The organism is Maribacter sedimenticola, assembly GCF_900188415.1.
GTDB lineage: Bacteria > Bacteroidota > Bacteroidia > Flavobacteriales > Flavobacteriaceae > Maribacter > Maribacter sedimenticola.
The window spans coordinates 288,357-403,699 of sequence record NZ_FZNV01000003.1; the positions used below are offsets into that span (position 1 = coordinate 288,357).

110 protein-coding genes (2 of these 110 cut by a window edge) are annotated in these 115,343 nt (G+C 37.5%); 44 read left to right on the forward strand and 66 right to left on the reverse strand.

The genetic code is table 11. The features are described 5' to 3' along the window. The 4 genes from CHB68_RS10550 to CHB68_RS10565 all read left to right on the forward strand — a co-directional run. Nucleotides 1–964: the 3' end of a hypothetical protein gene (locus tag CHB68_RS10550; RefSeq protein ID WP_245838912.1), read on the forward strand. Its footprint begins 1,091 nt before the window's first position; only the last 964 of its 2,055 coding nucleotides appear in the window; the start codon falls outside the window, past its left edge; the stop codon is at nucleotides 962–964. Nucleotides 965–1,110: 146 nt separating this feature from the next. Beyond that, the gene (locus CHB68_RS10555; RefSeq protein ID WP_089261254.1) at nucleotides 1,111–1,419 is read left to right on the forward strand and encodes a T9SS type A sorting domain-containing protein; all 309 of its coding nucleotides are present in this window, start codon (nucleotides 1,111–1,113) and stop codon (nucleotides 1,417–1,419) included. Between the two features lie 183 nt (nucleotides 1,420–1,602). Further along, nucleotides 1,603–1,926 carry a T9SS type A sorting domain-containing protein gene (locus CHB68_RS10560; RefSeq protein WP_089260847.1) on the forward strand — a complete coding sequence of 108 codons (324 nt, stop codon included), beginning with the start codon at nucleotides 1,603–1,605 and terminating at the stop codon, nucleotides 1,924–1,926. A 76-nt stretch (nucleotides 1,927–2,002) separates the two neighbouring features. Continuing rightward, on the forward strand, nucleotides 2,003–2,980 hold the full coding sequence (locus CHB68_RS10565; RefSeq protein WP_089260848.1) for a LuxE/PaaK family acyltransferase: 978 nt from the start codon (nucleotides 2,003–2,005) through the stop codon (nucleotides 2,978–2,980). Here the strand turns inward: CHB68_RS10565 and CHB68_RS10570 are convergent. The 3 genes from CHB68_RS10570 to tyrS form a co-directional block, all read right to left on the reverse strand. After that, complete coding sequence (locus tag CHB68_RS10570) at nucleotides 2,977–3,426, reverse strand: hypothetical protein (RefSeq protein ID WP_089260849.1); 450 nt, start codon at nucleotides 3,424–3,426, stop codon at nucleotides 2,977–2,979. The two genes, CHB68_RS10565 and CHB68_RS10570, sit on opposite strands and share 4 nt — an antisense overlap. Nucleotides 3,427–3,495: 69 nt before the next feature. Beyond that, nucleotides 3,496–4,029 carry a hypothetical protein gene (locus tag CHB68_RS10575; RefSeq protein ID WP_089260850.1) on the reverse strand — a complete coding sequence of 178 codons (534 nt, stop codon included), beginning with the start codon at nucleotides 4,027–4,029 and terminating at the stop codon, nucleotides 3,496–3,498. Between the two features lie 92 nt (nucleotides 4,030–4,121). Further along, the gene (gene tyrS, locus CHB68_RS10580; RefSeq protein ID WP_089260851.1) at nucleotides 4,122–5,420 is read right to left on the reverse strand and encodes a tyrosine--tRNA ligase; all 1,299 of its coding nucleotides are present in this window, start codon (nucleotides 5,418–5,420) and stop codon (nucleotides 4,122–4,124) included. Nucleotides 5,421–5,524: 104 nt separating this feature from the next. On the opposite strand from tyrS, the gene CHB68_RS10585 reads away from it, so the two are divergent. Continuing rightward, nucleotides 5,525–6,535 carry an NAD-dependent epimerase/dehydratase family protein gene (locus CHB68_RS10585; protein WP_089260852.1) on the forward strand — a complete coding sequence of 337 codons (1,011 nt, stop codon included), beginning with the start codon at nucleotides 5,525–5,527 and terminating at the stop codon, nucleotides 6,533–6,535. A 3-nt stretch (nucleotides 6,536–6,538) separates the two neighbouring features. Here the strand turns inward: CHB68_RS10585 and CHB68_RS10590 are convergent, their stop codons facing one another. The 3 genes from CHB68_RS10590 to CHB68_RS10600 are packed head-to-tail and all read right to left on the reverse strand — an operon-like array spanning nucleotide 6,539 to nucleotide 9,007. Further along, nucleotides 6,539–6,943, reverse strand: a complete 405-nt coding sequence (locus CHB68_RS10590) for a DUF4296 domain-containing protein (RefSeq protein ID WP_089260853.1) — start codon at nucleotides 6,941–6,943, stop codon at nucleotides 6,539–6,541. Continuing rightward, nucleotides 6,940–8,277, reverse strand: coding sequence for a dihydroorotase (locus CHB68_RS10595; protein ID WP_089260854.1), 1,338 nt, complete (start codon nucleotides 8,275–8,277; stop codon nucleotides 6,940–6,942). Before CHB68_RS10595 ends, CHB68_RS10590 begins: the two co-directional genes overlap by 4 nt. A gap of 1 nt (nucleotide 8,278) precedes the next feature. Further along, nucleotides 8,279–9,007 carry a polyprenol monophosphomannose synthase gene (locus CHB68_RS10600; protein WP_089260855.1) on the reverse strand — a complete coding sequence of 243 codons (729 nt, stop codon included), beginning with the start codon at nucleotides 9,005–9,007 and terminating at the stop codon, nucleotides 8,279–8,281. 134 nt (nucleotides 9,008–9,141) lie between these two features. Here CHB68_RS10600 and CHB68_RS10605 point away from each other — a divergent pair, with 134 nt between their 5' ends. The 3 genes from CHB68_RS10605 to CHB68_RS10615 are packed head-to-tail and all read left to right on the forward strand — an operon-like array spanning nucleotide 9,142 to nucleotide 12,220. Next, a complete protein-coding gene (locus CHB68_RS10605) occupies nucleotides 9,142–10,815 on the forward strand; it encodes an ArnT family glycosyltransferase (RefSeq protein WP_089260856.1) in 1,674 nt (557 codons plus the stop codon). Then, nucleotides 10,815–11,468 (forward strand): DUF4271 domain-containing protein, encoded by a 654-nt coding sequence (locus tag CHB68_RS10610; RefSeq protein ID WP_089260857.1) that lies wholly within the window; start codon nucleotides 10,815–10,817, stop codon nucleotides 11,466–11,468. The genes CHB68_RS10605 and CHB68_RS10610 overlap by 1 nt, the downstream gene beginning before the upstream one ends. An 8-nt stretch (nucleotides 11,469–11,476) precedes the next feature. Beyond that, nucleotides 11,477–12,220: a uroporphyrinogen-III synthase gene (locus tag CHB68_RS10615; RefSeq protein ID WP_089260858.1), complete on the forward strand. Its 744-nt coding sequence runs from the start codon at nucleotides 11,477–11,479 to the stop codon at nucleotides 12,218–12,220. 51 nt (nucleotides 12,221–12,271) lie between these two features. Here CHB68_RS10615 and pckA read toward each other — a convergent pair whose 3' ends face one another. From pckA to CHB68_RS10635, 4 genes are all read right to left on the reverse strand, one after another. Next, nucleotides 12,272–13,888, reverse strand: a complete 1,617-nt coding sequence (pckA, locus tag CHB68_RS10620) for a phosphoenolpyruvate carboxykinase (ATP) (protein WP_089260859.1) — start codon at nucleotides 13,886–13,888, stop codon at nucleotides 12,272–12,274. 233 nt (nucleotides 13,889–14,121) lie between these two features. After that, a complete protein-coding gene (locus CHB68_RS10625; protein WP_089260860.1) occupies nucleotides 14,122–15,273 on the reverse strand; it encodes a glycerate kinase in 1,152 nt (383 codons plus the stop codon). Beyond that, nucleotides 15,270–16,742 (reverse strand): SLC13 family permease, encoded by a 1,473-nt coding sequence (locus CHB68_RS10630; protein ID WP_089260861.1) that lies wholly within the window; start codon nucleotides 16,740–16,742, stop codon nucleotides 15,270–15,272. The genes CHB68_RS10625 and CHB68_RS10630 overlap by 4 nt, the downstream gene beginning before the upstream one ends. A 41-nt stretch (nucleotides 16,743–16,783) precedes the next feature. After that, the gene (locus tag CHB68_RS10635) at nucleotides 16,784–17,191 is read right to left on the reverse strand and encodes a DUF423 domain-containing protein (RefSeq protein WP_089260862.1); all 408 of its coding nucleotides are present in this window, start codon (nucleotides 17,189–17,191) and stop codon (nucleotides 16,784–16,786) included. An 81-nt stretch (nucleotides 17,192–17,272) separates the two neighbouring features. Between CHB68_RS10635 and CHB68_RS10640 the strand changes: the two genes are divergently transcribed. Both CHB68_RS10640 and CHB68_RS10645 read left to right on the forward strand, forming a co-directional pair. Next, nucleotides 17,273–18,646: a saccharopine dehydrogenase family protein gene (locus CHB68_RS10640; protein ID WP_089260863.1), complete on the forward strand. Its 1,374-nt coding sequence runs from the start codon at nucleotides 17,273–17,275 to the stop codon at nucleotides 18,644–18,646. 63 nt (nucleotides 18,647–18,709) lie between these two features. Continuing rightward, the gene (locus CHB68_RS10645) at nucleotides 18,710–19,180 is read left to right on the forward strand and encodes an Lrp/AsnC ligand binding domain-containing protein (RefSeq protein WP_089260864.1); all 471 of its coding nucleotides are present in this window, start codon (nucleotides 18,710–18,712) and stop codon (nucleotides 19,178–19,180) included. On the opposite strand, the gene CHB68_RS10650 is transcribed toward CHB68_RS10645, so the two are convergent. The 4 genes from CHB68_RS10650 to CHB68_RS10665 form a co-directional block, all read right to left on the reverse strand. After that, nucleotides 19,177–19,677, reverse strand: coding sequence for a GNAT family N-acetyltransferase (locus CHB68_RS10650; protein ID WP_089260865.1), 501 nt, complete (start codon nucleotides 19,675–19,677; stop codon nucleotides 19,177–19,179). The two genes, CHB68_RS10645 and CHB68_RS10650, sit on opposite strands and share 4 nt — an antisense overlap. Nucleotides 19,678–19,742: 65 nt before the next feature. Continuing rightward, complete coding sequence (locus CHB68_RS10655; RefSeq protein WP_089260866.1) at nucleotides 19,743–20,438, reverse strand: zinc metallopeptidase; 696 nt, start codon at nucleotides 20,436–20,438, stop codon at nucleotides 19,743–19,745. Between the two features lie 135 nt (nucleotides 20,439–20,573). Next, nucleotides 20,574–21,674 (reverse strand): alanine dehydrogenase, encoded by a 1,101-nt coding sequence (gene ald / locus CHB68_RS10660; RefSeq protein ID WP_089260867.1) that lies wholly within the window; start codon nucleotides 21,672–21,674, stop codon nucleotides 20,574–20,576. Nucleotides 21,675–22,112: 438 nt separating this feature from the next. Further along, a complete protein-coding gene (locus CHB68_RS10665; RefSeq protein ID WP_089260868.1) occupies nucleotides 22,113–25,094 on the reverse strand; it encodes a leucine--tRNA ligase in 2,982 nt (993 codons plus the stop codon). Between the two features lie 134 nt (nucleotides 25,095–25,228). On the opposite strand from CHB68_RS10665, the gene CHB68_RS10670 reads away from it, so the two are divergent. From CHB68_RS10670 to CHB68_RS10695, 6 genes are all read left to right on the forward strand, one after another. Further along, nucleotides 25,229–27,106, forward strand: coding sequence for a T9SS type B sorting domain-containing protein (locus CHB68_RS10670; protein ID WP_089260869.1), 1,878 nt, complete (start codon nucleotides 25,229–25,231; stop codon nucleotides 27,104–27,106). A 66-nt stretch (nucleotides 27,107–27,172) separates the two neighbouring features. Then, nucleotides 27,173–28,051: a cell division protein FtsX gene (locus CHB68_RS10675; RefSeq protein ID WP_089260870.1), complete on the forward strand. Its 879-nt coding sequence runs from the start codon at nucleotides 27,173–27,175 to the stop codon at nucleotides 28,049–28,051. Between the two features lie 9 nt (nucleotides 28,052–28,060). After that, nucleotides 28,061–28,324 (forward strand): DUF3098 domain-containing protein, encoded by a 264-nt coding sequence (locus tag CHB68_RS10680; protein WP_089260871.1) that lies wholly within the window; start codon nucleotides 28,061–28,063, stop codon nucleotides 28,322–28,324. Next, a complete protein-coding gene (locus CHB68_RS10685) occupies nucleotides 28,325–29,122 on the forward strand; it encodes an undecaprenyl-diphosphate phosphatase (RefSeq protein WP_089260872.1) in 798 nt (265 codons plus the stop codon). Nucleotides 29,123–29,151: 29 nt separating this feature from the next. Then, nucleotides 29,152–29,865, forward strand: coding sequence for a tRNA pseudouridine(55) synthase TruB (gene truB, locus CHB68_RS10690; RefSeq protein WP_089260873.1), 714 nt, complete (start codon nucleotides 29,152–29,154; stop codon nucleotides 29,863–29,865). Between the two features lie 64 nt (nucleotides 29,866–29,929). Continuing rightward, nucleotides 29,930–30,658, forward strand: coding sequence for a hypothetical protein (locus CHB68_RS10695; protein ID WP_089260874.1), 729 nt, complete (start codon nucleotides 29,930–29,932; stop codon nucleotides 30,656–30,658). On the opposite strand, the gene CHB68_RS10700 is transcribed toward CHB68_RS10695, so the two are convergent. The 5 genes from CHB68_RS10700 to CHB68_RS10720 are packed head-to-tail and all read right to left on the reverse strand — an operon-like array spanning nucleotide 30,641 to nucleotide 36,420. Beyond that, nucleotides 30,641–31,285, reverse strand: coding sequence for a thioredoxin family protein (locus CHB68_RS10700; protein ID WP_089260875.1), 645 nt, complete (start codon nucleotides 31,283–31,285; stop codon nucleotides 30,641–30,643). The two genes, CHB68_RS10695 and CHB68_RS10700, sit on opposite strands and share 18 nt — an antisense overlap. 23 nt (nucleotides 31,286–31,308) lie before the next feature. Continuing rightward, the gene (locus tag CHB68_RS10705) at nucleotides 31,309–32,712 is read right to left on the reverse strand and encodes a TolC family protein (RefSeq protein WP_089260876.1); all 1,404 of its coding nucleotides are present in this window, start codon (nucleotides 32,710–32,712) and stop codon (nucleotides 31,309–31,311) included. A gap of 2 nt (nucleotides 32,713–32,714) precedes the next feature. Beyond that, complete coding sequence (locus tag CHB68_RS10710; RefSeq protein WP_089260877.1) at nucleotides 32,715–34,067, reverse strand: HlyD family secretion protein; 1,353 nt, start codon at nucleotides 34,065–34,067, stop codon at nucleotides 32,715–32,717. A 6-nt stretch (nucleotides 34,068–34,073) separates the two neighbouring features. Next, nucleotides 34,074–35,741, reverse strand: coding sequence for a peptidase domain-containing ABC transporter (locus CHB68_RS10715; RefSeq protein ID WP_089260878.1), 1,668 nt, complete (start codon nucleotides 35,739–35,741; stop codon nucleotides 34,074–34,076). After that, nucleotides 35,734–36,420 (reverse strand): TetR/AcrR family transcriptional regulator, encoded by a 687-nt coding sequence (locus CHB68_RS10720; RefSeq protein ID WP_089260879.1) that lies wholly within the window; start codon nucleotides 36,418–36,420, stop codon nucleotides 35,734–35,736. The genes CHB68_RS10715 and CHB68_RS10720 overlap by 8 nt, the downstream gene beginning before the upstream one ends. A 203-nt stretch (nucleotides 36,421–36,623) precedes the next feature. Between CHB68_RS10720 and CHB68_RS10725 the strand changes: the two genes are divergently transcribed. Together CHB68_RS10725 and CHB68_RS10730 are read left to right on the forward strand one after the other, a co-directional pair. Then, nucleotides 36,624–37,190: a DNA-3-methyladenine glycosylase I gene (locus tag CHB68_RS10725; RefSeq protein ID WP_089260880.1), complete on the forward strand. Its 567-nt coding sequence runs from the start codon at nucleotides 36,624–36,626 to the stop codon at nucleotides 37,188–37,190. A gap of 18 nt (nucleotides 37,191–37,208) precedes the next feature. After that, nucleotides 37,209–37,793, forward strand: coding sequence for a hypothetical protein (locus CHB68_RS10730; protein ID WP_143815196.1), 585 nt, complete (start codon nucleotides 37,209–37,211; stop codon nucleotides 37,791–37,793). Between the two features lie 13 nt (nucleotides 37,794–37,806). On the opposite strand, the gene aat is transcribed toward CHB68_RS10730, so the two are convergent. Both aat and CHB68_RS10740 read right to left on the reverse strand, forming a co-directional pair. Then, entirely contained in the window at nucleotides 37,807–38,457 is a 651-nt protein-coding gene (gene aat / locus CHB68_RS10735) for a leucyl/phenylalanyl-tRNA--protein transferase (RefSeq protein WP_245838913.1), read from the reverse strand. Nucleotides 38,458–38,548: 91 nt separating this feature from the next. Next, on the reverse strand, nucleotides 38,549–38,923 hold the full coding sequence (locus tag CHB68_RS10740) for a DUF3127 domain-containing protein (RefSeq protein ID WP_089260882.1): 375 nt from the start codon (nucleotides 38,921–38,923) through the stop codon (nucleotides 38,549–38,551). A 126-nt stretch (nucleotides 38,924–39,049) separates the two neighbouring features. On the opposite strand from CHB68_RS10740, the gene CHB68_RS10745 reads away from it, so the two are divergent. Then, nucleotides 39,050–40,198 (forward strand): sensor histidine kinase, encoded by a 1,149-nt coding sequence (locus CHB68_RS10745; RefSeq protein WP_089260883.1) that lies wholly within the window; start codon nucleotides 39,050–39,052, stop codon nucleotides 40,196–40,198. Nucleotides 40,199–40,201: 3 nt separating this feature from the next. Then, a complete protein-coding gene (locus tag CHB68_RS10750; protein WP_089260884.1) occupies nucleotides 40,202–40,558 on the forward strand; it encodes a hypothetical protein in 357 nt (118 codons plus the stop codon). Here CHB68_RS10750 and CHB68_RS10755 read toward each other — a convergent pair. Further along, entirely contained in the window at nucleotides 40,545–40,937 is a 393-nt protein-coding gene (locus CHB68_RS10755; protein ID WP_089260885.1) for an HIT family protein, read from the reverse strand. The genes CHB68_RS10750 and CHB68_RS10755 overlap by 14 nt on opposite strands. Nucleotides 40,938–41,012: 75 nt before the next feature. Beyond that, on the reverse strand, nucleotides 41,013–41,489 hold the full coding sequence (gene greA / locus CHB68_RS10760; RefSeq protein ID WP_089260886.1) for a transcription elongation factor GreA: 477 nt from the start codon (nucleotides 41,487–41,489) through the stop codon (nucleotides 41,013–41,015). A gap of 132 nt (nucleotides 41,490–41,621) precedes the next feature. Here greA and CHB68_RS10765 point away from each other — a divergent pair, with 132 nt between their 5' ends. Next, nucleotides 41,622–42,059 (forward strand): Rieske (2Fe-2S) protein, encoded by a 438-nt coding sequence (locus CHB68_RS10765; protein WP_089260887.1) that lies wholly within the window; start codon nucleotides 41,622–41,624, stop codon nucleotides 42,057–42,059. Here CHB68_RS10765 and CHB68_RS10770 read toward each other — a convergent pair whose 3' ends face one another. Both CHB68_RS10770 and CHB68_RS10775 read right to left on the reverse strand, forming a co-directional pair. Then, complete coding sequence (locus CHB68_RS10770; RefSeq protein WP_089260888.1) at nucleotides 42,060–42,725, reverse strand: beta/alpha barrel domain-containing protein; 666 nt, start codon at nucleotides 42,723–42,725, stop codon at nucleotides 42,060–42,062. A 105-nt stretch (nucleotides 42,726–42,830) separates the two neighbouring features. Continuing rightward, nucleotides 42,831–45,005 carry a TonB-dependent receptor gene (locus CHB68_RS10775; RefSeq protein ID WP_089260889.1) on the reverse strand — a complete coding sequence of 725 codons (2,175 nt, stop codon included), beginning with the start codon at nucleotides 45,003–45,005 and terminating at the stop codon, nucleotides 42,831–42,833. Between the two features lie 329 nt (nucleotides 45,006–45,334). Between CHB68_RS10775 and CHB68_RS10785 the strand changes: the two genes are divergently transcribed. Beyond that, on the forward strand, nucleotides 45,335–47,764 hold the full coding sequence (locus CHB68_RS10785) for a hybrid sensor histidine kinase/response regulator (RefSeq protein WP_089260891.1): 2,430 nt from the start codon (nucleotides 45,335–45,337) through the stop codon (nucleotides 47,762–47,764). A 240-nt stretch (nucleotides 47,765–48,004) separates the two neighbouring features. Here the strand turns inward: CHB68_RS10785 and CHB68_RS10790 are convergent, their stop codons facing one another. The 10 genes from CHB68_RS10790 to CHB68_RS10835 all read right to left on the reverse strand — a co-directional run bounded on the left by CHB68_RS10790 (nucleotide 48,005) and on the right by CHB68_RS10835 (nucleotide 56,906). Next, nucleotides 48,005–49,735 (reverse strand): erythromycin esterase family protein, encoded by a 1,731-nt coding sequence (locus CHB68_RS10790; protein WP_089260892.1) that lies wholly within the window; start codon nucleotides 49,733–49,735, stop codon nucleotides 48,005–48,007. Nucleotides 49,736–49,858: 123 nt separating this feature from the next. Next, on the reverse strand, nucleotides 49,859–51,229 hold the full coding sequence (locus CHB68_RS10795; protein ID WP_089260893.1) for a sigma-54-dependent transcriptional regulator: 1,371 nt from the start codon (nucleotides 51,227–51,229) through the stop codon (nucleotides 49,859–49,861). A 183-nt stretch (nucleotides 51,230–51,412) separates the two neighbouring features. Continuing rightward, nucleotides 51,413–51,730, reverse strand: coding sequence for a hypothetical protein (locus tag CHB68_RS10800; RefSeq protein WP_089260894.1), 318 nt, complete (start codon nucleotides 51,728–51,730; stop codon nucleotides 51,413–51,415). A gap of 612 nt (nucleotides 51,731–52,342) precedes the next feature. After that, nucleotides 52,343–52,648: a hypothetical protein gene (locus CHB68_RS10805; protein WP_089260895.1), complete on the reverse strand. Its 306-nt coding sequence runs from the start codon at nucleotides 52,646–52,648 to the stop codon at nucleotides 52,343–52,345. A 151-nt stretch (nucleotides 52,649–52,799) separates the two neighbouring features. After that, complete coding sequence (locus CHB68_RS10810) at nucleotides 52,800–53,102, reverse strand: hypothetical protein (protein ID WP_089261256.1); 303 nt, start codon at nucleotides 53,100–53,102, stop codon at nucleotides 52,800–52,802. A gap of 205 nt (nucleotides 53,103–53,307) precedes the next feature. Next, the gene (locus CHB68_RS10815) at nucleotides 53,308–54,846 is read right to left on the reverse strand and encodes a DUF4301 family protein (protein ID WP_089260896.1); all 1,539 of its coding nucleotides are present in this window, start codon (nucleotides 54,844–54,846) and stop codon (nucleotides 53,308–53,310) included. After that, on the reverse strand, nucleotides 54,843–55,406 hold the full coding sequence (locus CHB68_RS10820) for an AAA family ATPase (protein WP_089260897.1): 564 nt from the start codon (nucleotides 55,404–55,406) through the stop codon (nucleotides 54,843–54,845). Before CHB68_RS10820 ends, CHB68_RS10815 begins: the two co-directional genes overlap by 4 nt. Continuing rightward, nucleotides 55,367–55,999, reverse strand: a complete 633-nt coding sequence (gene pnuC, locus CHB68_RS10825; RefSeq protein ID WP_089260898.1) for a nicotinamide riboside transporter PnuC — start codon at nucleotides 55,997–55,999, stop codon at nucleotides 55,367–55,369. The genes CHB68_RS10820 and pnuC overlap by 40 nt, the downstream gene beginning before the upstream one ends. Next, complete coding sequence (locus tag CHB68_RS10830; protein WP_089260899.1) at nucleotides 55,983–56,243, reverse strand: thiamine-binding protein; 261 nt, start codon at nucleotides 56,241–56,243, stop codon at nucleotides 55,983–55,985. Before CHB68_RS10830 ends, pnuC begins: the two co-directional genes overlap by 17 nt. Before the next feature lie 24 nt (nucleotides 56,244–56,267). Continuing rightward, a complete protein-coding gene (locus tag CHB68_RS10835; protein ID WP_089260900.1) occupies nucleotides 56,268–56,906 on the reverse strand; it encodes a 4'-phosphopantetheinyl transferase family protein in 639 nt (212 codons plus the stop codon). A gap of 83 nt (nucleotides 56,907–56,989) precedes the next feature. Between CHB68_RS10835 and ahcY the strand changes: the two genes are divergently transcribed. Beyond that, nucleotides 56,990–58,306, forward strand: coding sequence for an adenosylhomocysteinase (gene ahcY / locus CHB68_RS10840; protein WP_089260901.1), 1,317 nt, complete (start codon nucleotides 56,990–56,992; stop codon nucleotides 58,304–58,306). Nucleotides 58,307–58,378: 72 nt separating this feature from the next. Here ahcY and CHB68_RS10845 read toward each other — a convergent pair whose 3' ends face one another. Then, on the reverse strand, nucleotides 58,379–58,963 hold the full coding sequence (locus CHB68_RS10845) for a DUF3332 domain-containing protein (RefSeq protein ID WP_089260902.1): 585 nt from the start codon (nucleotides 58,961–58,963) through the stop codon (nucleotides 58,379–58,381). A gap of 104 nt (nucleotides 58,964–59,067) precedes the next feature. On the opposite strand from CHB68_RS10845, the gene CHB68_RS10850 reads away from it, so the two are divergent. Next, the gene (locus CHB68_RS10850; protein ID WP_245838914.1) at nucleotides 59,068–59,700 is read left to right on the forward strand and encodes a 5' nucleotidase, NT5C type; all 633 of its coding nucleotides are present in this window, start codon (nucleotides 59,068–59,070) and stop codon (nucleotides 59,698–59,700) included. Nucleotides 59,701–59,779: 79 nt separating this feature from the next. Here CHB68_RS10850 and CHB68_RS10855 read toward each other — a convergent pair whose 3' ends face one another. The 4 genes from CHB68_RS10855 to CHB68_RS10870 form a co-directional block, all read right to left on the reverse strand. Beyond that, nucleotides 59,780–62,662, reverse strand: a complete 2,883-nt coding sequence (locus CHB68_RS10855; RefSeq protein WP_245838915.1) for a TonB-dependent receptor — start codon at nucleotides 62,660–62,662, stop codon at nucleotides 59,780–59,782. 185 nt (nucleotides 62,663–62,847) lie between these two features. After that, nucleotides 62,848–63,108: a 50S ribosomal protein L27 gene (rpmA, locus tag CHB68_RS10860; protein WP_089260903.1), complete on the reverse strand. Its 261-nt coding sequence runs from the start codon at nucleotides 63,106–63,108 to the stop codon at nucleotides 62,848–62,850. Nucleotides 63,109–63,145: 37 nt separating this feature from the next. Then, nucleotides 63,146–63,823 (reverse strand): 50S ribosomal protein L21, encoded by a 678-nt coding sequence (gene rplU, locus CHB68_RS10865; protein WP_089260904.1) that lies wholly within the window; start codon nucleotides 63,821–63,823, stop codon nucleotides 63,146–63,148. An 87-nt stretch (nucleotides 63,824–63,910) separates the two neighbouring features. Continuing rightward, on the reverse strand, nucleotides 63,911–64,375 hold the full coding sequence (locus CHB68_RS10870; protein ID WP_089260905.1) for a DUF4199 domain-containing protein: 465 nt from the start codon (nucleotides 64,373–64,375) through the stop codon (nucleotides 63,911–63,913). 179 nt (nucleotides 64,376–64,554) lie between these two features. Between CHB68_RS10870 and CHB68_RS10875 the strand changes: the two genes are divergently transcribed. Further along, nucleotides 64,555–65,877 (forward strand): M16 family metallopeptidase, encoded by a 1,323-nt coding sequence (locus tag CHB68_RS10875; RefSeq protein WP_089260906.1) that lies wholly within the window; start codon nucleotides 64,555–64,557, stop codon nucleotides 65,875–65,877. A gap of 4 nt (nucleotides 65,878–65,881) precedes the next feature. Further along, the gene (locus CHB68_RS10880) at nucleotides 65,882–67,957 is read left to right on the forward strand and encodes a M16 family metallopeptidase (RefSeq protein ID WP_317043820.1); all 2,076 of its coding nucleotides are present in this window, start codon (nucleotides 65,882–65,884) and stop codon (nucleotides 67,955–67,957) included. 64 nt (nucleotides 67,958–68,021) lie between these two features. On the opposite strand, the gene CHB68_RS10885 is transcribed toward CHB68_RS10880, so the two are convergent. Further along, complete coding sequence (locus tag CHB68_RS10885; RefSeq protein ID WP_179213188.1) at nucleotides 68,022–68,765, reverse strand: head GIN domain-containing protein; 744 nt, start codon at nucleotides 68,763–68,765, stop codon at nucleotides 68,022–68,024. An 84-nt stretch (nucleotides 68,766–68,849) separates the two neighbouring features. Further along, nucleotides 68,850–69,728: a DMT family transporter gene (locus CHB68_RS10890; protein ID WP_089260908.1), complete on the reverse strand. Its 879-nt coding sequence runs from the start codon at nucleotides 69,726–69,728 to the stop codon at nucleotides 68,850–68,852. Nucleotides 69,729–69,875: 147 nt separating this feature from the next. Between CHB68_RS10890 and CHB68_RS10895 the strand changes: the two genes are divergently transcribed. Both CHB68_RS10895 and CHB68_RS10900 read left to right on the forward strand, forming a co-directional pair. Continuing rightward, a complete protein-coding gene (locus CHB68_RS10895) occupies nucleotides 69,876–70,229 on the forward strand; it encodes a heavy-metal-associated domain-containing protein (protein ID WP_179213189.1) in 354 nt (117 codons plus the stop codon). A gap of 4 nt (nucleotides 70,230–70,233) precedes the next feature. Beyond that, nucleotides 70,234–70,686: a hypothetical protein gene (locus tag CHB68_RS10900; protein WP_089260910.1), complete on the forward strand. Its 453-nt coding sequence runs from the start codon at nucleotides 70,234–70,236 to the stop codon at nucleotides 70,684–70,686. A 5-nt stretch (nucleotides 70,687–70,691) separates the two neighbouring features. Here the strand turns inward: CHB68_RS10900 and CHB68_RS10905 are convergent, their stop codons facing one another. From CHB68_RS10905 to mutY, 6 genes are read right to left on the reverse strand one after another with little or no spacing between them, the layout of a single operon-like run. Continuing rightward, nucleotides 70,692–71,828, reverse strand: coding sequence for an MBL fold metallo-hydrolase (locus CHB68_RS10905; protein ID WP_245838916.1), 1,137 nt, complete (start codon nucleotides 71,826–71,828; stop codon nucleotides 70,692–70,694). Between the two features lie 25 nt (nucleotides 71,829–71,853). Continuing rightward, nucleotides 71,854–72,804 carry a pyridoxal-phosphate dependent enzyme gene (locus CHB68_RS10910; RefSeq protein WP_089260911.1) on the reverse strand — a complete coding sequence of 317 codons (951 nt, stop codon included), beginning with the start codon at nucleotides 72,802–72,804 and terminating at the stop codon, nucleotides 71,854–71,856. Between the two features lie 9 nt (nucleotides 72,805–72,813). Further along, the gene (gene gldD, locus CHB68_RS10915) at nucleotides 72,814–73,371 is read right to left on the reverse strand and encodes a gliding motility lipoprotein GldD (RefSeq protein ID WP_089260912.1); all 558 of its coding nucleotides are present in this window, start codon (nucleotides 73,369–73,371) and stop codon (nucleotides 72,814–72,816) included. Next, entirely contained in the window at nucleotides 73,361–74,689 is a 1,329-nt protein-coding gene (locus CHB68_RS10920) for a gliding motility-associated protein GldE (protein ID WP_379921251.1), read from the reverse strand. Before CHB68_RS10920 ends, gldD begins: the two co-directional genes overlap by 11 nt. A gap of 20 nt (nucleotides 74,690–74,709) precedes the next feature. After that, nucleotides 74,710–75,171, reverse strand: coding sequence for a single-stranded DNA-binding protein (locus CHB68_RS10925; RefSeq protein ID WP_089260914.1), 462 nt, complete (start codon nucleotides 75,169–75,171; stop codon nucleotides 74,710–74,712). A gap of 27 nt (nucleotides 75,172–75,198) precedes the next feature. Next, on the reverse strand, nucleotides 75,199–76,248 hold the full coding sequence (gene mutY, locus CHB68_RS10930; RefSeq protein ID WP_089260915.1) for an A/G-specific adenine glycosylase: 1,050 nt from the start codon (nucleotides 76,246–76,248) through the stop codon (nucleotides 75,199–75,201). 127 nt (nucleotides 76,249–76,375) lie between these two features. Here mutY and CHB68_RS10935 point away from each other — a divergent pair, with 127 nt between their 5' ends. The 3 genes from CHB68_RS10935 (at nucleotide 76,376) to CHB68_RS10945 (ending at nucleotide 79,011) form a co-directional block, all read left to right on the forward strand. Beyond that, the gene (locus tag CHB68_RS10935) at nucleotides 76,376–76,666 is read left to right on the forward strand and encodes an HU family DNA-binding protein (protein WP_027065813.1); all 291 of its coding nucleotides are present in this window, start codon (nucleotides 76,376–76,378) and stop codon (nucleotides 76,664–76,666) included. 259 nt (nucleotides 76,667–76,925) lie between these two features. Further along, nucleotides 76,926–78,473, forward strand: coding sequence for an Rne/Rng family ribonuclease (locus CHB68_RS10940; RefSeq protein ID WP_089260916.1), 1,548 nt, complete (start codon nucleotides 76,926–76,928; stop codon nucleotides 78,471–78,473). Nucleotides 78,474–78,528: 55 nt separating this feature from the next. Further along, nucleotides 78,529–79,011: a regulatory protein RecX gene (locus CHB68_RS10945; RefSeq protein WP_089260917.1), complete on the forward strand. Its 483-nt coding sequence runs from the start codon at nucleotides 78,529–78,531 to the stop codon at nucleotides 79,009–79,011. On the opposite strand, the gene CHB68_RS10950 is transcribed toward CHB68_RS10945, so the two are convergent. The 4 genes from CHB68_RS10950 to bioA form a co-directional block, all read right to left on the reverse strand. Continuing rightward, on the reverse strand, nucleotides 79,008–79,880 hold the full coding sequence (locus tag CHB68_RS10950) for a cupin-like domain-containing protein (protein ID WP_089260918.1): 873 nt from the start codon (nucleotides 79,878–79,880) through the stop codon (nucleotides 79,008–79,010). The two genes, CHB68_RS10945 and CHB68_RS10950, sit on opposite strands and share 4 nt — an antisense overlap. 76 nt (nucleotides 79,881–79,956) lie before the next feature. Further along, nucleotides 79,957–81,051, reverse strand: coding sequence for a biotin synthase BioB (bioB, locus tag CHB68_RS10955; protein WP_089260919.1), 1,095 nt, complete (start codon nucleotides 81,049–81,051; stop codon nucleotides 79,957–79,959). Between the two features lie 102 nt (nucleotides 81,052–81,153). After that, nucleotides 81,154–82,347 carry a beta-ketoacyl synthase N-terminal-like domain-containing protein gene (locus CHB68_RS10960; protein WP_089260920.1) on the reverse strand — a complete coding sequence of 398 codons (1,194 nt, stop codon included), beginning with the start codon at nucleotides 82,345–82,347 and terminating at the stop codon, nucleotides 81,154–81,156. A gap of 9 nt (nucleotides 82,348–82,356) precedes the next feature. Then, complete coding sequence (gene bioA / locus CHB68_RS10965) at nucleotides 82,357–83,625, reverse strand: adenosylmethionine--8-amino-7-oxononanoate transaminase (protein WP_245838917.1); 1,269 nt, start codon at nucleotides 83,623–83,625, stop codon at nucleotides 82,357–82,359. Between the two features lie 75 nt (nucleotides 83,626–83,700). Between bioA and CHB68_RS10970 the strand changes: the two genes are divergently transcribed. Beyond that, nucleotides 83,701–85,185 carry an ArnT family glycosyltransferase gene (locus CHB68_RS10970; protein WP_245838918.1) on the forward strand — a complete coding sequence of 495 codons (1,485 nt, stop codon included), beginning with the start codon at nucleotides 83,701–83,703 and terminating at the stop codon, nucleotides 85,183–85,185. Here CHB68_RS10970 and bioD read toward each other — a convergent pair. From bioD to CHB68_RS10985, 3 genes are read right to left on the reverse strand one after another with little or no spacing between them, the layout of a single operon-like run. Next, complete coding sequence (gene bioD, locus CHB68_RS10975) at nucleotides 85,171–85,788, reverse strand: dethiobiotin synthase (RefSeq protein WP_089260923.1); 618 nt, start codon at nucleotides 85,786–85,788, stop codon at nucleotides 85,171–85,173. The genes CHB68_RS10970 and bioD overlap by 15 nt on opposite strands. Before the next feature lie 7 nt (nucleotides 85,789–85,795). Continuing rightward, complete coding sequence (locus CHB68_RS10980) at nucleotides 85,796–86,179, reverse strand: putative signal transducing protein (RefSeq protein ID WP_089261261.1); 384 nt, start codon at nucleotides 86,177–86,179, stop codon at nucleotides 85,796–85,798. A 7-nt stretch (nucleotides 86,180–86,186) separates the two neighbouring features. Continuing rightward, nucleotides 86,187–87,344 (reverse strand): aminotransferase class I/II-fold pyridoxal phosphate-dependent enzyme, encoded by a 1,158-nt coding sequence (locus tag CHB68_RS10985; RefSeq protein WP_089260924.1) that lies wholly within the window; start codon nucleotides 87,342–87,344, stop codon nucleotides 86,187–86,189. Nucleotides 87,345–87,643: 299 nt separating this feature from the next. On the opposite strand from CHB68_RS10985, the gene CHB68_RS10990 reads away from it, so the two are divergent. The 4 genes from CHB68_RS10990 to CHB68_RS11005 all read left to right on the forward strand — a co-directional run bounded on the left by CHB68_RS10990 (nucleotide 87,644) and on the right by CHB68_RS11005 (nucleotide 92,720). Continuing rightward, entirely contained in the window at nucleotides 87,644–89,920 is a 2,277-nt protein-coding gene (locus CHB68_RS10990; RefSeq protein WP_089260925.1) for a PAS domain S-box protein, read from the forward strand. Continuing rightward, the gene (locus CHB68_RS10995; RefSeq protein WP_089260926.1) at nucleotides 89,917–90,315 is read left to right on the forward strand and encodes a response regulator; all 399 of its coding nucleotides are present in this window, start codon (nucleotides 89,917–89,919) and stop codon (nucleotides 90,313–90,315) included. Before CHB68_RS10990 ends, CHB68_RS10995 begins: the two co-directional genes overlap by 4 nt. 78 nt (nucleotides 90,316–90,393) lie before the next feature. Further along, nucleotides 90,394–92,184, forward strand: coding sequence for a M61 family metallopeptidase (locus CHB68_RS11000; protein ID WP_089260927.1), 1,791 nt, complete (start codon nucleotides 90,394–90,396; stop codon nucleotides 92,182–92,184). Nucleotides 92,185–92,186: 2 nt separating this feature from the next. Continuing rightward, nucleotides 92,187–92,720 carry a GNAT family N-acetyltransferase gene (locus CHB68_RS11005; protein ID WP_089260928.1) on the forward strand — a complete coding sequence of 178 codons (534 nt, stop codon included), beginning with the start codon at nucleotides 92,187–92,189 and terminating at the stop codon, nucleotides 92,718–92,720. A 21-nt stretch (nucleotides 92,721–92,741) separates the two neighbouring features. Here CHB68_RS11005 and CHB68_RS11010 read toward each other — a convergent pair whose 3' ends face one another. The 8 genes from CHB68_RS11010 to CHB68_RS11045 all read right to left on the reverse strand — a co-directional run bounded on the left by CHB68_RS11010 (nucleotide 92,742) and on the right by CHB68_RS11045 (nucleotide 104,625). Further along, a complete protein-coding gene (locus CHB68_RS11010) occupies nucleotides 92,742–93,272 on the reverse strand; it encodes a hypothetical protein (protein ID WP_089260929.1) in 531 nt (176 codons plus the stop codon). A 44-nt stretch (nucleotides 93,273–93,316) separates the two neighbouring features. Continuing rightward, the gene (locus CHB68_RS11015) at nucleotides 93,317–93,595 is read right to left on the reverse strand and encodes a F0F1 ATP synthase subunit epsilon (RefSeq protein ID WP_089260930.1); all 279 of its coding nucleotides are present in this window, start codon (nucleotides 93,593–93,595) and stop codon (nucleotides 93,317–93,319) included. A gap of 82 nt (nucleotides 93,596–93,677) precedes the next feature. Beyond that, nucleotides 93,678–95,186 carry a F0F1 ATP synthase subunit beta gene (gene atpD, locus CHB68_RS11020; RefSeq protein ID WP_089260931.1) on the reverse strand — a complete coding sequence of 503 codons (1,509 nt, stop codon included), beginning with the start codon at nucleotides 95,184–95,186 and terminating at the stop codon, nucleotides 93,678–93,680. Between the two features lie 167 nt (nucleotides 95,187–95,353). After that, nucleotides 95,354–96,889 carry an SGNH/GDSL hydrolase family protein gene (locus CHB68_RS11025; protein WP_089260932.1) on the reverse strand — a complete coding sequence of 512 codons (1,536 nt, stop codon included), beginning with the start codon at nucleotides 96,887–96,889 and terminating at the stop codon, nucleotides 95,354–95,356. A 20-nt stretch (nucleotides 96,890–96,909) separates the two neighbouring features. Next, nucleotides 96,910–99,693: a TonB-dependent receptor gene (locus CHB68_RS11030; protein WP_089260933.1), complete on the reverse strand. Its 2,784-nt coding sequence runs from the start codon at nucleotides 99,691–99,693 to the stop codon at nucleotides 96,910–96,912. 187 nt (nucleotides 99,694–99,880) lie between these two features. Further along, the gene (gene glmS / locus CHB68_RS11035; protein WP_089260934.1) at nucleotides 99,881–101,725 is read right to left on the reverse strand and encodes a glutamine--fructose-6-phosphate transaminase (isomerizing); all 1,845 of its coding nucleotides are present in this window, start codon (nucleotides 101,723–101,725) and stop codon (nucleotides 99,881–99,883) included. Between the two features lie 153 nt (nucleotides 101,726–101,878). Beyond that, nucleotides 101,879–103,810: a DUF4270 domain-containing protein gene (locus CHB68_RS11040; protein ID WP_089260935.1), complete on the reverse strand. Its 1,932-nt coding sequence runs from the start codon at nucleotides 103,808–103,810 to the stop codon at nucleotides 101,879–101,881. A 5-nt stretch (nucleotides 103,811–103,815) separates the two neighbouring features. Then, a complete protein-coding gene (locus CHB68_RS11045) occupies nucleotides 103,816–104,625 on the reverse strand; it encodes a glycogen/starch synthase (protein WP_089260936.1) in 810 nt (269 codons plus the stop codon). Nucleotides 104,626–104,728: 103 nt separating this feature from the next. Here CHB68_RS11045 and panC point away from each other — a divergent pair, with 103 nt between their 5' ends. The 6 genes from panC to radA all read left to right on the forward strand — a co-directional run bounded on the left by panC (nucleotide 104,729) and on the right by radA (nucleotide 109,725). Next, a complete protein-coding gene (gene panC / locus CHB68_RS11050; protein WP_089260937.1) occupies nucleotides 104,729–105,574 on the forward strand; it encodes a pantoate--beta-alanine ligase in 846 nt (281 codons plus the stop codon). Nucleotides 105,575–105,587: 13 nt separating this feature from the next. Then, a complete protein-coding gene (panD, locus tag CHB68_RS11055) occupies nucleotides 105,588–105,938 on the forward strand; it encodes an aspartate 1-decarboxylase (RefSeq protein ID WP_089260938.1) in 351 nt (116 codons plus the stop codon). A 2-nt stretch (nucleotides 105,939–105,940) separates the two neighbouring features. Beyond that, the gene (locus tag CHB68_RS11060) at nucleotides 105,941–106,906 is read left to right on the forward strand and encodes a lysylphosphatidylglycerol synthase transmembrane domain-containing protein (protein WP_089260939.1); all 966 of its coding nucleotides are present in this window, start codon (nucleotides 105,941–105,943) and stop codon (nucleotides 106,904–106,906) included. Between the two features lie 26 nt (nucleotides 106,907–106,932). Beyond that, complete coding sequence (locus tag CHB68_RS11065) at nucleotides 106,933–108,075, forward strand: alpha/beta hydrolase (RefSeq protein WP_089260940.1); 1,143 nt, start codon at nucleotides 106,933–106,935, stop codon at nucleotides 108,073–108,075. Between the two features lie 43 nt (nucleotides 108,076–108,118). After that, a complete protein-coding gene (locus CHB68_RS18565; protein ID WP_179213190.1) occupies nucleotides 108,119–108,289 on the forward strand; it encodes a hypothetical protein in 171 nt (56 codons plus the stop codon). A 74-nt stretch (nucleotides 108,290–108,363) separates the two neighbouring features. Then, nucleotides 108,364–109,725, forward strand: coding sequence for a DNA repair protein RadA (gene radA / locus CHB68_RS11070; RefSeq protein ID WP_089260941.1), 1,362 nt, complete (start codon nucleotides 108,364–108,366; stop codon nucleotides 109,723–109,725). A gap of 104 nt (nucleotides 109,726–109,829) precedes the next feature. Here radA and CHB68_RS11075 read toward each other — a convergent pair whose 3' ends face one another. Both CHB68_RS11075 and CHB68_RS11080 read right to left on the reverse strand, forming a co-directional pair. Further along, entirely contained in the window at nucleotides 109,830–110,870 is a 1,041-nt protein-coding gene (locus CHB68_RS11075) for an aldo/keto reductase (protein WP_089260942.1), read from the reverse strand. 68 nt (nucleotides 110,871–110,938) lie between these two features. Beyond that, entirely contained in the window at nucleotides 110,939–111,703 is a 765-nt protein-coding gene (locus CHB68_RS11080; RefSeq protein WP_089261262.1) for an exodeoxyribonuclease III, read from the reverse strand. Between the two features lie 125 nt (nucleotides 111,704–111,828). On the opposite strand from CHB68_RS11080, the gene CHB68_RS11085 reads away from it, so the two are divergent. After that, entirely contained in the window at nucleotides 111,829–112,350 is a 522-nt protein-coding gene (locus CHB68_RS11085) for a hypothetical protein (RefSeq protein ID WP_245838919.1), read from the forward strand. 26 nt (nucleotides 112,351–112,376) lie between these two features. Next, entirely contained in the window at nucleotides 112,377–114,464 is a 2,088-nt protein-coding gene (locus CHB68_RS11090; RefSeq protein WP_089260943.1) for a TonB-dependent receptor, read from the forward strand. A gap of 4 nt (nucleotides 114,465–114,468) precedes the next feature. On the opposite strand, the gene CHB68_RS11095 is transcribed toward CHB68_RS11090, so the two are convergent. Then, nucleotides 114,469–115,343: the 3' portion of a glycine--tRNA ligase gene (locus CHB68_RS11095; protein WP_089260944.1), read on the reverse strand. Its footprint extends 670 nt past the window's final position; only the last 875 of its 1,545 coding nucleotides appear in the window; its start codon lies off the right edge, out of view; its stop codon occupies nucleotides 114,469–114,471.

Consider the following 115,343-nt stretch of genomic DNA (forward strand, 5'->3'; position numbering starts at 1 on the left):
TATCGCTATTTTTGATTGGGTAAATACAGATACCACTGTTGGAAGCAGTATTTTAACAGGGAACTTGACCAGTGACCTTACCTTAGATGCCAACATCAACTACTTATTGTCTAAAAACTATAGCGTTGAAGATGGTGCAACACTTACTATTCCTGCAGGTACCACCATTAGTGCTCAAGTGGAATCAGGTGATGAAACCGAAACTTACATCGTTGTTCAAAGAGGAGGTAAAATTGTAATAGAAGGAACAGAAGCCGATCCTGTTGTAATGACCTCTACGAACGACAATCCTGGCGATTGGGGCGGATTGGTGATTTTAGGAGATGCCACTACTACAGAAGGTATTGATGCTACTGCTGAAGTAGGCGATTTCAAATACGGTGGCACTAATGATACAGACAACTCAGGTTCTATAAGCTACTTGATCATAAAAAATGCAGGTGCCCAGATTAATGCCGAGTCTCAGTACAACGGTCTTACTCTTTATGCTGTAGGTTCTGAAACTACTATTGACAACGTTGCAATGATCGATGGTGAAGATGATGGTGTTGAGTTCTTTGGCGGTACAGTTTCTGCTTCAAACTTATACTTCGAAAACAACCAAGATGATTCTATTGACTGGACAGAAGGTTGGAACGGAACCGTAACTACGGCTTACGTTTTGCATAATCAAGAAGGTTTCTCTACCGCTGTTGAAGCCGATAAAGCAAACGGAAATCCTAAGTTAATAGATTTCACTGCTGTTTCTACAGTTGGTGGTACAGCTTTACAATTCAAAGCTACTTCTGGAGCTACGCTAACAAACGTTAGTCTTTCTGGTTATGATACCAATGTTGACATGAAAGACAACGGACCATTAGAGAATGTCATCGTAGACGGTACAGCTCTTACTACCGTAGATGATGATGTTTTTAACGGTACTGCTGTTGATGTGGCTATTTTCGCTTGGGCAACTGGAAACTAAATTATCGCATATTTTTTAATAATAAGCCCGCAATTTGCGGGCTTTTTTGCATTTCATCGAAAAATTTAAAAGAAACGTGCTAGTCCCTTGACATTCAGGAATCAATATTCCTATATTTGTGGTATACATTTTGTATGTAAATGCGTATGAAGCATCTTTACCTCGTTATCTTTTTCCTATTTGTATCCTTCAGCTATGGGCAAAGTACCCAAAGCAATGGGGATATTGATGGTTTTAGCATGTACCCAAATCCGGTTACTACAGGTAAAGTTTTTATTTCAACCGACCTAAATGCTCCCAAGGAAATTTTTATCTACGATGTTTTTGGAACGGTATTGTTAAAAACAACCATATTGGGAAAAGAACTTAATCTTTCCGACCTTGATGCCGGTGTATATGTGTTGCGTGTTTTTGAAAAAGATAAAATGGCCACTAGAAAATTGATCGTAAAATAAATAGGTAATCTATCTCTATTTATTAAGCCATACCCCAATTACTACAATCGATTAAATACATAAAATTCCGATAAAGAACATTCCGTATCTAATTGACCTACATAATCTTAGCTTTCACAACATTTTCAAACCCATAGTTTAGCATATAAGTACCTTTATATTGTTGATCCCAAATCAATTAAAATGAAGAAAATCTACTTTTTGCTACTTATGGTACTTTCCTTTGGTGTTTACGCCCAAGAAACCATTGATATAAATCAATTACACAATGACGAAATTGCTGGATTTAAACTCTATCCAAATCCTGTAATAGCAGATGTGGTCTACGTAACTACAGAAAAAAACAATTTAAAGGAAGTGAAAATCTATGACGTTTTCGGTGAATTGGTGCTTACGGATAGATTGCACACCAAGGCCTTGAACATTTCCAGACTTTCTGCCGGTGTCTATGTTGTTCAGGTTACCGAGGACGAAAAAACTATTACCCGAAAGTTGATCGTTAAATAACGCCCCTTACAATATGCCCCCAACGAACCAATAAAATAAATTGGTTCAGTACCTTTGCTTTAAGCGGATATATTCCATGGAGCAAAATTCTATATTTACTATACGCAACCGCGAGGATTTTTTAGCCCACGCCCTGCGCATATTTTCATTTCAATACCACAATAACGTTATATACCGTTCCTTTTGTAATCATTTGGGCGTTGATACAGGTACCGTGACGAAATTGGAACAGATTCCGTTTTTACCCATAGAATTTTTCAAATCTAAAAAAGTAGTAAGTTCTACCGGCCACGAAGAAATTATTTTTACCAGTAGCGGTACAACGGGCAGCCAAACAAGCAAACATTTTGTTACCGACCTACAAGTATATGAACATAGTTATTTAAAGGCTTTTACGCATTTTTACGGCGCTATTGAGGACTATTGTGTACTGGCTCTCTTACCATCGTATTTAGAGCGCACAGGCTCTTCGCTAATTTATATGGTTGAGGACCTGATCACAAAATCCCAACACCCAAAAAGTGGTTTTTTCCTAAATGAATATGATCGTTTGCACCAGTTGATTTTAGAACTGCAAAGAACCAATACCAAGCTACTTATCATTGGTGTTTCTTTTGCTCTTTTGGAGTTTACCGAAAAATATCAGTTATCCCTCCAAAATACCATTATTATGGAAACCGGTGGTATGAAAGGCAGACGTAAGGAGCTTGTTCGCCAAGAGTTGCATCATCTATTAAAAGGTGGTTTTGGAGTATCTGAAATTCATTCCGAATATGGCATGACGGAGTTGTTGTCACAGGCGTATTCCAAAGGTGAAGGTATATTCCATTGCCCTCCTTGGATGCAGGTACTGATTCGTGATACTGAAGATCCGTTAAGCTATCAAAAAATAGGAAAAAACGGAGGCATCAATATTATTGACCTGGCCAACATAAATTCTTGTTCCTTTATTGCTACCCAAGACCTTGGAAAAGTCAACAATGATGGCTCTTTTGAAGTAATTGGCAGATTTGACAACTCTGATATAAGAGGCTGCAACCTAATGGTGCTTTAATTCTTACTCAGCACATAATCCAGACCTGGACCATCACAAGCCATCCATAAACTGGAAATCATGCTGGAAGTTCTATACATTAACAGTTCCTTATCATCACCTGTACAATTTGCCGCAAGACCATTTCCTGTTGTAAAGGTAAGTTCCAAATAATGTGCATCATCATCTTCAAACTCCATAACCTCAAAAGTTCCTTCGGCTATAGTATTGACTTCATCAACCGTACGCGATTTCAAAAAAGTACCTTCTGGGGTAAATATATAGTACTCTTGCCATGCCATATCACTACCAGTAGTTTCAGTATTTGCCCAACTTTCCGTCATTTTGACCAGCTCCCATTTTTGCTCAGAGAAAACAAATTGTGTTGATTCCAACCCAAAGTCATCCTCACTGGAACATGAAATCAATAGTAATAATACTAATGTAAAAGCAGCAAATTTTCCCATATGATGACAGTTTTAACCTATTAAGTAGATGCCTTAAAACAAAAACGTTGCGTAAAATTCGCCAATAAATTATAATCCTAAAATCTTAGCATCCACAAAAAAGGTAGAATTAACTTCCAGCTCGTGATCGGAACTCATTAATTCATCTGTAACCGTATTAAGACGTAAGGAAAACTCGTCTTTTTTTATATATTCCTTTAAATCGGCATCAGAAGTCAATAAGCTAATGGTATTACCGGCGTTTTCCGGAACTTCGTTCAAGTAAGCAATTTGTATTTCTTCCAAGCCTTCTGCAGAAATGAATACCTCAATGGAATTTAAAAAACTAAAATCAGAATCATCGGGAGAAAGAATGACCATTTCCAATTCTGTCAATACGATTTCCTCAATAAGGTCTTTTCTGGTATCGTTTACCGCAAATTTAGATTCTGAGTTTGTTTCGGTCTCCGGAGTAAATACATCAAAAGGTAAATCTATACCCGCAGTAGATGGTATAGTAGCACGCTGGCTATATTCCATATCAAATTTTGTTAATTCGTCTAGTTTATCACAAGAAGAAAAAAGAGCGAGTAGACATATAATTGAGATATATTTTTTGATCATAGTTCAGGGGTTTTATCCTTTATAACGAAGTATCCCATTAATTATTTTAAAAATTAAGGGGATACATATACGATATAAAAAAGAACTATTTGCTAATCATTGAATACCAGTACAAAATAATTTTTTTTACCTCTTTGCAAGAGTACAAACTTATTATTGATCAAGTCATTGGGCGTAATGAGATAATCTTCCTTTACTTTCTCTTTATTTACCGAAATGGAATTTTGTTTCAGTTCTCTCCTTGCTTCCCCGTTGGATCCCAAGAAACTGGTTTTTGCGGACAAGGCACCGATCATATCCAAACCATCAGTCAGCTCGGATTTTGAAAGTTCCGCTTGGGGGACCCCTTCAAAAATTTCCAAAAACGTTTTTTCGTTCAAGCCTTTTAAATCGGAACCAGTAGATCTTCCAAACAATATTTCACTTGCGCGAACGGCATTGTCCAAATCGTCCTGTGAATGAACCATAACGGTGACCTCATCTGCCAAACGTTTCTGCAGTAATCGTAAATGGGGCGCTTCTTGATGTTTCTCTATCAACGCTTCAATTTCCTGTTGGCCCAGGAAGGTAAAAATCTTTATATATTTTTCCGCATCGGTATCTGAGGTATTCAACCAATATTGATAAAATTTATACGGTGAAGTACGCTCTGCATCCAACCAAATATTTCCCCCTTCTGTCTTACCGAATTTTGTGCCATCTGCTTTGGTGATCAGCGGACATGTAAGCGCATAGCCCTTTCCACCGGCTATTCTTCTAATCAGTTCCGTTCCCGTAGTTATATTGCCCCATTGATCACTACCACCCATTTGAAGGCTACAGTTATGCTCACGATATAGGTGAAGAAAATCATAACCTTGTACCAATTGGTAGGTAAATTCCGTAAAAGACATGCCCTCCTTGGCTTCCGCGGACAACCTTTTTTTAACCGAATCCTTGGACATCATGTAGTTAACGGTAATATGCTTGCCTACATCCCTTATGAACTCTAAAAAAGAAAAATTCTTCATCCAGTCGTAATTGTTGACCAAGACCGCCGCATTATCTCCATCTACCGAAAAATCCAAAAAGCGGGACAATTGTTCCTTAAGCGCATTTTCATTATGACGCAAAGTTTTTTCATCAAGTAAATTACGCTCGGCAGATTTTCCCGATGGATCACCGATCATTCCTGTGGCACCTCCTATCAATGCATAGGGCTTGTGGCCCGCCAATTGAAAGTGGCGCAACATCATGACACCGACCAAATGACCTATATGCAACGAATCTGCGGTTGGATCAATACCAACGTATGCAGCCTGCATTCCTTCCATAAGATGTTCTTCTGTTCCCGGCATTGCATCATGCAACATTCCACGCCATTGTAACTCCTTGACAAAATTTGTTGTCATCGTATTCTAAATTATAATTGAAATGCAAATATAAATGGAATTCTTGCCAGTACACAGTAGAACAAAGCATGAATTTATCGGCTTGTATTCCCTAACTTTGAAATATGGTTTTAGTAACGGGAGGTACAGGTCTTGTTGGATCGCATTTGCTATTGAAATTGGCTATGCAAAATGTACCTGTACGTGCAATTTATAGATCAGTGGAAAAACTGGAACAGGTCAAAAAGACCTTTTCCTACTACACCACCAACGTTACGGCCCTGTATGACAAAATAGATTGGGTACAAGGGGATATTTTGGATATACCTTCCCTAGATGACGCGTTCCAAAACGTTACCCATGTTTATCACTGTGCAGCATTAATTTCCTTTAGTCCTTCCGATTTTAACATATTGGACCGTGTCAATAGAGAAGGTACTGCCAATATCGTTAACATGTGCATTGCCAAAAACGTACAAAAACTTTGTTATGTAAGTACTATTGGAACTATAGGAAGGACCTCCACCAGCTTGGCAGCAGATGAAGAAACGGAATTTAACCGACAATTTGCCAACCCTTACGCAATTACCAAACATTTGGCGGAAATGGAAGTGTGGCGCGGTGCTCAGGAACAAATACAAGTTGTAATCATAAATCCCGGTGTTATCCTTGGACCTGGCTATTGGGAAAATGGTAGTGGTTCGTTTTTTAAAACCGCCCATAAAAATTATTCATACTATCCACCAGGTGGTTCAGGATTTGTTGCGGTTGCAGATGTGACCGCTATTATGGTACAGCTAATGAATACAGATATTCACGGCGAGCGATATATTGTAGTAGCTTCCAATAACACTTATAAGGAAGTATTGGAAATGATTTCAAGAGCAATGAACAAAAAGGCTCCTTATAAGAAATTGCAGCCTTGGCAACTTCAAATAGGTAAATATCTGGACCTTTTAAGACATTTACTAACAGGAAAGCCTAGAACCATAACCCACAGCACTATACACGGACTTTTGCACCCTACCACTTTTGATAGTTCTAAAATTATTAAAACGTTGGATTATACATTTGAACCCTTGGAAAATTCAATTACATTTTCCTCCAGAATTTTCATGAAGGAACATGCAGAATAAGTTCTACTTATCAACAGCTTCCTTCTTTTTAGGTGCGTTTTTCAACAAATTTAAACTGTCCTTTACTTTTTTTGCGGTTTCCACCTGTTCCCGTTGTTGTTCCAAACTAGTCTCTACCTGTTTATAGAGCGATTCATAAACCAACGGTAACGAAGCGTAATAACGGTCACTATCCACAAATTGTGCGCTATCTATTTCATACTTTTCAAAAATAAACTCCGTAGGTTCAATTCCATTATCCTTTAACTTACCTAAATTGGTTCCCTTTGCCGCATTTACTATAGCCATGTCCTTAAGGATCAATACCATTTTTTCCTTAGGTATTAAATTATCTGGCTTTTCTATTAAACTTTCGGCACAGGATACAAAAACCAGCATCAATAAAACTATTCCTAGGTATTTTTTCATGGCCTATTATAGGTTAATCTTTTGGCATTCCTCATTTCTGAAAACTTTCCGTTGCTATATCCTAAATGGCCGTTAATAAAAGTATGGACCACTTTTGATGAAAACTCAACCCCTTCAAACGGAGACCATTGACATTTGTAGGCTATATTATCCTTGGTCACCTTCCAGGTGTCATTTAAATTTGCTACCACCAAATCTGCGTAATACCCTTCACGGATATAACCACGCTTTTTTATCTGGAACAATATTGCTGGATTATGGCACATTTTCTGTACAACTTTTTCTAATGAAATAACACCTTGCGAAACCTTCTCCAGCATTGCGGGCAAGGCATGTTGTACCAAAGGACCGCCAGAAGGTGCCTTGGTATACACATTGTCCTTTTCCTCCAATAAATGAGGTGCATGATCGGTAGCAATGACATCCAATCTATCGTCTAAAAGTGCTTTCCATAACAAATTACGATCATTGGCCGTTTTCACTGCCGGGTTCCATTTGATCAATGACCCTTTTTCATTATAATCTTCATTGGAAAACCACAAATGATGAATGCATACCTCTGCAGTAATCTTCTTTTCCTCTAACGGAATATCATTTCGGAACAACTCAGTTTCCTTACCGGTGGATAAGTGGAAAACATGTAAGCGTGCTCCAGTTTTCTTTGCCAAGGCAATGGCCCTGGACGATGATAGGTAACAGGCTTCCTCACTTCTAATAATAGGATGGTATTTCATTGGGATATCATCCCCAAATTCTGCCTTGTACTTGGCCAGATTTTCTTTAATAGTAGTTTCATCCTCACAATGTGCAGAAATAACCATTTCCGTATTACGGAAAATATTTTCTATTACCTTTTCATCATCTACCAACATATTACCTGTAGAGGACCCCAAAAACAATTTAATTCCGGAACAGGCATTTTTATCCAATCGTTTTAACTCCTCTAGATTATCATTTGTACCACCAAATAAAAATGAATAATTGGCAAAAGATGAGTTCGCCGCAATTTGAAATTTTTCCTCAAGCTTTTCTATGGTGGTGGTCTGTGGCGTAGTGTTGGGCTGCTCCATATAAGTAGTGATACCACCTGCCAGTGCCGCTCTACTCTCTGTAGCAATTGTTCCCTTATGGGTTAAACCCGGCTCTCTAAAATGCACCTGATCATCTATGACACCAGGTAAAATATGCAACCCCTGTACATTGACCACCTCTGCGTTGGCATCGGTAATATCTTTTGCAATCTTTATGATAATGTCATTTTCGATCAGAATGTCATTTTCGGCAATGATACCCTCATTTACCGTAATGCCATTTTTTAAAAGTATTTTACCCATATTAAAATTTATTTTTAAGAAAAAGACTTCTCATTTTCATCACAAACACCCCCCAAATAGCTTCACTAATTATCGATGAGCTCATTTTGGACTTGCCCAAAACTCGATCTCTAAAAATTATGGAAACTTCTTCTATCTTGAATTTTTTTAAGTAGGCCCTGAATTTCATTTCTATTTGAAAGGCATACCCAACAAAACGGACAGAATCCAAATCTATAGCCTCCAAGACCTCTCTCTTATAACATACAAAACCGGCCGTGGGATCATGCACCCGCATACCGGTGATCAATTTAACGTAAAAGGACGCCCCGTAAGAGAGCAACACCCTATACAGTGGCCAATCTACAACGTTGACCCCTTTTTTATACCTTGAACCCACAGCAACATCCGCCCCGTTCATACATGCCCTTTGCAACCTGATCAAATCTGAAGGGGTATGGGAAAAATCGGCATCCATTTCAAATATGTAATCATATCCCTTGTTTATTGCCCATTTAAAACCGTGGATATATGCCGTACCCAACCCTGATTTTTCTAACCTAGTTTCCAGAAATAGATTGCCCAAGAATTCTGCTTGTAGCTCCTTAACGCGTTCTCCCGTCTGATCGGGAGAATTATCATCAACGATCAACACATGAAAATCTTTTTGCAAATCAAATACCGCCCTAATGATGGCCTCAACATTTTCAATTTCATTATAGGTAGGTATAATTACAAGACTTTTAGCCATATGTTGCGCAATATATTTTCACAAAAGTAAGGTTTTAATAGTCGTATTAAAACGGGCAATGCTACCTTTATGATTTTTTTAGACCGGGCACATGACCTTAAATTTGTAATTTTACGCACAAGTATCCTATGCGAATGTTAACAAAAATTCCAAAGCAATTCTATTTTTTTCTCGCTGTCCTATTTGTACTCAATCTTATACAATCCAATTTTACGCAGCTTATATTTGACGAAGCCTACTATTGGTATTATAGCCAAAATATGGCTTGGGGATATTTTGACCACCCGCCAATGGTGGCATTAATGATTAAAATAAGTAGTTATTTCTTTGATGGGGAATTGGGTGTTAGGCTGGTTAGTTGCCTATTATCGGCACTGAACATTGTTTTGTTATGGTTAATGATAGACAACCCAAAAAAAAACCAATACATTGTTCATTTCTTTGTTTTGGTCTTTTCCATGACACTGCTCAACGCCTACGGATTTTTTACCTTGCCGGATACTCCGCTACTTTTTTTTACCAGTTGTTTTTTATTGACGTACAAGCATTTTATTAAAAATGAGAACTTACCCTTAGCCATAATATTGGGCATATTTATGGCAGCACTGATGTACAGTAAATACCATGCCGTACTGGTCATTTTTTTTGTATTGCTTTCCAATATAAAACTAGTTGCCAAACCTTATGCTTGGCTGGCGGTCCTTATTGCTTTATGTTGTTATGCACCCCATTTTTATTGGTTGTACGACAATGATTTTGTTTCCATAAAATATCATTTGTACGAAAGGCCCAACGGAGCGTATAGCTTTGAGAAATACACATTGGGCTTTTTTGTAAACCTGGTGGCCATTTTTGGCCTTACCTTTCCCTTTATCTATAAGGCCCTTTTAAAGACCAAAAACACCAATTTGTTCAACAAGGCATTGATATATCTTACTTATGGGGTTATTCTGTTCTTTTTTATCTCTAGCTTCAACAGAAGAATACAGACCCAATGGATTATAATTATCTGCATTCCCATGGTTGTTATAGCGTTTAATTATATGTTGAACAACAAACAGGCATTGACATGGATATTTCGATTGGGATTAATCAATGTTATCTTAATTGCCTATTTAAGAATAGGACTTGTACATCAACCTCTTTTATTTAACTTTTATTACGAAAGTCATGGCAACATCGAATGGGCTACCGCCATTAAGAATGAAGCAGGCAACAGGCCCGTGGTCTTTGAAAATTCTTATCGAAATGCCCCCATGTATTCCTTCTATACCAATGGTAGCCCCACATTTTCACTAAATAACTATATGTACCGAAAAAATCAGTATAGTATAGACAATTCTGAAGAAAACGTACGGGGAAAAGATGTGGCCTATATATCCAAATACCTAAATGACTTTTCATTTTCCTACCAAAGAGAAGATGGCGGACTTTATAAAGGAATATTTATTCCTAATTTTCAGTCTTTTAGAAAAGTGGAGTGTATTGTTGAAGAACAAGAGTTAACACTTACTACAGAAAAATCAATTGAACTATCTGTTTACAATCCCTATGAACAAAACATTTCATTGCAAGATTTAAAATTTGGCATAATTTATATGGATGCGTATAAAACCCCTATACAGACATTGGGTATTACACCCACTGCCAATACCCCAAATACCACACAATTGCAAGCAAAGGACACTACAAAATTTAAATTTAGCCTGCCTACAACCAAAAATGAAAACATTGGTTATTTTAGGGTCGTCATAGCAGAAAACAATCTACTATTTGGATTGAACGGAAAACCTATCCCCATAAACTAATGGAACCGATCAACAGAACAATTTTACAGACAGATTGGATTACAATTACGTTGTTCACTAGTTTTATCTGCGTTCTGATCGCAAAAAGTTTTGATTATACACGCTTTGTCAATTTTATTATCCTACCGTTCAACAACAAGTATATTACCATATACACCAAGAAAGAAAAACTGTTCAATTGGTTTCATATCCTAATAAGTCTATTTCAAATTATTAACACTACGCTTTTTATTTATTTTATTTGGCGTGAATTTTTAAATACCGGGGTCGTAAAAAACCCATTCTTATTTCCCATTCTGTTGGTCGTTGTTTTTTTGTTCATCACCTTAAAGACTGTAGTACAATTGGCCAATGGCTTTGTGTTCAATTCCTACAAAACATTCAATGAATTGATATTCAAGAAATTGACCTACTTAAATTATTCCGGCATTGTGCTATGTATCGCCAATATATTTTTAACCTACGTGGCAATAGATCATAAAATCATCATTATAATTGGCTCAATTTTATTTATAGCAATCAATATAATAGGCTGGTTGACAGTACTCAGGAATTATCAAAATTTTATTAGCTCCTATTTCTTCTATTTTATTTTGTACCTTTGCGCACTCGAAATTGCACCCTTAGTTATAATGGGAAGCTTTCTTAAATAGTGCACCGTATGAAAGTAAAAACGATTTTAGTCTCTCAACCAGAGCCGAAAATGGATAATTCTCCCTATTCCAAACTTATTGAAAAGGAGAAAGTAAAGGTTGATTTTAGGCCATTCATCCATGTAGAAGCGGTAGATGCAAAAAATGTGCGTCAGCAAAAGATAGATTTAAACGATTTTACCGCAATGATACTGACCAGCAGAAATGCGGTAGATCATTTTTTTAGAATTGCCGATGAAATGCGTTTTAAGGTTCCGGATTCCATGAAGTATTTCTGCCAGTCCGAAGCTGTCGCCTATTATTTACAGAAATATGTAGTTTACAGAAAGCGAAAGATTTACGTAGGCAAGCGTTTATTTACAGATCTTGTACCCTTGATCAAAAAGTATAAGGATGAAAAATTCCTTCTACCCTCTTCTGATGCCCTAAAGCCAGAAGTACCGGAAACTCTAGAATCATTAGGTATACATTGGAAAAGAGCTATTTTTTATAAAACGGTCATAAGCGACCTTTCTGATCTTAGAAACGTTTATTATGATATTCTGGTTTTCTTTAGTCCGTCCGGTATAGAATCCTTACTTCAAAACTTCCCTGATTTTGACCAAAAGGATACTAGAATCGCCGTATTTGGTAATTCTACAGTAGAGGCCGCTACAGGTGCAGGTTTACGTATTGATATAAAGGCACCAACGCCTGAGACACCGTCCATGACAATGGCATTACAGAAATATATTACCAGCGTAAATAAATAAAATTTCCATCAAATTCATAAAAAAAGCCTTGCATTAGCAAGGCTTTTTATTTTAGAAAGCATATCGTTGTGGACCTCCACGCCGTATCTCCTCACTGGCATAACTTTCATATTTTTTAAAGTTTTCCCTAAAAGCATTGGTAAGCTTAAATGCTGTTGTGTAATATTTTTCATCATTGTTCCAAGTTGCCCTAGGACTTAAGACTGAAGTAGGCACACCAGGACATTCCCTAGGTTGCGCAACACCAAACACGGAGTGTATGTGGTATTTATCATACGAGTAAAGACCAAGCTCACCATTTAGCGCCGCCGTAATCATTGCTCGCGTATATTTTAACTTCATTCGGGTACCAACCCCGTAAGGACCGCCTGTCCACCCCGTATTGACCAACCAAACGTCCACACCTGATTCTTTCATTTTCTTACTTAACATTTCTGCATATTTAGTGGGGTGCAACGGCATAAAAGGTGCACCAAAACAGGCAGAAAAAGAAGGTACCGGCTCTACCACACCGGCCTCAGTACCTGCAACCTTTGCCGTATAACCAGAAATAAAATGGTATGCAGCTTGGCTGGGGGTAAGTTTTGATATAGGAGGCAATACCCCAAAAGCATCCGCTGTTAAAAAGAATATATTTTTGACGTTTTTACCAATAGAAGGCAACTGTATATTATCAATATGGTGAATAGGATAACTAACCCTGGTGTTCTGCGTTATGGAAGTATCGGTAAAATCTACATTGCCCTTTTCATCCAAAACCACGTTCTCAAGTATAGCGCCTGGTTTAATTGCCCCAAAAATTTCAGGCTCCTGTTCTTGGGAAAGGTTGATGACCTTGGCATAACACCCACCTTCAAAATTGAATACGGTATTTCTGCTGGTCCATCCATGTTCATCATCACCAATTAATTTTCTGTTGGGATCGGTTGACAAGGTTGTTTTTCCAGTACCCGATAATCCAAAAAATATAGCGGTATCACCCTCCTTGCCCACATTCGCTGAACAGTGCATGGGCAACGTCTCCTTATAAACGGGAAGAATAAAATTCAATGCCGAGAAAATTCCTTTCTTAATTTCACCCGTATAACCTGTCCCACCTATCAAGGCGATTTTTCTAGTAAAATTTAAAATAGCGAAGTTATGTTGCCTAGTTCCATCTGCTGCTGCATCTGCCATAAACCCCGGAGCATTTATAACCGTCCATTCCGGTGTAAAATCATCTAGTTCAGAGGCAGTTGGTCTCAAAAACATATTATATGCAAACATATTGGACCAAGGGTATTCATTGATTACCCTAATATTCAGCCTGTAATCTTGATCTGCACACGCATAACTGTCACGCACAAAAAGCTCTTTTTCGTTTAAATAATCAATGACTTTAGCATATAAAGCATCAAATTTTTCACTCTCAAACGGAATATTAACCGGTCCCCACCATACCTTATCTTTCGTAATATTATCTTTTACGATGAACCGGTCCATGGGAGACCTACCCGTAAACTCTCCCGTATTTACCGCTAATGTTCCATTACTGGTTTCAACACCCATATTTTTATCTATGGTTGCCTTTTGAAGTTGTTCCGGCTCTTCTTGATAATGAAAATTGGCGTGTAAAATCCCATATTGTTTTAAAGAAATGGTATTCGCATTTGTTGCTGAGCTTTTCATGTTTTAAAGAATTAGTTCACGTAAAACTAAAAAATTTAAACATGAACCCTTGAAATTCAGAGCTTAATTAGCCTTTATACTCGTCGAAATACGAATTCTATGAAAGATTGGAAGAAAAGGAAAAATATTCACAGATCATTTATTCAAAATATTGCATTATATGAATCAAATATTGATTTTGAATAAATAATTAGTGATTTTGATTAAAAATTTTAAGAAATAAGCAATTTTCATCACTTTTTTAAAGGGCTATTTTCCTGCCTTAACAGAAAGAATTCTTTCGCTTTTTGTGATAATAATTCCTTTGCATTTTGCAAATTATACGCAAGATCCTTAGATGGGTTTTGAATTTCAAATACATCATAAATACCATGGTCCATTAATTGGTTTTTGGAAATATCCAACTTACCACAAATTGCTATTACCCTAGTATTGTATTTTTCACCAAGCCTCATTACACCCTGAATTAATTTACCGTTCATTGTCTGATCATCTATTTTACCCTCGCCAGTAACAATAAAATCAAAGGCCTTGGCCGCCAACAACTTTTCTACTCCAGACAGACCAAGGATAAAATCAATACCACTTAAGAAATTTGCGCCAAGAAAGGTTTTTAGACCATATGCAGCTCCACCTGCTGCACCTGATCCTGGCAAATGGGCATTTAAAAGGCCGTACGTTTCCGCCACTACCCGATCCAAATTTTCCAATCCTTGGTCAAGTACTTTTATAATTTCATCCGTAGCCCCCTTTTGGCCTGCATATACATAAGCTGCACCCTTAATGCCAAATAACGGATTGCTAACATCATTGACAGCATAAAAGGATACCTCTTTTAAATCATTACCCACCCAACTGTCATCTATACTTCTAATCTGCTCTAAACTATTGCCAATGGCCGGCAATTTTTTCCCTTTGGCATCCAGGAACACATAACCCAATGCACGGGCAATTCCCATACCCCCATCATTGGTAGCACTGCCCCCTAGACCTATGTATATATTCTTAATTCCTTTTTGTACGGCATCCTTTATCTGTAGCCCGGTACCGTACGTACTGGTCAACATAGGATTTCTTTCTTCGGGCTTTAATAGTTCCATCCCAGAAGCATTGGCCAGCTCAATATATGCAGCATTATCCTTTTTATTGTACAGGTAATGGGAGCGTAATGGTTTTCCTAAGGGGTTTTCAGTGACAACCTCAACGGAAATACAGGGCTTATAACTGGCTACGGCATCCATAAAACCATCGCCACCATCAGATGCCTTTATGAATTTATAGGTAAAATCCACCCCTGCTTTTTGCACTCCATCTATAAAAGCTTTTGAAACTTCTTCACTGGTTAAGGAGCCTTTAAACTTATCTGGTATGAGTAGTAGTTTCATTTAGTAATATTTTTTAGGGGGAAACTATCTATGGAAATGTCCCATAATTCTGGGAGTATAAAATATACGAAAAAGGTTAATATAATGATTGATATGATATTCATAAAAAATCCTTTGCTGACCATATCAGGAATTCTTAAATATCCCGATCCAAAAACTACAGCATTTGGTGGCGTGGCGACCGGTAACATAAAGGCACAGGAAGCGGCTACCGCAGCACCTACCATAAGGATAAATGGATGCACATCTATTGATAAGGCCATTGGTGCCAAAACAGGTAAGAGCATAGCGGTAGTTGCCAAATTTGATGTGATTTCGGTTAAAAAATTTACCGCGGTAATGAGCACCACGATCAATAAAAATATAGGCAATCCTGCCAATGATGTCATTTGGTTGCCAATAAAGACGGCCAGCCCACTTACTTCAAATCCTTTGGCCAAAGCCATGCCCCCGCCAAATAATAATATAATACCCCAAGGCATTTTTACCGCCTCCTCCCAATTGATCAATTGGTGCCCCTTCTTTTTGGACGGAATCAGAAATAACAAAATAGCAAAAAATATAGCAATAATTGTATCATCTAAATTTGGCAATATCCGCTGTAACAAAAAAGAGCGGGTTATCCAGCAAAATGCCGTTAATGCAAACACAAAGGCAATAATCTTTTCTTCATAACTGATTTTACCTAAAGTGGACAATAAACGTTTTATCTCCTGTTTGCCCCCCGGAAATGATTTTTGCTTAAACGAAAAAGCAAATCTGGTCAAGTATTTCCAGCATATGAACAATAACAATACGGATATTGGCAGCCCAAACATAAACCACTGCATAAATGTTATTTCATACCCGTAGTTATCTAATACAACACCTGCCAATACTAGATTAGGGGGTGTGCCGATCAAGGTTGCCAAACCTCCAATAGAGGCACTATATGCAATGGCCAACATCAATGCCTTGCCAAATATTTGGTTTTCATCCTCTATAGTATCTGGGTTGTCCCTTAATTGCTTTATAATAGCTAGTCCTATGGGCAACATCATTACTGAAGTGGCCGTATTGGAAATCCACATCGATAAAAATGCGGTTGCCACCATAAACCCTAAAATTATCTTACGAACATCTGAACCTATTAAATTAATGATATGGAGGGCAATACGTCTATGCAGGTTCCATTTTTCAATGGCAATGGCAATTACAAAGCCACCCATGTAAAGAAATACATATTTATGACCAAATGACCCGGATGTAGCCGCCAAATCCAATCCACCGGATAGTGGAAACAAGACCAAGGGCAACAATGCGGTGACCGCTATGGGAATTACCTCCGTAATCCACCAAATGGCTATCCATAATGTAGATGCAAGTACGGCGTTCGCTTCTTTAGAAAGTCCTTCCGGATGAAAAAAGGAGATAATTAGTATAAAGGATAGCGGACCTAGGACCAAGCCCAACCATTTAATTTTATGCATACATCTTACATTGTAGATTGAATTTACGGTTTTATCCAATGCTATTCAACGCCATATTGCTTTTTGCCAGTATTTGATCGTAAAATACTATAACCCAATAATCCCCAACCAGCAATTAAGAAAACTCCGCCTATTGGTGTTAAAAAACCAATGGACCTAAAATCATAGTCCACCACATCATTGAGCGACAAAAGGTAAATTGAAAATGAAAACAGCACCACCCCTATTAACGTACTTATATATATTGATTTTTTGAACAGGATATTTTCTGGCATCAAACCCAACACAAATAAGAAAAAAGCATGATACATTTGATACCGAACACCGGTTTCAAAAGTTGTTACCGCTTCTGTACCTACCAAATTTTTTAAGCCATGGGCACCAAAAGCTCCAAAAACTACCGCCAACAAACCAAATACGCATGCTGTACTTAAAATTGTTTTTTTCATAACTTTATTCTATTATTTTCTTATAAATGTAACATTTTGATACCTTAGTGAATAAATACCAATCAAAAATACTGAAATCGTATGATGCGCAAAATTCTAGTTATAGGGGCAGGAAAATCCACTTCATTTTTATTGGATTATCTTTTAAAAAAGGCTGATGCAGAACAATTAGAAATAACCATTGGCGATATAAATCCCAGTATCATACCCGCTCAAATTACAGACCATGCCCATTGCACTGTAATTACGCTAGATATTTTTGTAGAAACCGAACGTAAGCTTGCTATTGCCAATGCTGATCTTGTCATATCTATGTTACCGGCACGATTTCACATCAAAGTGGCCCAAGATTGCGTTAAACTTAAAAAACACTTGGTAACCGCCTCATATATTAGTCCGGAACTGTTGGCCCTAAACGAAAGCGTAAAGAAAAATAACTTGGTTTTTATGAACGAGATCGGGCTAGACCCTGGCTTGGACCACATGAGCGCAATGCAAGTCATTGACCGTATTCGTGAAAACGGGGGAGAAATCATTCTGTTCGAATCTTTTTGTGGAGGATTGGTAGCTCCCGAAAACGATAATAACCTCTGGAACTATAAGTTTACCTGGAACCCAAGAAATGTGGTACTTGCCGGACAGGGCGGTACGGCTAAATTCATTCAAGAAGGCACCTATAAATATATCCCTTACCATAGACTTTTTAGAAGAACGGAATTTTTTGAAATTGAAGGATATGGCCGTTTTGAAGGGTATGCCAATAGGGATTCCCTTAATTATAGGGAAGCCTATAAATTACAGGATGCCCTCACTATTTATAGGGGAACCATGCGCCGTGTTGGGTTTTCCAAAGCTTGGAATATGTTTATTGAATTAGGGGTAACGGACGATTCCTACACCATTGAAAATTCCGAAAATATGAGCTATAGGGAATTCATTAACCTATTTCTGCCTTATTCGCCCACAGATTCCGTAGAACTAAAATTAAGACATTATCTGAAACTTGACCAAGATGATATTAGGTGGGACAAACTATTGGAACTGAATATTTTTGATCATAAAAAAATAATAGGAATACCCAATGCCACACCCGCACAAGCTCTGCAAAAAATCCTTGAGGATAGTTGGACCTTAAAAGCAGACGAAAAAGATATGATCGTTATGTACCATAAATTTGGATATAGATTAAATGGTCAAGAAAAACAAATAGATTCCAAACTAGTGGTCACCGGTGAAAACCAAACCTATACCGCAATGGCCAAAACCGTAGGACTACCCGTGGCCATTGCAGCATTAAAGATTTTAAATGGTAATATTACTACCCCAGGAGTGCAAATACCTATTACCAAAGAGGTTTACGAGCCCATTCTGGAAGAGTTGAAAACCTATGGTATCAATTTTAAGGAATACGATGTACCCTACTTGGGCTACAACCCTAATGCCGTAGTAAATTGAGCAAATACCAGTATCAATTTAAAAGCAATTAGGTATTTTTATATTTTAATTTGAAACTACTGAATGAAAACACCTACTAGTTTGGCTAAAATTGATGGTATTGACAAGAAAATCCTAAGATTTTTAATGAAAGATGCCAGAAAACCGGTTCTGGAAATTGCGCGAAGCATTGGAATATCTGGAGCTGCCATACACCAGCGCTTACGTAAACTTGAAGCATCTGGCCTATTGGCAGGTTCAAAATTCGTAATCAATCCAAAATCACTTGGATATACCACTATGGCCTATATTGGTATATATTTGGACAAAGCCATGAGTAATCCTGTGGCCGTAAAGCAATTGGAAAAAATTCCGGAAATACTTGAATGTCACTATACCACGGGCAACTGGTCTATTCTTATAAAAGTGTTATGTAGGGACAATGAACATTTAATGCAGGTATTGAACAAGGAAATTCAGCAAATTGAAGGTGTTTCCAGAACAGAAACCTTTATTTCGCTTGCACAACAAATAGACCGGCAAATATCAATTTAAGTGGAGAGCAACAATAGTTCTTCTGAACCAGAACCTAGTTGTATCCTATCTTTTTTTGTAAAACCCAATTTACGCAACAATGCCAACGATCGGGTATTGGTTTCCATACATATGGCTAGAATACGTGAGCTTTGTAATTGATTCTTACCAAATTCCATCATAGCCATAGATGCTTCATACGCACATCCAAAACCTTCGTAAGCAGGTAAGAAGGCAAAGCCCAAATCTATATTATCTAAATAATCCCTTTTCAAAAGTCCGCAAATGCCAATGGGTAAACCATTGCCCAAACAAACCTTTAACAATCCAAAGCCATGTTTTTGATATCCTGCCATAAAATTGTTCACGATATAATCTTCCGCTTTTTTTACGGTAGATAGCTGCTTGTCTCCTATAAACTGTAGCCATCCTTCACTGTTCAATAGTTCATATATAAACGTAGCATCTTCCAAGCTAATGGGTTCCAAACGCAACCTTTTGGTATTTATCCGATCCATAAAAAACCATATAAAACAAAAAACCCGTCTTTGAGACGGGTTTTCTTATGATTATTTTTTTCGTATTAATCTCTACCGCCAAATACTTGTAACCCCCAGTAAACCAAAGTAGCCAGTGAACCTATTGCAGCAACCAAATAGGTACGAGCCGCCCATTTTAATGCATCTTCAGAACCTTTATACTCTTCTGGAGTAACTACATTTTTATTCTTTAACCAAGCCAAGGCACGGTTACTGGCATCATATTCAACAGGTAAGGTGACAAAACTGAACAACGTTGCCAGTCCCATCATTACCAAACCTGCAATGGCTACCCAGTATCCCAAACCTACACCAGCAGCGGCACCCAATGCCAATCCACCGAATACGACCCACATGGACATGCTTGAGGTTACGCTGACAATTGGCACCAATTTGGAACGCATACCCAACCATTCATAAGCTTGGGCATGTTGTACGGCATGACCCACCTCATGGGCAGAAACTGCCGCAGCGGCTGCATTTCTTTGGTTATACACCCCTTCACTTAAATTTACGGTTTTGTTCTTTGGATTGTAGTGATCCGTTAACATACCAGGGGTAGATACCACCTTAACATCTCTAATGCCGTGATCAGCCAACATTTTCTCTGCAATTTCTGCACCACTCATTCCATTTTGCAAATGCACCTTGGAATAAAACTTAAACTTACTCTTTAATTTACTGCTTACCAACCAGCTTACCAATGCTATGGCTCCGATCAATATATAATATCCCATCATAACGTTTCTATTTTTAAATCAATTAAATATACTAAAGATTCATACTTAAATTAGAATCCAACCATTTAAAAGCAAAAACCCCGCCAAAATCCTTTTGATTTTGACGAGGTCTATTTTACTGACAAAATGTACTTGTTATGCTACAATGCCTTCCCAGCCAAAAGCTTCTATTATCTCTTGGTATACTACATTACCATCTACAATATTTAAGCCTCTCCTTAAGGAAGCATCCTTATCACACGCTGTCTCCCATCCTAAATTGGCCAATTTTAAGGCATAGGGCAAAGTTACATTGGTCAATGCCATTGTAGAGGTATACGGTACGGCCCCTGGCATATTCGCCACCGAATAATGTACAACATCGTCTATGATATAAATAGGATCCTCATGAGTTGTAGGCCTTGTGGTTTCCACACATCCGCCTTGGTCTACGGCCACATCTACGATTACTGTACCCGGTCTCATTTCTTTAAGCATATCCCTGGTTATTAAATTTGGTGCCTTGGCCCCTTTTAACAATACACCCCCTATAATTAGATCATGGGTCTTTATAAGCCTTCTAATATTAAATTCATTTGAAAATTCGGTTACTACATGTGGTGGCATCACATCATTAACATAGCGCAAACGTTTCATGTTAATATCCAATATGGTAACATGTGCACCCAAACCTGCTGCCATTTTTGCAGCTTGGATACCTACTACACCTGCACCAAGTACCAACACTTTGCCCGGTGCCACACCTGGTACACCGCCTAACAATACCCCACGGCCCTTTACCGGTTTCTCCAAATATTTGGCACCTTGCTGTATGGCCATTCTTCCCGCTACTTCGGACATTGGCGTTAATAAAGGTAACGTACCTTCTTCATCTTCCACGGTCTCATATGCTATACATACCGCTTTTTGTCTTATCATGGCCTTTGTCAACTCTTCACTTGAGGCAAAATGAAAATATGTAAACAGTATTTGACCCTTTTGTATTAAATCATATTCCTCCTCTATAGGCTCTTTTACCTTAACGATCATTTCACTCATGGCATATACCTGGCCTATAGTATCCAAAATAATAGCACCTGCTTGTTGATAGTCTTGATTAAAGAATCCGCTTCCTTCCCCAGCGCCAGATTGCACATAGACTTTGTGATTGTTCTTTACCAATTCAAAAACACCGGCCGGCGTCATGCCTACCCTGCTTTCATTGTTCTTAATTTCTTTTGGAATACCAACGATCATGATGTTATCATTTTATGTTATACCACAAAATTGAAACTAATTATACACATATCAAACATAAAATCGATAAAATGTAGGGGTTATATGTTTAAATAAGTAATTATATTGAATATACCCCCTAAATTTTTAGGGGGTAAACTTAACTAAAATGAAATAAATTATGCTGAACCCCCTATATTTTAAAAAATTCTGATGAATTGATGATAAGTATAAATGTAACTATTGTAACAAACCACAATCGTTAAACCCAATAAAATAAACGGCACTTTCACGGAATAACAACTCTACGCTTAACGTTATATGGGCCGTCTTTTTGTTTAGCGCAACTATGAAAAAAAACAAAAACGTCATTACGGGATTACGAAGCAATCTGCTAAATCCCAGTTGAGGACTTACTGACCACATCTTTTCGCCGTAATGACGTTTTACAAATAAGTATTACCCTACGATATTTACAATCTTACCGGGTATTACAATTACTTTCTTAGGTTCACGCCCTTGTAATTGCTGTTGTGTTTTTTCGTTGGCCATGACCGCTGCCTCAATTTCATCTTTGGACAAATCCAAGGAAAGCTCCATGGTAAATTTCATTTTACCGTTAAACGAGATAGGATACTCCTTGCTACTTTCCTTTAAGTATTTTTCCTCGAATTTTGGAAAGGGTGCCGTTGCAATGGACTCCGTATGGCCCAATTTACTCCAAAGTTCTTCTGCTATATGGGGAGCATAAGGTGATACCAATATGATCAATGCTTCTAACACTTCCTTATTTGCGCATTTTTGCGCAGACAGTTCATTAACGGCAATCATGAATGTAGATACTGAAGTGTTGAAGGAAAAGTTCTCAATATCTTCCTGAACCTTTTTAATGGTTTTATGCAAAGTCTTCAACGCCTCTTTTGAGGGTTCTTCCTGACCATTATCCTGTGAACCATCTATAAACGGCGCATATAACTTCCATAATTTTTTCAAGAAACCATGGGTACCTGTTATCCCTGCAGTATTCCAAGGTTTGGATTGTTCCAAAGGACCCAAGAACATTTCATACAAGCGTAGACTGTCTGCTCCATATTCTTCACATATGGCATCGGGGTTTACAACATTAAATTTGGATTTGGACATTTTTTCAACCTCACGACCTACTTTAAATGTACCGTCATCCTCAGTAATAAATTCCGCATCCGCATATTCCTCTCTCCACTTTTTGAAACCATCAATATCCAATTCATCCGATGCGTTTACCAATGATACATCTGCGTGTATGGGGACAACTTGATTTAACCTCAATTCCGCCTTTGCTAACTTATTATCAAAATAACCGTCAAGCCTATTTTTTAAATTTGCATTAAACTCATTTAACAATTCAGCCGAATTCCTTAATTGAGAAAACAAACTGAATGAAATATAAACCTGATTCATTTTCTGCTCATCAAAGCCTAAATCAGCACTTCTACCTTCAAAACCAAATGTTGTAGGCGACAATCGATGCACAAAAGCACTTGTCCCCGTAATCATACCTTGGTTGATCAGCTTTTTCGCGAACTCATCTTTGGGCACCAAACCTTTATCGAACATGAATTTTTGCCAGAAACGGCTATACAACAAATGCCCGGTTGCGTGCTCACTTCCTCCAATATACAAATCTACATCCTCCCAATAATCAATGGCTTTCTTTGAAAAAATCTCATCATTATTATTTGGGTCCATATACCTATTAAAGTATTGGGAACTACCTGCCCAACCCGGCATGGTATTCAACTCCAGCGGAAAAACTGTTGTATGATCAATCTTACTATTTGCCACTACCTTATTCGCTACGGTATCCCACGCCCAAACCTCGGCATTGCCCAAAGGCGGCTCTCCGGTTTCGGTGGGCAAGTACTTTTCAACTTCGGGCAACTCAATGGGCAGATGTTCTTTTGCAATCATCTGTGGCATACCATCTACATAATACACCGGGAAAGGTTCCCCCCAATATCTTTGGCGACTAAATACGGCATCGCGAAGCCTATAATTTACCTTGCCTTTTCCTTGACCTAATTTTTCCAATTCAAATATGGCACGCTTTACCGCTTTCTTATAGGGCAAGCCGTTTAAAAAATCAGAATTGGCAATTATGGTTTTATCCTTATCCGCAAATGCTTCTTCAGAAATATCAATTCCTTCAAAAATATTGGGAATTGGCAGGTTAAAATGTTTGGCAAAATCATAATCCCGTTGATCTCCACAAGGTACAGACATTACAGCACCGGTACCATAACCAGCCAATACGTAATCCCCGATCCAGATCGGAATAGGCTCTTTTGTAAATGGATGCTCCGCATAGGCACCCGTAAATGCACCGGATATGGTTTTTACATCGGCCATACGGTCGCGCTCAGAACGTTTTGCCGTAGCTTCTATATATGCCTCTACCTCGTCCTTATACTCTGCTGTTGTAATTTTGCCCACCAATTCATGTTCCGGAGCCAAGGTCATAAAAGAAACTCCGAAAATAGTATCGGGTCTAGTCGTAAACACTTCTATGGTTTCATCGTGCCCATTGACGTTGAAAATTGCCGAAGCTCCTTCACTCCTGCCGATCCAATTGGTCTGGGAATCCTTTAACGGCTGTGGCCAATCTATGGTATCCAAACCATCTAACAACCGCTGGGCATAGGCAGAAATACGCATACTCCACTGGGTCATCTTTTTACGAACTACCGGGTGACCGCCACGTTCCGATACTCCGTTTACAATTTCGTCATTTGCCAATACCGTTCCCAATGCCGGACACCAGTTTACCTCGGTATCCGCCAAGTATGTCAACCTATATTTTAATAGTATTTCTTGCTTTTCCACCTCTGAAAAAGCGGTCCAATCTTCCGCTGAAAAAACAGCAATATCATCATCGCATACGGCATTTATATTGGCATTACCTTCTGTCTCCAATATAGCGATCAAGGTATCTATATCTTCTGCCTTATCCGTATCCTTATTATACCAAGAATTAAAGATCTGGATAAAGATCCACTGGGTCCATTTATAATATTCAGGACTGGACGTACGCACCTCCCTGCTCCAATCAAAAGAAAAGCCCAACTGATCTAATTGCCTCCTATAGGTTTTAATGTTCGCCGCCGTAGTTATGGCAGGATGCTGCCCGGTCTGTATGGCATACTGCTCCGCTGGTAATCCAAAAGAATCATACCCTTGTGGGTGCAATACGTTAAAACCTTGATGCCTTTTATAACGTGCATAAATATCACTGGCTATATACCCCAATGGGTGTCCAACGTGCAGACCTGCACCTGATGGATAAGGGAACATATCCAACACATAGAATTTTTTCTTATCAGAATTGTTCTCCGCCCTAAAGGTTTGGTTTTCTGCCCAATATTTTTGCCACTTGGCCTCAATTTCGTTGAAATTGTATTGCATGATTTTAACTTCTTTGCTGTAAGTCGCAAAAATAGGTGGAATCAACGAGAGTTAAAAAGATATTGGAAATAACAGTGCTCTCATGATTTCCAAACTAGGCTATGGCAGTGATGTAAATTTGGTATCTTAGGATCGTGAAAACAAAATGTCCCAAAATATTTTTTTCCTTCATAACGCTACTTTGCCTATCTAACACGGTACTCCAAGCACAACTAGGCTTTTGCGGAGGTAGCTCCGGAGACCCAATATTTACTGAGGATTTTGGATCCGGAACCACAGACGGACCGGCGCTTCCTGCAGGTACAACATCCTATAATTTTACCACGGGAACACCCAATGACGGAGATTATACCATATCTAGCACCACCAATTATTTTGATTGGATTTCCGTACAGGACCATACGCCGGGAGACACCAATGGAAAGTCATTCATTGTCAACGCAAGCTTCACCGCCGGGGAGTTCTACCAAAGACAGGTCATGGGTCTATGCGAAAATACCACCTATGAATTTTCATCATGGCTTATCAATTTACAATCTATAGGAAGTTGTGAAGGCAATAGCATACCAGTTAACGTAAGATTTCAGATTTGGGATGAAACGGATACCAATTTATTGGCGCAGGGAGATACCGGAAGTATTACAGCAAATTCCAATACGGAATGGCAACAATATGCCTTGGTTTTTACCACTGAACCCGGACAAACCTCGGTTATTCTTAAGATGAGGAACAATAGCAACGGAGGTTGTGGTAACGACCTGGCCATTGATGATATTGTCTTTAAATCTTGTGGGGACAACGTTACCGTAAGCACCAATTCCGCCGAAGAAAGTTTAACCATATGTGAAGACCAAGGCAGCGTAACAAGTACCATTATTGCCACACCGGATAATTCTATTTTCTCTACCCATGCCTATCAATGGCAACAAAGTAACGATCAACAACTATGGTCGGATATCCCTAATGAAACCAGCAATACGTTGTCAACCCCACCCATAACGGAAACCACGTATTACAGGGTAAAAATTGCGGAAGATCCCATAAATGTCAACAATGACCTTTGCAATATTGTGTCCAATGTATTTGATATTATAGTGCAAACTATACCCAATGCTCCTATTAGTAATGGGAATGTTACTATTTGCCAAGGTGAAACCGGTATTCTTACCGCCACTACCGTTAATGGATATACCGTGAACTGGTATGACCAGCCTACCGGTGGCTCCTTATTATTGGAGGACTCCATGAATTTTGAAACAGAACTTGCAGGCACCTATTATGCCGAAGCCGTATCAACAACTATAACTTGTTCCTCAACTTCTAGAACGGCCATTTCATTAACCGTAAACCAACCTCCTAATGTACAGGATGAAACCGTTACTTTTTGCGAGGGAACCATGGCCATCTTAACCGCCAATATGGACAATGCCAACTATGAATGGAACACAGGGGCAACTACCCAGGAAATTACAACAGACACCCCAGGGATATATACGGTCCTAATAACTGACAGTAACGGTTGCTCCGCAACCAAAACGATTACCGCAGAACAGATAGACCTGCCTATAATAAGCACTATTAGATCCAACGGACCATCTATTGAAATCACTATAGAAAATGAAGGAGAGTTTGAGTACTCCCTAGACGGATTTAATTATCAAAACAGTCCGGTTTTTGAAGCTGTAAATGGGGGAAATTATACCATATATGTTAGGGATACATTTAACTGCGGAGTGGTTACAGCAAGTTTCGACCATTTGGTAATCCCTTCTTTTTTTACACCAAATGGAGATAACGTAAATGATGTATTTGAGCTTGAAGGAACAAATGCCTTCCCCAACCTAACCATATCCATTTTTGACCGTTATGGCAAATTATTGAAATTCGCCAATTCCGATGCCGCTTATTGGGATGGGACTTTTCAAGGAAAACAAATGCCATCAGATGATTATTGGTATAAGATCATTGCTGGAAGTATACAAATTGACGGACACTTTACACTGAAACGTTAACAGGTTGAAAATTTCAAGCTGCATTTAACTTTACTTTGCTATTTTTACTGCACTTTTAAGTGCTATATGGCGAACTCTTTTGAAAATTATCAACGACGTAAACTAATCTCATCATACTTTTCCGTAGTGCTAAGTATTGCTTTGGTACTGTTTTTATTAGGTATCTTGGGCCTTTTGGTATTAAATACCAAAAAATTGGCCGATCGCTCAAAGGAACAAATTACTATTTCCGTCTTCCTAAAAGAGAATACCAAGGAGATTGAAGTAGAACAACTTCAAAAAACCTTGGCCATGTCAGAATATACCAAATCGTCTACCTATGTCTCCAAGGAAGAGGCCGCAAAACAACATAGTGAAGATATTGGAGAGGATTTTGTGGACTATCTAGGATACAACCCTCTAAAAAATTCCATTGATGTAAAATTGAAAGCCGATTTCGTGACCGCAGAAAAAGTGGAGGAAATTGCTGCTACGCTTGCTGAAAAAAGTTTTGTGGACGAAGTCAGTTATGACCGTGTTTTGGTCAGTATGGTAGCTAAAAGTGTAGAGCAAATTGGTTTTTGGATCTTGGTAGCCAGTGCCATATTTACTTTTATTGCCGTACTATTGATCAACAGCTCCATAAGATTGTCCATCTATTCCAAAAGGTTCATCATCAAGACCATGCAAATGGTAGGGGCCACAAAGACTTTTATCAGAAGACCTTTTATTTGGCAAAACATTAAACTGGGTATGATCGGCGCTGCAATTGCCTTATTGGCCATTGCCGGAGTCGTCTATTATTTAAATACCAATTTTCAGGATTTTGGGCTTTTTGACGAACCATACATTTTAATCATCCTTTTTGTCAGTGTATTTCTTTTGGGTATCCTTATTTCGTTCATCAGCACGTATTTTGCGACCCAACGTTTCCTAAACCTTAGAACCGACGAATTATATTATTAAATTTGCGCCATGAGTAAAAAGAACAAAGTAGAACAACCGCCTAAACAGGAGTTTATCTTTCAAAAGAAGAATTACACGTTTATGTTCATAGGCATTGCTTGTATCGCATTAGGTTTTATATTAATGAGCGGAGGAGGAAGTGACGACCCCAATGTATTCAATCCGGAAATATATAATTTTAGGAGAATTCGTTTGGCCCCTACTTTAGTGTTGATTGGCCTAGGCATTGAAATCTACGCAATCTTACTGAACCCACACAAAAAGAAAGCATAATTGGATACTTTAGATGCTATACTGCTCGGGATCATTCAAGGATTGACCGAGTTCTTACCCGTATCATCAAGCGGTCATTTGGAATTGGGCAAAGCAATACTTGGTGATAATTCCTTACAGGAAGAGAGTTTATTGTTCACCGTTGTCCTACATTTTGCAACTGCGCTTAGTACCATAGTTGTGTTCAGAAAGGATATTTGGGAAATTATAAGTGGATTGTTTCAATTTAAATGGAACGAAGAAAGTCAGTTTTCCGTAAAGATTATCATTTCCATGATACCGGCCGTCATTGTAGGCCTCTTTTTCGAGGAGCAACTAGAAGCATTTTTTGGCGGCAATATTAGATTTGTAGGCTTTATGTTGATCATAACCGCCGTATTACTTTATTTTGCAGATAAAGCCAAGGATACCCAAAAAAAAGTAAGTTTTGGAAACGCCTTTATTGTAGGCATATCTCAAGCAATTGCCATGCTACCGGGTATTTCAAGAAGTGGCGCTACAATTTCAACGTCCGTTCTATTAGGGGTAGACAAATCCAAAGCGGCAAGATTTTCATTCTTGATGGTAGTTCCTCTAATTTTTGGCAAGATTGCCAAAGACCTAATGAGCGGGGATCTTAACTTTACCGGAGAAAACAATGTTGCCATGGGTGCAGGGTTTATCGCCGCCTTTATAGCAGGTTTGGCCGCATGTACCTGGATGATCAAACTGGTACGTAAAAGCAAACTTTCCTATTTTGCCATCTACTGCCTTATCGTAGGATTAATTGCCGTGATTTACGGTTTTACCAACTCATAACACCCACCATAAACAAACCCAAAACCTACATGGAAAATTTAACGAAAGAAGATTTCCTAAACGGTAAGGTGTTATTGATCGATAAGCCTTTGGGATGGTCCTCTTTCCAGGCCGTAAATAAATTAAAATGGGCCATTAGAAAAAAATTCAGTCTTAAGAAATTTAAAATTGGCCATGCCGGTACATTAGATCCATTGGCAACCGGACTTTTAATTATCTGCACAGGTAAGTTCACCAAAAAAATTACCGAGTTTCAAGGTCAGGAAAAAGAATATACTGGCATTTTCACCCTAGGTGCTACAACACCTTCCTATGACTTGGAGACCGTTATTGATAACACTTACCCCACAGACCATATTTCACCGGCGTTGATTAAGGAGACCACCCACCAATTTATTGGGGAAATAGCGCAAGCACCCCCTGTATTCTCGGCATTAAAAAAGGATGGTAAGCGCCTGTATGAACTGGCTAGGGAGGGTAAGACCGTAGAAATTTCCAAACGTATTGTTACGATTAGGGAATTTGAAATAACCAAAATTGATGACCTTAACGTTCATTTTAGAATTACATGTAGCAAAGGCACTTACATCCGTTCCATAGCCAATGATTTTGGCCTTGCACTAGGTTCAGGGGCACATTTATCTGCCCTAAGGAGAACCAAAATAGGTGATTTTAACGTAGATATAGCCCAAGACCCTATGATATTTGCCAATGTATTATTGGGCACCGAACATGGTTCTTGAACGACTTTTAAGGATTAGGCATACGGGTTTTAAAATATTTTGGTATAATTGAGGTTATATTACCATGAATTTAAACAGACAACAACTATCATTGCTTATTACGTTTCTTAGCATGGCTATAGTGGTCCTGGTATTGTTCAGTATTCATTTAGGAGGCAAGGAAGAAAGGCATGATGACTATGTTGTTGAAATGGTGATGGACGAGGAAATTTTTGAAAAATTACTGGAGGAAGAAGAAACCAAGGAAGAGCAGGCCAATATAGATCCAATTAAAAGTCATTTGGCCTATAACGAAACGGCCAAACCTAGTTATGGTAATCCCGAGCCCTTAAAAACATTGGACGAAATTTTACAGGAGCGCAGTGAAATGGAAGAAAGCGCTACAACGGACAATGCAACTGACGATCAAGGTTATGCTGAACGAATAAAGGCTTTGGCCAAAAAAAGGGAAGAAAAACGACAACTTCTTGGTGAAAAGGAAGCCCAAAAAAAGGAATTTACCAATAACCTCGCCGCGCGTAGGACTTCCGTTTCCTATTCATTGCTTAACAGAACCAATTATAGGTTGCCTCCCCCAATCTATACATGTATTGAAGGTGGTAAAGTAGTCATCAATATAGTGGTAAACGAATTGGGTTATGTTACGGATGCGGACTTTAACGAACGTAGTTCCGGCACCTCTAATGGTTGCCTTGTGGAAAATGCAATAGCCTATGCTTTAAAATCCCGTTTCAACTCATCTGATAAGAAATCTCAAAAAGGTTCTATTACCTATTTATTTCAAGGGAAGTAACCTTAATAAATCCTCTAGAATACTCTGCCCTTTATCCTTATTATAAAATAGCTGTAGATCCTGCTTGAACTCGGGCGTAAGCTTGCCATGCGTACTCTTATACTTTTCTACCATTACCGTGGCCTTCATAGATCGTGGCCCCCATGTTGCCACTGGGACACCACTATTTTGATCAATAGCAACTAATTTAGGAATAGACCTTGTTCCATTTGTCAAAAAACGGTCCATGATCGCCAAATTCTTATCACGTAAAATTATAGTCAACGAAACTTTAGGATTGATTTCCGTTATCTTATGCATTACCGGCAGTGCGGGGGAAGCATCTCCGCACCAACTTTCCGTCAATACTAACCAAGAAACAGGTTGAACTACAGATTTGATTTTGGCAATATCTTCATCACTGAACCTTAAGGTTTTGTCCCACCTCCTCATTCGGCTATCGTTCAACCGGGTATACTGCACAAAAGCTTCCGTTTGCTCGGGGCCCGTAGTAGCACCCTTTTTCGCCAAGCTGGCCACCAAGGCCCTGTATGCACCATACGTGTACCCGCTAACCAAACTTTTTTCAATTAAATCCTCTACGGCAAGCTCCATATTATCCTTGTTCAATACATTAATCGTAGACATTAGTAGCCAACACCACCCAATACTTACAAATTTTCCGGATTCACCGCCAAGCTATTGAACAATTTGGCCTTTGCCGTAAAATATTTATTCTCTACTAGATTTTGTTTTAAGACGGCATCAATCAATTTTGTCTCTCTTGAATTAATCAAGAACAATGAACTTTCACCAAAACTGAACTTACGTTCCTCCGCTGCCAAAAGTGCCTGATAACTTGCCACAATATCCTCTATTAAGCTGTTTTGTTTCTCAAAAGATTCCAGTTCATTATAGATAGCCACTATTTTGTTCTGTATTTGTACTTGGGCATTATCAAACTCAAACTGGGCATCCCTTAGTTTCAGTTTTGCCAATTTTAAATCTCCCCGCTCCTTTCTTAGGAACAAGGGAAGTTCAAAATTTAACCCGCCTTTATAATTCTGTGGCTCCAATGAATTTAGATAATTGGGCGTATCCGTAATAAATTTATATTCTACATCTATCCTAGGCAGCAGCTTATTGGTCTTTAACCGTTTATCCACGGTCAACCCATCTATTTTATAACCTAATGATTTTAACTTGGGATGATTCTCCAGCACAAAACTATCCAACGGTTTTCCTAAAATTTCCAATGCCTGATCTATTTCTACATCCAAGGAGAGATCTGGCAAGACATTTTCCTGAAGTTCCATGGGAATATTCTCTCCCATCCATAGAAAATTTGAGAGTTCCAGTCTGGCATTACGTAAAGTAACCTTAGCCTGTTCAAGTTCTAACGCCCTATTCTGAACGGCAATTTTGGCCTCAACGGTGTCTATTGCGGCAATTTCGCCTGCCAATGCACTTTGATTGATGCCTTTTAGCCTAACCTTAGCATTATCCAAAAAATCATTGAACAACAAACTATTTCTATAGGCCTGAAGCCAGTTAAAATAGGCCAAGGAAGCATCATATAAGATTTGATTGACCAAAATATCCCTATCCGCTTTGGATTGTTCCCTAAAGAACTTTGCTTTTTTTAAGGTGGCCATTCTCTCATTGATCCAGGAACCACGGCCCAAGGACAAGGCTACCCCAGCGCTGTACAAACCATCTTCCGGCACATTACGTTCCGCATTAACGTATTCACCTGTATACTGTTCAAAATCTCCCTTGAGTTCTATACCGTACCATGTAGGCACCTTGAAAGTGGCATTTAGCAAATCATAATACTCCTTACCCTTGAACTCCTTTCCTGAATAATCGACCTCGATTTTTGGATCGAACCCACCTCTGGCCTTCATTAAATTGGCCTGCCCAATATCCAAGGCCATATTTGCTTGTCTTGCTATAGGATGGTATTTTTTGACATAGCCTAAATACTCCCTGAAATTTAGCTGTAGGGAATCCACGTTTTGAGCATTTGCAAAACAACCGGCACAAAAACAAATTATAAGGATAAATAATCTCATCTTTATTTTTTTACAGGTTTGTCCTGGGCACCATTGGGCTGATAATAGTTTGGCGGGAAGCCATTTAACTGCCTCCATAGTTCATACCAAATTGGAACATCTTCCAATAAGGCAATGGTATTGGCTCCGGAACCTACCCTAAGGGCGTTGGGCCAAGGTTGATCGCTCTTATCCGGTGATAACAGCACCCTATACTTTCCATTGGGGTTTATAAAGGTTTCTATAGCTACTACCTCTCCGGCGTACGTACCGTAAGAGGCATTGGGCCAACCACTGAATACGATAGCGGGCCAACCATCAAATTGTATCCTTACTTTTTCTCCCAAATGAATCAACGGCAGGTCAATGGGGTTTACAAATGTCTCTACGGCCATGTCATAATCTGCAGGCATAATGCCAACCAATGGTGCTCCTTCCTTAAATGCCTCACCAATACCCGCTTTTATCACCTGGTTAATATATCCGTTCTGCGGGGCCCTTATATAACGCAGGTCATTTCTCATTTGGTAATTGGTAAAGTCATTTTCCAACTTACTAACCTGTGCCTCAGAGTCAAACTGATTGGACATGGCTGTATACTTATCACTTTGGGCCTTGGATATCTTATCGGTATAGGAGGCCTGTACCCTGTTAATCTCAACCTCTGCATTCAAAATTTCATTCTTAGCGGCCAGTAATTTGTTCTGTTGTGAAATTAGCTTTGCTTGGGTTTCCTGTAACTTCAGCCTTTTTTCCTCCACATCCGTAACCGCTTTCAACCCTTCGCTCTGTAATTGCTCCGTCCTTTCATATTGGCGTTCCGCAATCTTGATATTGGTTTTAGCGGCCTCAAATTCTATACTATCGCTCTGTGCCTTTAACCTTGCCTGCAATAATTTGTTTTTGGCCTGCTCCAATTTTAACTTTCTTTCGTTATACAGGGCGGCAACCTGGTTGTCCAATGCCTTAACCTTATCCCCATAAGAAGTTACGGAAGACGCTTTGGACTTTAACTGTTGCCCGGTACGTTCCACCAAATCAGGATCAAAATACTCCGATTTAATTTCAGATATAAAAAGTATAGTATCTCCCTTGCTTACATAATCTCCTTCCCTTACAAACCATTTTTCTATTCTGCCCGGTATAGGGGACTGTATGGTCTGCGGCCTTTGCCCAGGCTCTAAGGTGGTTAGATACCCTCTGGCATTAATGGTCTGTGTCCAAGGCAAGAACAGTACAATGATACCAATGACCGCAAATGCGAACAAAAAACGATTAAAATGCTTGTAATGCCTATAATGAAAGACTTTTTGGGCAGATTTAAAATGGTCCAAAGAAACCTTTTTATTAAGTTTTTTATGAGATATATTCAACATATGTGCTTACAATTCGTTAATTATTTTTCCTTTTTCCATCGTAATTACACGAGAACATGTATTGATCCATTTATCATTTTCACTGACCACCACCAATGCCCAACCATTGACAGGATCGCTTAAAAATTTCAAGATTTTATCAGCTTCATCAATATTGAATTGTTCCAAAGGATCTTTTAATAGCAATAGTTTGGGTTTTCTCACGATACTTCTTGCCAAAACTATTTTTTTGGATACCGTATGGGGTATCTGTTTGCCCTCAGGATAAATTATGGTATTCAATCCTTTTGCCTGGCTCTTAACAAAATCGGTCAAGCCAACTTTGTCCAAAGCCCAATATACCTGCTCATTAGTGATATCCTTGTCCCCAAAAGTTATGTTATTCAAAATGGTCCCTTCAAAAGGAGATTCTTCCAACAATGATTGGCCTAGCTTGGAGCGGTAATAATTTAAGTTCATACCCCTTAGGGAAACGCCGTTTACATACACTCCACCGCTATCCGGTTCTAAAATTCCTGCTATGATCCTCAACAACGTATTTTTTCCCGAACCGCTGTTACCCCGTAATAAGATGGTACAATTTGGGGTAATGGTCAAGTTAAGGTTTGAAATGATTACCCGTTTGTCATGCGGAACACTATAGGTTATATCATTTAATTCTATGGTCAACGATTCATCATCGGTAAAGGGTTTTTCACCATCTTGAGGCTCTAGCTCCTTATCTACCACCTGGCCCATTTTTTCCAAGGAGGTCAATAGGTCATAAAAAGTTTCCAGACCCAAAATCAATTTTTCCACCGAGGTTATCACCAAAAGGATAATAATTTCCGCCGCTACAAATTGTCCAATATTCATTTCTTGGTTTAAAACCAAAAGCCCCCCGATCAATAAAAGTCCAGCCGTTACCAAGACTTTAAAACCGATCATCTGTATAAACTGGAGCACCAATATCCTAAAATGGCTTTCCCTAGCATTGAGATACCCCACAACCAAGGTATCATTCTTTTCCAATGCATGGGATGTTTTACCGGATAGCTTAAAACTAACAATACACCTTGCCACTTCCTGCAACCAATGCACTACCTGGTATTTGCTTTTTGACTCATCTAAACTTGTATCTAACCCTCTTTGTGCGGTAAACTTGAACACGATATAAATAAGCAGTAACAACAGCAAACCATAGGCTATAAAAAATGGATGGTAAAAGGATAGTAGCAACAACCCAAAAACAATCTGCAGTAAGGCAGCCGGGAAATCTATTAAAACTTTGGACAACGACTTTTGAATGGTCAACGTATCAAAAAACCTATTTGCCAATTCCGGTGGATAGTAGTTGTGCAGCTCACTCATTTTAATTTTGGGAAACCTATAGGCAAATTCAAATGAAGAACGGGTGAAGATTTTTTGCTGTACATTTTCAATAATCCGTATCTGCATTAATTGCAATATACCTACGAACGCCACTCCAAGAGTTACCAATATTACCAGTACGATCCACGATGTACTCACCTGGGCACCTTGCAACAAGTTTATAATGGCCTGTATACCCAATGGCAAGGATAGGTTGACAATACCTGCAAATACGGCATAATAAAATACTTGGAATATATCTCGTTTGTCCAGTTTTAAAAGTCCTAGAAAACGCTGCCATGAGGTTAGAAGTTTCTTACTCATTTATTGGTCTATTTAGTGTATTAAAAACTAGATGTGTCAGGTACTCGGCAATAGTTACCTTGTCGTTGCAATCTGTTAATGTAGAGAAATGGTCCTTTAAAAAATGTTGATGTAAAGCACTTTCCAAAAGGGTGCTTGCCAAACTGGAAGGAAACTTATAAGAGTCGTTGACATCTTTGATCATTTCACCAATTCTACCCACCATTCTTTTATATACTGTAAAATATCCTTCCTTATTCTCCTGATCTACCTCTTTGGTCAAATAGGATTTGGAATATTCATTGATCACTATTTCATTTAAAACAACTTCGTTAATATGTGAAAAGGACGAATCCATTTTAACTTCACTGGTTAGAATATTTATTCCCTTTTGTAGCTTTTCCTTAGGATCTTGAATACTATGGGTAGCAAAGACCAAATGATACTCCATCCAACCCCAATACCATGACGTCAGGTATAACAACAGCTTATGTTTATTTTCAAAATAGCGGTATATAGAACTTTCATTGGATCCTATTTCCCTTCCCAATTTTTTAAATGTAAAGCTCTCCCATCCTAATTTGTTAATCATTAGTATGCTGTGCTCAATGATCTTTTTACCAAGCTCTGAAGATTCCGGATCCTTAACATATAACTTATCGTTAATCCTAATCTTGACTCCCTGTAATAATCTTTCCATATCCAAAAAAATAAAACAAACACAAATTTAATAGTATTACTATTATCAAGTAATAGTTTTACAAATTTTAACGATAGTTTTGCTATTCTGTTTAAGGAAATATTATTCGTAATAATTTTAAAGATTTAACAAAAAAGGGCTACTTCTCCTAAACCTCAAAGAGTTAACTACATTTAAAGTATTTTTAAGGACAGTTATATTATATGGAAAAATTAAACAAATGCGGATGGTGTTTAGGTGATGATCTATACGAAGCTTATCATGATAATGAATGGGGATCACCAGTAAAGGACGATGCAACTTTATTTGAGTTCCTGGTGTTGGAAACTTTTCAAGCAGGCTTAAGTTGGATTACAATTTTACGCAAACGAGAAAATTTCAGAAAAGCTTTTGATAATTTTGATTACCAAAAAATTGCACGGTATAAAGAAAAGAAAGTTTTGTCGTTAATGGAAAATGAAGGTATTATACGAAACCGATTAAAGATAAGGTCTACGGTAAGTAATGCAACCAGTTTCATTGCGATCCAAAACGAATTTGGCAGTTTTAGTAATTATATTTGGGGGTTTGTAGACCATAGCCCTATAATAAACAATGTGCTTCATTATAAAGAGGCACCAGCCAATACACCACTATCCGACAAAATTAGCAAAGATTTGAAAAAACGCGGTTTTAAATTTGTTGGCAGCACCGTTATATATGCCTTTATGCAGGCAACCGGAATGGTGAACGATCATGAAATCAATTGTTTTAGATATCACCAAGTTTAACTCTTAATGCAAATTCCTTTGAGCAGATCATTAGTCCTTATATTCGTCTTATTTATTACTTGCTGTTCCGTACTTAGCGCTCAAGAGATATTTGAACGAGAATTTAGAATAATAAAAAGCCAATTTCCGGCACGTTCCCTTTCATTGATCCATCAACATGTGCAAGAAATTAAACGACTAAAGTTTTACCAGGAAATAGACAGTTCTATACCCGTTTATCTTGCAAAATTTAAAAAAGACAAACTTTGGTATGGCGTACAATTTCAAGAAAATGGTGATTTAGAGTTGATACAGATTAAGATAAAGCGTATGGATATCCCCAATGATTCATATTCCCAAATAGATTCATATTTAGACAATATGTTCTCCAAATACAAAATAAAAAGTATACAACAGCAATATCATTCAAATAACGAAGCTTTAGACGTAACTTTTAAAAACGCCTTTCAAAATCTACTATTACCTACGGTACACTATAAATTTATTGTTGCTGGCAAAAAGAATAAGCGCCACGATCAGTATGAATTGTTATTTGATGCAGATGGAAATTTAAGGCAAGAACGCATAGCATTACCGCAGAATTATGACCATGTCCTCTATTAAGGTATTACCATGATTATTTCAACAACTCCATAAATTTTTCCCTGGGAATTTCCTGTGCACCCAAACTGGCCAAATGTGCAGTATATAATTGGCAATCTATGGCTTTATATCCTTTGGCATGTAAATCTTCCGCCAATTTGATAAAGGCAAATTTGGATGCATTGGATGTTATACTGAACATACTCTCCCCACAAAAAATATGACCTAGATCAATACCGTACAGACCACCAACCAGTTCATTTTGCTCCCACACCTCATAGGATGTTGCATAGCCCTTTTCATGCATTGCACAGTAGGCCTTTTTCATATTTTGCGTTATCCAAGTACCATCTTGCCCTTCTCTTTCAATACTAGAACAATGCTCCAAAACTTGTTGAAAACAGGTATTCTTGGTCAATCTAAAACGATTGTCCCTAAGTACCTTACGCATACTTTTGGAAATTTTTACTTTATCCGGATACAAGACCATTCTAGGGTCGGGACTCCACCACAATATGGGCGATTCATCATTGAACCACGGAAATATTCCGTTTGTATAGGCCAATACCAACCGCTCCACGGACAAATCACCACCAACGGCCAAAAGACCTTCGCTATTTGCAGTTTCAACAGGTGGAAATTCTAACCTATCCGTTAAATAGAACAATCTATGTGGACTTTTCACTTATCTGAAATTTATTGTCCTAAAATAAAAAACTTGCCCAACTTATAGCTGAACAAGTTTTATACTTAAACCATTTATAATAATTACCTTTTTAAAAAGGTAGATCGTCATGGTCTTCTTCGTTTAAATTGTCTGCCGGCTCAAAAGCTTCCATTGGAGGTACCGGTGGCATTCCTTCTGGTTGGGATTGTGATACGTTCTCTATTCTCCAACCCTGTATAGAATTGAAATATTTAACCTGGCCCTGAGGGTTGGTCCATTCCCTTCCCCTTAAATTAATACTGACCTTAACATCTTGTCCAACCGCATAGCTATTCAACATGTCACATTTATCCTGTACAAACTCAATCATTATATGTTGCGGGTACTGTTCATCCGTAGTGACGACCAATTCTCTTTTTCTAAACCCATTATTACCAAATGTTTGGGTTTCTCCGATCAATTTTACTTTACCTTCTATTTCCATGTTGAACTCTTTTTACAATAAAGTCCAAAAATACATAAAATGATGCGGTATTAAAACAAGCAAGGACAATAACAACACAACAATTATTTACATTTGGTGTTATCCTTAATATTAGAATACACGTGGATGAACTTTATTCCTAAAAACAAGATTTCCAACATTTTTCTATTGATAGGTTCTTTTGTAGTGGTGAGCCTTATCTTATGGAATACAAACAGTTTTTTTAAACAATTTAAAGAAGAGGAACGCTTAAAAATGGAAATTTGGGCCACTGCGCAATCAGAATTTCTACAATCTTCCGAAACCGTTGATCTAGGTAGTTTACATTTAAAGGTATTTCAAAACAACACCTCTACCCCAATGATCCTTATTAACAAGGATAAATCCATTAGGGTCAATAATTTCCCTCCATCAAAGGTTGATGACTCCCTATATATTCAACGACAGTTAAACAAGTTCAAGAACGAGAACACCCCAATTTCAATAGACCAACAAGGCGAACATTTAGCTACTTTGTATTACGGAAATTCTGAGGTACTCAACAAGTTAAAATTTTACCCTATTGCCCTTCTTTTAATCATATTTCTTTTTGCCGCCGTTATCTATTTTCTTTTCAAAACCAACAAGGCCGCGGAGCAAAATAAACTATGGGCAGGTATGGCCAAGGAAACTGCCCATCAAATAGGTACGCCCCTTTCATCATTGCTAGGATGGAACGAGCTATTGAAAACAGAAGACATTAACCCGAGTATCACCAAGGAAATAGACAAGGATATAGATCGGTTACAAACCATTACAGAACGCTTTTCACAAATAGGATCTTTACCTAAACTTGTTGAAAGTGATATTGTAAAGGAAACAAAGGATGCTTATGATTATTTAAAGAGAAGAAGCTCCAAACTCATTCATTTTAGCTTGCAGACCAAAGTGGAAAAGTTACCCGTTATGCTCAATAGTTCCCTTTATAATTGGACCATAGAGAATTTAGTCAAGAACGGAATAGACGCTATGCGCGGCAAGGGCAGTATTGCCATAGAAATTGTCCCTGAAGGTAAATTTGTGAATATATTGATTGCCGATACCGGTCACGGTATTTCAAAAAGCAACTATAATAGTATCTTTACACCTGGTTTCACTTCTAAAAAAAGAGGATGGGGCCTTGGCCTTTCTTTGGTAAAACGTATTGTGGAAGAATATCATGATGGCAAAATAAAAGTATTGTCATCTGGCAAAGAAGGTACTATAATGCAAATATCGCTTAAAGTATTACATTGATCTATGGCAAAGGAAAAACTGAACATCATAAAGGAGGCAAATCTTAACAATAACTGTCCCGAGTGCTTCAACCAAGATTTGAACCTTACCTTTTTTCAAAAACACACCTATGGCCGTTTTTTTCATAAAATTACGGGAGAACTAAGTCACAAATTGGTATGCAATACCTGTAAGACCACTATTTACCCTATTAGTTGGACAGAGGATATTGAACGTATGTACAATTACTATCAAAAAACTGCTGTGCCTGCCAAAAAATCCTCTAAACCTACACTATTATTTTACAGTCTCTTTTTGGTTATCATAGCACTCATAGCAGGGGTAATCTATCTTTATATCACAGGCGCTATTCAACTTTAGCACCTATGGCCTTGGCAAGATCTGTAAATTCCTTATCACTAAGAGATACCTTGTGCTGAAATGTAATATCCTTCATATTGTTCAAGGGAATTAAATGAACATGTACATGGGGAACCTCTAAACCTATTACGGACATACCCACTCTTTTGCACGCTACGGTTTGCTGCAATGCCTTGCCCACTTTCCTAGAAAAAGCCATTAGGCCTATATATGTCTCTTCATCCAAGTCCAAAATTTTATCCACCTCTTTTTTGGGTATGCAAAGCGTATGCCCTTTGGCATTAGGATTAATGTCCAAAAAAGCTAAAAAATTTTCATCTTCGGCTACCTTAAAACATGGTATTTCACCATTGATGATCTTTGTGAAAATAGTTGGCATCTTTTTTTAATATTTAATTGCACAAAAAAATCCTATCCAGAATGGGATAGGATTAAATATAACAAATTACAATTTCTATGTTCTAGAAATTTCAAGAATTTCAAATTTGATAGCTCCACTGGGCACAACAATTTCTGCAGTATCGCCTACTTTTTTTCCCAAAAGACCCTTACCGATAGGTGAACTTACCGAAATCTTGCCCGCTTTTAGGTCCGCTTCGCTTTCCGCCACCAGTTTATAGGTCATCTCCATTCCGTTATTTTGGTTTTTAAGTTTTACGGTAGACAGCACCAATACCTTAGAAGTATCTAGTTGCGACTCGTCTATTAAACGTGCATTGGCTACCGTATTCTCCAATTTTGAGATTTTCATTTCCAAAAGTCCTTGGGCCTCTTTTGCCGCGTCATATTCTGCGTTCTCGGATAGGTCTCCCTTGTCCCTAGCCTCCGCAATAGCCTGAGATGCCTTTGGGCGTTCTACGTCCCTTAAATGGTTTAGTTCCGCTTTTAGCCTTTTTAACCCTTCGGCAGTATAATAAGATACGTTACTCATAACATCCTCGTTTTATAAATAGACAAATCCTCTGCAAATGCCTTTTATAACGGCTTTTTAAGAGAGGATTTAACACAAATATACATATTTTTTACGCACATTTGCTGAAGTTTTTCAAAACAAAATTACACCATGATCCGATATTTAAGTATTCTATTTCTACTAATTTTTATCTCATGTAGTAATGATGGCACCAATAGAAATCCTTATTTATTGGAGGTAAGTTTTAGGTTCGATGCCAATTTGAACTTACCAGAATATAACCCACTAACAAATATTGGAACTGCTATACCTATATCAAGTAATTTGGCCGGAACAAGGGGTGTTTTTGTCATAAATACAGGTTTTGATCAGTTTAGGGCGTTTGAAGCCAGTTGTCCCAATCATGCACCAAATGATTGTTCTACCATGAGCTTAAACGGCCAAGTAGTTACGTGTTCCTGCGAAGACTATGAATATAGTTTATTTACCGGTCAACTTTTAAACCGGCCGGAAGACGGAAAACGGTATTATGACTTGTTGGAATACCGCGCCTCTTTAACCGGGAATACCGTTGTGATCTCCAATTGATTATTCCTCTAACCTATATTTTTCCATAATACCTTTGAACAATTCACCCGTACTGGGTGGGGTATAACTTATGGCATTGGCCCCTGCCTCTATGGCTTCCAATATTGTTTCATTGGTTTTACCTCCTGTTGCAATTATAGCCACATTGTTATCTATGTCCCGTATCTTTTTAATAATATCAACCGTATTGCCTGCCCCGGACACATTAAAAATATCTACTCCCGCTTTTATCCTACCTTGAATATCCTCTTTTCCGGATACCACGGTGACCGTAACTGGAATATCTATTTTCTCCTTCAATTTTGTTATTAGACTATTTGGCGTTGGTTTATTGAGTACTACTCCCAAAGCGCCTTGGAATTCTGCATGGATAGCCAACTCCAAAGAACGTACACCTGTGGTAATACCGCCACCCACACCACAGAAAATAGGTTTGTCCGCGGCCAAGATCAAAGCATTTGAAATTACGGGCTGTGGGGTAAAAGGATATACCGCTATTATAGCATTGGCATTCGTATTCCTTATAATGGCCACATCTGTACTAAAGAGGAATGATTTAATGGACTGTCCAAAAACCCGTATACCAGAGCATTGGGAAATGACTTCCGGAACAATAACAATATTGTTTCTTAGCTTACTTCCAAATACCGGAACATTACCCTCCATAACCCCTGAATATTAGGGTCCTAAATTAGAGTATTCTTTCTTACCTAATTGATTTACATTAAATATTTAAGACAAATTTACAATGCCGTTTTCTTCATAATATTCCTAGAAATTTATTGTGGCACCAAGAAGGAAATTAGTACCTGCTTGAGGATAATAACCTGCACCTTCTATGGTAGTTGTAGTGCCAGGAACGCTAAAAGTATCGTCATAGGTATAGAAATAACCATTAGACACGTATTTGGCATTGAATACATTATTGACCAAACCAGATAAAACAATACTTTTTAAGAATCCATTACATGTTATGGTATACTGTAAATTCAAATCGCTTTGCGAATAGGCATCCAATATAGAATTATCAGAATCTATGTTCCCCATATACTGCTTTCCTACATATTTGGACAAAAATGAAATGTTCAATTCATTGACCGGGTTATATGAAATAATATTTCCAAAAATGAAGTTAGGAGAAAAGGCAATGTTGGTCTTTCCAAGTTCTTGCAGTACTCCATCCCTTTCAAATACAAAATCTTGGTTCTTATTAGTACTTATTGCCACATTGGGTTTTACTAACAGTTTTTCCCCTAATCCTATATTGGCATCTATTTCTAGTCCTAAACGATAACTCTCCCCTACATTTTCACGTAATGGGGCGCCAACATCGTTTAACTCACCGGTCAAAACCAATTGGTCCCTGTAATTCATATAATAAACGTTAGTGTTGAATTGAACATCTGCGGATATATAACGCCACCCCAATTCAAAATCATTTAAACGTTCCGGTTTTGGATTTCCACTCTCATAATCATTTCTATTAGGCTCCCTATTGGCCACTGCATATGATAAATAAAAATTATTGTTCTTATTAAGATCAAAGATTATCCCTGCCTTTGGATTAAAAAAGTTGAAGGTATCGTCAACCAAACCGGTATCCTCACCATTAGCCTCATAACCAACAGTTCTATATTGCACATCTCCATATAGTGACCATTGCTCGTTTAATTGATAATTTGCCTTTGTATATAGATTAAAATCTGTTTTAGCGGAACTATCATCATAATAACGGTCTTGGTAATTACTATTACTGGCATATCTAGCCCAGATAACCTCCCCAAAATGATCGCCTTCGTATTTATTTAGACCACCACCTATTATTAAATCTAACTTTTCTTTCTTGTAATTCGCAGAAAAAACCGTTCCATAGAAATCATTATCCAACCAACGTCTTCTTATGATATCCGTTTCGGTGATTTCCTCGCCATTGACGGTTATAGGCTCAAAACCATACGTTGCAAAATCATCATCTTCCTTATATTGTTCAAAGTAACCCCTACCCCTTGTATAGTGCAATGCTAAATTAGTACTCCACTCATTGGAAATCTGCTCGTTCCATAATAATTGCGCATGGTCTTGTTTGTAATTATCCACTTCATTATCATGAAATTGAGTGTTTCCGTTTTCATCGGTATATATACCTGAAGGGTTAAAGGTTCTATCTTCCTTTAAGGTTTCGGCATCTATACCGTACCAAGCTTGGTACGTAATTTCATGACCACCAAAAAGCAGTGCTTTGACCAAGGTATTATCATCCTTATAGGCTCCCTGCAAAAAATAGGAGTCTAAATCTGATCTGGCCCTATCGATATAACCGTCCGAGTTAATTTTTGATAGTCGTCCTGAAATTTCAACCTGGTCATTCAACATACCTGTACTAAACTTCAAGTTGTTCCTAAGTGTATTGTAGCTCCCGACAGATGTAGAGATTTGACCATAAGCTTCTTGAGAAAAGCCATCGGTCAATACATTTAAACTTGCCCCAAAAGCGCCGGCACCGTTGGTAGACGTACCAACACCACGCTGTAATTGCAAACTTTCCGTAGAAGAGGCAAAATCTGGCATATTAACCCAAAAGGTCCCTTGGGATTCTGCATCATTATAAGGAACGCCGTTAATGGTAACATTGACCCTGGTGGCATCACTACCCCTAACACGTATACCGGTATAACCTACACCGGCACCTGCATCTGTGGTAGTAACCACTGAGGGTAAAAAATTCATTAGTACAGGAATATCCTGACCTAAATTCCTAGGTTTAATTTCTTCCTTGGTCAAATTTGAAAAAGTTACCGGAGACGATTTGGTTACCCTTAGGGCAGATACAAAGACCTCATCTAAAACAACCTTACTACCTTGTAAAGAATCTATTTCCTGCTCTTGAGCCAGTAAGCCCAAGTTAAAAGTAAAAAATGCGACAATTGTAAAAATAACTGGTTTCATCCGTATATATTCTACGAATAAAAGGGGCTATTATTCTAAAGTTTCTATTGATTTTTGTTGTCTAAATTTTAGTTTTTGACAACGTTTGCACCTAATGGCGATCATCGCCTCCCTTGGCAGCATTACCTGCCCAGGTTCTTTGGGTATAATCTCAGCTTTGGGCCAACATTTGTCAGCTTTGGGCACCCCTTTGAGATGGTACAAATGTAGTACCATAATTTCATCTCTCATAACATAATCATGAAAAATAATGCCTTCATAATTAACACCAATTTAAAACTACGGAAGAGCGTTTAAACGTACATTCAAGGAGGATTTAATTTATTTACATGGACACCAAGAAAAATAATTTCACCGTAAAAATCACTTTAAGTTATTTATTGCTTGTCCTATTGGCTATTATAGCATCTTATTATATATATAATGAGGTCAACGCATATATTGCTACTGAAACTACCACAGAAAAGGATAACAAACTCTTAAGGACCAACTCTTTTCTAGCCCAACTATATGAAGCAGAAAGCTTGTCAAAACTTGCCATACAGACCAGAAGCAAATCTAACTTTACGGCATACCAAAACAAAATAGATTCCATATACACGGATATTGAGGCGCTTAAACTTTTGACCGAAAACACATATCAAAAAGGTCTATTGGATAGCCTACATTCATTGTTACGAAAAAAAGCAACCAACATCAATGCCCTTAGAACCCTAAAAATTAATGATCAAACGAGTTCAGCCATTGACTTCGCATTAAAGGAATTCGATAAACTTGAGGAATCCTTAGGAATTATAAAACCAGAAAGTTTGGCACCCAATATAGATGAACTATCCCCAAAAGCCCAAAGCGCCATTAAAAAAGTAGCGGATTATCTTAACGCCAATATACCACAGGAAGAAAATCCCCAATTAAAAGCTCAACGTATGGATAGTGTACTTACTATTTCTAAAAATCTTCTAAAAGACGTTCAGCAGGAAAACAACAATACCGAAAATTCCTTGGCAATGCGCGAAAACTCCATTAATAAGACCGATATGGAACTTACCCAGCAATTGCGAAGCATACTGTCTTCCTTTGAGCATGAAATTACTATGAACAGTTTGGCCAATTCCATTAAAAAGGAAACGTTATTGAACAGAAGTATAAAATTGGCCGTTATTGCCGCGATACTAGGTTTTTTGGTGGTCGGGGTATTCATCTTTATCCTGAACCGCGATTTTTGGAAAGTGAACTTGCTAAGGGAAAAACTGGAGAAGGAAAAACAGCTTTCAGAATCCTTGTTAAAAAGTAGGGAACAACTTATAGCGACCGTAAGCCATGATCTAAGAACACCCCTTAATACCATTTCTGGGTATACCCAACTTATTGAAACATCTAAAACCATAGACAAAGAACATTTGAACCATATTAAATCTGCCACCGGATATGTAAACAATCTTGTGAACGACCTATTGGATTTCTCACAATTGGAGGCCGGAAAAATGGTTGCCAAAAACAATACTTTTCTCGTGGACCAACTGCTGCGGGAAAGCGCTACCAACATTGCTACACAATATTCTCAAAAAAACATTGATCTCATTCTCAATCTGGACACATCTTTAGCGAAACCAATAGTTTTAGATGATTTTAGGTTAAGGCAGATTCTATCTAACCTATTGGGAAATGCCTTCAAATTTACGGAACAGGGCAAAATAACCTTATCTGCTTTCATTAAACAGGTAAGAAATGAACCCGTATTGTACATTATTATAGAAGATACGGGTATTGGGATATCCAAAGAACAGCAAAAGCTTATTTTTAAGGAATTTACACAGGCCGGCACTACTACCAATAAAAAACATGAAGGCTATGGATTGGGCCTTACCATTACCAAAAAACTTACGGAACTACTGAACGGAAAAATTATTTTGGAAAGTGAAATTGGGAGTGGCAGCAAGTTTACTTTAAAAATACCTACACAATTTGGTGTATTAAATACCGTACCACAATCTGGCAGCAATAAAAAGAAACGTATTAATAGTGCTCTAGTAATCGATGATGACCCTTCATTTTTACAACTAATTGGAGAGATGATGAAATCCGCACACATTAACACCCGTTTATATACCAATTTTAATACATACGACACAGCCGTCAATTTTCATTATGATGTTGTCTTGACCGATATTGAAATGCCCAACGCCACAGGTTATGATGTAGTCACTAAACTGCGATCACCATTATTTCCTAACCATACCGACCAGCCCATTATTGCAATGACCGGAAGGAACGACCTAAGCGTTGAACATTTTAGGAATAAAGGATTTGATGAACTGTTGCGCAAACCATTCTCTAAAACAGAATTGCTGCAAAAACTAAAGCTATTTGGCCCCATAACCTTTACAGAAAAAGTGAATACCACAGCTCCTATACAAACTAAGGTCAAAGAAGGTCCATTTACCTTTGATACCCTAAAAATGTTCATTGGAAACGATGAAGCGGCGCTTAACGAAATTCTTTCAACTTTTTTAAAAGATACAGAAGAGAATGCTAAAAATCTGACTGCTGCCGTTGACGCTTTGAATATTACTGAAATTAACAAAACGGCCCATAAAATGCTTCCTATGTTCCGCCAATTGAATGCCAAAAAAGTAGTAGATGTTCTAGAACAATTTGAGCGCTTAAAACGCAAGGAACTTACTGCTCAACAAATAAAGGAAAAACATCTTGCGGTAAAACAAAATATCAACGTTATTATTAAGGCCATATCGGTTTAGCTAAGCGTAGTGCGGAGGCAATGAAACTTTTCGTTTCCGTCTGCGCACGAAGCTAAAACCATAAGATTTAACGACTTTATAAATATATACAGCCCATTCGTTTCAGCCCTAAAGTCCGCATTACGTTTAGGTTTTGTTACAACAAGTTGCAACGGATTCGAGTAAGCACGTTCTGATTCAATTCCGACTGAACAAACTTGCTCGGAAGTCCATTCCGATTTCCTATTCTAAAGATAAAGGTCAATCCAAAAGTTTTGAGCCCGATGAGTTATTGATATAGAGTATCAAATCATAATCTCCGCTTATATCTGTCTCGTAAAATTCACTTTTCATCTTCATAGATCCTACTTGCCTAAAGTCCATTTTTTCCAAAAGCCATTTGGCATGCATTGGTTTTTCTTCTTTAATTCTACGGAGATCAATAATAAATATTGGAACATCAATAGATTCGAAAAATTTTTCAAAAGTACCATTATAAGGTACCTGCGCCTGATAAGTGGTTAGTCCATTTTCCCCCATTGCAGTATAGGTACCTCTACTAAATGCAAAACCTACCGCCACATAATCATTCGTCAAACTATCGGATAGATAATTTCCCATGCCGTGCATCGTTCTCTGTACATGAGCATTATGTGCCCATATTGCTATTTTCGAATCTTGATTTTGGGATTTTATCCATAATAGATTTTCTGCCATAAATTTATCCCATGAGAATACAGTTTTATCTATATATTGCTCAATGACCCTAATATTTTGGTATAGCCATGCCGTCCTATCCTTGGTAAGACCTAATTTTTCAATTACATTCCTCACATGTTCTAATTTTTCCACGATAGTATCTTTATCGTCTTGGGAAACAGCACCCATCCTTGAACCTTGATGTTTTGCTGAAGTTTTATCCAATATCCGTTTAATGGACGTCAAATCTTCCAATATAGTATTATGATCTTTAAATGCTTTTTCCAACTCCTCTACCGATAAATTATAATATTGTATATCAAATCCCGTGAATTGAATTTTTTGTGTGGTAGCGTTGTGCAACTTCATCCATTTCACCATATTCAATACTTCCTGGGTGCTCCAAGTCCAAAAATGCATGCCTTTAATCAATTCCGTTGGGTTTCCCTTTCCATGCATAGTGTAGTCATTGAGCTTATATGCTTCAGGCATATTGGCCTCCATGGAAAAAATTTCGAAATCTTTTTTCTCAGCTAAGTATCTGAGCAATCGATGCTTCATCTGGAATATTTCACTCGATCCATGGGTAACCTCTCCGAGCGCTACAACCTGGGCATCTCCTATTAGAGAACCGAAAACTTCAAGATCTACATCGGATTTCGTACTAGGGTCATAAGTTGATAATGGGTAAACATTTTTTTTTAGCCATGCCAGTTCGTCAGTTGTGAGTTCGGTTGATCTAGGTTGTAAATCGTTAAATGTTTTTCCGTCGATCAGAATTTTAAAATTATCAAACCAAGCTACTCCGTTACCCAGCAATAAGCCCCCAAAGGTGATTTCTTTAGCCTTCTCGTCAACACTCATCATTAGCGAGACTTCCTGCCATTCATTCGTACCTTTTAAGCCATTGTTCTCCATATTATCAAATGCCAGAACCCCATCCTGTCCATCTACTTTCCACCAAAGACCGGCATATCCGTTATTTATTGATTCGGTTTTTACATGACCTCTAAGCTCTATCTTTCTGCCTATTGCATAAGCGACAGGAAAACTTGCGGTAAAAACTCCAGATTGATTTTCCTTAGGATTATTGCTTATTATTTTTAAACTTCTATTAGACTCATGTTTTTCGTTGCCATCCCATTTAAAAATATAACCAGAACTTGTAGTATACCACCACTTCTTTGGTGTTTCAGAGCCTCGCAATTCAAATTCAAATCCAAGATTAAGAAATTCTTGTGAAAATGATTTGCCGGTTAAACAAACAAAAATTAATAGAATTGTTGTTCTCATAATCTATTATTATAGTTAAAACCTATCGTTTATTAGAACTCCTAATTTTTAACAATCCAATTTTGAATTCAATTCACTTTCGGTTTCATTTTTGGAGCTATTTGTTGTAACATTGCGCTTGGATTAAAGCACATCCAAATCATAATAATTTATACGGTTGTACAATGTTTTTCGGGTAACCTGCAATAATTTGGCCGCCTTGGACTTGTTGTAATTTGTTTTTTTTAAGGCATTTATTATCTGTTCCTTTTCAAAATCTGCTTTTGATAATGCTCCAAAATCTTTGGGAACATCCTTTTTTTCAAGTAACTCCGCAGGCAAAGTATGTATTTCTATTGTGTTTTCCGTTGATAATAATACGGCCCGTTGAATTACATTTTGCAATTCACGTATATTACCAGGCCAGGTGTATGTATTGAAAACATTCCAAACTTCAGGGGAAAAATCGGCCACTTGCTTGCCTAATTTTCCATTGAACTTTTCTAAAAAATAAGTTGCAAAAGCCTTTAAATCTCCATGTCTATCCTTAAGTGCGGGTATTTGCAAAGAAAATTCATTTAGCCTATGATATAGATCTTCCCTAAATGTACCCTTCTCTACCGCAGCCTTTAAATCTTCATTGGTGGCAGAGAGAATTCTAACATCTACATTAATTTCCTTGTTACTACCAATTCTTTTGATTTTACGCTCCTGCAAAGCCCTTAGCAATTGCATTTGGTTTTCATAAGAAAGATTACCTACCTCATCTAAAAAGAGGGTTCCACCATTGGCCGCTTCAAAACTTCCTATTTTATCTGCTATGGCTCCTGTAAAACTACCCTTTAAATGACCAAAAAATTCACTGGATGCCAATTCCTTGGGTATGGCACCACAATCCAAAGCAACAAATGGCTGCTCTTTTCGCAAGCTTTTTTCATGAATGGCCTTGGCGGTCACCTCCTTACCTGTACCGCTTTCTCCAATGATGAGAACGGACATATCCGTTGGCGCTACCAACGAAATATATTCCTCCAGTTTCTGCGTAGCATCACTCACAAGTAATAGCCCTGTAGTTTTATCTGATGATACCCCTTGTTGTGCCCGTTGCACTTGTAATTCTTTTTCCTGATTCTTATCAGTACTTTTTACTTTAGGTTCTAAAGGCTTGGCATGCAAAGCTCCATCGATAACGGCCAACATTTGATCCGGCGTAAAGGGTTTGGAGATATAGTCATAAGCACCCATTTTCATAGCCTTGACCGCAGAGGCCACTTCTGCATAACCGGTCATGACAATTATAGGTATCTTTCCCTGTAATGCCGATACCAAATCCAAGCCATCATAATTGGGCAACCTAAGGTCAGTAATGACCAATTGTAAATTTCCTTCTTTTATTTTATTCTCGGCATCGGCACCTGTATGACTAACCAAAACCTCAAAATTGTTTCTGATCAAAAATTTTTGAAGCATTTGGGCAAAAGCAGCATCATCTTCAATTATAAGGATTCTGGCCATAGTTGTTTACGTGTTCTAAAGTATCTACGTAAAAATACCATATGCCAGCTATTTGTATTTTAAAATTATCTTAAACATTTTAATTCTATTTTCCATAAAAAAAGGTAAGAGTAGTATATGACCTACTCTTACCCGACCAAACCAACTTGTATATACAAGTTACACTTAAATTACACTTAAAATTTACATGTCCAGCCAATTACCATCCTCATCTGCATATACTGTTCCTTGAGTACCATCCTCTAATGAAAGGACTAATTTATACTGCTTTTCCTCATTGGTAAATGCCTTATCCAAATTTGCCGTTGGAAAATTTGTGGAAATGGCATCCATTACGGCTTGGGGAACCTGTGAAACTGAAATTTCCGTGAAATCATTGGCCGTAACCATTATTTCCTTTACTTCATTATGTACGATTCCTGATTGAGAAAATAAAGCATCTTGTGCATTTGCCGTAAATCCTCCTAAAGTTATTGCTCCTAATAAAAATAATGTCTTCATCTTAATCTATTTTAAATTAATAATCATTCTGTTATCTATACTTAAGTAATAAATATGCCAAAGAATCATACACCATATAAAACACTAAAAATTAGGTGTTTATGGTTATGCATAGGTTTTATAAGTTGGGTAATATTGGTAAACCAAGTATAGAGTGGGTAAACTTTACACACCCTTAATGAAGAAATTGGAGAGACGTATACCTATTAAAAAAAAAGGAGTTGCAAATGCAACTCCTTAAAACCACCTATCAAACTTTACTTTTAAAATTTTAAATCAACTCCTTTATTAATTTTGCATCAAATCAAACAAGACTTAGTCAACCTCGGGGAATATTTTAAAATTCAATTAATTCTGGTGGCACCTTCATAGTTAACGGTTAGTGTTTACGCGAAAGTGATTTTTTTAATTTTTACCGTTCCCAACATATTTTTGAAATTACCGCTACTGTTAATATCGTAATCGCCATTGTTATCGAAATAAAAATTATAGTGACCATTTGTTCATAATTCTGCTACACTTATTTAGACACCACTTTTTTAAACAGGTCACATTTAAAATAAAAAAAACTGCAGATTGCAGTTTTTTTTTGATCTTAATGACCAAATAAGTTTATTTTTTATTTATCCAATTGCCATATTGGTCAATATAAACAGTCCTTCTTGTACCGCTCTTCAAAACCATGACCAATTTAAATTCACCACTATTATTTTTATAGGCGGCACCAAGTTTTGATGTTGGATATTGTTTTAAAATCTCCTCTATTACCTGAGGAGTAAGTTCACTTGACTTAATTTTGACATATTCATCAGTATTATTGATGGCAATTTTATTATTTGCTATTTCAGAAACGTTCATGGCAGAAACATTACACATAATGCCTATTGCCATTAAAGAAAGTAACACACTCTTTTTCATCCTAAATATTTTAATCATTAAAAAATTTATCTCTCTACTTATCTACGGTCTAAATGTAGGAATGGATTACAGCTCTAGTTTTTTTACTTATTACAACTAATAAAAGCTGCCTAGGCAGCTTTTACATAAACAACTAAATATTTGGGGGAATTTACATATTCAACCAATTTCCATCTTCATCGGCAAATAATTCTACCATGGTACCATCTTCATTGGTCACCTCTAACTTATATGTCTTGTTTTCATCTACATAAGCCTTATTTACGACTGCTCCCGCATAATCTTCTTCCAATGCTTGGATAACCGGAGATGGAACTTCTGATACCGCTATCTCCTGAAAATCCTGTTGCATAACTTCTTCCATGATACCATCATGAAAAATTATGGGTGTTGCCGCCGTTCCTATTGATATACTACCTATTGCCAATGCTGTGGCCAAAACTATTTTTCTCATCTGTATTGCTTTTAAATTAAACATTCTTACTATCCCTACTTAGAATAATTATGCCAAAAAAGAACAAGACCAGATAAGTTGATTAATTAATTGATTATTAGATTGTTACCAAACAATAAATCAAAATCAATACTGTGTAAAATTGTATCCAAATAAAAAAGTGTGTAGAAACTACACACTTTTCAAATTTCATTATAAGTTAGTGTTAAACCTGATGCGACTCCTTTAATAAATCTACAACACTCTTAACAGGATTAAAGGTCACCAAAGGAACCTCAACAAAAATAGTATTCCAAAATGCCATTGCTCCGTTCCATAATCCTGGTAATTCCAAAGCTTTCAGCTCCTTACCGTCTTTGGTCTTCCCCGTAATAAAACCCTGTTTATCATCAACGAATTTGAGCAAATTATACTTTTCCCCTTTAAAATTTCTTACTCCGCACACTAAATCCACAGGATTAAAATGTGTTGAGTTCCTCATAATATCCGCTTGTTGATTATCGTCCATATTTATCTGTGCGGATTCTATAATCTGTAATGAAACTTCACCATTGGCATTGGTCACCCAAAAAGGCCCACCACCAGGTTCGCCCTCATTTTTAACCATACCGGCTATACGTATTGGCCTATTGATCTTGTCTCTCAATACTGCAATCTGTTCATTCATGGAAATTGTTGAAAAATCTTCATTGAACCTAACATTAAGTTCATCCCTTAAAAAAGAACTGATTTCCTCAATTTCATTTTCCGTTAGTTGTCTTTCTTCTATTTGTTTGGCATATTCAAACGCCTTTTCCTGTACTTTCAATAGCGTTCCGGCCAAAACCTTTTTACTATCGGCCACTTCTTTGGCATCTTTCATAACGGCTACATTATCTATGTTTTTAATAAAAATAATATCCGCATCCTGATCATTTAAATTTTCTATCAATGCACCATGACCGCCCGGCCTAAAAAGTACCGTACCATCTGGATTTCTAAAAGGTTTGTTCTCCATATCAACGGCCAACGTATCCGTAGACGGTTTTTGAAATGAATAGTCAATCTCATATTGTAATCCGGTATCGTTAGATACTCTAGGACCTACTTTTGCAAACTCTTCCTTAAACATTTCCTCATGTTGGCCAGATACCGTAAAATGTAATTTTGCCTTACCATTAGCACCTGCATAAAGAGCGCCTTCCTTTAAATGTTCTTCAAAAGGAGTGGCCGTAGTACCGTTGTAATTATGAAAAGGCAATAAACCTTTAGGATAAAAACCATAATTCAATGCATTTTCACCTAAAAGCTCTGTTACAAAATGATAAACAACTTCACCTTCTGTTCCATTTTTATTGGGCAATCTACTGATTACCAAATCATAAAAAGGCAAGCGTTCCATGCCTTCAGAAAAAATCTTGATATCCTTATCACCTGTTCTCCCCAGATAATCTTTAAGCGTTTCCTTAGCTGGATCGTAAACATCCAAAAAATTGAACAAAGCCTTGAACATTCTAGAAGCAGCCCCAGAAGCCGGTACAAATTTCAAAACCTCCAAATTGGTTAATTTGTGCTCGTATAACTTGATCAGCTCATTCTCTTCGGATGGGCTGAATTTTAAGATTCCATTTCCAATTATGGCCGCATTGCGAAGATTAACAAAGGGGATACCCTCTTTAAAGGTATTGATCTGTTCCATTACCTTTTCCTTGGCAATACCTTTTTCCTTTAATTGTTTTTCGTCGTTCTCTGTAAACTGTATCATGTATTTAATAACTGGTCTATATGGTTAATGGCTTTTTCCAATCTGGTTTTCTTGTCACCCTTCAAGGTAATAAAATTTTTACCGTATTTTTCCAAGGTTTCCTTAAAATAGGAAAACATTTCTGCGCGTTCATTTGGTTTGTCCCGTAGATCGTCCGCCTCCCATGGTATATCAATATAGGTCAGCAGATACAGGTCATAGGAATTCTCCAAGGCGTACTTTTCAAGGATAGGGTCACAATCACCAATATAATATGCCTCCGAATATACTTTTGTTTCCAAAAGATCAGTGTCGCAAATCAAAATATTAGTTGCTTTTTTGGTCAGTTCGTTTTCCAGCCTCATTTGGCCTGCTGCTATAGGTAACAAATCATGAGGCTCACAGGTCTTGCGTTCATTGTTCCATTTATCCTGTAAATATTCCCTGGCATATTCCGGGACCCATACGGTATGGTAATGCCTGGCCAACTGCTCCGATAATGTTGTTTTTCCCGTAGACTCGGGCCCAAAAAGAACAACCTTTAAGATATTGGACGGCTGCTGTTTATATTTTTCTTCCATGCATTATAACCATATATGGCCAGTATTGTAAAGATTAAATACTGAAAACTAGTGAATGTAAAACCTTTATAAAAATATAATGGTACGGATATTATATCTCCAATAATCCAATATATCCAATTTTCTACTTTTCTCTTTGCCATTAACCACATTCCCACAAAAAAGATTGCTGTTGTTATCGTATCTACATAAGCGGTCCAACTATTCCATTTATCAAAAACTTGATACACCATATAAACAAATACAATGGTTGTCAGGAAAATAAGTAATGAGATTATATGCTCTCTTTTGGTAACGGTAGTAATAGGGGTAACATGGGTCTCATCTATCTTTCTAGTCCATATATACCAACCATATAAACTCATTATAAAGTAATAGACATTGATAAGCATATCTCCCAATAAGCCCCATTTTAATAATAAATAGACGAAAATTGATGTGCTTAACAATCCGGTAGGATATACCCAAATGTTGTTTTGTTTGGAAAACCAAACTGACAGTAAGCCAAAAATTACGGCAGTGATTTCAAGTATTATATCTATAGTGTCATACGTACTGTACTGCCCAAAAAAATAATCAAAAATGGGGCTCATAGTTACTTCTATCAGATTTTACAATTTTCATGAACAGAAGTCCACGGTCCATTAAATTGAATGCAATTTTAATTTCTTGGTTCAATACTTCCATAACTTTATCATAAGATCCATAGACCTGTGTGCTCAGCGGGTTTTCCAAAATGGTCAATCCAGATTGCCTTAACTTCTGTATGAATTGAATGATATGTTCCTCAAAATCGTCCTGTAGGGGTGAAAAAGTTAATTCTACTGAAATTTCCATAAAAATTTATTGAAAAATGATTAGTTATATTCTATTCTTTGCCGCATACACACAAGTGAAATTCTCAAATTCTAAAAAATGTATTTGATAATGAGAAAGGGTACCGTTGTAAATTATTTCAGCTGTTGTGCTACAATCTTCAAATAAAAAATCCTGTACATTTATATGCTGCAGAAAGCTTAATCCGCGTTCCCCATAAATTTTATATAAGGATTCTTTAGCGCCCCAAACAATGGTAAGTTTCCTAATAATGGCAGCAGTATTTGCCAAGGTACGGTATTCCTCAAACGGGGTAAACTTATGCGCAATGCGCAATATTTTATCTCGCTGCATCTCAATATCAATGCCAACCTCTAGCCTACTGCTAATAATAATTCCTGTAAAATTATGGGAATGGGTTATAGAAATATACTTCCCATCTTTTAAATGTGGTTTACCATTATCATCATACACCAGATCAAAATCCGTATACCCATACTGGGCCAACAAGTGCCTAATACTTAAAAAGGCCCTTCTGTGCAAAGTTGATTTCATACCATTGAACCGTGATTGGCAATGTGGACTGAGCTCAACATTATCCCACAACATTTCCTCAGTTTCCTCAACCTTCCAAATGGCGAGGGAGGTATCATTATCAATTATTATTGTTTTGTAAAGCGGCATGGGATTCTTAGGGTTATTCGTACCTTTGTGACTTCATAAAAATTGCTGATCACAGATAAACGAAAGTATAAAATAATATAGATATGAGCACGAAAACTATACCGTATGTGCCTTATAAGGTTAAGGATATTACACTTGCCGATTGGGGAAGGAAAGAAATTGAACTGGCAGAAGCTGAAATGCCGGGATTAATGTCGTTAAGAGAAGAGTACAAAAATGAACAACCTTTAAAGGGCGCGCGTATTGCCGGATGTCTTCATATGACCATACAGACAGCTGTGTTGATCGAAACATTGACCGCATTGGGCGCAGAGGTAACTTGGAGCTCATGTAATATATTTTCTACCCAAGATCAGGCTGCTGCCGCAATTGCCGCAACCGGTGTACCTGTTTATGCCTGGAAGGGTATGAACGAAGAAGAGTTTGATTGGTGCATTGAACAAACCTTATTTTTTGGAGAGGACAGAAAACCGTTGAACATGATCCTTGATGATGGCGGCGACCTTACCAATATGGTGCTGGATAAATATCCCGAAATGGCCGCAGGTATTAAAGGACTTTCAGAAGAAACTACTACAGGAGTACACCGTTTATATGAGCGTGTAAAAAATGGTACACTACCTATGCCCGCCATTAATGTGAACGATTCTGTTACTAAATCAAAATTTGATAATAAATATGGGTGTAGGGAAAGTGCGGTAGATGCCATACGTAGGGCCACGGATACCATGTTAGCAGGTAAACGCGTAGTTGTTGCAGGATATGGAGATGTTGGCAAAGGTACGGCGGCTTCGTTCAAAGGTGCCGGATCTATAGTTACGGTTACCGAAATTGACCCAATTTGCGCCCTACAGGCTTGTATGGACGGATTTGAAGTCAAAAAATTGGAAACGGTAATAGGCAATGCGGATATCGTTATCACCACCACAGGTAATAAGGATATTATCAGAGCTGAGCATTTTGAAGCACTAAAGGATAAGGCCATTGTTTGTAACATAGGCCACTTTGACAATGAAATAGATATGGGCTGGTTAAACAAAAACCATGGCCACACCAAGGATGAAATCAAGCCACAGGTAGATAAATATACCATTAACGGCAAGGATGTAATTGTATTGGCAGAAGGAAGATTGGTAAACTTAGGTTGTGCCACAGGACATCCTAGTTTTGTAATGAGCAATTCTTTTACCAACCAGACCTTGGCACAGATAGAGCTTTGGAAAAATAGCGATTCTTATGAGAACAAGGTATATATGCTACCTAAACATTTAGATGAAAAGGTTGCCAAATTACACTTATCTCGCTTAGGGGCGGAACTTACCGAATTAAAGCAAGATCAAGCTGAATATATTGGGGTAACCGTAGAAGGTCCGTTTAAACCGGAATACTATAGATACTAATAAGTTCATTATACAAAAAAGGTCCTGACGAAAATCAGGACCTTTTTTATTTGTTGACCACTATGTTATTTATTAATTATTTGAAGCTAACATTCCTTCTAAATAATAACAATCTGTCTGTTCCTTTATTTGGGCCAAACCTTCCTCTTTTGAACTTAACGGATTAATTTTTATTTCCTGTCCATTGGGCATATAAACAATATAAAATCCTTCTTCAAAGGAAGATAATTTAATAATTTCTCCATTTGGTCTTACCGCGTTCCAAGATTTTTCGCTTGGCTTATAAACCAAATCTATCTTTTTTCCTTTTTTAGGTCCCTCAACAACGGTAATCTGCATTCTGTTTTTAGTAGCGGTCATTTCAAAAGTATTTCCGTCTCTTTCTACCATTTGCGTTTCTTGTTCTCCTTCTTTCATGGCAATTGGATTAGAACCGCTCCAAAATTCAATAACATTGAAAATTATGGTATCTCCCAAAAAGAACAGACCATAAACCGGTATTATATTTAGACCCCAAAATACAAGGTTGTTTACAAATTTACTGTCAGACACTCCTTGGTTCCAATCCTTTAGATTATTAAAGGCACTAAAAGAACCTAGACAGCTAGAAAATAATAGCGTACTGGCCATTGCAACACAGATAATTGATTTTTTCATAATTAAGATTGTTTAGAATTAACTATCAAATTAGATGATTTTAAATTGAAAACCTATGCTTGTTTACAAATTTTATTGCCTTTAATGCTCTTTGAAAGCTTTAAATGAATCAACAAAATCCCAATTATTTTGACTTTTATAAAATTACAGCTGGTTCAATATCCCATTTTATTATAAGGTGTAATTTTCCGTACTTCGTCATAAAATTGAACAATATGATCATATTTGTGGATATGGACGAGGTCATAGCGGATACCTACGGGGCGCACATTGAGCTTTACAACCAAGAATTTAAAGGGGAATTGACTACAGAATTTTGTGCGGGCTCTGAAGTATGGCGCATGGTACCGGAAGCCCACCAAGAGAGTGTTAAAAAACATGCTACCAGACGTGGTTTTTTCAGAAACTTAAAACCTATACCAGGTAGCCAGGAAATACTTGCACAATTATCTAACAAACATGATGTCTATATAGCCTCGGCAGCTATGCAGTTTCCTAATTCATTAGAGGAAAAGAGCGATTGGCTAGATGAACATTTTCCTTTTATTCCATGGCAGAATAGAATTCTATGCGGACATAAGCATATTTTAAAGGGTGATGTCCTGATCGATGACAGAAATTACAATCTTGAAAAATTTAATGGGCGTGCGTTGCAATTTACCTCACCACATAATATCAATACATCAGGATTTGAACGTGTAGACACCTGGTTTGAAATTGCAAATAAATTGATGTAACACCATGTAAAAATGTTGCTAAAAAAACAGCGACCAAATAAATGGCCGCTGTTGTATATATTACTTACTGTTATCAACATTATTTTTTAAATAGGTCATATTTTAGGCCCACTGTAAAGCGCTGACCATAAAATTCCATTTGCTGCGTACGCTCCTTAACACCTTGAAAATATCGCAAAGGCTGATTGGTGACATTATTTAAGTCTGCATAAATACTTAGATTACCATTAATTTGATACGATGCGTTCATATCTATAAATAACTGGGTATCATAGTACCTGTCCTCAAAATTGTTCCCCCCAATTTCATCTATGTAACTATCCGAAAAATTGGCAGATAAACGTGCACTGAATTTTTTATCCGCATAGGCCAAAGAACCGTTGAACATATTGGGCGAGGTATTTGGCAAATCCAAATCGTTCCGCTCATCTCCATCCTCATTTCTAATACCCTCTGCAGAAGAAGATAAATAGGTATAATTTAAATAGATACTAAAATTTCTTGCAAAACCCGGGAGAAAATCCAATTGACGCTGAAAAGCAAGTTCCATACCAAATATGGTTGCACTGTCCCCATTTAAAGGTTGAAATACATCATACCCTTCCGTACCAGCACCTAAACTGTCATCTGGGGCCTCATAGATAAAAGTATAGATAAAATCATCTATATTTTTGTAAAATAAGCCACCGGATAGCAACCCAACACTTTGAAAATAATGCTCTGCCATGATATCAAAATTCATGGATGTCGTAGGACTTAAATCGGCATTACCCAAAACCAACTCCTTATCTTCATTGATAACCTCTGCCCTTGGTATTAAATCTTGATAGTTTGGTCGTGCCAAGGTGTTTGTCCACGCAAACCGCAATATGGTATTATTCGTAAGATTGTATTTAAAATGTACTCCGGGCAGTATATTTGAATATGAGTTTTCGCCATTTACTTCTTCTACGACTATAGCTTCCTCAATACCCGCATCTTCGTCTTCTTCAATATAAATGACCCTATTACCCTTAGATTCTAAATTTGTGTTTTCTATACGCAATCCGGCTAAGACGCTAAATTTTTCACTAAGTTTTTGATTGACCATTACATAACCGGCAAACACATCCTCATTAACGTTAAAATTAGCGGGTGCAAATTCATCTACGATCAACTCACCATTGGCAGGAACTAAATTCAAAGCCCCCAACCAATCTTCACTTGCAAATGAACCTATTTGATATTGACTTCCGGCCAAAAAATTAGGATCACTGTACTCCTTGACCGGCACATCTGCCAAGGTAGGAAAGTCATCCTCTAGGTCAAATTCATAAAAATTGTTTTCCCTTAACTTGGATTTGAACCTGCCCCTTGCACCAAATTTTAACGTACCGTCCCCTTGACCAAAAATATCAAGCGGCAGCTGAAAATTAATAAATACGTTTACATCTTCTTCTTCGGTATATTGGTTTTCTTCGGTAATCTCACTGTACTCAAAATTGGTTAAGGCGGCATCCTCGGCATTTGCCACTGAAAATCTTGGATATCTGGAATTCAATACATCATTATTAACGATATATTCAGATTCAAACTCCGCGTAACGCTCATTAAGTCGTTCCTCACTGGCTTTGGCATAGGATGTCATCCAATCTACCTTGACATTGCCCCAAAGATGATTTCCCCCCAAACTATAATTTTGCATTCTTTGGTCCTCTAAGCGTCGGTTTTTATTCCTTTTACTATCAATACCTCCTTTGGATTGTCTTTTCACCTCCACGGGAAAACTTGTGGGCATCCCGTCCGTAATTGTAAAATCTCCCAATTCAATATCTTCGGCATCTAAAATCTCATGTTCCAATCTAAAACGGTTTTCCCTATCGTCACGCCAATTGTACATGGTTTTTAAAAATACCGTATTATTTACATCAAACTTATAATCCAAGTTCGCGGAAAAGCTTCTTCTAATACGCTGTACTAAATATTCCCGTTGCTCATACACGTTTACGTAAGGAGCTACATTTACCTCTTCCAAAATTGGCTCCCCTTCATCATCCTCTACTCCTGTATTATATTCAAATTCATTGGTCCATTCCGCCTCAACGTTGTCCGATCCAAAATCATTATCGTTTCCAGATACTGCAAGCATCCATCCAAACTTATCGTTTTTACTACGGTCACCCAATAGCACGGAACCATTCAGAATTGGCTTGTCTGTTATAAAATTAATTCCTGACCCTAGAGTGGCAGAAAGTCTAAAGCCTTGTGGAGACGTTCTTGTAATAAGGTTTACGGAACCACCAAGGGCATCTGCATCCATATCTGGGGTAACGGCCTTACTAACTTCTATGGACTGGATCATATCTGCCGGAATTAAATCCATCTGTACGTTTCTATTATCCCCTTCGGCAGAGGGCACCCTACTTCCATTAAGGGTCACGGAATTTAGTTGAGGCGAAAGTCCACGCACAATAACGTTTCTTGCCTCACCTTGATCTACCTGCATGGTTATTCCCGGTATTCTTTTAACGGCATCACCAATATTGGCATCAGGAAACTTGCCGATCTGATCGGTAGATACCACATTGGTAATATTAAGATTTGTCCTTTGGGTATTCAAGGCTTTAGATTGGCCACTTAAGCCATAGGCAGAAACCTCAACACCATCAAGCTCCATAGTTTTGGGCTCAATGGAAAAATTAACACTGATCGTGGTATTTTCCTCTACCGTAATTTCCCTGTAAAGTTCCGCATAACCTAAATAAGAGATTTCTATAGCGTATGTTCCTACCGGTACATCTACTATAGCGAACCTACCATCAAAATCCGTAATTGCCCCTTTGGAGAGTGAAGTAATAATTGCATTTGCCCCGGGCAAATAAAGGCCGTTCTCATCTGTTACGGTACCCTGAACATTTCCTGATTGTGCCATGGCAATCATAGGCACAAGTAATACTAAGTAAAAAAATACAGCATTTTTCATTTTCTAAGTGGTTGTTATTTGGCCACAAAGAAATTAAAGTGCAAACAAAACAATGTTGTGTAAACCTTAAGGATATTTTAAGCTTATTTCAATTTACACGCCAGTTTACCATTACTTAACCCTTGCCTAACAAAAAACCCCTCTTCAATAAGAAGAGGGGTTTTTTAACTTAATTTTTCTAATGATTAAGCTTCGAAAGGCTCAATGGAAACAAAAGATTTTCCACCTGCTTTTTTCGTAAACTTTACCAAACCATCTACACGTGCGTGTAATGTATGATCTTTTCCTGCGTAAACATTTTCACCAGGATTGTGTCTTGTTCCTCGCTGTCTAACAATAATGTTACCAGCAACAGCGGCCTGACCACCAAAAATCTTAACTCCTAATCGTTTCGATTCTGATTCCCTACCGTTTTTTGAACTACCTACACCTTTCTTATGTGCCATTGTCTAAGGTTTTAAATATTATACTAAAATGGTACGCTTACTTAGCGACACCACCATCTAATTCATCTTGCCATTTTTGTAACTCATCCCATTTACCGTCAGCAGCTAATTGTGCTTGCTTTGGCCAAGTATCAGTTACATGGTTTCCACGAACGTCAGCAATGATTTCAGAAATCTTGGCCGCGTCTGTTTTTGCCAACTCTGCAAAAGTCGAAATTCCTGCAGCGTTTAAGGTTTCGGCTATTTTTGGCCCAATACCTTCAATCTTTTTTAAATCATCACCCTTTGCCGTTGCCTTTTTTGCTTTTGGCTTGGATGCTACGGAAACATCTACTGGAGCTGCCTTACCATCAGTTTTCTTTGCCTTGGGCTCAGCTTTCTTGGTTTCGGTCTTCTTTGCTCCTTTTGAAATGATGGACTCAATAACAATCTCAGTCAAGGATTGACGATGTCCATTTTTCTTTTTGTAACCTTTACGTCTTTTCTTATGAAAAACGATTACCTTATCTCCTCTAAGGTGTTTAACGACTTTAGCCTCTACTGCGGCTCCGTCTATAGCCGGGGCGCCAACGGTAACATTCGATCCATCTGCCAAAAGAAGAACATTGTCAAAAGTAACCTTTTTCCCTTCTTCTGTCTGTAAACGGTGAACGTACACTTTTTGGTCTTTTGCAACTTTAAATTGCTGCCCTGCCATCTCTACAATTGCGTACATATTGTTAAATGTAAAAATTAAACCTAATGGATTTTTTCCATAGGCGGGTGCAAATATACTTCTTAATCGTGAATTTACAAGTGTTTTTTAGGAATTTTGCACCTGTTTTATTTTTGTAGTGTTCGTAGCCTTAAACAGTTGCATATAGGCCAAGGTCAAAACCAAGCTTGTAGTAAAGCCCATAACCGCTACAACAAGAAAAACTATAGCCTCAAAACTGCGGTAAGTACTTGCCCATTTTGTAGATAATTCCTCTAAAAATCCTGGTTGTAATTCTGTGGAATACAACGCAAAAAATAAGGTGAATATGAATGTTGCCACCCCACCGGTTACCAAACCGGCCACAAACCCTTCTCCATACGTAAAGTCCCTACCCTTTTGGACTTTATAATATTTTATGGCCTCATAAATGGCAAAACCGGTAATAACCACATTAAACAAACTGTAGAAAACATTGACATGGAGCCCAAGAAGAGACAAAATTAAAAAGTAAGCTATTAAACAACCACTTGCCGCAACTCCGAAACGAATAGGTAACGCATAATTTTTCATACCTTAAAACCTTGATTATTAACTCCTTTAAGGTAATCAATAAACTTTAAATTTTTAAAAAATTGGTGTTAAAGAATTAACATTAATAAAAATTTACCTACAATTCTTTATTTTTAGTGTAACACTATTAATATTTTAACCACTAAACATATACAACCTTTATACTAAACACTATTTAAATGAAAAAACTATTACTCCGATCATCGGCGATCTTGTTATGTGGAATTACAACGTTTGCCCAAGAGGTAAATTATGAAGAATACGATCTGGACAACGGCCTCCACGTAATATTACATCAAGATAGAACCACACCTATTGTAACGACTTCTGTTATGTACCATGTTGGGGGCAAGGATAGAACTGAAGGAAGAACCGGCTTTGCTCATTTGTTTGAACACCTGTTGTTTGAAGGAACCAAGAATATTGAAAAAGGCAAATGGTTTGAAATCGTTTCCTCTAATGGCGGCACCAATAACGCCAATACCACCCAAGACCGTACCTATTATTATGAAGTTTTTCCTTCCAACAACTTAAAATTAGGTCTTTGGTTAGAATCAGAACGGATGCTACATCCCATTATAGACCAAAGCGGTATAGATACCCAAAAAGAGGTAGTCAAAGAAGAAAAAAGACTTAGCTATGACAACTCACCTTACGGACAGTTCTTACCGGTTTTAGGAAAAAACCTATTTGATGTACACCCTTATAAAGATCCAAATATTGGTTATATGAAAGACTTGGATGCAGCAACATTGGATGATGTTCTTGTCTACAACCAAAAGTATTACGTACCTAACAATGCCGTTTTAGTGGTTGCTGGAGATATAGACCTTACCGAAACCAAAAAATTGGTCAAAGACTATTTTGGACCAATACCAAAGGGTAACACTATCACTCGTAATTACCCAAAGGAAACCCCTATTACAACACAGAAAAAAGCAACTTTCAATGACCCCAATATTCAGATACCGGCTGCCATGGTTGCATATAGAACCCCAGGATTCACAGAAAGGGATGCTTATGTACTGGATGTTATTTCCACATATTTAAGCGATGGGCCATCATCCAAATTATATAAAAAAATGGTGGATGACCAAAAACAAGCCTTACAAGTTGGAGCATTTAATATTTCCCAAGAAGATTACGGTATGTACGTAGTCTTTGGGCTACCTGTAGGAGAAACCACTCTAGAAGTTCTATATACCGAAATGGAGGAAGAAATTGAAAAAGTAAGGACAACATTGATTTCTGAAAAAGACTATCAAAAAATCCAAAATAAATTTGAAAATCAATTTGTCAACTCCAATTCAAGTGTTGAGGGAATCGCGAATTCTTTGGCCAGATACTATTTGTTATACGGGGATACTTCTTTGATCAACAAGGAAATTGAAGTTTATAGATCAATTACCCGCGAAGAGATAAAGAATGTAGCCAGCAAATATTTAAACACCAACCAAAGACTTTTATTAGAATACCTACCTGAGGAAAACCCTGCAAACTAACACAATGATGAAAAGAATAACGATATTAATTGCGGCATTTTTTATAAGTATAGCCGCTCAAGCACAAGTAGACCGCACAGTAATGCCTAAGCCCGGGCCAGCTCCGGAAATTAACTTAAAGACTCCTACCAGTTTTAAACTGAACAACGGGTTAAAGGTAATGGTCGTGGAAAACCATAAACTACCCAGGGTCAGCATTCAACTAACTATAGACAACCCACCTATTTTGGAAGGAAATAAGGCGGGAGTAAGTAGTCTTACCGGGAGCCTTCTTGGTAACGGGTCTACCAATATTCCAAAAGATGAGTTTAACGAAGAGATAGATTTCTTAGGCGCCCGTTTAAATTTTGGTTCCCAAGGTGCATATGCCAGTTCTCTTTCCAAATATTTTCCACGTATGATGGAACTGATGGCAGATGCCGCCATTAATCCTAATTTTACACAAGAAGAATTTGAAAAAGAAAAAAATAAACTGATTACAGGCCTTAAGACCGAAGAGAAAGATGTATCGGCAATTGCCAACAGGGTGCAATTGGCATTGGCTTATGGCAAAGACCACCCTTACGGGGAAATAACATCCGAAGAAACGGTACAAAACATTTCCTTGACGGATGTAGAAGCATTTTACAGAGACTATTTTGTACCTGCCAATGCATACTTGATCATCATTGGAGATATAACCATAGATCAGGTAAAACAATTGACCGAAGAATATTTTACTTCTTGGACAAAAGCCGTTCCTCCTTCATTTTCATATTCACAGCCCATAAACGTTCCAAACACACAGATTAATTTTGTTGATTTGCCCAATGCCGTCCAATCTGAAATTACGGTACAGAATATCGTTAATCTAAAGATGAAAGACAGTGATTATTTAGCCGCCCTGGTAGCAAATCAAATTTTAGGAGGCGGTGCAGAAGGTCGTCTGTTCTTAAACTTAAGAGAAGATAAAGGGTATACTTATAGCTCCTCATCTGCCATTAGGAACAACAAATTTGTGCCTACGAGATTTACTGCGGGAGCAAGTGTGAGAAATATGGTGACAGATAGTGCCATTGTAGAATTACTAAAGGAAATTAAACGCATTACCGTAGAACCTGTTAGTGAAAAAGAACTGAAAAATACAAAGGCCAAATATGCCGGTAGATTTGTTCTTGCACTTGAAAATCCACAAACAGTTGCCCAATATGCCCTAAATATAGAAACCGAGGACTTGCCCAAGGATTTTTACAAGACCTATTTGGAAAGACTTGATAACATAAGTAGAGAAGAAGTGCAAATGGCCGCGCAAAAATTTTTCAACGTGGATAATGCCAGAATTGTGGTAGCAGGAAAAGGAAGCGAAATACTATCCAATTTGGAGCAAATTGACCTTAATGGCAAAAAAATACCCGTTTTACACTATACCAAGAATGCAGAACGGACAGAAGCCCCTAACTACGAAAGCTCAGTTCCCGAAAACTTGACCGCAAACGAGGTTATCAGTTCTTATATTACCGCTATTGGTGGCAAAGAAAAATTAGAGGATGTAGATACTTTTTTAATGACCGCTGCAGCTGAGATGCAAGGAATGCAACTAGACCTTGAGATTAAAAAAACAGTAGCCAACCAATTTATGCAAGATGTAAAGATGATGGGGAATTCAGTGAGCAAACAAGTATTGGACGGTGATACTGGCTATATGGTAAACCAAGGTCAACGAATGGAACTCTCCGGTGAAGAACTTCTGAAAATTAAAGCGGAATCCGCCCCATTTGTTGAACTCCAATATTTGACCAATTCAGATATTTCTTTGGACGGAGCAGAAATGGTCGGTGACAAAAGTGCATTTAAAGTAAAAGTTTCCGATGATAAAACTATTTTCTATGATGTAGAAACAGGCCTTAAACTACAAGAGGTAAATATTGCAGAAATGCAAGGTCAGCAAATACAGTCCACCTTTACCTATGAAGATTACAGGGAAGTGAACGGAATATTGTTTCCTTTTAAACTTACACAGACCATGGGCCCACAATCTTTTGAATTTATAGTATCCGAAATCAAGGTTAACGAAGGTGTATCTGAAGAAGATTTTAAATAATTATTAATTGTATTCATAAAAAAACCCGCTAAAAAGCGGGTTTTTTATTTTCTATATATTGAAATTATCCAATTTTATGAACCTTTGCCTCTCCAATGATTATACCTTTGTCCACTTCTGGATCACCAATATAACTAACATTCGTCTCACCATAACAGGTTACTTTTAAACGTTCTGCTACATTTACCCTAAAATTACTTTCACCATAGGCGGTAATCTTTGTTTCATCCGCATGCATTCCCAAAGTATTTACCTCACTTTCACCATAGGCCCTATATACCTGTCTATTTATATTTCCCTTGCTAATTTCCAAATAGCTACTTCCATAGATTGCAACCGTAAACGCATCAAAATCCACGTCACTTAAATAAACCTTAGCTTCACCGTATAAAGACATTTTAAAATCATTGGCTTTCAAAGGACCTTCGCTCCTTACTATTTCTTCTCCCCTAACCGATAAGTTCCTTAATTCCCTATAGGTAATCGTTGCAGTTACCATGGTGCCGTTATATAATGGTTTGCTACCTCTCCAATGGTCACTGGAAACACGTTCTGACTTGGTGACCACCTTTGCACCATCCAAATAAAGCCTTAACACATTACCTTCTACTTCAACATTTATTTTATCCATGGGAACTTTGGCATTATTGATAACAACACCTTCTTGATCACCTTCCACTAAGTTTACCTCTATATGCGGACTTACAATTATTTTATTGAAAGATGTTACCGCAAATGAGCTGTCTTGTGCCCATAGACCACATACCACACCTATAATCATAAAAACGGAAAGAATAATTTTTTTCATATGTACCATACCTTATAAGTTATATTTTCAAAGTAAAGACAATCATTGTTTTAACTTGTTACAGTTGCTTCTACAATAAACGCCTTAAACTTTCCTTTTTCGGTTTACCAACCACACCCCAAACAAGATAACCAATCCACCAAAAAGTTGGAAAATGCTTATTGACTCGCCATCCAACCATCCCCATAATACTGCAACAAGTGGAATTAAATAAGTTACCGAAGCCGCAAATACCGGACTGGACAATTTTATAAGTTTGTTAAACATAATATTTGCCAGAGCCGTACCCAACAAGGCCAATATCAATACATACCATACTGCGTTATGCATTGCCCCATTTCCTGAAAACGTTACCAAAACATCAGTATACAACAGTACTGCAAGGGCTGGAAAAAAAGCGACCCCAAAACTTGCAGTAGTTACCGACAACGGACTTAAATGCGCCAAATGTTTTTTAATGATATTGATATTGAACGCGTAGCCCAATGCAGAGGCTATAATAAAAAAGGAATACCAATAATTTTGATCCGGATTAAAATCCATACCCGCTACAATTAATATTACAGTACCCAAAAGCCCAACAAAAACACCCCATATTTGCCATTGCTTAAATGCCAGACCAAATAATGTAATACCCACCAATGTTGTAAACAATGGAGCTACCGAATTTAAAATTGACGTAACACCACTACTAATTTGCATTTGCGCAATTGCAAAGAAAAAAGGCGGAAAAAAAGAACTGCACAATCCTGCTATCCCAATATACTTCCAATCCTTACCGGATAATGTCCTCAAAGATTTAAATCCCAACAAAAACAACAAGATTGATGCAAATACTATTCGTAATCCGCCAACTTGTAATGGGGTAAATCCAAGTAAGGATTTTTTAATTAAAATAAATGATGAACCCCAAATCAAAGCCAAAACAACGAGGTATAACCACTTTTGTTCAATATTTTTCAAAGTCTTTTATTTATGACAAATGTGAGGTTTTTTACAGAAAGTTGATTTATCACTTCTTTTATTTATATGAACATGTTATCATTTTACATATTTGGTATCTTTACATTAGGTACATTTTTAGGAATTATTGGTACAAACATTCTGATTATGGGTAATAAGCTATTTATATCGTTCTTTATTCTTTCTGCATTGTCGTTTAGTGATATTTCTGCACAAGAATCTACATCTAAAATTGTCATGCAGACCACTAACAATATTACCCATGCAACCATAGCCATAGATGGTATGGCTTGCCAAGAGGGCTGTGCAAATAAAATAGGAGCTAATTTAAAAGAGGCCAAAGGCGTTCTTTCCGCAGACATTAGTTTTGAGAATAAAAATGGGATAATAGTTTTTGACCCAACAGTTATTGGTTTAGAGGAAATTGAACATATTATTACAAATACCAAGGTCAAAAATTACGTGTACACAATAAAATCAATTCAAATCAATAAAGAATAATTACATGAAAAATTTAGTCGTCATTTTAGCTCTATTAGGAATGTTCAGTGCCTTTTCTTGCAAAGAAACAAAGAGAGCAGAGGCAGATTCAAAGGAGAAGGTAAATCTAGAGGAGCCTACAAAAATGGAGCATGTAATGAAAATTCATGATGAGGTTATGCCCAAAATGGGCACTTTAGGAAAATTGGTTGGACAATTAAAACCACTAGCCGACTCTCTAGGAATTAATTCTGCAGAAGCCAAAGCCATGAAAGATCTTCAGGATGCCAATAAAGCCATGATGGATTGGATGCAAGGTTTTGGAAACCGTTTTGATTCAGAAGAAATTATGAAAGGAAAGGAACTTTCCGATGAAAAAAAGAAATGGTTATTGGAAGAGGAAGAAAAAGTTATTCAAGTAAAGAACGATATCAATACCAGTATTAAAAAGGCCCAAGAACTTTTAAGCCAACAATAAAAGCTTTAAAATTTTAACCACCATTGCTCATTATTGGTCAATGGTTTGTCCAAATATATTGGCTGTCCTATTTTTGGAGCTATCATATCTACCCCTAATTCCTTGGCCTTTATTGAAACCCGCTCTATGGGTTCCGTCCAAGGATGCATAGCTAATTTAAATGCGCCCCAATGTATAGGCATCATACGTTTTGCCCTAACATCTATACTTGCCTGAGCGGTTTCTTCTGGCATCATATGAATTGCTTTCCATAGTTCATTGTATTGACCACACTCCATCATTGCAAAATCAAACGGACCAAATTTATCTCCTATTTTCTGAAAATGGGAACCATAGCCACTATCTCCACTGAAGAATATTTTTTCATTTCCAAGATTAATTACCCATGAACTCCATAAAGTATTTCCCCTATCTGATATGCCCCTTCCAGAAAAATGCTGAGCAGGTGTGCAAATAAATTCCATTCCTAAATAATTGGTTGTATTCCACCAATCTAGCTCTACAATATCTTTTTGTTCTACCCCCCATTCTGTCAAATGTACTCCCAAACCCAAGGGGGTTATAAATTTGTTTACTTTGTCCTTTAATAGTAAAACCGACCCATAATCCAAGTGATCATAATGGTCATGAGAAAACACTACGGCATCTATGCTTGGCAATTGGTCAATTTCTATTGGTAATTTTTTACTGAACCTAGAAGTGCCCAACATTGAGTTTGGTGCAGGCACTTCCCCGAACATGGGATCAATTAATATATTTTTGGTGGCACTTTGCAAAAGGAACGTTGAATGGCCAAACCAAATTAACCGTGTAGGACCAACGTAATCAGCAATTGCGACAGAATCTATAGCCTCTACGGAAATATTGTGTTCAGGTATGGTTTTGGGCAAAGGAAAAAAATAACCTTTTAATGATTTCATCATATCGCCAAAACCCAAATTGACATCCGCCCCGTTAGTATTAACAAATTTTCCGTCCTTATAATTAGGTGAAACCACGTAACGTTCCTTTTGTTCCTTAGTCATTTTACCCCCAAATTGTGGACTATTGGTTACAAACAAAAATACGCTTAACACAATTAAACCTACAATCACTAAGATTACCAATGCCATTTTCTTAACTAATTTTTTTAGGTTTAACATACATTTTATGGATGGTCTATAGCAATTAAAAGGGTAATTTCTGTAAATCTACGTTACCGCCGGATATGATTATGCCCACTTTTTTATTTTTAAATACTTTGTAATTATTCTTTGAATAGTTAATTGCGGCAGCTACGGCTACAGCACTGGAGGGTTCAATAATAAGCTTCATTCGTTCCCAAATCATTTGCATAGCCCTAACTATTTCTTCTTCATCTACCCTTATGATACCTTCAACATTGTTTTGAATAATTGGAAAATTAATATTTCCTAAAGTTGTTTTTAATCCGTCTGCAATAGTATTTACACTGGTATTTCCCTCAATTTTTCCACTGATCAATGAGCGGTATGCATCATCTGCTTCAAAAGGTTCCCCTCCCAATACCCTGCATTTTGAACCAAAATATTTGACCGCCAACGAAGATCCGGCAATTAATCCCCCGCCTCCTACAGGACAGAACAAATATTCTAAATGGGGCTGTTCCCCTAGTAGTTCCATGGCGGCTGTACCTTGCCCTATTATAACATGCTCATCATTAGAAGGATGAATAAATGTAGCCCCGGTCTCATTTGCAATGTTGTTTGCCATTGCCTGTCTAGCCTCTACCGTAGGAGTACATTCGTGAATTATTCCACCATATTCCCTTACACCAATTTTTTTAACCTCCGGTGCCGTACTGGGCATGACTATATGGGCTACAACACCTATACTTTGTGCTGCCAATGACAACGCCTGTGCAAAATTACCGGAAGAATGGGTTACCACTCCGTTTTTCTTTTGATCCTTGGATATTTGTAAAATGGCGTTGGTTGCACCCCTCATTTTATAAGCACCGGCACGTTGAAAATTTTCACACTTAAAAAACAGATTGGCGCCTAATTCCTTATTTACCAACCGTGAAGTAAAAACCGGGGTGTTATGTATGTAGGGCTTTATTCGTGCATGACATTCCGATAATTGATTAGCTGTCACCATACCTACTTTTTAATGTTTCCATTCTAAGGTTTCAATTATACCTCTTATATCATTTTGCAGATAGGCCGCTGCAGGGAGAATAGAATCATAGTTGGGCTTTGTGTAAAAATATACCGATCCCGTAAGAAAGTGCGACGTACTGTCCGTAACGAAAAATTGTGACTGTGAAGCGGCATTGCCCTGCACTTCAAACAAAGCACCATACACCCTTTTGTTGGGATTAACATATGGTTGCTCTACAATATTATCCGCTTTTGCGGCATGTTCATAGCTTAAACGTTTGGAATCATGGATCAATTTTTCCAAATTTCCATCAATCTTCATATAACTAAGGAATATTGCCCCCTTCATTTCTGGATATGAAATCGTAAAAGCCTTGTCATCATTAAGTTCCGCAATGGCTAGTTCATTATATTTAAAACTAAAATTCTCGGTTTCCAATTCCGCCAATTTTCCCTGTGGATATTCCAGGCGCATTTTTGCCTTTGGCTTAGGAATGGGGTCATCTTGGCAACCGGCTACAAACAACAAGGATACTATTAAACCTATCAATACACTATTCTTCATGAGGTAAAGTAACTTTTATCTGTTTCAGTCTTTTTTTATCCATAGCTTCAACAACAAAGGTATAAGCTTCAAAATGTATTTTTTCTCCACGTTTGGGAAAACTTCCCGCTTTTTCCAATACAAAACCGGCAAGGGTTTCGGACTCGCCCTTGTTCTCTTCAAAAATTTCGGTGTCCTCTAGACGAATTACCCTGTAAAAATCCTTAAGTGGGGTTTTGCCTTCAAAAACATAATTGAAATCATCCAATTTGGAATAAATAAGATCTTCATCATCAAATTCGTCACTTATATCTCCAACAATTTCCTCTATAATATCTTCCAAGGTTACCAGACCAGAGGTGCCGCCGTATTCATCAACCACAATGGCCAAATGATTTTTCTTATCTTGAAATTCCGCCAAAAGATCATCTAACTTTTTATTTTCAGGAACAAAATATGGCTCCCTTATCAACGTCATCCAATTAAATGTCTTTCTATCAAGATATGGCAATAGGTCTTTTACATATAAAACCCCTTTGACCGTATCAATATTTTCACCAAAAACCGGAATCCTGGAATATCCGTTCTTTTTTATCTCTCCCAAAACTTCTGGGAATTTCATTTGTTCGTTTAAGGCAAATATATCTATACGCGGCCTCATAACCTGCTTGGTATCCGTGTTGCCAAAGGTTACGATACCTTCTAAAATCTTTTTCTCCTCTTTGGTTGTATCTCCCTGCGAGGTTAAATCCAAGGCTTGGGATAGATGATCCACACTCAAATTAGATTTTTGTTTTCCCAATTTATTGTATAAAAACAATGTTCCCGATCGCATAGGCAAGCTTAAAGGGGAAAAAACAAAATCCAAGACCCTTAATGGAAATGCCATAAAATGGGAAAAGCTCATTCTATTTCTATTGGCATATACTTTGGGCAATATCTCCCCAAACATTAAAATAAGAAATGTTGCTACCACAACCTCTAATAGAAAACGGGCAGAAACAATACCAAACCATACTTTGGTTACATTGGCGAACAAGGTATCCCCAATTATGCTGAACAATAGGACCACCCCAATATTAATGGCATTATTGGCAATCAATATAGTGGCCAATAGTTTTTTGGGCCGCTCTAAAAGTTTTATAAGGATGGTACCCTTTGCCGTTTTTTTATCCTGTAATTCCTTTATTTCCGTAGAAGAAAGTCCAAACAAAGCCACCTCTGCACCAGAGATCAGTGCAGAACAGATAAGCAATATACATAGCACGACTATATTTATCGCAAATACACCGCTTACTACTAAAGATATCATTGCTAACGGTAAGGGGTCTGGGTCCAATAGTTATTGTTTAATATTAATTAGAATGGCAAATCGTCATCCGCCTCTTGACTTAAAGGCGCAGGTGATTTAGGGGGAGTCCTATCCTCTGTATTTGCCCTTTGCGGACTAGGAACAGACCCACCACCACTCTGCATACTTTCTTTCTTAGTGGTCAAAAATGTAAATTCCTGCACATGTACCTCTGTAGAATATCTGGTATTACCATCTTCTCCCTGCCATTGGCGATTTTTTAATCTGCCCTCCACATACACCTTATCTCCTTTGCTCAAATACTTTTCACATATTTCCGCAGCCTTGTTCCTTACCACACAATTATGCCAATCCGTATTGGTTACACGCTCACCCGTAGACTTATTGGTATATGTCTCATTAGTGGCTATAGGAAACCTACCTATACTACCGCCACCTTCAAAATAATGCATTTTCACCTCGTCTCCTAAATGCCCGATCAGCATTACCTTATTTAATGTCCCGCTCATAGTATAAATGTATAAAAATCAAAAGTACTAAAATTTAAATGCTTTCATAAAATCTGCAATTAAAACTGGTACCGGATATTGTTCAATATTTTGGACCTTTACCTTAAATGGGATATCTACCGTAGTATTCAATATCCAAAAAGAAGTATGTAAATTTTGATGGGAAAGCTTATGCACGATCGGACGGTCATGATACGAAAGGATTTCTACCTTGCCTAAATCACCAAATATGTCATGGTACTTTGTGTGTATTTCTTGAAGATTCATATTAGCACTGGTTTCCAATAAAGGAAACTCCCATAAATTTTGCCAAATGCCCTTCGCGTTTCTTTTTTGTAGACTGGTGAACACATCACCTTTTTCATCCTTATATATAGGTACTAAATAATTAAAATACCTATCGCGGACTTTAGCCTTTCTAATCTTGACCGGTAATTTACCTACAAGTCCTTTTTGCAGGGCTACACAACTTTCACTTAAAGGACAATGCAGGCATAGTGGCTTTTTAGGAGAGCATTGTATTGCACCAAATTCCATTATAGCTTGATTATAGTCCCTAATATGTTCAACATCCATGACCTTTTGGGCCAATGATTTAAAATATTGAATACCCTTACTACTATTAATGGGAATATCCACTCCAAAATAACGTGCCAGAACCCTGTAGACGTTACCATCAACGACAGCTTTAGCCTCATTAAAACAAATAGAAGAGATTGCACTTGCGGTATAATCACCTACACCTTTTAATTTTAACAGTTCATTATAACTGTCCGGAAACACAGAATTATACTCATTGACAATTATTTTTGCGGTAGCATGTAAATTTCTTGCCCTGGAATAATACCCTAATCCCTGCCATAATTTAAGCACTTCTTCTTCCTTAGCTTTGGCCATATCGTCTACCGTTGGAAAAGCTTCCAAAAACCTTAAATAATACGGTGTACCTTGGGCTACACGGGTTTGTTGCAATATGATTTCCGACAGCCATATCCTATAAGGATCTATGCTATTTCGCCAAGGCAAGGACCGTTTATTTTGTCCGTACCACTTTAAAATTTTACTCGAAAACGACATACTCATTAATGCTAAGGGATAAAAGTAGCAGTTTATCTACTTAAAATTAACCCATTAGAAAGAAAGATTGAATTTAATTTATATATTTGCAACCCGAAAAAACATACAGAAAATCTAATATTGAAAGATGACGAAAGCGGAAATTGTATCGAAAATCTCAGATAAACTGGGAATTGAAAAAGGAGATGTACAAGCTACAGTTGAATCCTTTATGGAAGAGGTAAAGACATCATTGGAAAGTGGTGACAATGTTTACCTTAGAGGTTTTGGAAGTTTCATAATCAAAACCAGAGCCGAAAAGACCGGTAGAAATATTTCCAAGAATACAACTATTAAAATACCCGCCCATAACATTCCGGCATTTAAACCTGCCAAGGTTTTTGTTGAAGGAGTTAAGAGCAACGTACACGTAAAATAATTAATCTTAAAAAAAGAACTTTATGCCAAGCGGTAAAAAAAGAAAGAGACATAAGGTAGCTACACACAAGCGCAAAAAGCGTAGAAGAGCTAACCGACACAAGAAAAAGTAGTTTTTTAACTACTTTTTCTTTTTACGTTCATTGACATAGAGATCCCTGTTTGGATCTCGGCAAATACAAATTGTGTTTGCTTTTGGTATTGTTTAATCAGCTCGTTTCCTATACTATATATAGTGGAACGACTAAAAATATATTCAGGTGAATAGAGAATTAATCGTAAGATCTAGTTCCCAAGCCGTAGACTTTGCCTTGCTAAAGGACGGAAAACTCACTGAACTGCATAAAGAGGAAAACAGTAACGACTTTTCTGTAGGCGATATTTTTCTTGCCAAAATCAGGAAGCCGGTTACAGGCCTAAACGCTGCCTTTGTGAACGTAGGATATGAAAAAGATGCATTTTTGCACTATCATGACCTTGGCCCACAGCTATCCTCCATGCTAAAGTTCATTAAACAAGTGAGTACCGGAAAACTAAAGGATTACTCCTTAAAAAACTTTCCGTTCGAAACCGATATTGACAAGAACGGGGTAATAACCGATGTCATTAAAGCAAACCAATCCTTATTGGTGCAGATTGTAAAAGAACCTATATCTACTAAAGGACCAAGAATTAGCTCAGAGCTTTCAATAGCAGGACGTTATTTGGTCATGGTTCCTTTCTCGGAACGTGTTTCCGTTTCCCAAAAAATAGGAAGTAAAGAAGAGAAAGACCGGTTAAAAAGACTTGTTAAGAGTATTAAGCCAAAAGGATTTGGTGTAATAATCAGAACAGTTGCAGAAGGGCAAAAAGTTGCGGAACTTGACAAAGATCTAGAAAACTTGCTGGCAAAATGGACAGCAATGTGTAAAAAATTATATCGTGCTCAAACACCTTCAAAAGTATTCGTAGAACTCAATAGGGCATCCTCTATATTAAGAGATGTTTTTAATGATAGTTTTACGGGTATACACGTAGATGACGCCACTCTTTATAATGAAATAAAAGAATATGTGGCCGAAATTGCTCCTGCAAAGGAGAGTATCGTAAAGCACTATGACTCCAATGTGCCAATTTTTGAAAAATTTGGTATCGAGAGACAAATTAAAACGTCTTTTGGACGTACCGCCACCATGAGCAAAGGAGCCTATTTAATTATAGAGCATACCGAAGCCCTACACGTGGTAGATGTAAACAGCGGCAATAGGTCCAATAAGGCCAAAAACCAAGAAGATACGGCCCTAGAGGTTAACTTATTGGCGGCTTCGGAAATTGCCAGGCAATTACGCCTTCGTGATATGGGAGGCATTATTGTAGTGGATTTTATCGATATGGTAAAATCACAGCATAGAAAAAAGCTTTTTGAACATCTTAGGGATGAGATGAAAGATGATCGCGCCAAACACAAAATACTACCCCCAAGTAAATTTGGTTTGATTCAGATTACCCGACAAAGGGTACGACCTGAAATGAATATTAAAACAACCGAAGAGGATCCTAACCAAACCGGAAAAGAGGTGGAAGCACCTATTGTTTTAATAGACAAAATTACTGTGGATCTTGAAAAACTCCTTAAAGGACCTGCAAAGGACAATAGTATAACACTAAATATACACCCCTTTATTGCAGCCTATATTACAAAAGGATTTCCTTCGTTAAGGACAAAATGGTTCTTGGAATACAAACGATGGATAAAAATTCAACCACGTGATGCGTATACGTATCTTGAATACCGTTTTAAGAACAAGGACGGTAAAACAATATATTAATAAAAAAGCGACTCTATAACAGAGTCGCTTTTTTTGTTTAGTACATTTGAAAAATATGAACCAAAAGACCAAAGGCTACACTATTCAAGAAGCCACTAAAAAAATAGAAAGCTATTGCGCATACCAAGATCGCTGCCATAAGGAAGTGGTTTCCAAATTAAAGGAAATGGGTATGATACCTATTGCCATAGATACTATAATAGGGCAACTAATTGAAGATCGATTTTTAAATGAAGAACGATTTGCCAAAAGTTTTGCAAGAGGTAAATTCAACATTAAAAAATGGGGTAAAAACAGAATTGTAAGGGAATTAAAACAACGAAATATTTCCAAATACAATATTACCACGGCCCTGAAAGAAATTGACCCTACTGCATATATGAAGGCATTGGACGAATTGGCCAAAAAAAGACTACTTCAAATTACCGATACGGATATGCAAAAGCGCAGAAAAAAACTGGCGGACTATTTATTATACAGAGGTTGGGAAAGCCATTTGGTCTATGAAAAAGTTCAAGAGCTGGTCAACAAAATTTAATCCCTAACCAATTCACCTATTCTTTTATGTGTTCTAGATACGGCTTTTTCATTTTTTAAGTCTATCCAATCTTGCCCCTTTAATTTACGCATTAGAACATCATAGTAACGCATAATCAAGATATTGTAAGTGGCTTTGGCCAAATTTTTAGGATTACGGGCAATTGCCCTTAAACTCATGGAAAAGCCAGGTGTTTTATATTTCATATAATGCCAATAACCTTCTGGCATATATAATACATCACCATGGGAAAGTGTAGCCTTAAAACCATTGGCTTGCTTTAACGCCGGCCACTTATCATAGTCCGGGTCCGAGAAATCTATGCTTTCATGGGTAATCAAGGAATGTGGTACTTTATACAATTTTTTCGTTTCGGACTGTGGAAAGAGTATCACCTCTTTTTCTCCATCAAAATGAAAATGAAAGATATTGGCCAAATCAATATCATAATGCATGAATGTATAAGAATCCCGGCCACCAAAAAACAACATTGGCAAACCTTTCATCAACTTTAAACCAAAATCCGGAAAACTATAATCGTTCTGCAACGCAGGCACCTCCTTTAAAATATTCCAAAGAAATATTCTAAACCTAGTGGGTTCCTTTTTCAGCAAATCAACATAATCCGCCATTTTCATTTTGGCATGTGGTTCATTAAAACCATCCTTATGTTGTACCGGCCTATCATCATACAAGGGTACGGTAATTGAACCGGCTACTTCCTTCATGTAGTCAAGATTCCACTTACGAAAGGCAGGCCAATCCGTAATTGCATTTTCAAGAACTACAGGTTGCTGCGGTTTAAAATAATCGTTAATAAAAATGTCCTTGGTAATATTACTTACCCTTGGAATATCAGCTAACTTCAATTACACATGGTTTTTAGGGAACCCAAAGGTAATTAACGATTAGAAAATAATTTCTTAAAAATGTATTAATGTAGTATTATTCAACAATTTTTGCCTTTTGCTTGGCATTTTCATTACGCTCTATGGTATGCCCGGGTCTTGACCACTTTGGCTTTTCGCCTAAAGGTTGTAGTTGTGAATCCGCAGCTTCCACAGTTTTGGGCTGGGCCACTTTGGTAAATGGTTTTTGAGGATTTAACCCCAACATTTTGAACATAGCCATGTCCTCATTTACATCTGGATTTGGGGTCGTCAACAATTTATCTCCCGCAAAAATGGAATTTGCACCCGCAAAAAAGCACATTGCCTGACCTTCCCTACTCATTTCCGTGCGGCCTGCGGATAAACGTACTTGAGTCTCTGGCATTACAATCCTGGTAGTGGCCACCATTCTGATCATGTCCCAAATAGAAACCGGCTCTATATCTTCCATAGGAGTACCCTCTACGGCAACCAAAGCATTAATGGGAACAGATTCCGGTTGCGGATTAAGCGAGGTCAAAGCGACCAACATACCTGCCCTATCTTCCAATGCCTCTCCCATACCAATGATACCACCACTACAGACGGTAACATTACTTTTGCGCACATTTTCTATCGTATCCAAACGGTCCTCAAAAGCGCGCGTAGAAATAACATCTTTATAATAATCCTCTGAGGTATCCAAGTTGTGGTTATAGGCGTACAAACCTGCTTCTGCCAAACGTTTGGCCTGGTTTTCCGTTATCATCCCCAGTGTACAGCATACTTCCATATCCAGCTTATTGATGGTACGCACCATTTCCAATACTTGCTCAAATTCCGGACCATCCTTTACATTTCTCCATGCAGCCCCCATACAAACACGTGAACTACCAGATGCCTTTGCCCTTAACGCTTGAGCTTTTACCTGAGATACGGCCATAAGGTCGTTACCTTCTATATCCGTATGGTAACGTGCCGCTTGCGGACAGTACCCACAATCCTCCGGACAACCGCCCGTTTTAATTGAAAGTAGGGTTGAAACCTGCACCGTGTTGGGATCGTGATGTTGCCTGTGTACGGTTGCAGCCTCATATAGAAGCTCCATTAAAGGCTTATTATATATTGCTAAGATTTCGTCTTTTGTCCAATTATGTCTTGCGTCGCTCATATCATCATAGGTTGTTACCAAGTTCAAAAATAACTGAATTTAAATTGAAAATATAATTGGTTGGTTTTAAAATGAAGACTACACTAGAGTCCTTTTCATAACCTATTCATTTTTAGATACTAATATACTTACAGCATTACCACCAAAACCTACGGCATTGACCAAGACCCTTTTGATCTGCTTATTATTCACTTTGTTCTTAAAAAAAGGTGATGGTATAAATTTATTATGTTGAATCATTAAAATTGCCAACTCTAGGTTTAGCATACCAGAAGACGCAAACGTATGCCCAAATTTCCACTTATTGGTCGTTAAAAGTGGCATTGTACTTCCAAACACCTGTTGCACCGCATTAAATTCAGACAAATCTCCTTTAATGGTGCCAGGTGCATGCATAACTATGACATCAATATCGGAAAGGGATAAGTTCCCCATGGCCATTTTCATCGATTTTTGAAAACATTCCGCATTTGCCGATATGGAGGTATTATGTTTTAAAATTTCAGTTGCATACCCAACCCCTTCTATTAGCGCAAGGGCATTGTTCACCGTACCGGTTTCCAAACATGCTACAGTGGCAGCTTCACCCAAAATCATGGAATTGGTCTCCTTTTCAAGATATAAAGCCTGGCAGGGGTACTCCTTTCCAAGTTCATCTACCGGAGGCTCATGAACAGCCGTAGTTCTAGCATAAATTTTTAATGCTTTCATCTGGGCAATGGTAAAATTGGTCAATGGCGCTTCACTAGCTCCTACCAAAAATTTGTCCGCCATTCCGCTATTGAGCCATGCCACCCCGTTCAATACGGAATGTAAGCCCGTGGAACAAGTAATGGAATGGGAGATATCCGGACCTGTGGCCCCAAGGTCATGTGATACCCATGATGATATATTGCCCAACGTTGTTGTAGGTGAGCTTAAGGTTGACGTTACTCCCGTTTCCAAATATTCTTGATGGTATTCCTCAAAAAGTTTTGTAGCGCCCCTTGATGAGCCCATATTAACACCAAAAATTGAGGTATTTTTCCATCCTGCTTGATCAACTGCCTTTCTCGATGCTAAAATTGCAAAGAGAACACTATCGTCCAACTTTTTATATTTATTATCAGAAAACCTTAATTCATCTACTTTAAGCTTTGAGGCTTGGGACAATGGGGCTACCCATACTTGTTGTCCATTGTAATCCTTTAAAGAAAAATAATGATTGTCGCTTAAATAAGCCTTCCAGGTTTCATTCAATGTATCTCCCAAAGGTGAAAGGGAGGCAAGGGCCGTTATGGATATTTTTTCTTTCAATATATTAATCTAAAAAGTATCTAATGCCTTTTTAATGGCGGCATATATTTTTTGAAGTTGTATGTTGGTAATTACATAAGGGGGCAGTACATAAACGGTATTGCCCAATGGCCTAAGCAAAACGCCCCTGTTTAAGAAAAATTGATACAGCTCATCACGCAAGTTGCCATACCGTTCCATTTTCAGTTGTAGGTCTATAGCCAAAATGACCCCCTTGACCCTTACCTCAGCTATCTTTTCATGGTTTTTAACTTCTGCAGCAAATACGTTGTGCTCCTTTTCTATATACTGCCTTCTTTCCTTAATTTCAGAAGAATTTAAAAGGCTAATTCCGGCTAAAGCCGCAGCACATCCAATAGGATGTGCGCTGAAAGTGTGCGCATGAAAAAAACCTTTGTGTACCTCATCACTTAAAAACCTATCATACAGCTTTTGTGAACAACTGGTAATACTTAAAGGGAACATACCTGCCGTAAGCGCTTTGCTCAGACAGATAATATCTGGTTTGTTCACAAGGACTTCAGAAGCGAAATCCGTTCCCGTTTTCCCAAATCCTGTCATTATTTCATCGGCAATACACAGCACATCATGAGTTTGACATAGTTGAATCAACTCATCAAGCCCTTGTACGGAATGAAATTTCATTCCTGCGGCACCTTGTACCAGCGGTTCAAATATAAAGGCCGCACAGCTGTTTTCACTTAAAATATTCGTCAATTGTTTTTTGACCAATTCCAGATTGTTTTCTTGCGGTACAGGAATGCGCACAACCTTTAATAGAAAATCTTCAAACGGTCCATTATACGAAGAAAGTCCAGAAGCACTCATTGCCCCAAAGGTATCTCCATGAAATCCGTCTTCAAATGCTATTAACGTATCTCTTTTTTTTCCATCATTATGAAAATATTGAAACGCCATTTTTATGGCCGCATCAATTGCCGTAGAACCATTATCATTAAAAAAAAGTTTTGCTTGATTGTCAGGTAAAATATTGATAAGCTGTTCTGAAAGTTCAATAGCCGGTTCATGTGTTAAGCCACTGAACATTACAAAATCCAACTTTTGCATCTGTTTGGTCATTGCGGCAATTATCTGGTCATTGCCATGCCCATACATTGTGGTGTACCAAGATGCAATACCATCTATATATTCATTACCGTCCTCATCAAACAAAAGTGCCCCTTTTGCCTTTACAATAGGTAATTGGGGCTTGTTTAACTTATGTTGAGTTAAAGGATGCCACAAATACTTTTTATCTCTAGTTGATAGATTTTCCACGGCCATAAAATTTATAATTCCTCATTTTATCTATCTTGCAAAGATCGGGAAATAAACCGCAAATTTAAGATGTCCTTGAAAAGAAACGAAAATGTATTTTATACCATTTCCAAATGGAAAAATTCAACCATTCTTTTATTCTTTTTTTGCATCACCTTTTTTATACGGTTCCCTTTTTTCTTCAGGGACTATATTGACAGGGACGAAAGTACGTTTATATTACTTGGGCAATCTTGGGCCAACGGTTTTTTGCCCTATACCCAATTATGGGACTTAAAGCCCCCGTTAACCTTTGCTTTCTTTGCCTCCATAATCACCCTATTCGGCAAAAGCTTTATTGCCATTAGATTAGCAGGAGTGTTCACCGTTTTGATTACAGCATTCTTTACCTTTAAAATTGCACGTACCATATTGGCCAAAACATCATCTATAATTGTTGGCGTGGCCTGTATTGTATTGCTCAGCTTGTTTGGCAGTTTGCAAGGTGTAATGTCAGAACATATCTGCGTTGCTTTCTTTGTTCCCGCAATCTACCTAATACTGAAAAAAAAATCTGCGTTTGCCATCTTTTTTGCCGGACTGCTCATGGGAGTTACGGTAATGGTCAAACTGAATATGGCATTCCCCATATGCTTTATTGGCCTGTTCCTTTTGTACGAAGCATTGCTTACTAAAAAAAAGAAGGGTTTTTTAAAAGTCATTTTATTTGGTATAGGAATACTTACCGTGATTCTCGCTACCATAGTCCCTTATTATATAACCGGGCAAACCTTAGTATGGTGGAAATCAGTAATTCTGGCCCCTTTGGAATATACCGAGGCTAGAAGATACTCATTCCTTAAACTTGCTCCTATATTCGTTATTATAGGTTTGTTTCTCATCTATGCCTATAAAAACAAATACATTGATTTTAAAAACAGAACCAACCAGTTACTGCTGGTCTCTATTTTTGGGATATTGATATCGTTTATAAAAGGCGGAAGGATAAACGGCCATTACCTCATACAATTACACCCTCTATTTCTAATCCTTTTGGGCATAGTGATTTCAAATATTTTATTACGTTATAAACCAAGAATACCGGTTTTCCTTGCATTTGTAGGAATGTTGATACCTGCAGAAAGTTATTTGGAATATATCAATGTCGCCAAAAACTATTATGAAAAAAATACACTTTATAATGGCGAGGGTTTCTCTGTACCACAATATATTACAGATCACAATTTAGAGACCAAAAACATACTTTTTTTTGAATACCATATTGGTTATTGGAATTTAAATACGCTACCGCCCACCATTGCGGCTACACATCCCAGTAATATTTGCAGGGATGAACTGTTCCCATTTTTCAACAACCCAAGAAAAATTGCTATTGAAGAATTACAATACATTATGGAGGTCATACGGCCCAAAACGGTAATCACAAGAAAAGGCAAACGGATATTCGACAAGAAATTGATAGAAGTAAATACCTATATAGATGATTACCTTTCTACACATTATGTAAAACTGGCCGATGTTGAAAATGCAGAAGTATTACAACGACTAGAGCGACCTTAATATACCCTCAAATTTATCGGCATATTTTTTAATCACTTCCTTGGTAAACTCCTTTTCCTCATCTATTCTACCGATCAAGGATACACCAGTTTTATGCAATATGATATTCTCGGTCTGCGGATTTGCTTCCCCACTGAACAGTACGGATACATCATAACCTTTATGTAAAAGCCAATTGATCGTCAATAAAGAATGATTAATACTGCCCAGATAATTTCTGGAAACTACTACCACCTTGTAGTCTGGCATAATAATATCAAACATGGTATCCTCATCATTTAAGGGCACCAATATTCCCCCAGACCCCTCAATGATCAAATTATTATCGGTTTCCGGTTCATTGATATGGAACCTATCTATTCTAATACCTTCCAACTCTGCCGCGGCATGCGGACTCATAGCTGCCTTCAACTCATAGCTGCACGGATGAAACTTAGATTTTTCATTGGAAATCAACCTTTTCACCTTATCTACATCTGTATTGTCCAAATCTCCTGCTTGCACAGGTTTCCAATAATCTGCTGTTAAAGCTTCGGTAAAAATAGCAGAAGCAATTGTTTTGCCTACTTCTGTTGAAATTCCGGTCACAAATATCTTTTGCATTATATACTTACTTTGAGTTCGTAATCATTTTACAATTTAGGCACTTATACTTTCTTTTTTCAAAAAATGGAAAAAGTTTATAAAATACCCCCTTACTGTTATAATATGGTTCTGATCGTTTTGCCTTACAATTTGGACATACAATAGGATCACCTTGTTCATCTACGGCATAGGCCCTGATTTCATCATAAATAGCAATTGCCCTTTCCTTATCCTTTGAGTATACCTGCAATTTTACGCCCCCAATGGCATTGCTAATAAGAGGATCGGAATTTAAGGTATTCTCATCCCTTAAAAAAACCGGAATACCCTCTGACTCCAGTTTACCCTTTACAATCTGTACATCGGCAACATATTCAAAACTAGCCAATTGATAAAATTTATCTTCCATGCCCATACTAAATAAAACTGGATAACAATTTAAGCAATAGTCCTATTTCTTCCTTGGAATTAAAGCTATGCAAACAAATTCTAAGTCGCTCTTGACCTTCGGCCACCGTTGGAGATACAATGGCTTTAATATGAAATCCTTTATCCAATAGTTTTTTGGATACCGTCTTTACCTTTTTTGTGCCAGGGACCACACAACATTGTATAGCTGTATCGCTAGCAATAAAATAATCATTTAATTTATATGCTTTGACCTGATCTTTAAAAAATGCAATATTTTCCGCTAAGCTTACTTTTGGCTCTTTACTTAATTCATTAAAAAATGTATGGGCCGTAAGAATAGTGGCCAATGTATGTGGCGTTAAGCCTGTGGTGTATATTAACGGTTTTGCAAAATTGACCAAAAACGCCTTAAGGTCATTACTGCCCAAAACCGCTGCACCATGACACCCAAATGCTTTTCCAAAGGTTATGGTCCTTGCGAAAACATCTTCCTGCAACCCCAATTTTGCCACTAGACCTTCTCCATTTTTACCCAACACGCCACCGGCATGGGCCTCATCAACAATTAAATGATAGCCGTTAGTTTTGGTATAATCCGCAAAAGCTTTTAAGTCGGGAGAATCTCCATCCATTGAAAAAACACTTTCGGTAGCCACATAGACCACACTATCTTTTTGATCATTTCTCGCCAAATTCAATGCAATTCGGTCTTTTAGGCTAGACAAATCATTGTGTAAGAAACTATATGATTTTGCATTGCTTATTCGTATCCCCTCACGAATACTTGCATGAACATATTCATCATAAAATATAATATCACCACGTTGTGGTACGGCGCTGAACAAGCCAAGGTTGGCATCATAACCAGAATTGAAGACCAATGCTTCCCCCGCTTTATAAAAATTAGCCAACAAAGGTTCCAATTGGCCGTAAAGTTTGTGATTACCGGACAGAAGACGCGACCCTCCTGAACCATTGGAAGCTATCCCTTCATTTAAAAGCACCTGAAAGGTTTTGGAAAACAGTGTTTCATTATTGGCAAATCCCAAATAATCGTTGGACAAAAAATCTATTAGACCACTCATTGAAGTCAACTGCCTAAAGGTGTCCTCTTCCTTACGGCCTGCCAATAATTTTACTAACCTAGCGGGTGTTTTACTCATTGAGCAAAAATAACTTTTCTATGAATTGAAACGGAAGTTTTTAATGAAATGAAGAATTATTTACTTCTAAATTTGAGAAAAAATCTGTTTTTTAAGAAAACCCATTTTGAATTACCAATTACTATCATTTATAACGTTGATAAATAGGAGTTTACATTTCTTTTAAGTCAAAAATAAACGCGAAATAATGTTTAAATGTTAAAGAATAAACATATTTTTGCACAATTTTTAAGGAATTTTCCTACTATTAATATTGTATATTGCTATTAGCGCTATATTTTTTTTCTGATTGATTGGCTATGAAAAGAGATAAAATTGCAGACAAAGAAAGATTAGAAGCTTTAGGTTCTTATACTATTATGGATTCTGAAGAGGAATCCCTATACAATGATATCACGGCTTTGGCAGCAGCTATATGCAACACCCCTATAAGCCTCATTTCTTTAGTGGACGATAATCGACAATTTTTTAAATCGCATCATGGATTGGAATTAACTAGTACTACACTAGATGATTCTTTTTGCAAATATTTAATTCTTGATGATTTAGATGTTTTAATCGTAGAAAACCCAAACCAGGATAAACGATTTTCAGAATATGCTTCTGTCAAAGGAGATTTGAAAATTGGTTTCTACGCTGGAGTTTCCTTAACTAACGATGATGGATATCAATTAGGTTCATTATGTGTCATGGACCAAAAAACAAAACAACTCAATGAGCTGCAAATAAATGGCTTAAAAACACTTGCCAAGCAGGTCATACAATTATTTGAATTAAGAAAGTCAAAAAAAATATCACGGCACCAAAAAAATAAATTAGAACAAAAAGGGATTCTTCTTGACAACATCGTTTCTGCAACTGGTATTGGTATTTGGGAACGGGATATCAAGAATAATTTAATGAAATTAAATTATGAATGTCTAAAAATTCTAGGTTATTCCGCCGAAGCCAAAAAAACCTTACAATATTCTGATTGGGAAAATTTTATACATCCGGAAGACCTAAAATTGGTCAAGGCAAAACTAGAACGATGTTTTGAGCATAAGACTGAAATTTATGATATTAAATACCGAATTATAAACTTAAGCGGGCAAACTAATTGGGTTCATGATAACGGTAAAGTTTTGTCCTGGGATGACGATCAACCGCTTTTAATGTACGGTACCATCCAGAATATTACGCAGAAAGTAAATGATGATTTTGAACTGGTAAAGCTTAAAAATAACCAGGAAGCCATTATCAATAACACCAAAGATCTTTTGTGGTCTGTTGATACCGAATACAGATTAATAATGGCAAACAACGCCTATCATGAATTGATCAGGGACAATATTGGCTATCAGTTTAATGTTGGGGACGTCGTGTTTTCAGAAAATTTTGATATCGATATCAATAATAAATGGAAAAATTATTATGCAAGGGCATTAAATGGAGAACAGTTTTCTATTAAAGGTAAATTTCACAACCCCGCAAAACTTAGAACTACCTATGGGTTGACCTCTTTTAACCCCCTTTATGACAACAATGGTAAATTATTAGGTCTTACCTGCTATTCTAAAGACATAACATCAGAGGTTTTGTCACAGCAGGTATTGATAAGTGCTAAAGAGGAAATGCAAAAAATAATGGATGCATCCTTGGATATCATTTGCACCATAGATGAAGAAGGATATTTCTTGAGCATTAACAAGGCCTGTCAAAAAATTTGGGGATATGAACCAAAGGACTTGATCGGTAAGCAATATATAGGTTTTGTACATGAAGAGGACAAAGAATTGACCTTGAACGAAGCATTCGCAATTTTAGAAGGTGAAAAGGTTACGGGATTTGAAAATAGATACATCCACAAGAACAATACTATAGTACCCATGCTTTGGTCCGCAAATTGGGACGATAAAGAAAGGGTAGTATACTGTATAGCCCGTGATATAACCGAGAAGAAAAAAGCTGACGTACAGCTTGCACAATCAGAACGCCGATTTAAATCTTTGGTACAAGATGGTAGTGATTTAATTGCCATATTAAATACAGAAGCCAATTTCCTATATGTAAGTCCTACTTCTACCAGAATTTTGCAAACAACCCCAGAGGAATATTTAGGCACCAATGCATTTGACTATGTACACCCTGAAGATTATGATGAAGTCCTAAAACAATTTTATAAAATCTTGGAAGTACCCCAAACCAAGATTAGGCCATTTAGGTTCAGAATCAAAAACAACCAATATATTTGGATGGAGACAACGGTTACCAATAAATTGGACGAACCTTCCATAAACGGTATTGTCGTAAATTCACGAGATGTAAGTAACCGTGTCAACTACTTAAAGGCCATTGAAAAACAAAATGCAAAATTAAAGGAAATTGCATGGACACAATCCCATGAACTAAGGGCTCCTGTTGCAAGATTAATGGGCTTGGTTAATCTTATTAGGGACGAAAATCATGATCTTGATTTTGAAGAAAAAAACCGTATGCTGCAATACATTATAGATTCTGCAGATGAAATAGATGTGGTCATAAAGAAAATTGTAGACAGTACCGTACAACGAATGAATATAGAAGAAACCGAATGAGTTATAAAATAATTGTTATAGAAGATGATCCAATATTTACCTTTTTGTTGGAAAAAGGTTTAAAGGCAACTGGTATTACAGGTGACATAACTTTGTTCACTAACGGATTAACGGCTATCAACTTTTTAAAGGAAGATTATAACAACGACAACAACTATGTTGTGTTTTTAGATTTGAATATGCCCGTAATGAACGGTTGGAAATTTATGGAACATTTTGAAGTCCTTGCCAACCCTTCAAATTGTATGGTTTTTGTATTGACCTCCTCAGGCAATAAGCTAGATATCGATAATCTTATGGCTAGCCCATTAGTGACGGATTTTGTCATAAAACCCATAAATGATATTGTTTTCAAAAAAATTAAAAATGCAATTCAATCTAAATTTGGAGAATAATTCTTTCTTCACGCTTAATAATTAGAATCAAATTTTACAAACATGCATTAGCTTCATTATATTAGCTAAAAACATTGTATGCGTTATTTGTACCTAATTTTTCTCTTTTTTACAGCACTATCTCTTAGTGCGCAAACGATAAATTATTCCATATCTTTTGATAATGCCATACACCATGAGGCCGTGGTTACGGTAAACTTTCCAGATATTGATCAAGATACATTGTCCGTAAGAATGAGCAGAACATCTCCGGGAAGATATGCCTTACATGAATTTGCCAAGAACGTTTATGCTTTTAAAGCCAAAGATGCCCAAGGTAATATACTTAAAATATATAGGCCCAACCCATATGAATGGCAAATTACCGGGCATAACGGTAATGTAACAATTGAATACATCTTATTTGCAGATAGAGGGGACGGCACCTATTCACAAATAGACGAATCTCATGCGCATTTAAATATACCGGCCACATTTATTTATGCTCCTTCTTTAAGCGACAGACCCATTGAAGTTGATTTTGTAAATAGAGAAGATTTAGAATGGAAAATTGCCACTCAATTAGCAAAGGTTAAAAACAATACTTATAGCGCTCCAAACCTTTATTATTTTATGGATAGCCCCACAGAACTAAGTAACCACAAGGTAAGGGAATTCATTATTGATGATCAAACCGTAAAACTTGCTCTTCATGACCCAGGAACTGAAGAAGAAGCAGACAAGTATTTTGAGAAAGTAAAAAAAGTAGTAACTGCCGAAAAAGAGGTGTTCGGTGAGTTGCCACAATTCGATTATAATACCTACACTTTTCTAGCCTGCTATATACCAAACGCATCCGGTGATGGCATGGAACATAGAAATTCAACAATACTAACAAGCACAAGAACATTGGCAAATGGTGGTATGGATGGTAATATAGGTACGGTTTCCCATGAGTTTTTCCATAGTTGGAACGTGGAACGTATACGACCAAAATCTTTGGAACCTTTTAACTTTGAAGAGGCAAATATGAGCGGAGCCCTATGGTTTGCTGAAGGTTTTACAAGTTATTACACCAATCTTATATTATGTAGAGCAACACTTATATCTCCAGAAAAATATATTGAGGGATTGACGGGTACATTTAATTATGTTTGGAATTCGCCGGCCCTACAATTTTTTAATCCTATTGAAATGAGCTATCAAGCTCCTTTTGTAGACGCTGCAACCTCAGTAGATCCCGTTAATAGGGAAAATACATTTATATCTTACTATTCCTACGGTAGTGTTTTAGGTTTGGCGCTGGACCTTTCCCTAAGGGAACAAAAATTGAACTTAGATGATTTTATGAAGCTTGTTTGGTCTCAATATGGTAAAACTGAAATACCTTATACGCTAGAAAATTTACACCAAACCTTGAACAGTTATGCCGGCGAGGAATTTGGTAACCAATTTTTCAATAATTACATATATAAGAGTGGTATGCCCAAATACAAGGAACTTTTAGAAAGTGTTGGTGTTTCTATTTCTCAAGATTCCAATACTGTATATTTTGGGGCAGCGGTAACAATTTCCAATGAGAACAATGGTATAATTAAAAGTAATCCAACTATAGGAAGTCCTGCTTATACCGCTGGTTTGGACAAAGGTGATTTAATTACCCACATAAACGGTAGGCCATTGCAAGAAGATATTGCATTCAATGCTTTATTGAAACAATTTAGGCCAACAGATAAGCTTTCTATTGACTTTATAAGAGATGGCAATAAAAAAAATACCGTGTTAACGCTTGAACCGGATCCACACTATTCCATTCAATTGATGGAAAAAACAGAAAATTTACCTTCTAAGCAAATGCTTAAAGCTCGTAATTCTTGGTTAAAACTGTAATAATGGAAATCAATTACACCAGTGCAAGTACTACGGAAGAATTAATGCAAATTCTTTCTATACAACAAATGAATTTAAGATCTTCCGTTACCGCTACGGAGATGGCAAGAGAAGGATTTGTCACCGTTGAACATAGTTTGGAACTTCTTACTAAAATGAACAATGCTTTTCCGCATACTATTGCCAAACACATGGGTAAGGTAGTTGGTTATGCACTATCCATGACACAAGATTTTAAGGATGATATTTCCGTTCTAAGACCAATGTTTACGGAAATAGAAAAAAATCATCTGCAGAATTATATTACCATGGGTCAAATCTGTGTTGCAAAGACCCATAGAAAACAAGGTGTTTTTAGAGGGTTGTACGCGGCAATGCAAAAAATAGCCTTTCCTACTTATACCAGCATCATAACTGAAGTGGATGCCACGAATAGCCGCTCTTTGAGCGCCCATTATGCTATTGGTTTTACAAAAATATGCACCTATAATTCCTTAGGTCAAGATTGGGAATTAATTGCATTAAAAACAGGTTGATATCAAGAAGTAATGCTAGAGCTATTTAACTTCTTTCCAAGTATAATTATTTGGTTCAGTTGCATCCAGAAGATCAATCTCTAGTATTTTTGCAATATTTTCACCAAATAGATAGGCTTGTTGTTTAGATTCACTTTCATATACATTAAAATGTCTATTTTTTGCGTACCATAAATTTGCTTCATATATAAAATTACCGTCAACTAATGGTTGTTTGAAAACCGATACATACTCAATTTCGGGTAATTCTTTCCATATCCCATATCTTATTGGACCCACACCATATTGAAGTTTATATCTCTTGTTTTGCAAATCAAAAAGAACATCCTTTACGATAGAAAAAGTCAAAGCTCCAGGTAAAATAAAAAGAATAATTTTTAATGTATGGATTCCCTTAATCAATGAAGGCTTAAAATCCACTATATAAAAAAGAAGTAAGGATACTATTGCAGTATAATGAATAGCGGCAATTATCAGGTGCCATAAAGGACGATTACCTTCGGATATAATTACATTCTTTTTTCTCACTCCCTTTAAAACGATAAAAGCCATACGATATGTATGGCTTTTTATAACATTTTATCTCCTATTGAATTTTAATCCGCTAGTACAATAACCTTATTATTCTTTAATTCAATGGTACCACTAGTTATAGGTAGCACAGTGTTTCCATCAGAATCTTTACTGAATTTTGATGCATGAGCCTTTTCCAAAGTCACATTTCCGGCAATTTTAACCTTCCCTTCCTGTAACAAAGAAACTATTGGAGCGTGATCTTTTAACATCTGAAACTCTCCGTTAATACCGGGTACGGTAACAGATGTTACTTCTCCCGCAAACAAAGTGGCCTCTGGTGATACAATTTCTAAATACATATTTTTTAAGTATTCAGTACTCAGTATTCAGCATACAGTAGCAAACAAAGTGCAAACTGTTACTGCTAACTGCTTACTAGTTCTAAGCTTCAGTCAACATTTTCTCACCAGCCTCGATCGCTTCTTCTATAGTACCTTTCAAGTTAAAAGCAGATTCGGGTAAGTGATCCAATTCACCATCCATAATCATATTAAATCCTTTAATGGTATCCTTGATATCTACTAAAACACCTTTTAGACCTGTAAACTGTTCTGCTACGTGGAAAGGCTGGGAAAGGAAACGTTGTACACGACGTGCCCTACCAACTGCTAATTTATCTTCCTCTGACAATTCTTCCATACCTAAAATGGCAATAATATCCTGAAGTTCCTTATAACGTTGCAAAAGCTCCTTTACCCTTTGTGCGCAGGCATAATGATCTTTTCCTAAAATTTCAGCAGTTAAAATTCTAGACGTAGAATCTAATGGATCCACAGCAGGATAAATACCTAGCTCAGCAATTTTACGAGATAATACGGTTGTAGCATCCAAGTGGGCAAATGTAGTTGCCGGAGCTGGATCCGTTAAATCATCCGCAGGCACGTATACCGCTTGTACAGAGGTAATAGAACCTCTTTTTGTTGATGTAATACGTTCTTGCATTGCACCCATCTCCGTTGCCAATGTGGGTTGGTAACCTACCGCAGATGGCATACGACCCAATAGTGCCGATACCTCTGAACCTGCTTGGGTAAAACGGAAGATATTATCAACGAAGAATAGAACATCTTTACCTTGACCTTCACCAGCTCCATCACGGAAATATTCCGCTATGGTCAACCCAGAAAGAGCAACCCTTGCACGGGCTCCAGGTGGTTCGTTCATTTGACCAAAAACAAAAGTTGCCTTTGATTCTTTCATTATATTTTTATCAACCTTGTTCAAATCCCAACCGCCTTCTTCCATAGAATGCATGAAATCATCACCATATTTGATAATACCGGACTCCAACATCTCACGAAGTAAATCATTTCCTTCACGTGTTCTTTCACCTACACCGGCAAAAACAGAAAGTCCACCATGTCCTTTTGCAATATTGTTGATCAACTCCTGAATAAGAACCGTCTTACCAACACCTGCACCACCAAATAATCCAATTTTACCACCTTTTGCATAAGGCTCGATCAAATCAATTACCTTAATACCTGTATATAAAACCTCTGTTGAAGTCGAAAGATCCTCAAATTTTGGAGCCTCCCTGTGAATTGGCAGACCATTATCTCCAGATTTAGGTAAATTGCCCAAACCATCAATAGCATCACCGATTACATTGAACAAACGACCATAAACATCATCCCCAACAGGCATTTGGATCGCACTTCCCGTAGCCACTACTTCAACACCTCTACTTAGACCATCGGTAGAATCCATAGAAATGGTTCTAACCGTATTTTCGCCAACATGGGATTGCACCTCTAAAACCAAAATTGACTTATCCTTGTTTACAATTTCCAAGGAATCATAGATTCTAGGTAGATCAGCACCTGATTGAAATTCTACATCAACCACTGGCCCAATGATTTGCGAAACTTTACCTGTAACTTTTGACATTACTTTTATGTTTATGTATTACGTTTAATATAACCTTAAAAATGCTCTCATTTTCAGGCTGCAAAGATATGCTATTCAATTTTAAACAAAAACTGTTTTTTAGCTTTTTTACAAAACTAAAAAGGTGCCCTGAGAGCACCTTTATTTATTGATAATTATATATTCCATTACTGTAACGTGGGAGAATAATTTGTAGGATAATCACCTACATCAAGCAAATTGCCCGATGCCTCAAAGTTTGAACCATAAGTAGCATCAATGGCCTTCATGAACTCATTTGCCAACAACGCATACCCGCGTGCAGTAGGATGTACACCGTCCAAAGAAAATGCACTACCCGTCACCAAACTAGAGGTTAACGTAAAATCACCACTGGTAATACCACCATTGGCCAACTGGTTCAATAAGGAATTTGCATCCACCAATGCAAGACCGGCTTGGGCGGCCGTTGCTTCAATAATTTGGTTGAACGCCTCAATAGCCACTGCAATTTCTTCTTGTTCACTAGGAATTAATACCCACTTGTCCGCAAGTGGTACGGCAACTCCATTTACCGATAAAGGATTGCCCGGTACCGCAAGTGTACCAATAAAATTTGATGCCGTTAATACCAATAAATCATTAGCCGTGGCCTGTCTAATTTTTGGCAATGCAGCAAATGCCGGATTAATAGCTCCTAAATCCGTCAATGATTCATCCTCTATGACTACCGCATTATTAGGTCCTTCGACAAAATTTATCGTTCTGGCCTCTAATTCTTCCTGTGTAAACAATCCTGTACCTGCCAAAGCGCCAAAGGCAGCTTGCAAACCACCATTATATTGTGCATAAGCCCCGTTCACCGCAGCTGCAGTAGCAGCATCCAGAGGTACCGGATTATGGGGAACTGTAGTAAAATGCGGAATATCTACCACATTAGGAATATTGGCAACCACTCCTTTTGCACCTCCTGCGGTCAAGGTTGCGATCAAAGCTCCATAACTACCATCAAAACCAACACCTGGCACTCCGGAAACCGGAGTTATTGGGTTAGTACCGTCACCACCTGTAGTTGCATAGCCCAGTACATCATTATTACCTATCCAAAGAGAGAAAAAGCTAGGAGCTTGACTTACTGCCATTTCCAATACGCTAATATCAGGTGTATTTCCTGTCATCCTTACGAAATAGGGGTTTGCCAAACCTAAAGATACATTTGCCAAATTACCATATCCTGGCGCCAGTAGATGAAAGCTTTTAGCTCCTGGTACGCCTAGATTATTAAATGGACCGGTAGGGTTGTTCAATACTATATCCGTCGAAACAGTAACCGATGCGCCCAAAGCAGCTTCTAACGGTACAGGACCAGCACCTCCAAAAACCAATCTAGGGTCTTGAATTCTTTCTCCACCGGCAGCAAGTCCACCAAAATTATCATTGGTAAGCGGTTGTACAAAACTTCCGCCACCCGCTAAACTAAATTTCTGGGACAATAAATTTGGCAACGACATACTTTGACTAGCTTGGAACAAAGCTCCGTCCGTAAAACCTGCAGTCAATGAATTGCCCAAGGCCACATAATTTGAAAAATCAGCAGAGCCAGCGGTCAATTCAACAGGGTCTTCCACAATCACTTCTGGTGAAAGATCAACATCTTCTGGATCATTACAAGCCGTAAAAGCCAAGATCCCTATAGAAATATATATAAATTTTAAATTTTTCATTTCAACTCCTTATTTAAAAATTAGTTGTTAATAGTCCAAGATAAGTAGTACATAGACCCTATAAATCCAGTACCGAATGCAGTAAAATATTCTTTATTAGTAAGGTTGGTACCTCCTAGTTTGAACGTGGACTTAATACTGGGCACATCATAATTAATCTGCGCATCCACTACATGAAATTCAGGTACTACACCATTACCGAAAGTAGCTTCCCAGAAATAATCATCGCTAAATCTATAGGATACGTTGAAACCAAAATTATTGAACAGTTCCTTGTTCCCAAAAGAAGCCTTGAATTTATGCTCTGGAGTGTTGAAATTCAACATTACATCTGGGTTTGCATCGCGGTCAAAATCAAGTTTAGTAAAAGTGTAACTTCCTTCCAGATCAAAATTACCAAGTACTTTCATACTTAACCCTAGTGAAGCACCATAGGAATTTACATCTGCATCTGTATTTGTATATGCACTATAAGCTTGGAAATCCCCGTTTGAAATTGCCGCAATGGATAAACCACCATCACCAACAGTACCGTAATATGGGGCAACAACCACTTCCTGGGAAATAAAGTCTTGATAAGAATTAAAATAAGTACTAAAATCAATTACCAATTTATCAACCTTTCCCCTATAACCTACTTCAAAGGAAGTTACTTTTTCGGGCTTTATAATATCAGGGTTGGCTACTTCCAAATCGGCAGGATTTCCCGTTTCCGACAAACGAGTTACGGATGCTGCGGAATAAGAATTGTTATATGCCGCCGCCCCGGTTTGGTTTATTGTACTTGGCTGCCCTAAAAGCTGACCACCTCCACTGACTTCAAAATCCCTGGAATAACGATCCAAATTGTTTGGTGCGGACCCCACCAAGATTGCCCTACCTGCATCTAACCCAATAAAAAGATCTTGGGTAGTTGGGTTTCTAAAACCAGTTTGCGCAGAGGCCCTTATGTTATGATCTCTGTTCAGGGTAAAACCTGCAGATAACCTAGGCGATATAAATCCGTCAAAAAATTCTGACTTATCATAACGAATAGATCCGGTAAGTTTTAAGCTCTTTTCATTTTGAAAAGGCAATGTCTTTTGTACTTGTGAATAAATACCAAATTCAGAGTAATTTATGGGTCCATCAAAATCAGTATATATAGTACCGGAAGAATTTAAACTGTATTCCCTAAAAGAACCCCCAACCTGAATTTCTGCCCAATCTATTAAATGGCTGAAATTGTAATTGGCATCTGCATGATAGTATTTGGATGCATCCTGAAATTTTGATCCCGTTGTCAAATCCGGATCGTTGATACTTCTATCAAAAGCAGCTTGAAACTCCGGGGTTCCAGGCAAAAACCTACCTGTCTCCGCTTGAGCCCTAGCCGCAGCATGTGCTTGCTCATCGGTTGCTCCTGCCAAGGTGGCCTGTACATATGTACCGGTGTATTCACCAAACCAAGTGTTGTCATCTTTCCAAGCCCTGTTAATATTAATACCTGTAAACACCATGTCATAAGAATCACCGGCTTTATCAGCTACTACATAGCCCCTTACAAAGAAGTTGTCGTTCTTTACTTCCAACTTGTGCTGTTCCTGAAAAAACCCAGCTATATTGTACCTGTTGGTTCCTTGGTAAATTGTATTACCCGTACCTACCTTACCTACATAGGACAATTCCAGACTATTATCTTCAATTGGCCTATAATATAGACCCCAATCCGCTTTAATACTTTCCGCATTGTAATTGGTCAACACATTTTCATTATAACCGGTTCTACTTACAATTTGCGAAGGAACCAATGCATTTGCACCGGCAGGTAAAATACCTAATCCTTCTAATGTAAGCGCCACATCCTTAATATCTGTTGCAACCTCATCACCATAGACATTGATACCGTCATAATTTAAATCTGCCCTAGTACCACCGGGCCTAGTCTTATCCACTTCACTTGTAGCGGCCCAATCCGTACCTTTCAAATAACCAAAATTGACCTTTCCCGCAAATTTATCGCTGAATTTATGAGCAGCCCTAATCCCAACATCCGTATAGGCGTTATCCCCTGCAGATTTTTGAGAAGTAATACCTCTTTTTATAGAAACACTTATTCCTTCATGGTCAAACGGACTCTTACTGCGCATAAACAATATTCCGTTAAATGCATTAGCACCATACAATGCCGATGATGCCCCAGGTAATAATTCCACACTGGAAACATCCGTTTCTATCATACCTACCAAGTTTCCAATAGGAAAATTAAGCGCGGGGGTAGAATTGTCCATACCATCTACCAACTGCATAAATCGAGTATTGGCAAAGGAGGCAAATCCTCTGGTATTTACCGATTTAAATGTTAAACTGTTCGTATTTACATCAACTCCCTTTAAATTTTCCAAACCGCCATAAAAATCTGCAGCCGTGGTACTTTTTATTTCGGAAATACCAATTCTTTCTACTGTAACGGGGGATTCAAAAATTCGTTCAGGGGTTCTTGATGCCGAAATAACGACCTCATCCAAAAATGTTTGGGATTCTGTCAAAATAATATTTACCGTCTGATTATTACTTGTAATCGTTTCGGTGGCATTTGTATACCCAATACTTGAGACTTCTATTTTAAAAGGTGGAACCTCAGAAGTTTCTAAATTGAAATTACCGTCAAAATCCGATACAGTCCCAATAGTTTTACCAACAATAACAATATTGGCCCCGGGGATAGGCTGGTTGTTCTGATCAACAACCGTACCATTGATATTGGTCTGTGCAAACCCTAAGGTTCCAAAACCAAACAATGCTAAAAGTAGTATTGCTCTCATTCTTAATTTAAGTTTAAAATTAGTTCGGGCTCAAGATACAGATTATTTTATCTCGAAAATATTAATTTGAAAAAAATTATGCATGCATAGTATTATTTTGATAATTATACCCTATATATATTGTGTATTGCGCAAAAAAAAGCGGTATGGATTGCTCCACACCGCTTTAATATAATTTATCTTACTTCTATTCCACCGTTACCGATTTGGCTAAATTTCTGGGTTGATCCACATTACAGCCTCTCATTACCGCAATATGATAAGAAAGTAGTTGCAAAGGAATGGTAGTCAAAAGTGGAGTCAAACTTTCCAACGTTTCCGGGACCTCAATCACATGGTCGGCCAAATCTCTCACTTGTTCATCACCTTCGGTAACAATAGCGATAATCTTACCCTTCCTTGATTTAATCTCCTGAATATTACTTACTACCTTTTCATAATGTCCTTTTTTAGTGGCAATAACGAAAACAGGCATATGTTCATCAATTAATGCTATAGGTCCGTGCTTCATTTCCGCGGCAGGATATCCTTCTGCATGAATATAACTTATCTCTTTTAATTTTAACGCCCCTTCTAAAGCTACTGGGAAATTATATCCTCTACCCAAGTATAGACAATTGGTAGAATCCTTGTATACATCAGCAATAATTTCTATTAAAGCATTGGACTCTAACGATTTTTCAACCTTGGAAGGTATTGTTTCCAATTCCGTTAAATATTCACGGTATTTGGTTTCGGAAAATTCACCTTTTGCCTTGGCCAACCTTAAGGCCATTAACGTTAATACTGTAATCTGTGTAGTAAAGGCCTTTGTAGAAGCAACACCTATTTCAGGACCCGCATGCGTATATGCACCTGCATCTGTCTCTCTAGCAATAGAGGACCCTACAACGTTACAAACACCAAAAACAAATGCACCTTTCTCTTTTGCAAGTTTAATTGCCGCCAAGGTATCCGCTGTTTCTCCAGATTGGGATATCGCAATTAAAACATCCTTATCCGTAATAACCGGATTTCTATACCTGAACTCAGACGCATATTCAACCTCAACAGGTATTCTTGCCAAATCTTCAAAAATATATTCCGCCACCAGACCTGCATGCCATGAAGTTCCACAAGCCACTATGATGATTCTATTGGCATTGATGAATTTCTCCATATTTTGCTCAATACCGGACATTTTTACCAATCCTTGATCTGCCAATAATCTACCTCTGTAGGTGTCCTTTATAGCCCTAGGTTGTTCGTAAATTTCCTTTAACATAAAGTGGTCATATCCACCTTTTTCTATTTCCTCCAAATTCATTTGCAATTCCAAAATCCTTGGATACGCAACTGAATCATCTTTAATCTTTCTTAATTTAATCTCCTTACCCAATCTAATGATAGCCATTTCCTCATCTTCAAGATAGACGGCATTATTAGTAAATTCGATAAATGGCGAAGCATCCGAAGCAATAAAAAATTCATTGTTGCCAATACCAATAGCCAATGGGCTACCTAATTTTGCAACTACAATTTCATCTGGCTTTTCAACATCAAATACGGCAATTGCGTAGGCACCAACAACTTGGTTAAGCGCTATTTGCACCGCCTTACCCAACTTCACATCTTCCGTTTTCTTAACTTCCTCTATTAAATTGACCAATACTTCAGTGTCCGTATCCGACTTAAATACATAACCCCTTTTGGTCAACTCCTGCTTAATGGCCTCATAATTTTCAATGATACCATTGTGAATGATTACCAGATTTCCTGAATTTGAATAGTGCGGGTGGGAATTAACATCATTTGGAACACCATGGGTAGCCCAGCGGGTATGACCAATTCCTATACTTCCTTCCAAAGAAATCTCCTTGGCCTTGTTTTTTAAATCCTCTACCTTTCCCTTAGTTTTAGAGAGGTTGATTTTGTTCCCGTCATACAACGCAATACCTGCACTGTCATAACCACGATATTCTAATCGCTGAAGACCTTTAATTACTATGGGAAAAGCATCCCTATGACCTATATAACCTACAATTCCACACATATAACTATTATTTGCTGACTTATTTTTTAATTATCCTACACGAAAATATACCATCGTGACCAAATTTTATACTATTTAAGGTATACAACGTGAATAATCTATAAAATGATATACGAATACCAAATTAATTATAGGAAATAGAAATAGGTTTACCTAGTCGGCCTTTGTATAAAAAATCTCAAGCCTTAAACGCTTATCAAAATTAGGATCGGTACTTGGCACATTACTACCATACAATACTGTTCCCAATGGAGTTAAATTAGAAGTTGTTGCTATAGATTTTTCTTCTCCCGTTACTTTGGCCGGTGCTACGTTCCAATTTTGGATATTGGTAGACAAGGTCAATGCCAGAGTGGCATTAGCAGAGTCCCTCACAACCAAATTGTTGATATGGTCTGTTATCTTAACAGAATATTTCACCCCTTTTCCATCCGTTTTTTGCAAAATACCATCGTAATTCAGAAAAAGCCCCGTTATTGGATTGGCCTCAAGGTTATTTTGTTCTGTATTTTGATTGATCAAAGGAAAGTTGTTTTCTGAATTATAAAGATATAGCCTTATTGGCTCCAAAGCACTACCATTAACATCCAACATCTCCCTATCTACATAGAATACCAGATTGGCTTCATTGATTACCCAGTTTTCAGCACGTATTTGTTCAACAATACTTTCCCCTCCATTCTCCTCGAACAAATTAATTTCGGCATAGGTACCTGGTCCTCCTTTTAAATATATTCTTGATGCATTTTCCTCATTATCCAAAGATTGTGCAATTTCCGGCGAATAACTTTCAGCTGTAATCGTATTTACGGCATTACCGCTTACGGATCCACTTGATATTTGGGTCAAAAAGTTAAGAACAAAATCTTTCTCTTTTTTTACGTTGACAATATCATCACTTGTATCATCTGCTGTTCCATTGGTATCATAACTATCGTAACTATAAGTCACGGTAATATTGGCTGTTTTAAGGTCGAACATAAAGTAAACCTCATTACCAACTTCGTCCGTAATTGAAAAGTGTAGCCCCCTTAAAAACTCCTTAAAATTAGCTTGGCTCAATAATTCCGAACTTCCTTCCTTGTCCAAAAGATTGGTTTGAAAAAATTCATTATCCAATTTCACGCGAATTCCCGGATTCAATTTTGTATTGGTCAATGATTCATCTACCTCCGTAGTTGTCTCATCATCCTCATTAGGTATCAATTTTTCTTTATTATCAATTTTTACTTCACCGTCAAACAATACATCTGAAACAAATGATGGTGAAATTTCTTGAGAAGTAAAATATTCCTGTGATTCTTGAAAATTAGCATCTGGATCAAGGTCCCTTAAATAATACGTAGACCTTTCTACCTTTAAATTAAATGTAGGTAGATTCTCATCTGTTATAGCATCGTAATACAGACTGTTATCAAACTTTTTTCCGTTGATATAAATACTGTCCAATTCTACACGCTCCGCAAAATTATTTGATATGATCGCTTCTCCATTATCATCATATAAACCGTCACCATCAGCATCTACACTACCACTATCCAATGGATCAGTTCCTGCAGCCGTTTCCAAAATATTGGATACACCATCCAAATCGTTATCATTGTCCGGATTCAAGGGTTCATTATCAAATTCATCATTCACCCCATCATTATCACTATCCGGAGTTATGGACTTTGCCAAAAAGGGGATATACAGATATACCTCCTCTACAGTTTCATTTTCCTGAATAACTGTAATGGCCTCATCTGCACTGCCTGCGTTATTTTCCTTTTCTTGAGAAAAATTACCGAAAGTTGGGTTTTGCAAGGACAATAATACTTGAGAAGTTACAGAAGCCCTTGTTTTACCATATATAGGGTCATTATAAGTCCCAATTTGATATATTGGCAACTTATTGGACTGTACCGCCTCTATATTCTTGTTATACACAAATACATCATAGACTTCCTGTCCTGTAGTAAAAGGTTCGTTACCAACAACTCCTGCGCCTACCGTAGTCAAATCTTGCTCACAAGAAACCAAAAAAGCCAATATCAAAAACAATCCCACAAACCTGGGAGTGGCGGACTTATCAAAAAAATTCATTCAGATTATTTTAAAACTTCTGTGTTATAAAAATTAGCATACGCCTCTTCAAATTCCTGCACAGGTACGTATGGCAACACTGGTTTTTCTTGGTTGGATATATGGTTCTCTAATTCTTCCGGAATTTCTTCCGAAGCTAAAATAATTGCATCCGCGTAATCTACGGCCACCTTTAACAAATTATTATAAGTAGGCTCTGCCAAAGAAGAAATAGCTTCTTCAGGAATACCATCAAATGCAATTTTTTTGATCATTTCAGGATCTAAAGTGCCATCAAAAGTTTTACCGTATACGGACAACACGATCTTACTGTCCCCAAACAAAGGCTCATCCGCGTAGTATTTTTTAAGATATAATGGCAAAAGACTAGCCATCCAACCATGTACGTGAATAATATCCGGAGACCAATTTAATTTCTTAACCGTTTCCATGACCCCTTTAGCAAAGAAGATCGCTCTTTGGTCATTGTCAGGAAACAATACTCCTTGCTTATCAGTAAACGTAGCCTTTCTCTTAAAATATTCTTCGTTATCAATAAAATAAACCTGAATACGTTCTTTTGGTATTGATGCAACCTTAATGATCAATGGCATATCCATATCATTAATTACCAAATTCATACCGGAAAGACGTATTACTTCGTGCAGTTGATGCCTCCTTTCATTGATATTCCCATAACGTGGCATGAATATCCTTATCTGGCCACCATTGCTGTTGACCATTCTAGGTGCTTCATAAGACATTAGGGAAACTTCGTTTTCGGGTAAGTAAGGAACTAATTCAGAAGATACAAATAATATCTTTTTACCATTCATAAAGGTTATATTTTATTTTTCACAAGAACGCAAGTGCAAAATTACAAAAAATATAGAGATTAGCAGTAATTATAGTAAGTTTGCTCGCTAAATTACATTTTACATGTTGGTAATCAAGACCAAAAATGACCTGAGGGCAGAACTGGATAAAATTGACAAAGAGCAGAGTCTGGGCTTTGTACCTACAATGGGCGCACTTCATGAAGGGCATGTTTCCTTAATCGAAAGAGCGGCAGAAGAAAACAATTATATTGTTGTAAGTATTTTTGTAAACCCTACACAATTTAATAATAGTGAGGATTTGGAAAAATATCCTAAAACTTTGGAAAATGATATTAACCTTATTGCTTCGGTAGCAGATGAAGCTATTGTGTTTGCACCTTCCGTTAGTGAAATCTACGAGAAAAATGTCATCCATAACCTATATGATTTTGACGGATTGGATAAAGTAATGGAAGGTGAATTTAGAGACAACCATTTTAATGGAGTAGGTACCATAGTTGAAAAATTGCTTAGGCTAGTGTCTCCCAACAAAGCTTATTTTGGAGAAAAAGATTTTCAACAACTAAGGATCATTCAAAAAATGACAGAATTACAGCATTTACCCGTTGAAATACTAGGCTGTGAAATTGTACGTGAAAAAAACGGTTTGGCAATGAGCTCCCGAAATGAAAGGTTAAGCGATACAATACGACTAAAAGCGGCGTTCATTTACGAGACGCTAAAAACCGCTAAACAAAAATTTGGCACAGAAAATGTTATAAGTATTAAGGATTGGGTCCATAAGGCCTTTGAGCAAAACGGTGATTTTCAGTTAGAATATTTTGAAATAACCGATAGCGAAACCTTGACCCCGATCAAACAGAAAAGCAATAATATTAAATACAGGGCGTTTATTGCAGCCTATGCCGAAAATGTTAGGCTTATAGACAATTTAGCCCTTAATTAACTAATTTCGTAAGATGCAAGTACAAGTTGTAAAATCAAAGATACATAGAGTAAAAGTCACTGGTGCCGACCTTAACTATATAGGCAGCATTACCATTGATGAGGACTTAATGGATGCCGCTAACATAATTAGGGGGGAAAAAGTACAAATTGTTAACAATAACAATGGTGAACGTCTTGAGACCTATGCAATACCAGGTCCTAGATCTAGTGGTGAAATAACATTGAACGGTGCGGCAGCAAGGAAAGTTGCCGTAGGAGACATCCTAATTCTCATTACTTACGCTTGGATGGACATAGAAGCTGCCAAAAAATTTAATCCTTCATTGGTGTTCCCTAACGAAACAAACAACTTATTGAATTAAATTTGACGACCGGTCTAAAACATAAATTAAAGATTATACTCCCAATTGCATTGGGAGTTTTTTTAGTTTGGTATTCCTATACCAATACTACTCCCGAAAATAGGTCGCAAATAGTATTCTATATTAAGGAAGCCGACCCCCTTTATGTCTTTCTTTCCGTGCTCATGGGTATTTTAGGCCATGTATCAAGAGCTATTAGATGGAACTATCTTTTGGAGCCTCTTGGATATAAACCACGCATAAAGAACAATATACTGATTATACTCACCTCTTATTTTGCCAATCTTGGAATACCTAGAACTGGTGAGGTGCTAAGAGCTACAGCACTTACTACATATGAAAACGTACCCTTTGAAAAAGGATTTGGGACCATAGTCACGGAAAGGGTCATAGATGTAATCATGCTGTTGGCCATAGTTTTAATTACTTTTTTATTACAGACAGATATAATAATGTCCATGCTCATTGAGCGAGGCATTAATTTTACCGGCATCCTTTTATTACTTGGGGCAGGCATATTGTCCTTTGGAATATTTATTTTATTTATTAAAAAAAGCTCAACTGCCTTTGCCAAAAAAATAAAAATGTTCGTAAAAGGCCTTTTGGATGGTGTTTTCAGCATTTTTAAGATGAAACATAAATGGTTGTTCATCTTTCATACATTATTTATTTGGGCTTGTTATATTGGCATGTTCTGGGTCATTAAATTTACGCTTCCTGAAACCCTGCACCTCTCCCTTGGGCAATTATTGGTTGCATTTATTGCAGGTTCATTTGCCATGGCAACCACCAATGGCGGAATAGGTCTTTATCCTATTGCAGTAAGTAGTGCTTTGGCCATTTATGGCATAAGTGCTGTTTCCGGAGATGCATTTGGGTGGATCATCTGGATTGCCCAGACAATGATGATAGTTGTTTTCGGTGCAATATCTTTTCTTCTATTACCGTTATTAAACAGAAACAAATAGTACCAACTATTTAGAACTTGCCTTATATGCGTAATCTCATTGTTGTATACGCGCTTTTTTTAAGTGTGATATCTTACTCCCAAGTCTCCCAGGAAATCTTTGAATCCTTTAAACTACAGGAAAGAAGGGACGTACATTACTATTTTCCGGAAAACTTGGATGACACCAAAAAATATCCGCTTATTATAGTCTTGGATGGTGAATATCTGTTTGAACAAGTTGTGGCATCATCTAAATTTTATAGTCAATTCCACGGTATGCCCCAAAGTATCGTTGTTGGAATAAACCAAAGCGAAAACGAGCTTAGGTTTGAGGATTGTGCCTTTGACCCGGATAGTGGGCTCCCGTCTGAAAAAGGCAAAAGTTTTTATGAATTCATTGGCATGGAACTAATTCCATATTTGGACCTAAACTACAGTACCGCTCCTTTTAAAATGATCGTTGGTTATGATATTACCGCCAATTTTGAAAACTATTGGCTTTTTAAGGATAATTCCATTTTTGATGCTTATATCTGTATTTCACCTACCCTTGCCCCTGAAATGGAAACAAGGGTGCCTATGAGACTGAATACATTTGACAACCAAATATTTTATCAATTGATCGTTGAAGGGGAACAGAACAAGGATACCAAAAAAATAATGGCAATGGACCAGGGAATTAAGGCTTTGGAAAAAGAAACCTTGCACTATTATTTTGATGAATATAAAAACGCAGACCATATTTCCGTAGCCACTTACGGAATAGGAAAATCTTTTGACAATATATTTGGCATGTTCAAGCCCATTAGCCCACAAGAATATAAAACCCAAATACTTACCAGTGAAGAACCGGTTTATAATTATTTGGAAAAAAAGTATCAAAACATCGTGGATATATTCGGCTTTAGCAAACCCGTAGAATTAAATGATATTATGGCCATATATGCGGCCTCAAGAAAAAAAGAGGATTTTGAGTCCCTAAAACCCTTATCGGAACTTTGTAAAAAAGAATATCCTGAAACCATGCTCGGATTTTATTTTGAAGGGGAATATTATGAGCAGTTAGGTGAACCCAAAAAAGCATTAAGGACATTTGAAAAAGCTTTTCAAATGAAAGAAATAGATTTTTTAACTAAAGAAATGGCCCTTGAAAAAATGGATGCCTTAAAAGCCGATTTCGGATTTTAATAAATTAAAAAGCTAGTTCCCAAATTAGCCAAACCTACTTATTATGATTAAAATCAATGCAATGTATTTTGTATTCTCTGGAGTACTATTTACTTATTTTGGATTAAAAGGAGAATTTGTTTTACCCTATAACGGAATTGCCCTATTTATGGCCTGGGCCTCTTTCTTTTTAGCATTTAGCGCCCATAAAAAAGAACGTTCCGGTAATAATTAATTCAAAACCAATTTTAAAACTTTAGCACTTTATAAACTTCTTGCTACCTTTAACCCGCACGGTAAATATTAAAGATGGCAAAAGTAAAAACTGCATTTTTTTGTCAAAATTGCGGAACTCAATATGCAAAATGGGTAGGGCAATGTTCTGCTTGTAAACAATGGAACACAGTTGTAGAAGAAGTGGTCCAAAAAGAGGAAAAAACCACATGGAAAACCAATACTCCTGCTAATAAAAGAGTTTCTAAACCATTATTGGTCAATGAAATAAGTATTGAAAAAGAAGTGCGTTTAAACACTTTTGACCTAGAGTTCAACAGAGTTCTTGGAGGTGGCCTGGTACCTGGTGCATTAGTACTATTAGGCGGGGAACCCGGTGTTGGAAAAAGCACTTTACTTCTACAAATTGCCTTAAAATTACCGTACAAAACTTTATATGTCTCTGGCGAAGAAAGTCAAAAGCAAATTAAAATGCGAGCAGATAGGATTTTTCCCAATAGTGAAACATGCCTAATCCTTACCGAAACCAAGACGCAAAATATTTTTAAGCAAATTGAAGCCACTGCACCTGATATTGTAGTCATAGATTCCATACAGACCCTACATACGGACTATATTGAATCTGCCGCCGGTAGCATATCCCAAATACGTGAATGTACTGCTGAACTTATAAAATTTGCCAAAGAAACGAACACCCCTGTAATCCTTATCGGGCATATTACGAAGGATGGTTCCATTGCCGGTCCAAAAATTTTGGAACATATGGTAGATACCGTCTTACAGTTTGAGGGAGACCGTAACTATGTCTACAGAATACTTAGATCTTTAAAAAATAGATTTGGTTCTACCGCTGAACTTGGAATTTATGAAATGCAGGGCAGTGGTTTAAGAGAGGTCAATAATCCTTCTGAGGTCTTGATATCTAAAAACGAAGAAGGACTTAGCGGAACGGCAATTGCATCAACCGTTGAGGGCATGCGACCTTTATTGATAGAAATCCAGGCATTGGTGAGCACCGCAGTTTATGGCACACCACAACGTTCTACCACCGGATACAATGCTAAACGCTTAAATATGCTTTTGGCCGTATTGGAAAAACGTGCCGGCTTTAGGCTTGGGGCTAAAGATGTATTCCTTAATATTACAGGAGGTATTTCCGTAGATGATCCGGCTATAGACCTAGCTGTTGTTGCAGCCATACTTTCCAGTAACGAAGATATACCAATTGCAAAGGGCGTATGTTTTGCCGCAGAAGTTGGTCTGGCCGGGGAAATTAGACCTGTTCAACGTGTGGAACAACGTATAACAGAGGCAGAAAAACTAGGTTACACCACTATTATAGTTTCCAAAAACAATAAAATTGGACTTAAGTCAACAACAATCAAGGTACTTATGGCCTCAAAAATTGAAGAGGTGGTACGTCATTTGTTCGGTTAACGTTTATCACGCATTATCCTGGCAAAAACCATAATAACTATAATAACGGCGGCAATAACTATAATCTGCCAGAATCCTACTTTTAAAAAAATATGCTCAATCATCTATGGTGCCGGATTTGGAATACTTTCATGAATAGCTTCAATTTCATCTATTATTTCATTGGATAGCGCTACTTCTATACTTCCAATATTTTCTTCTAATTGACGCATTGTTGTAGCTCCAATAATAGTACTGGTGACAAAACGCCTTGAATTCACGAAAGCCAATGACATTTGAGCCAGTGTAAGTCCGTTGGACTGGGCTAGTTCGTAATATTTCTTCGTTGCTTTAGATGCGGTTTCACCAACATATCTATTGTACTGAGGAAAACGTTCCAATCGTGACCCTTTGGGCAGACGGTCCCCTAAATATTTTCCACTTAAAGCTCCAAAACCCAATGGAGAATATGCCAACAAACCTATTTGTTCCCGTGCGGATATTTCTGCCATACCCACTTCATACAACCTGTTCAACAAGCTATAAGGATTTTGCACCGTAATCATTCTAGGTAAGGTACCATGAACCTTGCTTTCCTCTAAATAGCGCATGGTTCCCCATGGTGTTTCATTGGATACCCCCACGTGCCTGACCTTACCTTCACGAACCAAGTCCCTTAAGGTCTCCAATATCTGGTGTATGTTATCTTCCCAATGATCGGTAATATCATGCTTATACCCTCTTTTTCCAAAATAATTGGTCGTACGTTCAGGCCAGTGTAACTGATATAAATCAATATAATCGGTTCCTAATCGCTGCAGACTTCCTTCGACCGCTTCTATAATAGAATCTCTTGTGAACCCCGTAGTTCTTATAAATTTTGACATTTCTGCCCTTCCGGCAATCTTACTTGCAAGAACTATATCTTCTCTATTACCTCTTTTCTTAAACCAGCTCCCAATAATTTTCTCGGTAACCGCATATCTATCTTTATGGGCCGGAATGGGGTAAAGCTCTGCAGTATCAAAAAAATTGACTCCTTGTTCTACAGCAAAATCCATTTGTTCATGTCCTTCGGCCTCTGTATTTTGATTGCCCCATGTCATGGTTCCCAAACAAATTTTACTTACTTCAATATCTGTGTGTGGTAAATTGGTGTAGATCATTCAACTAAAAAATTTATCATTTTAATGCAAAGCTAGCAATTATATTGAGGGCACTTACCTCATTTCCCTTATCTATCTAGCTCTATTAAAATAGGACAATGATCGCTATGCCTTGCTTCGGACAGAATTACGGACCTGGACAAACGATCTTTTAACGAATTGGCGACCATAGCATAATCAAGGCGCCACCCTTTATTATTGTTCCTAGCATTGGCCCTATAGCTCCACCAGGTATAATGTTCCGGCTCCTCATTAAACTCCCTAAAACTATCTACAAATCCGCTAGCAATAAAATTACCTATCCATTCACGCTCAACGGGTAAAAAACCGGAAACGTTCTTTAATCCTACTGGGTTATGGATATCCCTAGCTTCGTGACAAATATTGTAATCCCCCAAAACAATTAAATTTGGATGGGATTTCCTTAATTTATTTACATATTCCTGAAAATCATCCATATAGGTAAGTTTTAAATCTAAGCGTTGGATATTGGTCCCCGAGGGTAAATACATACTCATAATAGAAATATCACCAAAATCAGCCCTAATATTTCTCCCTTCAAAATCCATATATTCTACACCTGTACCATAAACCACTGAATCCGGTTCGGTTTTCGAAAGTATGGCCACACCACTGTATCCTTTCTTTTGCGCGCTATACCAATAATTATATGAATAACCCGCTTGCTCGAACAAGGATAGATCCAACTGCTCTTCATGCGCCTTGATCTCTTGTAGACAAACTACATCTGGCGAAACGGTCGTCAACCATTCTAAAAATCCTTTTTTTAAAGCGGCCCTAATTCCGTTTACATTATAGGATATAATTTTCATTTCTATGTTTTGTTTCAAAAATAGAAAAGGATCGTAGATTTTAGGAATAAAAAACCCATTAAAAAACCCTAATTTCACGGTTTTGGAACATCATTTAAACCATTATGTACTACCAAAATAGAAATATGATGAAGTTTTTAGTATCCCTTACAGCAGTACTTTTTTCGATATCAATGGCCGGCCAAGCCTATTATAATGACTCTAACCGGCATGAAATAAAATTCAATGTTGGTCAGTTTCTTGTTACTTCCGTAATAGAAAGTTCATATGAATATTATTTAAACGAGGATACCAGTGTTGGTGGCACCCTTTATTTTAGTGGAGATGCTACCGCTTATAATGGAAATTTTGGTATAGGCCCAAATGTTAGGGCCTATTTTGGTTACGCACCGCAAAGCGGTTTTTTTGCAGAAGTTTTTGGGTTGTACTATACTGGTGAAGATGATGAAGCTTCCCAAAATTTAGGCGGAAGGGATTATGACTATGCCACTACCGCCATAGGTCTTGGAGCGGGTTCAAAATGGACTACAAGAAGCCAACGTTTCATTATTGAAATAAATGGTGGGCTAGGCAGAAATATAAACCCAGAAGATTTTCAGAGCGATTTTATGTTCAAAGCGGGACTGTCCCTAGGTTTTCGATTTTAATAGGTATTTTTGAGGTTTAAATCCCTATGAAAACTACATTTACCCTTGTTTTTTCGGTTATTTTCTGCATTAACCTTCTTGCCCAAAACACAATCTTAAAAGATAGCGTTACACAACTTAAGGAAGTCATAGTAATAGACACCCTTACTGCCAAAAACGCTATAGGAATCATTCCTTCCAAAATTATAGGTGCATCTGTATTCAATAACTATAGCCCTGTAGATTTTATTGGCGCTTTAAACCAAGTTTCTGGTGTATATGCATTATCCGGAGCCTTGAACACCAATAGAATTACTATAAGGGGCGTTGGGTCAAGAACCCCTTTCGGTACAGATAAATTAAGATTATATTACAATGATATACCGGTAACAAATGGTACAGGGTTCTCTACCATAGAGGCCTATGATCTAGAAAACCTAACTTCTGTAGAAATTATCAAAGGACCTAAAGGTACTGGTTTTGGAACCAACTTGGGAGGAGCCATTATCTTGAACACAAAACAACCGAGCAACAGACCTACAACTTTTTCCAACAAGACCACACTAGGTTCTTACGGCCTATTCAAAAATAATCTTGGTTTTTCCCATCATCAAAAAGATTTATATCTCTCTTTTCAATACGGACATATGGAAATTGATGGCTATAGAGAGAATAATAGGTTTGAACGTGATGGATATTTGCTGAATTCAATCTATAGCATTTCCAACAAAAGTGAAATAGGTTTGCTGATAAACCACATAGACTATTCTGCCCAAATTGCCAGTTCCATCAATCAATCCGACTTTGATGAAGACCCAACACAAGCGGCATTTACATGGAAAAACGCCCAAGGTTACGAGGACAACAACTACAGTCTTATTGGTGTAAGCCACACCTATAGACCTACTACCAATTTAACTAACACAAGTAGTGTTTTCTACACCTACCTGGACCATTATGAACCCAGACCATTTAATATATTGGATGAATACACCAATGGATTTGGTTTTAGGAGTTTATTTTCCGGCAACTTTAATGCATTTCAAAAAACCCTTTCCTATACCATTGGAGGAGAACTCTATAAGGATGAGTATACATGGGCAATTTTTGAAAATTTATATGAGCAGAATAACGGCAATGGCAGTTTTCAAGGAGATAGACTTAATGACAACAAAGAGTTTAGAACACAAATTAACGGTTTTGCCACTTTAGGATACTCCCCGTTAAAGAATCTTGCCGCCCAGATCGGACTAAATATAAATAAAACACAATATGATTTTAGAGACCGTTTTACTACCGGAGAATTTAATAAAAGCGCCCAACGGAATTTTAAAACGCTCCTGTTACCAAGTTTAGACTTAAATTATACGCCTACGGCCTTAAGCCAAATATATGTCAATATCAGCAGGGGATATTCTAACCCTAGTCTTGAAGAAACACTTACTCCCGAAGGAGTCATTAATCCGGACATTAAGCAAGAAATTGGCATGAATTACGAAGTGGGCACCAAACTTACAGACAGGGAGAAAAAGATGCATTTAAACATTGCAATTTATTTGATGCCCATTAACAATCTCTTAGTGGCAAAAAGAATAGGTGAAGACCAATATATAGGCAGAAATGCAGGAAAGACAGAACACAAAGGTCTTGACATTGACTGGAATTATGTCTTTAACATTTCTCCCCGTATATCCATTGCTCCTTTTTTAAATTATTCGTTTAGCGCCCATAGGTTTGTGGAATTTGAAGACGAGGAAGCTGAACAGGATTATGCCGGCAATTCATTGACAGGGGTCCCTAAACACAGAATAAATTTTGGATTACAAACTAGTTTTGGAAATGGTTTCTTTGCTAATTTAACACATCAGTTCGTAGATAGGATTCCATTGACCGATGCAAATAGTATATACAGCAACTCCTTTCATTTATTAAATACAAAACTGGGTTATGGCAGCCCGATCAACGACCATTTACATCTAAGTGTTCAGTTGGGAGTCAATAATATTGCGGATACAAAATATGCGCAATCCGTATTGATAAACGCAAGTAGTTTTGGAGGTAGTGCCCCAAGATATTTCTATCCTGGGAACAATACCAACCTATATGGTGGTGTACAGTTAAAATATAGTTTATAACTACCTATTCCATCTTCTTTAACCAGGTCCTCATATCAACCGCATCATGAATGATTTGGTTCAATGAGGATATTGCTACGCGTTCTTGGTCCATAGAATCTCTATGTCTAATGGTTACCGTTTGATCTTCCTTGGTTTGGTGATCCACGGTAATACAAAAAGGCGTACCATTGGCATCTTGTCTTCTATACCTTCTACCGACCGCATCTTTTTCGTCATAGACCACATTAAAATCCCACTTAAGGTCATCTATAATACCATGGGCTATTTCGGGGAGACCATCCTTTTTCAGCAATGGTAAAATTGCCGCTTTAACCGGTGCTAAAACCGGTGGCAACTTAAGTACAGTTCTAGTTGTATTATTTTCCAATTCCTCTTCCTTAAGGGAGTTTGAGAATACAGCCAAGAACATTCTGTCCAAGCCAATAGAGGTTTCAAGGACATAAGGCACATAGTTCTTGTTCACCTCATGATCAAAATATTGTAGTTTTTTACCGGAATATTTCTCATGACTACCTAGGTCAAAATCCGTTCTGGAATGGATACCTTCAAGCTCTTTGAAGCCAAACGGAAAACGAAATTCAATATCTGCAGCCGCATCTGCGTAATGGGCTAATTTTTCATGATCATGAAAGCGATAGTTCTCTTCGCCCAAACCTAAGGACAAATGCCATTTCATACGCTTTTCCTTCCAAACCTCATACCACTCTTTTTGGGTACCCGGCTGAATGAAAAATTGCATTTCCATTTGCTCAAACTCGCGCATCCTGAATATAAACTGTCTAGCGACAATTTCATTTCTAAAAGCCTTACCGGTCTGTGCAATCCCAAACGGAATTTTCATTCGGCCAGATTTTTGGACATTTAAAAAGTTCACAA

What these genes read in the sequence shown, in the direction of transcription:
- CHB68_RS10555 (WP_089261254.1), top strand. Translation starts at nt 1,111, where the DNA reads ATGAAGCATCTTTACCTCGTTATCTTTTTCCTATTTGTATCCTTCAGC.
- CHB68_RS10560 (WP_089260847.1), top strand. Translation starts at nt 1,603, where the DNA reads ATGAAGAAAATCTACTTTTTGCTACTTATGGTACTTTCCTTTGGTGTT.
- CHB68_RS10565 (WP_089260848.1), top strand. Translation starts at nt 2,003, where the DNA reads ATGGAGCAAAATTCTATATTTACTATACGCAACCGCGAGGATTTTTTA.
- CHB68_RS10570 (WP_089260849.1), bottom strand. Translation starts at nt 3,426, where the DNA reads ATGGGAAAATTTGCTGCTTTTACATTAGTATTATTACTATTGATTTCA.
- CHB68_RS10575 (WP_089260850.1), bottom strand. Translation starts at nt 4,029, where the DNA reads ATGATCAAAAAATATATCTCAATTATATGTCTACTCGCTCTTTTTTCT.
- tyrS (WP_089260851.1), bottom strand. Translation starts at nt 5,420, where the DNA reads ATGACAACAAATTTTGTCAAGGAGTTACAATGGCGTGGAATGTTGCAT.
- CHB68_RS10585 (WP_089260852.1), top strand. Translation starts at nt 5,525, where the DNA reads ATGGTTTTAGTAACGGGAGGTACAGGTCTTGTTGGATCGCATTTGCTA.
- CHB68_RS10590 (WP_089260853.1), bottom strand. Translation starts at nt 6,943, where the DNA reads ATGAAAAAATACCTAGGAATAGTTTTATTGATGCTGGTTTTTGTATCC.
- CHB68_RS10595 (WP_089260854.1), bottom strand. Translation starts at nt 8,277, where the DNA reads ATGGGTAAAATACTTTTAAAAAATGGCATTACGGTAAATGAGGGTATC.
- CHB68_RS10600 (WP_089260855.1), bottom strand. Translation starts at nt 9,007, where the DNA reads ATGGCTAAAAGTCTTGTAATTATACCTACCTATAATGAAATTGAAAAT.
- CHB68_RS10605 (WP_089260856.1), top strand. Translation starts at nt 9,142, where the DNA reads ATGTTAACAAAAATTCCAAAGCAATTCTATTTTTTTCTCGCTGTCCTA.
- CHB68_RS10610 (WP_089260857.1), top strand. Translation starts at nt 10,815, where the DNA reads ATGGAACCGATCAACAGAACAATTTTACAGACAGATTGGATTACAATT.
- CHB68_RS10615 (WP_089260858.1), top strand. Translation starts at nt 11,477, where the DNA reads ATGAAAGTAAAAACGATTTTAGTCTCTCAACCAGAGCCGAAAATGGAT.
- pckA (WP_089260859.1), bottom strand. Translation starts at nt 13,888, where the DNA reads ATGAAAAGCTCAGCAACAAATGCGAATACCATTTCTTTAAAACAATAT.
- CHB68_RS10625 (WP_089260860.1), bottom strand. Translation starts at nt 15,273, where the DNA reads ATGAAACTACTACTCATACCAGATAAGTTTAAAGGCTCCTTAACCAGT.
- CHB68_RS10630 (WP_089260861.1), bottom strand. Translation starts at nt 16,742, where the DNA reads ATGCATAAAATTAAATGGTTGGGCTTGGTCCTAGGTCCGCTATCCTTT.
- CHB68_RS10635 (WP_089260862.1), bottom strand. Translation starts at nt 17,191, where the DNA reads ATGAAAAAAACAATTTTAAGTACAGCATGCGTATTTGGTTTGTTGGCG.
- CHB68_RS10640 (WP_089260863.1), top strand. Translation starts at nt 17,273, where the DNA reads ATGATGCGCAAAATTCTAGTTATAGGGGCAGGAAAATCCACTTCATTT.
- CHB68_RS10645 (WP_089260864.1), top strand. Translation starts at nt 18,710, where the DNA reads ATGAAAACACCTACTAGTTTGGCTAAAATTGATGGTATTGACAAGAAA.
- CHB68_RS10650 (WP_089260865.1), bottom strand. Translation starts at nt 19,677, where the DNA reads ATGGATCGGATAAATACCAAAAGGTTGCGTTTGGAACCCATTAGCTTG.
- CHB68_RS10655 (WP_089260866.1), bottom strand. Translation starts at nt 20,438, where the DNA reads ATGATGGGATATTATATATTGATCGGAGCCATAGCATTGGTAAGCTGG.
- ald (WP_089260867.1), bottom strand. Translation starts at nt 21,674, where the DNA reads ATGATCGTTGGTATTCCAAAAGAAATTAAGAACAATGAAAGCAGGGTA.
- CHB68_RS10665 (WP_089260868.1), bottom strand. Translation starts at nt 25,094, where the DNA reads ATGCAATACAATTTCAACGAAATTGAGGCCAAGTGGCAAAAATATTGG.
- CHB68_RS10675 (WP_089260870.1), top strand. Translation starts at nt 27,173, where the DNA reads ATGGCGAACTCTTTTGAAAATTATCAACGACGTAAACTAATCTCATCA.
- CHB68_RS10680 (WP_089260871.1), top strand. Translation starts at nt 28,061, where the DNA reads ATGAGTAAAAAGAACAAAGTAGAACAACCGCCTAAACAGGAGTTTATC.
- truB (WP_089260873.1), top strand. Translation starts at nt 29,152, where the DNA reads ATGGAAAATTTAACGAAAGAAGATTTCCTAAACGGTAAGGTGTTATTG.
- CHB68_RS10695 (WP_089260874.1), top strand. Translation starts at nt 29,930, where the DNA reads ATGAATTTAAACAGACAACAACTATCATTGCTTATTACGTTTCTTAGC.
- CHB68_RS10700 (WP_089260875.1), bottom strand. Translation starts at nt 31,285, where the DNA reads ATGTCTACGATTAATGTATTGAACAAGGATAATATGGAGCTTGCCGTA.
- CHB68_RS10705 (WP_089260876.1), bottom strand. Translation starts at nt 32,712, where the DNA reads ATGAGATTATTTATCCTTATAATTTGTTTTTGTGCCGGTTGTTTTGCA.
- CHB68_RS10710 (WP_089260877.1), bottom strand. Translation starts at nt 34,067, where the DNA reads ATGTTGAATATATCTCATAAAAAACTTAATAAAAAGGTTTCTTTGGAC.
- CHB68_RS10715 (WP_089260878.1), bottom strand. Translation starts at nt 35,741, where the DNA reads ATGAGTAAGAAACTTCTAACCTCATGGCAGCGTTTTCTAGGACTTTTA.
- CHB68_RS10720 (WP_089260879.1), bottom strand. Translation starts at nt 36,420, where the DNA reads ATGGAAAGATTATTACAGGGAGTCAAGATTAGGATTAACGATAAGTTA.
- CHB68_RS10725 (WP_089260880.1), top strand. Translation starts at nt 36,624, where the DNA reads ATGGAAAAATTAAACAAATGCGGATGGTGTTTAGGTGATGATCTATAC.
- CHB68_RS10740 (WP_089260882.1), bottom strand. Translation starts at nt 38,923, where the DNA reads ATGGAAATAGAAGGTAAAGTAAAATTGATCGGAGAAACCCAAACATTT.
- CHB68_RS10745 (WP_089260883.1), top strand. Translation starts at nt 39,050, where the DNA reads ATGAACTTTATTCCTAAAAACAAGATTTCCAACATTTTTCTATTGATA.
- CHB68_RS10750 (WP_089260884.1), top strand. Translation starts at nt 40,202, where the DNA reads ATGGCAAAGGAAAAACTGAACATCATAAAGGAGGCAAATCTTAACAAT.
- CHB68_RS10755 (WP_089260885.1), bottom strand. Translation starts at nt 40,937, where the DNA reads ATGCCAACTATTTTCACAAAGATCATCAATGGTGAAATACCATGTTTT.
- greA (WP_089260886.1), bottom strand. Translation starts at nt 41,489, where the DNA reads ATGAGTAACGTATCTTATTATACTGCCGAAGGGTTAAAAAGGCTAAAA.
- CHB68_RS10765 (WP_089260887.1), top strand. Translation starts at nt 41,622, where the DNA reads ATGATCCGATATTTAAGTATTCTATTTCTACTAATTTTTATCTCATGT.
- CHB68_RS10770 (WP_089260888.1), bottom strand. Translation starts at nt 42,725, where the DNA reads ATGGAGGGTAATGTTCCGGTATTTGGAAGTAAGCTAAGAAACAATATT.
- CHB68_RS10775 (WP_089260889.1), bottom strand. Translation starts at nt 45,005, where the DNA reads ATGAAACCAGTTATTTTTACAATTGTCGCATTTTTTACTTTTAACTTG.
- CHB68_RS10785 (WP_089260891.1), top strand. Translation starts at nt 45,335, where the DNA reads ATGGACACCAAGAAAAATAATTTCACCGTAAAAATCACTTTAAGTTAT.
- CHB68_RS10790 (WP_089260892.1), bottom strand. Translation starts at nt 49,735, where the DNA reads ATGAGAACAACAATTCTATTAATTTTTGTTTGTTTAACCGGCAAATCA.
- CHB68_RS10795 (WP_089260893.1), bottom strand. Translation starts at nt 51,229, where the DNA reads ATGGCCAGAATCCTTATAATTGAAGATGATGCTGCTTTTGCCCAAATG.
- CHB68_RS10800 (WP_089260894.1), bottom strand. Translation starts at nt 51,730, where the DNA reads ATGAAGACATTATTTTTATTAGGAGCAATAACTTTAGGAGGATTTACG.
- CHB68_RS10805 (WP_089260895.1), bottom strand. Translation starts at nt 52,648, where the DNA reads ATGAAAAAGAGTGTGTTACTTTCTTTAATGGCAATAGGCATTATGTGT.
- CHB68_RS10810 (WP_089261256.1), bottom strand. Translation starts at nt 53,102, where the DNA reads ATGAGAAAAATAGTTTTGGCCACAGCATTGGCAATAGGTAGTATATCA.
- CHB68_RS10815 (WP_089260896.1), bottom strand. Translation starts at nt 54,846, where the DNA reads ATGATACAGTTTACAGAGAACGACGAAAAACAATTAAAGGAAAAAGGT.
- CHB68_RS10820 (WP_089260897.1), bottom strand. Translation starts at nt 55,406, where the DNA reads ATGGAAGAAAAATATAAACAGCAGCCGTCCAATATCTTAAAGGTTGTT.
- pnuC (WP_089260898.1), bottom strand. Translation starts at nt 55,999, where the DNA reads ATGAGCCCCATTTTTGATTATTTTTTTGGGCAGTACAGTACGTATGAC.
- CHB68_RS10830 (WP_089260899.1), bottom strand. Translation starts at nt 56,243, where the DNA reads ATGGAAATTTCAGTAGAATTAACTTTTTCACCCCTACAGGACGATTTT.
- CHB68_RS10835 (WP_089260900.1), bottom strand. Translation starts at nt 56,906, where the DNA reads ATGCCGCTTTACAAAACAATAATAATTGATAATGATACCTCCCTCGCC.
- ahcY (WP_089260901.1), top strand. Translation starts at nt 56,990, where the DNA reads ATGAGCACGAAAACTATACCGTATGTGCCTTATAAGGTTAAGGATATT.
- CHB68_RS10845 (WP_089260902.1), bottom strand. Translation starts at nt 58,963, where the DNA reads ATGAAAAAATCAATTATCTGTGTTGCAATGGCCAGTACGCTATTATTT.
- CHB68_RS10850 (WP_245838914.1), top strand. Translation starts at nt 59,068, where the DNA reads ATGAATCAACAAAATCCCAATTATTTTGACTTTTATAAAATTACAGCT.
- CHB68_RS10855 (WP_245838915.1), bottom strand. Translation starts at nt 62,662, where the DNA reads ATGAAAAATGCTGTATTTTTTTACTTAGTATTACTTGTGCCTATGATT.
- rpmA (WP_089260903.1), bottom strand. Translation starts at nt 63,108, where the DNA reads ATGGCACATAAGAAAGGTGTAGGTAGTTCAAAAAACGGTAGGGAATCA.
- rplU (WP_089260904.1), bottom strand. Translation starts at nt 63,823, where the DNA reads ATGTACGCAATTGTAGAGATGGCAGGGCAGCAATTTAAAGTTGCAAAA.
- CHB68_RS10870 (WP_089260905.1), bottom strand. Translation starts at nt 64,375, where the DNA reads ATGAAAAATTATGCGTTACCTATTCGTTTCGGAGTTGCGGCAAGTGGT.
- CHB68_RS10875 (WP_089260906.1), top strand. Translation starts at nt 64,555, where the DNA reads ATGAAAAAACTATTACTCCGATCATCGGCGATCTTGTTATGTGGAATT.
- CHB68_RS10880 (WP_317043820.1), top strand. Translation starts at nt 65,882, where the DNA reads ATGATGAAAAGAATAACGATATTAATTGCGGCATTTTTTATAAGTATA.
- CHB68_RS10885 (WP_179213188.1), bottom strand. Translation starts at nt 68,765, where the DNA reads ATGAAAAAAATTATTCTTTCCGTTTTTATGATTATAGGTGTGGTATGT.
- CHB68_RS10895 (WP_179213189.1), top strand. Translation starts at nt 69,876, where the DNA reads ATGGGTAATAAGCTATTTATATCGTTCTTTATTCTTTCTGCATTGTCG.
- CHB68_RS10900 (WP_089260910.1), top strand. Translation starts at nt 70,234, where the DNA reads ATGAAAAATTTAGTCGTCATTTTAGCTCTATTAGGAATGTTCAGTGCC.
- CHB68_RS10905 (WP_245838916.1), bottom strand. Translation starts at nt 71,828, where the DNA reads ATGTTAAACCTAAAAAAATTAGTTAAGAAAATGGCATTGGTAATCTTA.
- CHB68_RS10910 (WP_089260911.1), bottom strand. Translation starts at nt 72,804, where the DNA reads ATGGTGACAGCTAATCAATTATCGGAATGTCATGCACGAATAAAGCCC.
- gldD (WP_089260912.1), bottom strand. Translation starts at nt 73,371, where the DNA reads ATGAAGAATAGTGTATTGATAGGTTTAATAGTATCCTTGTTGTTTGTA.
- CHB68_RS10925 (WP_089260914.1), bottom strand. Translation starts at nt 75,171, where the DNA reads ATGAGCGGGACATTAAATAAGGTAATGCTGATCGGGCATTTAGGAGAC.
- mutY (WP_089260915.1), bottom strand. Translation starts at nt 76,248, where the DNA reads ATGTCGTTTTCGAGTAAAATTTTAAAGTGGTACGGACAAAATAAACGG.
- CHB68_RS10935 (WP_027065813.1), top strand. Translation starts at nt 76,376, where the DNA reads ATGACGAAAGCGGAAATTGTATCGAAAATCTCAGATAAACTGGGAATT.
- CHB68_RS10945 (WP_089260917.1), top strand. Translation starts at nt 78,529, where the DNA reads ATGAACCAAAAGACCAAAGGCTACACTATTCAAGAAGCCACTAAAAAA.
- bioB (WP_089260919.1), bottom strand. Translation starts at nt 81,051, where the DNA reads ATGAGCGACGCAAGACATAATTGGACAAAAGACGAAATCTTAGCAATA.
- bioD (WP_089260923.1), bottom strand. Translation starts at nt 85,788, where the DNA reads ATGCAAAAGATATTTGTGACCGGAATTTCAACAGAAGTAGGCAAAACA.
- CHB68_RS10980 (WP_089261261.1), bottom strand. Translation starts at nt 86,179, where the DNA reads ATGGAAGATAAATTTTATCAATTGGCTAGTTTTGAATATGTTGCCGAT.
- CHB68_RS10985 (WP_089260924.1), bottom strand. Translation starts at nt 87,344, where the DNA reads ATGAGTAAAACACCCGCTAGGTTAGTAAAATTATTGGCAGGCCGTAAG.
- CHB68_RS10990 (WP_089260925.1), top strand. Translation starts at nt 87,644, where the DNA reads ATGAAAAGAGATAAAATTGCAGACAAAGAAAGATTAGAAGCTTTAGGT.
- CHB68_RS10995 (WP_089260926.1), top strand. Translation starts at nt 89,917, where the DNA reads ATGAGTTATAAAATAATTGTTATAGAAGATGATCCAATATTTACCTTT.
- CHB68_RS11000 (WP_089260927.1), top strand. Translation starts at nt 90,394, where the DNA reads ATGCGTTATTTGTACCTAATTTTTCTCTTTTTTACAGCACTATCTCTT.
- CHB68_RS11005 (WP_089260928.1), top strand. Translation starts at nt 92,187, where the DNA reads ATGGAAATCAATTACACCAGTGCAAGTACTACGGAAGAATTAATGCAA.
- CHB68_RS11010 (WP_089260929.1), bottom strand. Translation starts at nt 93,272, where the DNA reads ATGGCTTTTATCGTTTTAAAGGGAGTGAGAAAAAAGAATGTAATTATA.
- CHB68_RS11015 (WP_089260930.1), bottom strand. Translation starts at nt 93,595, where the DNA reads ATGTATTTAGAAATTGTATCACCAGAGGCCACTTTGTTTGCGGGAGAA.
- atpD (WP_089260931.1), bottom strand. Translation starts at nt 95,186, where the DNA reads ATGTCAAAAGTTACAGGTAAAGTTTCGCAAATCATTGGGCCAGTGGTT.
- CHB68_RS11025 (WP_089260932.1), bottom strand. Translation starts at nt 96,889, where the DNA reads ATGAAAAATTTAAAATTTATATATATTTCTATAGGGATCTTGGCTTTT.
- CHB68_RS11030 (WP_089260933.1), bottom strand. Translation starts at nt 99,693, where the DNA reads ATGAGAGCAATACTACTTTTAGCATTGTTTGGTTTTGGAACCTTAGGG.
- glmS (WP_089260934.1), bottom strand. Translation starts at nt 101,725, where the DNA reads ATGTGTGGAATTGTAGGTTATATAGGTCATAGGGATGCTTTTCCCATA.
- CHB68_RS11040 (WP_089260935.1), bottom strand. Translation starts at nt 103,810, where the DNA reads ATGAATTTTTTTGATAAGTCCGCCACTCCCAGGTTTGTGGGATTGTTT.
- CHB68_RS11045 (WP_089260936.1), bottom strand. Translation starts at nt 104,625, where the DNA reads ATGAATGGTAAAAAGATATTATTTGTATCTTCTGAATTAGTTCCTTAC.
- panC (WP_089260937.1), top strand. Translation starts at nt 104,729, where the DNA reads ATGTTGGTAATCAAGACCAAAAATGACCTGAGGGCAGAACTGGATAAA.
- panD (WP_089260938.1), top strand. Translation starts at nt 105,588, where the DNA reads ATGCAAGTACAAGTTGTAAAATCAAAGATACATAGAGTAAAAGTCACT.
- CHB68_RS11065 (WP_089260940.1), top strand. Translation starts at nt 106,933, where the DNA reads ATGCGTAATCTCATTGTTGTATACGCGCTTTTTTTAAGTGTGATATCT.
- CHB68_RS18565 (WP_179213190.1), top strand. Translation starts at nt 108,119, where the DNA reads ATGATTAAAATCAATGCAATGTATTTTGTATTCTCTGGAGTACTATTT.
- radA (WP_089260941.1), top strand. Translation starts at nt 108,364, where the DNA reads ATGGCAAAAGTAAAAACTGCATTTTTTTGTCAAAATTGCGGAACTCAA.
- CHB68_RS11075 (WP_089260942.1), bottom strand. Translation starts at nt 110,870, where the DNA reads ATGATCTACACCAATTTACCACACACAGATATTGAAGTAAGTAAAATT.
- CHB68_RS11080 (WP_089261262.1), bottom strand. Translation starts at nt 111,703, where the DNA reads ATGAAAATTATATCCTATAATGTAAACGGAATTAGGGCCGCTTTAAAA.
- CHB68_RS11085 (WP_245838919.1), top strand. Translation starts at nt 111,829, where the DNA reads ATGATGAAGTTTTTAGTATCCCTTACAGCAGTACTTTTTTCGATATCA.
- CHB68_RS11090 (WP_089260943.1), top strand. Translation starts at nt 112,377, where the DNA reads ATGAAAACTACATTTACCCTTGTTTTTTCGGTTATTTTCTGCATTAAC.